Below are 115,343 nucleotides of genomic sequence, written 5' to 3' on the forward strand. Positions count from 1 at the left end.
ATAGTGCGCGCGCGCTTCCTGTTTATCTGCGCTGATGTCATGCCGCCAGGAGACGAATTGCCAGGGCCGCCCCTCGTCATCCAGAAAGGGGGCGATGGTGGTTTCCAGCCAATACAGGCCGCCCTGTTTGTCGCGGTTGCAAATCTGGCCATGCCAGATGCGGCCCTGATTCAGGCTGTGCCATAAATCCTGGAAAAAGGCGTTGTCATGTTCGCCGGATTTCAGCATGCGATGGTTTTGCCCCAGCAGCTCATGCCGCGCATAACCGCTGACGCGGCAAAAGCGGTCATTGATCCAGGTGATGCGGCCCATCGGATCGGTGATCGAAATCGGCGTATGCTGGTTCAAGGCTTCGTGTTCGCGTTCGCGCTCGGCGCGCAGACGCCCCAATTGGCGCTGGATTTCATGCAGGCGGCGTTGTGTGCGCGCCCGCGCAATCACAATTTGCGCCAGCATGCCCCACTCGGCGTCATGTTCCGGCAGGTGCAAGCATTCCTGCTGCACGCCGCTGGTGCGCGCGCCCAGCAACAGCACGCCCAGGCCGGGATCCAGATCGGACAGCAGGGCGGCTTGCGCAGCTTGCGAGGCCGGCAACAAGGCCAGATCGACTTTTTGCTGTTCCAGCAATTGCATGGCGTGATTCAAATCCTGCGCCACCATGCAGGGCATATCCTGCCCCTGCAAAGCCAGCTGGCAAGCCTGTTGCAATTGCGGGTCATCAAATAAGAGCATGATGTGCGGCAAACCGTCCGCCCCTTCCAGGCACAGTCTGGCGACGGTGGCCAGCAAGGTAGCGCTTTGCAAGGGGCGCGCCAGCAAATGACTGGCGCCGGCGCGGTACATGGCCAGCCGGGTCTGCACTTCGCCGCGCGCGGTCACCATCAAAATTTGCAAGGAGGGCGGGGCCTGCTCGCGCGCCCGGCGCAGCCAGGACAGGGCGGCGGCTTCCAATTCAGCCTGCACCAGATCAATCAGCAGCAAGGCCGGCCAATTCAGCTTGCAGGCTTGCCACAGGCTGTCAGCGTCATGGAAAACCTCAGCGCGGTAATGCGCATCAATCAGGGTTTGGCGCAAATTGCGCATGTGTTCGGGAATATCTCCCCAGATATAGATCAGGGCCTGCTCCGCCCCGCTGGCCGTGGGCGGTTCGCTTTCGTGCGCGCCGGTGATCGATTGCAACCAGGCTTCCGCCACCTGCACCAGGGCGTCGGCGGCGTCGATGATGCGCTGCAATTCGCCAGGTTTAGGCTGTTGCATGCGCCCCAGCAGGCGCGCCAGATTAACTTCCAGCGGTTGCGCCACTTCGGCCAGCAAGTCGATGCCAAAGCTGCGCGCGGAGGAAGACAGGCTGTGCACCAGACGGTGCAGGAAATCGACGCGGCGCGGATTCCAGGTTTCCACTTCGAGCGCATGCATTTGATGCACGATTTCATCAATGCGGCGCGGCAGCTGCGCGGCAAAAGTCTGGCGCAGATGCGGATCGGGAAATGGAATGGATGCTGCCGTTGTCATGCGTGTCTTTCCAAAACGCTCGGGTCAACAGTGCAAGAAGGGAGGCTTGCGCGAAAGCAATCAAATGGATTTTAACCGCCTTGTGGCAAGCCTGGATAATTTTGCATACAAATTTCACAGCCTGATACAACAAGCTGCGGTATGGCGTCATGCAGGCGCATCAAGCGCCTTGTGGCATACGCGCCAGGGCGACATAGTTTTCCAGCGCCACCGCTTCCGGGCGCAAGCCCGGATCAATTCCAGCCTCGCGCAATTGCTGTTCACTGAACATGCCCGCCAGGCAGTTGCGGATCACTTTGCGGCGCTGCGAAAACGCCTGCGTCACCACCGCTTCCAGGCGCGCGCCGTCGCAGGCCAAAGGCTGCGCCAGCGGAATCATGCGCACAATCGCCGAATCAACTTGCGGCGCCGGATCAAACGCCTGCGGCGGCACTACAAACAGCATATCCATTGCATAGCGCCATTGCAACATCACCGACAAGCGGCCATAGGCTTTGCTGCCGGGTTCGGCCACCATGCGCTCGACCACTTCTTTTTGCAACATGAAATGCTGATCCGCCACCTGCGGCGCATATTGCGCCAGATGAAACAGCAAGGGGGTGGAAATATTGTAGGGCAGATTACCGACCACGCGCAGTTTGCGCCCTTCCTGCAACAAACTGGAAAAATCAAATTGCAGCGCATCGCCGGCGTGAATGCTGAGTTGCTCCGGCTTGAATTGCTTTTGCAGACGCGCCACCAGATCGCGGTCCAGCTCCACCACATGCAGATGCGCCAGATCTTGCAGCAACAATTTGGTAAGCGCCGCCAGGCCAGGCCCGATTTCCACCATCAAATCATCACGTTGCGGCGCAATGCCGCGCACAATGTCGTACAAAACCTGCTGGTCGGTCAGGAAATTCTGGCCGAAACGTTTTTTGGCGATATGTTTCATCGGGGGTGGCGGGAGTGGAATGGATCAGGGCGCAACTATAGCATTTTCAGGCTTGCGCCGTGATAAAAATTGCAATTTGGAAACATTTCTGCTGGCTGCATTCAGTCTTTCAAGGCGCGCAACACATCCAAAATCTGCTGCCCGTAACTCTCCAGCTTGCGTTGACCAACGCCGGAGATATGGCCAAGCTCTTCCAGACTGGCCGGCTGCGCCTTGGCGATTTCGCGCAAGGTGGCGTCCACAAAAATCACATACGCCGGCACATTGTGTTCGCGCGCGGTTTCCACGCGCCACCAGCGCAGTTTTTCAAATATCGCCTGTTCGCCGGAAGACAGATCGGTTTCGACAAAGGGTTTGTTCTGGCGCTGGCTGCCGCGTTTGGCGGCTTTTTGATAGCGCCGCAAATCTATTTTGCGCTCGCCCATCAAGGCCGGACGCGCCGCTTCGGTTAATTTCAAGGCGTTATACGCTTCATGATCTACCGTCAGCAAACCGAGCGCGATGCTTTGCCGCACAATCGAGCGCCATTCGTCTTCACTGTGTTCGCGCCCGCAGCCAAAGGTTTTCAGTTGATCGTGCTGCCACTGCAATACTTTTTCGCTGGAGATGCCGCGCAACACTTCGATAATATGTCCAGTACCAAAGCGCTGGCCGCAACGGTACACCGCTGACAACAGTTTTTGCACCTGCACAGTGGCGTCAAATAATTGCGGCGGCAATAAACAGGTGTCGCAATTGCCGCAAGGCTGACTGGGCTGGCCGAAATATTCCAGCAAACGCATGCGGCGACAGTTGGCGGTTTCGCATAAGCCCAACATGGCGTCGAGTTTCATGCGCAAGACGCGCTTGAAATTTTCATCCGCTTCGGATTCTTCAATCATGCGCCGCTGCAGCACCACGTCTTGCAAGCCATATGCCATCCAGGCGTGCGCCGGCATGCCATCGCGCCCGGCGCGCCCGGTTTCCTGGTAATACCCTTCAATGTTTTTCGGCAAATCCAGATGCGCGACAAAGCGCACATCGGGTTTATCAATCCCCATGCCAAAGGCAATCGTGGCGGTCATCACCAGGCCGTCTTCACGCAAAAAACGGGCCTGGTGCGCCGCTCTTTGCGCATGCGGCATGCCAGCGTGATAGGGCAAGGCGGCAATGCCGTGCTGCTTTAAAAATTCGGCGGTTTCTTCGACTTTTTTGCGCGATAAGCAATACACAATCCCGGCTTCGCCGCTGTGCTCGCTTTGGATGAAGTCGAGCAATTGTTTTTTGCCATTGTCCTTTTCCACGATCTGATAGCGGATATTCGGACGGTCAAAGCTGGAGACAAATTGGCGCGCTTCCTGCAGCTGCAGGCGCAGCGCGATTTCGGCGCGGGTCTGGGCGTCAGCGGTGGCGGTCAGGGCGATCCGTGGCACTTGCGGAAAGCGCTCGTGCAAGACGGAGAGCTGGATATATTCCGGGCGGAAATCATGTCCCCATTGTGAAACGCAATGCGCTTCATCAATCGCAAACAGGGCGATGCGGGTGCTTTCCAGCAATTCCAGGCAGCGCGGCGTCATCAAGCGTTCCGGCGCCACATACAGCAAATCGAGCTGACCGCGCCGCACTTTGCCGACCACATCGCGCGTCTGTTCCATGGTTTGGGTGGAATTTAAAAACGCCGCGCGCACCCCGAGTTCGGCCAGCGCATCGACCTGATCTTGCATCAGGGCGATCAACGGCGACACCACCACCCCCACGCCCTGGCGCAAAATAGCGGGGATCTGATAACACAGCGATTTGCCGCCGCCGGTCGGCATCAAGACCAGGGCGTCGCCGCCGGCGGCGACTTGCTGCACAATCTCGGCCTGTTCGCCCCGGAAGGCGGGATAACCAAATACGGTGTTGAGCACATGCAAAGCTTGCGCGCGCAAATCGCCCGGCGGCAGTGCGCGCACCGGCGGCGGTGCGGCGGCTGGCGCGTCGCCTGGAATATCATCCCACCACGAGGGCGGCGCATCTTGCATGAAATCGTCCATCAATCAACCCACTTGACCAGGCCGCTGTAATGGGTGGCCAGCACTACCAGACCGAAGGCGATGCGATACCAGGCGAAGGGCTTGAAATCATGCGTGCTGATATAGCGCAACAACCAGCGCACACACAGGAAGGCGGAAGCAAAGGCCGCCAGCGAACCCACGCCGAACATGGGCAAATCGGCGACGGACAGCAAGGCGCGCTCTTTATACAGGGAATACAGGGTGGCGCCGACCAGGGTCGGCATCGCCAGGAAGAAAGAAAATTCGGTGGCGGCTTTGCGCGACAAACCGAGGAACATGCCGCCGATGATGGTGGCGCCGGAACGGCTGGTGCCGGGAATCAGGGCCAGACACTGCATCAAGCCGACTTTCAAGGCGTCCAGCAAGCTCATTTGATCCACTTCCTGAATACGCGGCGCATGTTCAGCCTGTTTTTGCCGCGCTTCGGCCCAGAAAATGATAAAACCGCCGATGATGAAAGCCAGCGCCACCGGCACCGGCTGGAACAGATGGGCTTTGATCAGCTTGCCAAACAGCAAACCCAACACTACCGCAGGACTGAAGGCGACCAGGATATTGATGGCGAATTGACGCTCACGCGGAACCGAAAACACGCCGGCGATCAGTTTGCCAATGCGGGCGCGGTATTCCCAGAACACCGCCAGCATAGCCCCGGCCTGGATCACAATTTCAAATACTTTCGCTTTTTCACTGGTGAAATTGAGCAGACTGCCGGCCAGAATCAAATGCCCGGTGGAGGAAATCGGTAAAAACTCGGTAAAACCTTCCACCAAACCCATGATGAAGGCGATCAGCAAAATATCCATGAACAGTGCGGGGAAACGGGAAAAGCCGCTATTTTACCGCCTGCAGCGGGGATCAGGCGGGAAAATGCGCGGCAACTGATTCTGGCGAAGCGCTGGCAAAAAGCACCGCCGGTTTTACCGCCTGCAGCGCTTCATTCTGTTTGTGCCGGGCTTGTCGAAACACACAGTTTTTTGCCGTTCGTGCTGAGCTTGTCGAAGCACATTGTTTTTTGCCGTTCGTGCTGAGCTTGTCGAAGCACATTGTTTTTTGCCGTTCGTGCTGCGCTTGTCAAAGCACATAGCGCGCCAGTGTCTTACTTGGCCGCCACGGTCACCACCAGCGCATCATTGCGCACCGCCACTTTGGCCAGCGCATAGTCGCGCCCCAGCACGCGCATTTGATCCGGCTGCAGGGTATACAGCGGAATATCCTGTAAAAAACGATCAAGCAAGAGGCTGCCGATCTGGTTCAGCTGGCGCTTGTACACCGGGTCGGCGCCATCGACGGAAAAGTCATCAATCCGCGCATCGTGCAAGAACAGCGCATTTTTCTGACCATCCACTTTCAAAGCGCCCGAGAGTTTGAGCATGCCGCGCCAGGTTTTGCTGGTAAAAGGCGGCATCAAGACTAATTCAAAACGCGCATTCACCCGCCCATCAGCGCCGGATAAACCCAGCTGCGGCCCCTGCAGGCGGATATCAAACATATCCAGCACGCGATTGGTGATCGGAAAACGTTTGTCCACGTTTTCCTGCAATTTGGTAAGCGGAATCACCACATCATGCGAGCCGCCCGGCAGCATGGCGCAGGAGGTGAGCGCGAAGAACAGGCAAAGCGCGGCGCAGGCGCGCACAAAGGCGTGACGTAGCAACATGGCTGACTCCAAAATTCAGATTTCAATCAACATTGTAGCTGGCGCACCGGCATTTCTGCGCGAAAGCAGGCGGGGATTTTGTCTGCAGTTTGGCGGATTGGCGACGCCCTCAGCGCTTTACAAAAAACCGGGTGTACAGCTCAATCACGCGCAACACATCCGCGCGCGACAGATCCAAATGCGTCACCATCCTTGTCAGCGGCGCGATGCTGATGAGCACGCCCTGCTCGCGCAGATAGGCGCCCAGCTCGGCGCAGTATTTTTGCGGCACGCGGCAATACACAATATTGGTTTGCGGCATATCCACTTGCAGTTCTTCAATTTGCGCCAAGCCTTGCGCCAGCAGCTGCGCATTCTCATGATCTTCGGCCAATCGGGCCACATTGTGCTGTAGGGCATACAGGCCGCCGGCGGCCATCATGCCGGCCTGACGCATGCCGCCGCCCAGCATTTTGCGCCAGCGTTTGGCGCGCTCAATAAAGTCCGTCCCGCCCAGCAAGAGCGAGCCGATCGGCGCGCCCAAGCCTTTGGACAGGCATAGCGACACGCTGTCAAAGCCTTGCGTCAGCACGCGCGGCGCCACTTCGAGTTTTACGGCGGCGTTGCAAATGCGCGCGCCGTCCAGATGGGTGGCGAGTTTTTTATGCTGCGCCAGTTTCAAGGCGGCCGCCACATAGGCCGGCGGCAACACGCGCCCGCCGATGGTGTTTTCCAGCGCCAGCAGACGGCTGCGGGCGAAATGAAAATCCGGCGGTTTGATGGCGGCTTCGATATCGCCCAGGGCGATGCTGCCATCCGCTTGATTCGGCAAGGGTTGCGGTTGAATGCTGCCCAACACCGCAGCGCCGCCGCCCTCGTAGCGATAGGTGTGGGCTTCCTGGCCGACGATGTATTCATCGCCGCGCTCGCAGTGGGTGAGCAAGGCGATTAAATTGGTTTGCGTGCCGGATGGGGCGAACAAGGCGGCGGCAAAGCCGAACATTTCCGCCGCATATTCCTGCAAGCGCTGCACGCCCGGATCATCGCCCCAGACATCATCGCCAACTTCGGCGGCGGCAATCACGGCCCGCATCGCAGGGCTGGGACGGGTCACGGTATCGCTGCGCAAATCAATCATGCTGCTCTCCTGGTGCGTTAGGACGCATTGCTCAGACAAAAAAGCGGGTTTCCAGCTCCTGCAAACCCAGTTGATCCAGAATTTCCGTCAAGCGCTTGCGGGCGCGTCCGCGCGCCGCGCCGGCGTTGCGGCTGGCGATGATCAGTTCGTTTTTCATCGAATGTTCCCAGCCGACCAGCTCGGTCACATTGACTTGATAGCCATGCGCTTCCAATTGCAGACAGCGTAAAACATTGGTGACCTGGCTGCCAAACTCGCGCGTGTGCAACGGATGGCGCCAGAGTTCAGACAAGGCTCCGCGCGCTAAGGCTTGCGCTTTGTTTTTGCGCAAGACTTGCGCCACTTCGGCCTGGCAGCAGGGCGCCAGCACGATGTGGGAGGCTTGCTTTTCGAGGGCAAAGCGGATCGCGTCATCTGTTGCGGTATTGCAGGCGTGCAGCGCAGTCACCACGTCGATTTGCGGCGGCAGGCTGTGCTCGGCAATCGAATCCGCCACCGACATGGAAAGAAATTGCATGCCGTCAAAGCCGAAACGTTGCGCCAATTCCTGTGATTTTTGCACCAGCTCGCTGCGCGTCTCGATTCCGAAAATATTGCCGGGGACATGTTGCCGGCCAGCGGCGTCTTTGAAAAACAGATCGTACAGAATAAAGCCGAGATATGACTTGCCGGCGCCGTGATCGACCAGCTGCACTTGCTGTCTTTGCGTGAGCACCTGTTGTAACAGCGGCTCAATGAATTGATACAGGTGATAGACCTGCTTGAGTTTGCGCCGGCTGTCCTGATTCAATTTGCCATCGCGCGTCAGGATGTGCAATTCTTTGAGCAGTTCGACCGATTGACCGGGACGGATCTCATGCTTTTCTGCGGCGGCGGGAGCTTGCTTGGCGGCCATCAGCGTGCTTCGTCTATCCAGGCCATTTGAATCGCTTCCAGGATTTTCTCGCCGGAGCGCTGCGGATCATCGCTGAATTCCTCCAACTCGCAGACCCAGGCGTGCAAATCGGTGAAGCGCACTTGCAAGGGATTGATAGCGGGGAATTTGTCGTACAGCGCTTCAGCAATGCGCTGGGTGTCAGTCCATTTCATGCGTCCGCTCCTTCAATGGTTTTCGCGCGCGTGGTTGATAGTATAACGCGGGATTTCCACTACCAGATCACTCTCGCGCAGCACGACTTGGCAGGACAGGCGCGAATCCGCTTCCAGGCCCCAGGCTTTGTCGAGCATGTCTTCTTCCGCTTCGCTCGGCTGCTCCAGGCTGGCGGCGCCTTCGCGAATGATGACGTGACAGGTGGTGCAAGCGCAGGAGCGTTCGCAGGCGTGTTCGATTTCAATCTCGTTATCGAGCATGATTTCGCATAAAGAGCTGCCGGCTGGCGCTTCCAGCACTGCGCCTTCGGGACAGAGTTGGGCATGCGGCAATATGACGATTTGGGGCATGGTGGTTCCTGTGCTTCAGATTTGTTCCAGGCTGCGGCCAGTCAGGGCGCGGCGCACGCTGCGGTCCATGCGGCGCGCCGCCAGTTCTTCGGTGGCTTCCGCCAGTTTTTTGATATCGGCCTTGATTTGCAAGTGATCCTGTCCCTGCATGCTGCTTTGCAGCGTGCTGCGGCAAGCCTCAATGCTGGCGCGCTCAGATGCGCTTAACAAATCGCCGTCTTCCGCCATCGCCGAGTCGCAGGCCGCCAGGATGCGTTCGGCTTCCACCTGCTCTTCACGCAGGGCGCGCGCTTGCATATCGCTGGCGGCGGATTGATATGAATCTTGCAGCATGCGCGTGATGTCGCCATCGTTTAAGCCATACGCCGGCTTGACTTCGATTTCGGCATGCACGCCGGAACGCATTTCGCGTGCGCTGACCGACAGCAAGCCATCGGCGTCAACCTGGTAGGTGATGCGGATGCGCGCGGCGCCGGCGGCCATCGGCGGAATGCCGCGCAGCTCAAAACGCGCCAGTGAGCGGCAGTCCGCCACCAATTCACGTTCGCCTTGCAAGACATGCACCGCGAGCGCGGTTTGGCCATCTTTGAAGGTGGTGAATTCCTGCGCGCGTGCGCATGGAATGGTGGAATTGCGCGGAATGATTTTTTCCACCAGCCCGCCCATGGTTTCCACGCCCAGCGAGAGCGGAATCACGTCCAGCAGCAGCCATTCATCGCCGGCGGCGGTATTGCCGGCCAGCAGATTGGCTTGAATCGCAGCGCCCAGCGCGACGACTTGATCCGGGTCGATGTCGGACAGCGGCGGACGGCCAAAAAATTCCGCCACCGCGTGACGCACATGCGGCATGCGGGTGGCGCCGCCAACCAGCACCACGCCCTGCACTTCCGCTGCAGCCAGACGCGCGTCGCGCAATGATTTTTTGACCGCTTGCATGGTCTTATTCACCAGATGCTTGGTGATCTCGGCAAATTGGCTGGCGCTGATGTGCAGATCGACTTCCTCGCCAGATTCGAGTTTGGCTTGGATCTGAACTTGATCTGCGCTGCTGAGCATTTCCTTGACCTGGCGCGCCTTCATCATCAGGCTGCGGGTATCGCGGTCGGACAGCGGGGCCAGTCTGGCTTGCTCAATAATCCAGCAAAACAGACGGTGGTCGAAGTCGTCGCCGCCCAGAGCGGAATCGCCGCCGGTGGCCAGCACTTCAAACACGCCACGGGAGAGGCGCAAAATCGAGATATCAAATGTGCCGCCGCCCAGATCGTACACCGCGAAAACGCCTTCCGCGCCTTGATCCAGCCCATACGCCAGGGCGGCTGCAGTGGGTTCGGCCAGCAGGCGCAATACATTTAAACCGGCCAGTTGCGCCGCATCCTTGGTGGCCTGGCGTTGCGCATCGTCAAAATAGGCCGGCACGGTGATCACCGCGCCCACCAGTTCGCCGCCCAGCGCATCTTCGGCGCGCTGACGCAGCGTGGCTAAAATCTGCGCAGAGGTTTCCACCGGACTTTTCACGCCGGCCACGGTTTTCAGCTGCACCATGCCGGGCGCATCGATGAAATCGTATGGCAGATTTTCGGCGTAAGCGATGTCGTGCAAACCGCGCCCCATGAAGCGCTTGACAGAAATAATGGTGTTTTTCGGATCTTGCGCTTGCATCGCCTGCGCGCTGTAGCCGATATTGGCGTGGCCGTTTTTCAGGTAGCGCACTACGGACGGCAGCAAGGCGCGGCCCTCTTCATCGAGCAGGACTTGCGCTGCGCCGCTCTTGACAGAGGCGACCAGGGAATTGGTGGTGCCCAGATCAATGCCAACCGCCAGCCGGTGCTGGTGCGGCGCTGTGGACATGCCGGGTTCAGATATTTGCAAAAGTGCCATCGCTAATATGCGCTCAAGGCGCAGCTTCAGAGGTAGAGCAGGTCGTAAGCGGTTTCGAGTTCCGCCGCGAATTTGTCGATGAACATCAGGCGGCGCAAGGCGGCCGCCGCCTGCGCATAGTCTTGCGCTTGCAAGGCGTCTTTCACCTGTCCCATTTGTCGGGTGTGCGCTTGCCGCAATTCGTCTTGCAAAACGTCCAGCGCGGCTTCATCTTGCGCGCGGCGGGCGTCTTCCAGCGCTTCGCGCCATTCCATTTGTTGCATCAAAAACGCCGGCGGCATGGCGGTGTTGGATTCCGCCTCCAGCGCAACGCCATTCAGCTCACACAGATAGGCGGCGCGCCGGGCCGGGTCTTTCAACACTTGATACGCCTCGTTCGCATGGGTGGCCCATTGCAGCGCGAGGCGCTGTTCGCGTTCGCTGGCGGCAGCGAAGCGGTCGGGATGCACCCGCGCCTGCACTTCGCGCCACGCCTCATCCAGCGCGGCGCGCTCAATCTCAAAACCCGGCGGCAACTGGAACAACTCGAAATAATTTTGCTTCATGTTCAGATGCGGAAGCTTTCGCCACAGCCGCATTCATCCTTGACGTTGGGATTGTTGAACTTGAAACCTTCATTCAAGCCTTCACGCGCAAAATCGAGTTCGGTGCCGTCGATATACGGCAGGCTTTTCGGATCAACGAAAAGTTTGATGCCGCGCGACTCGAAAATGCAGTCGTCGTCCTGCGCCTCGTCCACATATTCGAGTTTGTAGGCCAGGCCGGAGCAGCCGGTGGTGCGCACGCCGAAACGCAAGCCCAATCCTTTGCCGCGCCGCGCCATATAGCGCGCAATATGCGCCGCCGCCTTTTCTGTCAGTGTGATCGCCATCGCGCGCTCCTTATTGATCGTGGCGCGCTTTGTAGTCTTGCACTGCGGCTTTGATTGCGTCTTCGGCCAGAATCGAGCAGTGAATCTTGACCGGCGGCAGCGCCAGTTCTTCCGCGATCTGGGTGTTTTTGATCGACAGCGCCTGATCCAGGGTTTTGCCTTTGACCCACTCTGTCACCAGTGAGGAGGATGCGATGGCCGAACCGCAGCCATAGGTTTTGAATTTCGCATCTTCAATCACGCCATCCGCGCCGACTTTGATTTGCAATTTCATCACGTCGCCGCAGGCCGGCGCGCCCACCATGCCGGTGCCTACGCTGTCGTCGTTTTTGTCAAAACTGCCGACATTGCGCGGGTTTTCGTAGTGGTCCATCACTTTGTCTGAATATGCCATCTGAGTACTCCTTGCCTGAGGCTATCTAAATACTGTTTGCGCTTCAGTGCGCAGCCCATTGGATGGATTCCAGATCCACCCCGTCTTTGTACATCTCCCACAGCGGGGACAGTTCGCGCAATTTGCCGACTTTGGTTTTGAGCAGATTGATGGCGAAGTCGATTTCCTGTTCCGTGGTGAAGCGGCCAATCGTGAAGCGGATCGAGCTGTGCGCCAATTCGTCGCTGCGGCCCAGCGCGCGCAACACATACGAAGGCTCCAGGCTGGCCGAGGTGCAGGCCGAGCCGGAGGACACCGCCAGATCTTTAACCGCCATGATCAGCGATTCGCCTTCGACGTAGTTGAAGCTGATGTTCAAGTTGTGCGGCACACGCTGTTCCATGTCGCCGTTCACATACACTTCTTCGATTTCCTGCAGGCCGCGCGCGAGCCGGTCGCGCAGGGCGCGGATGCGTTCGAGTTCGCTGTCCATTTCTTCGCGCGCGATGCGGAAAGCTTCGCCCATGCCGGCAATCTGGTGCACCGGCAGCGTGCCGGAGCGCATGCCGCGCTCATGGCCGCCACCATGCATTTGCGCTTCCAGACGCACGCGCGGTTTGCGCCGCACATACAATGCGCCGATGCCTTTCGGGCCATAGGTTTTGTGTGCGGTGAAGGTCATCAGATCAACCGGCAAAGTGGCCAGATCAATCTTGACCTTGCCGGTGGCTTGCGCGGCGTCACAATGGAAAATAATGTTTTTGCTGCGGCACAGCGCGCCGATTTCAGCGATGGGCTGGATCACGCCGATTTCATTATTGACCAGCATCACGGAGACCAGGATGGTGTCCGGGCGCAGAGCGGCTTGCAGTTGCTCCAGCGTGATCAGGCCATTCGCCTGCGGTTGCAAATAGGTGGCGTCAAATCCCTGGCGCTCCAGTTCACGCACCGTGTCGAGCACGGATTTATGCTCAGTTTGCAGGGTGATAATGTGTTTGCCACGGGTTTTATAGAAGTGCGCAGCGCCTTTTAAGGCCAGGTTATTGCTTTCGGTGGCGCCGGAAGTCCAGACCACTTCACGCGCATCGCAATTCACCAGCGCGGCAACCTGTTCGCGTGCGGTTTCAACCGCTTTTTCCGCCTCCCAGCCATACATATGGCTGCGCGAAGCCGGATTGCCGAATTGCTCGCGCAGGAAGGGAATCATGACATCAGCTACGCGCGGATCGACCGGCGTGGTGGCCGAGTAATCCATATACACCGGGAAATGCGGCGCATGAAAAGTATCCATCAGCGCGGCCTGTTTTTCGATCGGGGCGTTCATGCACTCATACTCCATGGAGATTATTGATTGGTTACGGGTGGTTCAGGAATGTTCGCCGGCGGCCAGCGGCAACGCGCCGGCGGCAGGCGCAGCGCTGCGGTGCAATTGCACCACGTTCGCCTGGGCTTGCTTTTGCAGTTGCTGATCCACCAATTCCTGCAAACTGACGGAATCCAGGAAATCGACCATTTTCGCGTTCAAAGTAGTCCACAGATCATGCGTCATGCAGCGCGCACCACCTTCATGGGTGGCGCTGTGGCAGTTTTCCTTGCCGCCGCATTGGGTGGCGTCGATCGGTTCATCGACAGCAATAATGATGTCGGCCACCGAGACTTTTTCTGCGCGCCGCGCCAGGGAATATCCACCGCCGGGGCCGCGCACCGATTCGACAATCTGATGCCGGCGCAATTTACCGAATAACTGTTCCAGATAAGACAGGGAAATTTCCTGCCTTTGTGAAATTGCAGCCAATGTCACAGGCCCCTTGCCTTCATGCAAAGCAAGGTCAATCATTGCTGTGACGGCGAAACGGCCTTTGGTGGTTAAACGCATGACTACCTCTGATTGTCCTGAATCCGCATGAAAAATGGGGCATAAACCCCATTTCCTGAATAATTTAGTCAAGTATAGCGGAAATTCAGGTCTTTGTCAGAGGCGCCTGATTGCCTGTGGGCAAGCCAAGCAGATTGAAGGGGGCAAACAGCTGCTGCATATCCCGGTTTTGGATGAAACTGAGGTTGTACGGGTGCTCCGCCTGTCGCTGGGGAAAGGCTTGCACTTGCGGCAGTGCTTGCAGACGGGCGGCGATTTTACCCCACAGAATCAGACAGGGCAGCGCCTGCCCGCGCTGCGCGCAGGCGGCATGCAGGTCTTGCAGCAATTGCAGGAAAAACACTTGCCAGGGACGCGCCTCCAGCGCCGGCGCCACCTCTTCGCGAAATACCAGGCTGGCGTTGAGTAATAAAAAGCCGCAGGCATGCATGCGCTCCTGGAATGCGGCCAGGGTTTGGGTCATGCCCGAACCCGGAGCGCAGGCGCGCGCAGAAATCGCCGCCATGTTGTGAGGGTTGAGCTGATCAGCTTGCAGCGCGCCGCCGGCGACGAGCAGCATTTTCATTAAATTCCGCAATGAAGTGGCGCGATTCACCGCTTTCGACAAACCGCCGCCCTGCTGCCACAAACTGCCCACGGCGCCATCCATAAAACAATATCCGGTGGCGCTGGCGGCGCGCGGGTACGGCCCCTCGCCCACCAGAATCCAGCGCACGTTTTCAAGCGGCTGGGTAAATGCGGCAAACAGCCGGTCTTGTGTCGGTAAAAACGCGCTGCTTAACAGTTGCGGGAGATAGTCAGGAAAAGCAGTATCCAGCGCGTGCAAGGCATGGCGCAATATGTCATGCCAGCTGGGGTCAGCCAAAGCGAGGGCGCGCTCAATTTCCGGGGCAAAATTCTTTGTCATCTTAACAAGTTGTGTCTAAACATGTGATTTTATCAGGCTGCATCCAGCCCGCCATACCTGTGCTATGCGCGCAAGTCCCCGCACTTATAGTAACATCGCTCAGATGCGGTAAATGTCTGCACACAGGCATTGAGCAAATCTGTTTGCTGCTTGTCATCCTGCGAGGTCATCATGAGCGTCGATAGTGAAAGCATTGCCGAAAACGCCCCATCAGGCGCAACGGAGTCAAGCCAACTCGCTGCCGCAGAGGGTGGCGCAGCGCTCAAACGCCGCATTCTGGTGGTGGAAGACGATGAGGAAATTCAAGCCGCCTTGCGCACTGTGCTGGAACATGGCGGCTTTGAGGTGTTGCAGGCGACCAGCGGCGAAGAAGGCTTGCGCCGCGCGGTGGTGGATGTGCCGGACCTGGCCATGCTCGACATCGGCCTGCAAGGCATGAGCGGCTTGGAGTTGGCGCAACAATTGCAGCATGAATCCACCGTGCCATTTATGTTTCTCACCCGCCACACGGATATTGAAATCGTGCGTCAGGCCACGCGTTACGGCGCAGTCGGCTATTTGATCAAGCCGGTTGACCCTTTGCAAATCGTGCCCTCCGTGGAAGCGGCGCTGGCGCGTGCAGAAGAAATTCTGGCTTTGAAACGCAAAGGCGAGCATCTCAGCACCGCGCTTGAAAATGGCCGCCGCACCAGTATGGCAGTCGGCGTGCTGATGGCGAAGCATCAGGTTGATCACCCGCAGGCTTTTGAGGTGTTGCGCGAGTATGCGCGCAGCAACCGCCGCAAAATCATTGATGTGGCCAATGATTTGCTGGAAGCGGAGAAACTGATCAACAGCTTTATCCCCTTGTTTGCCGCACGCAAGAAAACATATAAATAACTGGCGCAAACGATGTCCAAGCGCAGCCCTTGCGCTTGGCGCATAATCTCCTAAAATAAGTCTGCCGGCCATACTTGCCGGCTTTATCTCGCGCCCGGTAAGCTGTGCGCGCTGATAGTGGCCCCGATCCGCCACACCATTTTTACGGCCATGACTCCGCCGTTCTTCCTGTTCATGCGCATAGCGCCTTGAATTTGACGGGATATTCCCCTTCAACGAAGATTTGGTGGAGTACGAGATGAAATCCTGTTTTTCCTTACGCCTGCCGCTGCGCGGCAAAACTGTTTGCAGCAATGACCAAAGCTGGATACAACAGACCGATTCGGCTCCGCAAGATATCGTGATCAAAGGTTTCCGGGACTTACGCCATTTTCTGGCCTGGTTTCAAATCGATATGCAATCTCCGATGATTTTCCCGGCTAACCAGGGGCGCACGATCAAACAGCATGGCGACTGCATCACCATCTGCGGCTTCCATGATCTGGATGAATTCTTGTGCTGGGTCTCAAAAGGCGCTTACCACCCTGTTGGCCACATGAAAAATAACGCCCCATGCGCCACAAGCACACAAACCGCGCCCTTGCCTTGAGCGCAATACGCCAGGGGCGCCGCCATGCCTGCGTCCCTGCGCTTCTTTTACAACACCGGCGTGCGCAAAACGCTTGCAGCATTTCTGACATGCTATTCTGAATCCATGCAATCTTATCCAGGCCGGCCACAAACTTTGCCGGCTACAACCATGTCTGCGGATTGATATGACCAAAAAAATCGCCGACCTGCTCGATGAAATCGGGTTGTTCCAAGAATTCAGCTACGCTGAATTGGAGGTGCTTGCAAGGTATTTGAAGCTGGAAGAGATAATTGCCGGAGAAATGGTTTTTTCCGAGGGGGAAAGAGGCAATTACATGTTCATTTTGCTATCCGGCAAAGTAGCGATTTTCAAAGGCGGCATGCGTCATCAACACCTGTTGGCGACGGAGGGGCGTGGCCGCATCATTGGCGAAATGTCGCTGCTTGATCAAGAGGCGCGCTCAGCCAGCTGTGTCGCCGAACAGAATAGTGAAATTCTGACCTTCACACATCAAAGCCTGAAACGCATGGCGGTAGAGCATCCCGCAGTCGCCTTTCACTTCATGCTGTTTTTGGCCAGACTGTTGTCACGCCGTTTGCGCCGCACCTCTGGCATGGTGGCCGAGTATATGAGTGAACTGGAAGAGTTGTATCAACGCGCCGAACCAGGTCAAGAGGAAAGCAGCGAAGAATAAAACCCGGAATTCACTTGCTTCAGCACATATTCATGCCGTGCAGAAACAAAATAAAGCTCATTCAACATACTGCGCCAGGACATGCAGCAAATATGCAAAAAACAAGGCATTTTTTATGCGCATGTCATGCAATCGACATCAAACGCTGCTAAGATGAATTCATCTGCAATACACGCAACCGATATGCGTGATTGCAGAAAGGTGCGTCCAGGGATTCCTGCACGCACCGTTTTGTTTTTTGCAGACGCACATTATTTGCGCATCCCCGTCCGCCTTACAGCTGCCCGGGCTGACGCGGCGGATCGGGTGGCGCAATAATCCCGCTTTCACTTGTCGGCGGCATTTTGGGCAGATCTTTGCCCCCGCTGTCTTTAGGCGGAACACCGCTTGCGCCATCACCGCTTTTCGGCGGCAATGGATTCTGGTTCACCCCAAAACGCCAGCGCTGATATGAATCAGCCGCATCAAAACCCACCCAGATCGCCTCAAAATTTCCAATTTTGATCGGGCGCCCCTCCGCCAGACTGTAAACCGCCAAAATCCCATGGCCGCCTTCCGGCTCCACAATTCCCCATTCGTCTTTCCCGCTCAATGGATCGTTATACACGCGTCGCAGATGGCGCACGGTATGTGGAAAACGCGGATCTTTCAACAGCTCTTTGAAACTGGGCGGATAGCGTTTTTGCCCGGCAGGGGTGGCGTTTGAATAGCTCTGCAGCGCCGCGCGATACTCTTTGCCGATTTGCAACAACTCTTCCTCCGCCATTCTGCGCTGCAACATCGCGCCGGCTTGCACCGTGGCGCTGATCACAAGGGCCATCAGGGCCAGCGTAATCAGCAAGCCGATATAGGTAAAACCGGCTTGCCCGCCCGCTGTCGCAGGATTGGCGCCGCCACACTTGGCGGCAGATTTGTGGAGTAAGGTCTGCATGATTTCTGCGCTTTGTCATCCGGATTGTCATCTGCATTATGCAGGAAGGATAGCATTATTCACAAATCAAATAACGAATATCATAACAATAAATTTGACGAATATTTTGCAATGCATCAAAATGCTTCCTGTCTCCTCTATTCTCCTCCAAGAAATAGACTTCAGCCCGCACTGTGATACAGCGCGGGCTTTTTTTTACCGGCCTCACCTGTCGGTGGAATTTTTTCCTGCCGGCGTCGCGCAGCAGGCGCAGGATTGCTATCATACGTTCCCTCGCAACATTCCGATATGCCTCAAGAAATGACCAGCACGCCCCCCAGCGCTTTGCAGCGCGCCTTGGCCGACATCGACAAACAAACGCCGATGATGCAGCAGTACCTTAAGCTCAAAAATGACAATATCGATACTTTGCTGTTTTATCGGATGGGGGATTTTTATGAAGTCTTTTTTGAAGACGCAGAAAAGGCTTCGCGCCTGCTCGGCATCACGCTGACCCAACGCGGGCAATCCAATGGCGAACCGATACGCATGGCCGGCATTCCCTTCCACTCGCTGGAAGGATATCTGGCGAAATTGGTCAAATTCGGTGAATCTGCCGCGATTTGCGAGCAAATCGGTGATCCCGCCACCAGCAAAGGCCCGGTTGAACGCAAAGTGGTGCGCATTATCACCCCCGGCACGTTGACTGATACAGATTTATTACCAGAAAAATCTGAACGCCCGCTGGTGGCTCTGTATCTCGATCAGCAGCGTAAGCAGCAGATTGCCGGCTTGGCCTGGCTGGCGATGTCGAGCGGGATTCTGCGGGTCACCGAGTTTCCGATTGATGCGCGCCAGCCATTGGCACGCATCAGCCAGGAGCTGGAGCGCATCAGCCCTGCTGAGTTATTACTGGGCGACAATCAAGACGAGAGTTTATTCACCCTGGCGCCGGAAAAAACCAAGCGCACGCCGAGTTGGCATTTTTCGCAAGAGCACGGGCAGCAGCTTTTGTGCGAGCAGCTGGGCGTACAATCGCTGGCGGCTTTTGGCGCGGAAGAATTGGGGCCAGCGCTGGGCGCTGCAGGCGCTCTGCTGCGTTACGCGAATGCCACGCAAAGCCACAGCCTGCAACATCTGAAAACGCTCAAGGTCGAGCATGAGGACGAATTTATCGGGCTGGATGCGGCGACCCGGCGCAATCTGGAACTGACCGAAACCTTACGCGGACAAGAATCGCCCACTCTGTTTTCCTTGCTGGATCATTGCCGCACGGCGATGGGTTCGCGCATGCTGCGCCATTGGTTGCACCATCCCAGCCGCGACCAAGCTGTGCCGCGCGCGCGCCATGCGGCCATTGAAGCCTTGCTGGAAGCCCGGTCGATCACTGAGATCAATCAATTTCTGCGTGAAATGCCGGATATTGAACGTATTTCCAGCAGGGTCGCATTACTGAGCGCAAAACCGCGTGATTTGTCCGCTTTGCGCGATGGTCTGGCGCAACTGCCGCAATTACAGGCAAGTCTTGCGCAGTATTTCGGTTTTCATGACACCACCGGCAACCCGGCGGATTTATTAGCTCATATCCACGCCGAATTGACGCCGCCGCAAGACTGCATCGCCCTGCTGCAGAGTGCGATCATGAGCGAACCGGCTACGATGGTGCGTGACGGCGGCGTGATTGCCCGTGGCTACGATGCCGAATTGGATGAGTTGCGCGCCCTGTCGGAAAATGCCGGACAGTTTTTGATTGACTTGGAAACGCGGGAACGCGAACGCACCGGGATTGGCAATCTGCGTGTTGAATACAATAAAGTGCATGGCTTTTACATTGAAGTCACCAATGGTCAGGCAGATAAAGTGCCGGAAGACTATCGCCGCCGCCAAACCTTGAAAAATGCCGAGCGCTACATCACGCCGGAATTAAAGGCGTTTGAAGATAAAGCGCTGTCTGCGCAAGATCGCGCATTGGCGCGTGAAAAAATGTTGTATGAACAGATTTTGAATCTGCTGGCGCCGTGGATTCTGCCCTTACAACATATTGCTCAGGCCCTGGCCACGCTGGACACTTTATGCGCTTTGGCGGGTCATGCAGAACTGAATCAATGGACTGCGCCAGTCTTGCAAACCACGCCAATGCTGCATATCGAACAAGGGCGCCATCCTGTGGTGGAAAAGCAGATTGAGCGCTTCATTGCGAATGACTGCAAACTCAGCGCCGAACGCAAAATGCTCTTGATCACCGGCCCGAATATGGGTGGTAAATCGACCTTTATGCGCCAGGTTGCCTTAATTACACTGCTGGCCTACGTCGGCAGCTACGTGCCGGCAAGCAAGGCCGTGCTGGGGCCGATTGATCGTATTTTCACCCGGATAGGCGCAGCGGATGACTTGGCCGGCGGGCGCTCAACATTTATGGTGGAAATGACAGAATCCGCCGCAATTTTGCATGCTGCCAGCGCGCACTCTCTGGTTTTAATGGATGAAGTCGGGCGCGGCACCTCCACTTTTGATGGATTAGCGCTGGCATGGGCTATCGCCAAACATTTGATAGACAGCTCGAAAAGCTTCACTTTATTCGCCACACATTATTTTGAGTTGACGCAATTGCCCGACGCCCACCCCAGCGCCAGCAATGTGCATTTGAGCGCATTGGAGCACAAAGACAGTATTGTTTTTCTGCACACGGTGATGCAAGGCCCAGCGTCACAAAGTTATGGTTTGCAAGTCGCCCAGTTGGCCGGCGTGCCGCCAAGTGTGATTCGCGCCGCCCGCAAGCATTTGGCCTATCTGGAATCGCATGCACTGCAAAATACGCCACAATTGGATTTATTTGCCGCGCCGAGCAGCCAGCAGCATGATGCGGATGAAGCTTTGCACCAGGAAATTGATCATTTAAAAGAAGCCTTGCGCGAAGCATCTGAATGGCGCACGCGCTTGGCCAGCCTGGATCCGGATGGACTATCCGCGCGCGATGCCTTACAACTCCTGTATCAATTACGCGATCAGGCCAAGTCGTGAAACTTTTCAAGGCAACCCTGTGGTTTTTTACGTTTTGCGGCAGCATTCAGACGCATGCCGCAAGTGCGCCTTTTCAGATCGGCTTTCTGCCCTACCCTGCCTTCGGCGCAGAGAGAAAAGCGGCAAGTGTGGAAAATGAGTGGCGCGAGCTATTACAAAAACCTCGCAAGAATATGCCTGGTATGCTGGTTTTGAATGGCATCAAAAGCAATTCTGAAACTTGCAGCGATGAGCTGTTCCAGCAGCGTAAAAGCATCATTGAAAATGCCCGCTTACCTGTCGTGCTCAGTCTTGCTGCGCAAGATTGGAGTGAGTGTTTGCGCCAAGATGGGAGCAATCAGGGAGTTGAGCGTCTGAATTTATTACGGAATATGTTTTTCGCACAAGAGTTGCTGCTTGGTGCGACAGCTGCCAATAAATTGGAATGGAGCCGCCAGGCATTCAACCCCCGCTACCGCGATTACGTCGAACATCAACGCTGGGAAAAGGGCAATATTCTGTTTGCCACCTTGAATTTGCCAGCGAACAACAATCGCTATCGTCTTGAAGCTGGCCGTAACAGTGAATATGAAGACAGGATGGTAGCCAATCGGGATTGGCTGCAAAAATTATTTGCCCAAGCCAAGGCCAAAAAACGTCAAGCCGTGGTGTTAATTGCAGATGGAAATCTGATGGGCAATGCCTATCTGAAGTCAGGCAAACCGCGCCCGGCAGTCACAGCAACAGGTAAAGACGGGTTTGCAGAACTGCAAAGCAAGCTGTTGAAGCTGGCCGAAAGCTACCCCGGGCGGGTGTTAGTGGTGTCGCATAGTGAAACGGGGAAAATTAAGGCCACCCTGCAATGGCGTGGCCGTATTGGCATCCTCAGTATTCCACAACAAAGCAAGCCGCAAATTTATGTGATGCAAATCAATCCGCAGCAAGCCAATCCATTCGCGGTAAATTGATTTTGCCTCATGCGTTCATTCAAAACTCTCAACATAGCGTTTGAAATTATTCAAAATCGCCTGCCAACCACCCTGCTGCTGCTCAAGTGAGAATGTGTCTTCAGGATCAAATGCGACCTTAACAAGAACGCCATCATCCGTTTGATGAAACTCAACGCTGGCAGTTCTTTCGCCAAAGCGATATTCCAGCAATTGTTGTGGAATTATATTGGTGTAAACACCCGCAAAATCGAAACCTACGCTGCCATCCTTGGCTTCCATCCTCGACGAGAATTCGCCGCCAACAACCAGATTCACATGTGCCCGCGTCGTATGCCAATCATCTGATGCGGCATTCCATTGCACAATGTCATGCGGTGTCGTATAAGCTTGCCAGACTTGATCAAGCGGAGCGCCAATCTTCGACTCGACGATAATTCTCATGCGATTACTCCAATCCAGTGTTATGAGGAGATTCGATACCTTTCGCTGCAAAGCCATATTATGCCAGCGCAAAGCAAAACGCCCCGACTTCATCAGAAATCGGGGCGTTCGCAGAATAAAAGCCTGACGATAACCTACTTTCACACTGGTTTCAGCACTATCATCGGCGCAAAATCGTTTCACGGTCCTGTTCGGGATGGGAAGGGGTGGTACCGACTTGCTATGGTCATCAGGCATGACTTGTCGTGTTTGCCGCTTTCGCAGCAAACGCAATCTGGGAGAAGTTTTTCAACAATGCTTTATTTATACAATTTGAATATTGGATTCAATCTTGAATTCGGGTTGTGTTGCGTTGTCTTGTTTCACACACTGACTTTAGCTGTGTCAGCCAAAGTTATAGGGACAAGCCTTACGGGCAATTAGTATTGGTTAGCTTAACGCATTACTGCGCTTCCACACCCAACCTATCAACGTCCTGGTCTCGAACGACCCTTTAAGGAGCTCAAGGCTCCGGGAAATCTCATCTTGAGGCGAGTTTCCCGCTTAGATGCTTTCAGCGGTTATCTCTTCCGAATTTAGCTACCCGGCAATGCCACTGGCGTGACAACCGGTACACCAGAGATTCGTCCACTCCGGTCCTCTCGTACTAGGAGCAGGTCCTCTCAAATTTCCAACGCCCACGGCAGATAGGGACCAAACTGTCTCACGACGTTTTAAACCCAGCTCACGTACCACTTTAAATGGCGAACAGCCATACCCTTGGGACCGGCTACAGCCCCAGGATGTGATGAGCCGACATCGAGGTGCCAAACTCCCCCGTCGATATGAACTCTTGGGAGGAATCAGCCTGTTATCCCCAGAGTACCTTTTATCCGTTGAGCGATGGCCCTTCCATACAGAACCACCGGATCACTATGACCTACTTTCGTACCTGCTCGACTTGTGGGTCTCGCAGTTAAGCACGCTTTTGCCATTGCACTATTAGCACGATTTCCGACCGTACCTAGCGTACCTTCGTACTCCTCCGTTACCGTTTAGGAGGAGACCGCCCCAGTCAAACTGCCTACCATGCACTGTCCCCGACCCGGATTACGGGCCAAGGTTAGAACCTCAAACGAACCAGGGTGGTATTTCAAGGACGGCTCCACGTGTACTAGCGTCCACGCTTCAAAGCCTCCCACCTATCCTACACAGATTGGTTCAAAGTCCAATGCAAAGCTACAGTAAAGGTTCATGGGGTCTTTCCGTCTAGCCGCGGGTAGATTGCATCATCACAAACATTTCAACTTCGCTGAGTCTCGGGAGGAGACAGTGTGGCCATCGTTACGCCATTCGTGCAGGTCGGAACTTACCCGACAAGGAATTTCGCTACCTTAGGACCGTTATAGTTACGGCCGCCGTTTACTGGGACTTCAATCAAGAGCTTGCACCCCATCATTTAATCTTCCAGCACCGGGCAGGCGTCACACCCTATACGTCCACTTTCGTGTTTGCAGAGTGCTGTGTTTTTATTAAACAGTCGCAGCCACCAGTTTATTGCAACCCTTTCGTCCTTCTGGCGCTGGCCAGTCAAACTACTTGGGCGTACCTTATCCCGAAGTTACGGTACCAATTTGCCGAGTTCCTTCTCCCGAGTTCTCTCAAGCGCCTTAGAATACTCATCTCGTCCACCTGTGTCGGTTTGCGGTACGGTCTCGTATGACTGAAGCTTAGAGGCTTTTCTTGGAACCACTTCCGATTGCTTCGCGAATAAATTCGCTCGTCCCATGCCCTTGAATTACGCTGCCGGATTTGCCTGACAGCCTTCTTTGACACAGGAACCGGGACTTCCAACACCCGGACAACCTTCCGCGATCCGTCCCCCCATCGCATCATACGACGGTGCAGGAATATTAACCTGCTTCCCATCAGCTACGCATCTCTGCCTCGCCTTAGGGGCCGACTCACCCTGCCCCGATGAACGTTGGACAGGAAACCTTGGACTTACGGCGAGCGGGCTTTTCACCCGCTTTATCGCTACTCATGTCAGCATTCGCACTTCTGATACCTCCAGCAGCCTTTACAAGCCACCTTCGCAGGCTTACAGAACGCTCTCCTACCATGCATATTGCTATGCATCCGCAGCTTCGGTATATTGCTTAGCCCCGTTACATCTTCCGCGCAGGACGACTCGATCAGTGAGCTATTACGCTTTCTTTAAATGGTGGCTGCTTCTAAGCCAACATCCTGACTGTTTTAGCCTTCCCACTTCGTTTTCCACTTAGCAATATTTGGGGACCTTAGCTGGCGGTCTGGGTTGTTTCCCTCTTGACACCGGACGTTAGCACCCGATGTCTGTCTCCCGAGGACGCACTCTGCGGTATTCGGAGTTTGCAATGGTTTGGTAAGTCGCGATGACCCCCTAGCCATAACAGTGCTCTACCCCCGCAGGTGTAATCTCGAGGCACTACCTAAATAGTTTTCGGAGAGAACCAGCTATTTCCAGATTTGTTTAGCCTTTCACCCCTATCCACAGCTCATCCCCTAGTTTTTCAACACTAGTGGGTTCGGTCCTCCAGTGCGTGTTACCGCACCTTCAACCTGGCCATGGATAGATCATCTGGTTTCGGGTCTACACCCAGCGACTGTCGCCCTATTCGGACTCGATTTCTCTTCGGCTCCCCTATCTGGTTAACCTTGCCACTGAATGTAAGTCGCTGACCCATTATACAAAAGGTACGCAGTCACCCTTGCGGGCTCCTACTGTTTGTATGCACACGGTTTCAGGATCTATTTCACTCCCCTCCCGGGGTTCTTTTCGCCTTTCCCTCACGGTACTGGTTCACTATCGGTCGATTACGAGTATTTAGCCTTGGAGGATGGTCCCCCCATCTTCAGACAGGATTTCACGTGTCCCGCCCTACTTATCGCAAGCTTAGTACCATGCATCGTATTTCGCGTACGGGGCTATCACCCGCTATGGCTGCACTTTCCAGAGCATTCCACTATACGTTGCATTATCACTTGCAGGCTCTTCCCATTTCGCTCGCCACTACTTTGGGAATCTCGGTTGATTTCTTTTCCTGCAGCTACTTAGATGTTTCAGTTCGCCGCGTTCGCTTCATATGCCTATGTATTCAGCATAAGATGACCTATAAGGCCGGGTTTCCCCATTCGGAAATCTGCGGATCAATGTGTGTTTGCTCACTCCCCGCAGCTTATCGCAAGCTACTACGTCCTTCATCGCCTGTAATCGCCAAGGCATCCACCATGTGCACTTAGTCACTTGTCCCTATAACTTTGGCCCCTTGAGTAGTAAAGGGAGCAAAGCCGGACAGTGTGTTTTTCGTTCGGACATCTTTTGATGTCGAAACGTTTAGACAACTACAATCACAACCCTTCAAACATATTCGACTTGCGTCGCATATGCTTGCATTGTTGTTTTACTTCTTCCAGATTGTTAAAGATCGAAACAGCTTTCGGTCGCTAAAAGACCTTGTATGGATTCAATTTGTGAACGCATACAAGGTATTTCAGCAGGTTATGGTGGAGGCTAACGGGATCGAACCGATGACCCCCTGCTTGCAAAGCAGGTGCTCTCCCAGCTGAGCTAAGCCCCCATGTCGGTGTGGCTTGTCGCTTTCTGATTGGTGGGTCTGGTAGGGCTCGAACCTACGACCCCCGCGTTATCAACACGGTGCTCTAACCAGCTGAGCTACAGACCCATCTGATTTGACAGTTTTCACTGTCGCCTCTTTTAAAACCGATGACTGCTCTTTTTTCAACAGTCGATAAGTGTGAGCATTTGATGCATGCTGACTCTAGAAAGGAGGTGATCCAGCCGCACCTTCCGATACGGCTACCTTGTTACGACTTCACCCCAGTCACGAATCCTACCGTGGTAAGCGCCCTCCTTGCGGTTAAGCTACCTACTTCTGGTAAAACCCGCTCCCATGGTGTGACGGGCGGTGTGTACAAGACCCGGGAACGTATTCACCGCGACATGCTGATCCGCGATTACTAGCGATTCCAACTTCATGGAGTCGAGTTGCAGACTCCAATCCGGACTACGATACACTTTCTGGGATTAGCTCCCCCTCGCGGGTTGGCGGCCCTCTGTATGTACCATTGTATGACGTGTGAAGCCCTACCCATAAGGGCCATGAGGACTTGACGTCATCCCCACCTTCCTCCGGTTTGTCACCGGCAGTCTCATTAGAGTGCCCTTTCGTAGCAACTAATGACAAGGGTTGCGCTCGTTGCGGGACTTAACCCAACATCTCACGACACGAGCTGACGACAGCCATGCAGCACCTGTGTTCCAGTTCTCTTTCGAGCACTCCCCGATCTCTCAGGGATTCTGAACATGTCAAGGGTAGGTAAGGTTTTTCGCGTTGCATCGAATTAATCCACATCATCCACCGCTTGTGCGGGTCCCCGTCAATTCCTTTGAGTTTTAATCTTGCGACCGTACTCCCCAGGCGGTCTACTTCACGCGTTAGCTGCGTTACCAAGTCAATTAAGACCCGACAACTAGTAGACATCGTTTAGGGCGTGGACTACCAGGGTATCTAATCCTGTTTGCTCCCCACGCTTTCGTGCATGAGCGTCAGTCTTAGCCCAGGGGGCTGCCTTCGCCATCGGTATTCCTCCACATCTCTACGCATTTCACTGCTACACGTGGAATTCTACCCCCCTCTGCCAGACTCCAGCTATGCAGTCTCCAACGCCATTCCCAGGTTGAGCCCGGGGATTTCACGTCAGACTTACATAACCGCCTGCGCACGCTTTACGCCCAGTAATTCCGATTAACGCTTGCACCCTACGTATTACCGCGGCTGCTGGCACGTAGTTAGCCGGTGCTTATTCTGCAGGTACCGTCATCAGCGCTGGATATTAGCCAGCGCCTTTTCTTTCCTGCCAAAAGTGCTTTACAACCCGAGGGCCTTCTTCACACACGCGGCATTGCTGGATCAGGGTTTCCCCCATTGTCCAAAATTCCCCACTGCTGCCTCCCGTAGGAGTCTGGGCCGTGTCTCAGTCCCAGTGTGGCTGGTCGTCCTCTCAGACCAGCTACTGATCGTCGCCTTGGTGAGCTTTTACCTCACCAACTAGCTAATCAGATATCGGCCGCTCCACGAGCATGAGGCCTTGCGGTCCCCCACTTTCATCCGTAGATCGTATGCGGTATTAGCGTAACTTTCGCTACGTTATCCCCCACTCAAGGGTACGTTCCGATATTTTACTCACCCGTTCGCCACTCGCCGCCAGGATTGCTCCCGCGCTGCCGTTCGACTTGCATGTGTAAGGCATGCCGCCAGCGTTCAATCTGAGCCAGGATCAAACTCTTCAGTTCAATCTCTGTTTTGGCATTGCTGCCAGGTCGAATCTTTCGATTCTGGTCGCTCACTCAATTACTGACAGGTCACTCTTGCGAGTGTCCTTTGTATTTTTGTGAGCATTTGATAATTTGAGTATCGCTTTTTGCAAAGCGCGCATTTACCAAACGCCCACACTTATCGACTGTTTTATTTTTAAAGAGCTTCTGCCGCACTTTCGTGCTTGCCGCAAATCGTTTTGTTTGTCAGCAGCAGAGAAACGAGATTATGAAGTAATTTCATTTACCCGTCAAGTTTTTCTTCAGAACACGAATTTCGCTTTGTTTGCTTTCACGTCTTTGACGCTTCATGCACTGAAGAAAAAAGCGCCGGCGTCAGCCGGCGCTTTTCTCAGGATAAAAGCCTGACGATAACCTACTTTCACACTGGTTTCAGCACTATCATCGGCGCAAAATCGTTTCACGGTCCTGTTCGGGATGGGAAGGGGTGGTACCGACTTGCTATGGTCATCAGGCATGACTTGTCGTGTTTGCCGCTTTCGCAGCAAACGCAATCTGGGAGAAGTTTTTCAACAATGCTTTATTTATACAATTTGAATACTGGATTCAATCTTGAATTCGGGTTGTGTTGCGTTGTCTTGTTTCACACACTGACTTTAGCTGTGTCAGCCAAAGTTATAGGGACAAGCCTTACGGGCAATTAGTATTGGTTAGCTTAACGCATTACTGCGCTTCCACACCCAACCTATCAACGTCCTGGTCTCGAACGACCCTTTAAGGAGCTCAAGGCTCCGGGAAATCTCATCTTGAGGCGAGTTTCCCGCTTAGATGCTTTCAGCGGTTATCTCTTCCGAATTTAGCTACCCGGCAATGCCACTGGCGTGACAACCGGTACACCAGAGATTCGTCCACTCCGGTCCTCTCGTACTAGGAGCAGGTCCTCTCAAATTTCCAACGCCCACGGCAGATAGGGACCAAACTGTCTCACGACGTTTTAAACCCAGCTCACGTACCACTTTAAATGGCGAACAGCCATACCCTTGGGACCGGCTACAGCCCCAGGATGTGATGAGCCGACATCGAGGTGCCAAACTCCCCCGTCGATATGAACTCTTGGGAGGAATCAGCCTGTTATCCCCAGAGTACCTTTTATCCGTTGAGCGATGGCCCTTCCATACAGAACCACCGGATCACTATGACCTACTTTCGTACCTGCTCGACTTGTGGGTCTCGCAGTTAAGCACGCTTTTGCCATTGCACTATTAGCACGATTTCCGACCGTACCTAGCGTACCTTCGTACTCCTCCGTTACCGTTTAGGAGGAGACCGCCCCAGTCAAACTGCCTACCATGCACTGTCCCCGACCCGGATTACGGGCCAAGGTTAGAACCTCAAACGAACCAGGGTGGTATTTCAAGGACGGCTCCACGTGTACTAGCGTCCACGCTTCAAAGCCTCCCACCTATCCTACACAGATTGGTTCAAAGTCCAATGCAAAGCTACAGTAAAGGTTCATGGGGTCTTTCCGTCTAGCCGCGGGTAGATTGCATCATCACAAACATTTCAACTTCGCTGAGTCTCGGGAGGAGACAGTGTGGCCATCGTTACGCCATTCGTGCAGGTCGGAACTTACCCGACAAGGAATTTCGCTACCTTAGGACCGTTATAGTTACGGCCGCCGTTTACTGGGACTTCAATCAAGAGCTTGCACCCCATCATTTAATCTTCCAGCACCGGGCAGGCGTCACACCCTATACGTCCACTTTCGTGTTTGCAGAGTGCTGTGTTTTTATTAAACAGTCGCAGCCACCAGTTTATTGCAACCCTTTCGTCCTTCTGGCGCTGGCCAGTCAAACTACTTGGGCGTACCTTATCCCGAAGTTACGGTACCAATTTGCCGAGTTCCTTCTCCCGAGTTCTCTCAAGCGCCTTAGAATACTCATCTCGTCCACCTGTGTCGGTTTGCGGTACGGTCTCGTATGACTGAAGCTTAGAGGCTTTTCTTGGAACCACTTCCGATTGCTTCGCGAATAAATTCGCTCGTCCCATGCCCTTGAATTACGCTGCCGGATTTGCCTGACAGCCTTCTTTGACACAGGAACCGGGACTTCCAACACCCGGACAACCTTCCGCGATCCGTCCCCCCATCGCATCATACGACGGTGCAGGAATATTAACCTGCTTCCCATCAGCTACGCATCTCTGCCTCGCCTTAGGGGCCGACTCACCCTGCCCCGATGAACGTTGGACAGGAAACCTTGGACTTACGGCGAGCGGGCTTTTCACCCGCTTTATCGCTACTCATGTCAGCATTCGCACTTCTGATACCTCCAGCAGCCTTTACAAGCCACCTTCGCAGGCTTACAGAACGCTCTCCTACCATGCATATTGCTATGCATCCGCAGCTTCGGTATATTGCTTAGCCCCGTTACATCTTCCGCGCAGGACGACTCGATCAGTGAGCTATTACGCTTTCTTTAAATGGTGGCTGCTTCTAAGCCAACATCCTGACTGTTTTAGCCTTCCCACTTCGTTTTCCACTTAGCAATATTTGGGGACCTTAGCTGGCGGTCTGGGTTGTTTCCCTCTTGACACCGGACGTTAGCACCCGATGTCTGTCTCCCGAGGACGCACTCTGCGGTATTCGGAGTTTGCAATGGTTTGGTAAGTCGCGATGACCCCCTAGCCATAACAGTGCTCTACCCCCGCAGGTGTAATCTCGAGGCACTACCTAAATAGTTTTCGGAGAGAACCAGCTATTTCCAGATTTGTTTAGCCTTTCACCCCTATCCACAGCTCATCCCCTAGTTTTTCAACACTAGTGGGTTCGGTCCTCCAGTGCGTGTTACCGCACCTTCAACCTGGCCATGGATAGATCATCTGGTTTCGGGTCTACACCCAGCGACTGTCGCCCTATTCGGACTCGATTTCTCTTCGGCTCCCCTATCTGGTTAACCTTGCCACTGAATGTAAGTCGCTGACCCATTATACAAAAGGTACGCAGTCACCCTTGCGGGCTCCTACTGTTTGTATGCACACGGTTTCAGGATCTATTTCACTCCCCTCCCGGGGTTCTTTTCGCCTTTCCCTCACGGTACTGGTTCACTATCGGTCGATTACGAGTATTTAGCCTTGGAGGATGGTCCCCCCATCTTCAGACAGGATTTCACGTGTCCCGCCCTACTTATCGCAAGCTTAGTACCATGCATCGTATTTCGCGTACGGGGCTATCACCCGCTATGGCTGCACTTTCCAGAGCATTCCACTATACGTTGCATTATCACTTGCAGGCTCTTCCCATTTCGCTCGCCACTACTTTGGGAATCTCGGTTGATTTCTTTTCCTGCAGCTACTTAGATGTTTCAGTTCGCCGCGTTCGCTTCATATGCCTATGTATTCAGCATAAGATGACCTATAAGGCCGGGTTTCCCCATTCGGAAATCTGCGGATCAATGTGTGTTTGCTCACTCCCCGCAGCTTATCGCAAGCTACTACGTCCTTCATCGCCTGTAATCGCCAAGGCATCCACCATGTGCACTTAGTCACTTGTCCCTATAACTTTGGCCCCTTGAGTAGTAAAGGGAGCAAAGCCGGACAGTGTGTTTTTCGTTCGGACATCTTTTGATGTCGAAACGTTTAGACAACTACAATCACAACCCTTCAAACATATTCGACTTGCGTCGCATATGCTTGCATTGTTGTTTTACTTCTTCCAGATTGTTAAAGATCGAAACAGCTTTCGGTCGCTAAAAGACCTTGTATGGATTCAATTTGTGAACGCATACAAGGTATTTCAGCAGGTTATGGTGGAGGCTAACGGGATCGAACCGATGACCCCCTGCTTGCAAAGCAGGTGCTCTCCCAGCTGAGCTAAGCCCCCATGTCGGTGTGGCTTGTCGCTTTCTGATTGGTGGGTCTGGTAGGGCTCGAACCTACGACCCCCGCGTTATCAACACGGTGCTCTAACCAGCTGAGCTACAGACCCATCTGATTTGACAGTTTTCACTGTCGCCTCTTTTAAAACCGATGACTGCTCTTTTTTCAACAGTCGATAAGTGTGAGCATTTGATGCATGCTGACTCTAGAAAGGAGGTGATCCAGCCGCACCTTCCGATACGGCTACCTTGTTACGACTTCACCCCAGTCACGAATCCTACCGTGGTAAGCGCCCTCCTTGCGGTTAAGCTACCTACTTCTGGTAAAACCCGCTCCCATGGTGTGACGGGCGGTGTGTACAAGACCCGGGAACGTATTCACCGCGACATGCTGATCCGCGATTACTAGCGATTCCAACTTCATGGAGTCGAGTTGCAGACTCCAATCCGGACTACGATACACTTTCTGGGATTAGCTCCCCCTCGCGGGTTGGCGGCCCTCTGTATGTACCATTGTATGACGTGTGAAGCCCTACCCATAAGGGCCATGAGGACTTGACGTCATCCCCACCTTCCTCCGGTTTGTCACCGGCAGTCTCATTAGAGTGCCCTTTCGTAGCAACTAATGACAAGGGTTGCGCTCGTTGCGGGACTTAACCCAACATCTCACGACACGAGCTGACGACAGCCATGCAGCACCTGTGTTCCAGTTCTCTTTCGAGCACTCCCCGATCTCTCAGGGATTCTGAACATGTCAAGGGTAGGTAAGGTTTTTCGCGTTGCATCGAATTAATCCACATCATCCACCGCTTGTGCGGGTCCCCGTCAATTCCTTTGAGTTTTAATCTTGCGACCGTACTCCCCAGGCGGTCTACTTCACGCGTTAGCTGCGTTACCAAGTCAATTAAGACCCGACAACTAGTAGACATCGTTTAGGGCGTGGACTACCAGGGTATCTAATCCTGTTTGCTCCCCACGCTTTCGTGCATGAGCGTCAGTCTTAGCCCAGGGGGCTGCCTTCGCCATCGGTATTCCTCCACATCTCTACGCATTTCACTGCTACACGTGGAATTCTACCCCCCTCTGCCAGACTCCAGCTATGCAGTCTCCAACGCCATTCCCAGGTTGAGCCCGGGGATTTCACGTCAGACTTACATAACCGCCTGCGCACGCTTTACGCCCAGTAATTCCGATTAACGCTTGCACCCTACGTATTACCGCGGCTGCTGGCACGTAGTTAGCCGGTGCTTATTCTGCAGGTACCGTCATCAGCGCTGGATATTAGCCAGCGCCTTTTCTTTCCTGCCAAAAGTGCTTTACAACCCGAGGGCCTTCTTCACACACGCGGCATTGCTGGATCAGGGTTTCCCCCATTGTCCAAAATTCCCCACTGCTGCCTCCCGTAGGAGTCTGGGCCGTGTCTCAGTCCCAGTGTGGCTGGTCGTCCTCTCAGACCAGCTACTGATCGTCGCCTTGGTGAGCTTTTACCTCACCAACTAGCTAATCAGATATCGGCCGCTCCACGAGCATGAGGCCTTGCGGTCCCCCACTTTCATCCGTAGATCGTATGCGGTATTAGCGTAACTTTCGCTACGTTATCCCCCACTCAAGGGTACGTTCCGATATTTTACTCACCCGTTCGCCACTCGCCGCCAGGATTGCTCCCGCGCTGCCGTTCGACTTGCATGTGTAAGGCATGCCGCCAGCGTTCAATCTGAGCCAGGATCAAACTCTTCAGTTCAATCTCTGTTTTGGCATTACTGCCAGGTCGAATCTTTCGATTCTGGTCGCTCACTCAATTACTGACAGGTCACTCTTGCGAGTTTCCTTTGTATTTTTGTGAGCATTTGATAATTTGAGTATCGCTTTTTGCAAAGCGCGCATTTACCAAACGCCCACACTTATCGACTGTTTTATTTTTAAAGAGCTTCTGCCGCACTTTCGCGCTTGCCGCAAATCGTTTTGTTTGTCAGCAGCAGAGAAACGAGATTATGAAGCAATTATTTATTGTCGTCAAGCACATTCGCGAATTTCGTATTTCACTCTGCGCTGCTTCTACGACATGGCTTCAAGATACTTCACTATCCGCCTGCGCCACTTTCATGTCATCTTGCTGTCATGTACGCGGCGAAGGCAGAACTATATCAAATTCCTTTGAAGTTTGGCAAGCGTTTTTCTACGAATGCTTGCATTCCTTCTTTTTGGTCTTCTGTGGCGAACACGCTATGGAACATGCGACGCTCAAACAACACACCTTCCTGCAGGGAGGACTCCCAGGAGCGGTTGATGCTTTCTTTGATCATTGCTGTCACCGGCGCAGACATGGATGCGATCGTGGTCGCGGCTTCCAGTGTCTCCTCCATCAGTTTTTCCAGTGGAACCACGCGCGACACCAGGCCGGCGCGTTCTGCTTCCTGGGCATCCATATTGCGTGCAGTCAAGCACAGATCCATTGCCTTGGATTTGGAGATTGCGCGCGGCAGACGCTGTGTGCCGCCGGCACCCGGCATGATGCCAAGCTTGATTTCCGGCTGACCGAATTTGGCGTTATCCGCTGCAATGATGAAATCGCACATCATCGCCAGTTCGCAACCGCCGCCCAGGGCATAGCCGGCCACAGCCGCAATCACCGGCTTACGCACCTTGGTGATAGTTTCCCAGTTGCGGGTGATGAAATTGCCTTTGAATGCATCCATATAGCTGAATTTGGCCATCGCGGTGATGTCTGCGCCAGCGGCAAAGGCTTTTTCGCTGCCGGTAATGACAATACAGCCGATGTCCGCATCAGCATCCCATGCCAACAGCGCAGCGCCCAATTCATCCATTAATTGGTCATTCAGCGCATTCAAAGCCTTGGGGCGGTTGAGGCGGATCAGCCCGACTTTGCCATGGGTTTCCAGCAGGATATTTTGATAGTCCATATGCGTCTCTCCAGGATGGGCTTGCGGCCCGGGTTGTTCAAACTGGCCAGATTGTAGCGGTTTGCACTTGCCGCCGTAAAATTTCTGCGGAACTTTTCCAACAGCGATTAATCCATCATGCTTACCTTTTCTGATGGGGCCTGACCTTCTTTTCATTTATTCATCACTATTGGCAGAAGCAATTTGCTGACAGCCCGGCGCTGCGTCAACCCGGCTTTCTGCGCTACTGGGCAGCGTTGAGCATCAGCTCGTTTGGCGAACAAATCAGCATCCTGGCGTTACCCCTGTGCGCTGCGCTGATGCTCAAAGCCAGCCCGAGTCAAATGGGCATGCTGGTGGCGCTGGAAATGCTGCCATTTGTTCTGCTCTCCCTGCCTGCAGGCGTCTGGCTGGATCGCCATATCAAAAAACCCACCTTGATTTTCTTTGAAATCAGTAATGGTCTCGCTCTGGCCAGCATTCCCCTGGCCTGGAGTTGCGGCTGGTTGAGTATGCCCTGGCTCTACGTGGCCGCCTTTGTCGTCGGTTGTGGCAACGTGGTGGGCGGCAGCTGTGTGCAGATTTTATCGATGCAAATCGTTGGCCGCGAGCATTTAATCGATGCGCAGTCCAAGTTCGCCCTCACTGATTCCCTCGCCCGCTTACTCGGCCCCGGCTTGGCCGGCTTGCTGGTGCATGCGCTGAATCCGCCGCTGGCGCTGCTGTTCAATGGCTGCGCTTTTTTATGCACCGTCAAGTTATTCCACAGCATCCGCATCAAAGAAGAAATCCAGCCGCCAAATGGCCAATCGGTATGGAATGACATACTCGAAGGTTTGCGCTTTGTCTGGCGCCACCCAACGCTGCGCGCCCTGGCGTGGACCACGGCGGGCTGGCAGATTCTGTTCAATGGCTTTGTCGCGTTGCAGGTGTTGTACGCCACACGCGAATTCAACATGAGCGCCGGCACATTGGGTCTGGTGCAAATGGCCGGCGGCTTGGGCGTGCTGCTCAGTTCCACCGCAGTCAAACCGCTGGTAGCGCGCTTTGGCAGCGGGAATGTGATTTTGTGCGGCATGAGCGGCACTGTATTCTGCTGGTTGCTGTTGGCGCTGTTGCCGGTTCAGCTGTTCGGGTCAAACCTGCTGAGCTTGGGCGCATATGGTTTGGTGTTTTTCCTGTTTGACTGCACCGTGATGCTGTATTTCATGCCCTATCTGGCGCTGCGGGTGCGCGTCACGCCGGATGCCTACCTGGGGCGGGTGGTGTCCACCATGCGATTCCTGACTGTGGCCGGGGTGCCGCTGGGCGCCTGGTGCGCCGGCAAATTGGGGGAATGGCTGGGCTTGCGGGAAGCATTGGGCTGCGTCGCCGCCGGTGGCCTGATCCTGGCCCTGCTGGCCTGGCTGATCACACCATTACGCGGCTGTCGTGATTAAACGGAGCGCCCTTGCACGGGCGCTCCTGCAATTGCTTTATTTCTCCAAATCCGCCTGATGGAAGAAATGGTTCGCGTCAGGCGACACAATCAAGCCTTTGACTTCTTTACGCACGGGCGTCAGCAGCAAGGCATGCGCCATCACAATCCATGGCGCCTCTTCACGCACAATTTCCTGCGCCTGCTCATACAACTTGCTGCGATCGGCCTGCTTGAGCGTGCTGCGCGCTTTCTGATACACGCTATCGAAAGCGGCATGACACCAGCGCGCCACATTACCGCCGCCTTTCACCGCGTCGCAGCTCAGATTCGGCCCCAGAAATTCATCCGGATCGGCATTGGCGCTCCAACCCAGCATCACGACCTGATGTTCGCCATGTTTGCTGCGTTTTAAATACTCACCCCACTCATAGGTCAGCAGATTGACTTTGACGCCGACCTTGGCCCAATCCGCCTGCAGCAATTCCGCCATCCGCTTGCCATCCGGGTTGTAGGGGCGCGATACCGGCAAATACCACAGATCAAAGCTCAAGCCGTTCGGATAGCCTGCTTTTTCCAGCAGCGCCTTGGCGCGCGCCGGATCGTAGTTGTAGTCTGGCAAGGCGTCATGGTGCGACCAGAGCGAAGGCGGCAAGGGATTCTTGCCGGCGCGCGCCGAGCCTTGATAAATATTGCGCAAGATTGCCGCTTTATCGGTGGCCAGGTTCAAAGCCTGCCGCACCAGCTTGTTATCGAGCGGCTTTTTATTCACATTGAATGCGATATAGCCGACATTCAGCGCCTCCTGGCTTAGCAGGCGCAAGGCGGGATCCGCCTTGATCGCGGCCAGATCTGCCGGCTTGGGGTAAGCCATCACATGGCATTCGCCGGCCTTGAGTTTGGCGTAGCGCACCGATGCATCCGGGGTGATTGCAAACAACAGGTTGTCAATCTTGGGCCGCCCGGCCCAGTATTGTTCAAACGCTTTATAACGGATGGTCGCATCTTTTTGATAAGACACGAATTGAAACGGGCCATTTCCTATCGGCTCAAAATCAATCACTTCCGGAGTTCCCGCCGCTTTCATTTTCTCCGCATATTCAAGCGAATGAATTGAAGTGAAACTCATCGCGAAATTAATCAAAAAAGGCGCATCGGTGCGTTTGAGTTTAAAACGCACGGTGTAATCATCCACCTTTTCAACTTTATCAATAATCTTATCCAGCTCTTTATCGTAGTAATACGCAAAATTTCTGCCTGGAATAGTTTTATGAAATGGATGATTTGGATCGCCCATACGGCGGAAAGTGAAAACCACATCATCAGCATTAAAATCGCGGCTGGGTTTAAAACGCGCATTACTGTGGAATTTTACGCCGCGCCGCAAGCTGAAGGTATATTGCAAACCATCGGCAGAAATATCCCATTTCTCCGCCAGCGACGGCACAAGCCTGGTTCCACCCGGTTCTTTGCTCAAGAGGCGGTCGAAAATCTGGATCGCGGTGGCGTCAAACGTGGTGCCGGAATTGCTCAGTTGCGGATTGAAGGTATCCGGACTGCCTTCAGAACAATACACCAGAGTTTTTGCGGCATGTGCGCTTGGCGCAATCAGACAAGCCGCAAGCAGCAGGCAGCGTGCTGTTTTCATCGGTTTCTTCCTCGTATCAGCGCTTGTGGGCGCAGTTGAAAAAAAGCCCGCCGGGCAAATGCTGAGGCGGGCTTGCTGCGGGATGGGCGCTTATGCGTCCACCAATTCCTGTAAGGGGGCGAAAATCACATCCAGATCATCATCCGACACCACCATATTATGCGCTTCGCCTTCGTCCATCATGGCCCCGGCCAACTCTGATTTACGTTGCTGCAAAGCCTGGATTTTTTCTTCCAGCGTTCCCTTGGCGATCAGTTTGTAGACAAACACCGGCTTGTCCTGGCCAATACGCCAGGCGCGGTCAGTCGCCTGATTTTCCGCCGCCGGATTCCACCACGGATCGTAATGAATCACAGTATCGGCGGCGGTCAGATTCAAGCCCACGCCGCCGGCTTTTAAGCTGATCAGGAAAATCGGCACAGAGCCATTCTGGAAGGCGGCAACCTGGGCGCCGCGATCCTTGGTGTCGCCGGTCAGCAAGGCGTAATCAATGGCGCGCGCCTGCAATTCGTTCTGAATCAATTGCAACATGCTGGTGAATTGCGAGAACACCAGAATCTTGCGGCCTTCTTCCAGCAACTCCTCAATCATTTCCATCAGCTCAACCAGCTTGGCTGACACCATCGGCCCGCGCGACACCGCTTGCACCAGGCGCGGATCACAGCACACCTGGCGCAGCTTGAGCAGCGCTTCCAAAATCACGATCTGGCTGCGCGCCATACCCTTCTTGGAAATTTCATCGCGCACCTTCTTATCCATCGCCAAGCGCACGGTTTCATACAAATCGCGCTGGCCGCCGGTCAACTCGACCGTGCGCACCATCTCCGTCTTGGGCGGCAATTCCTTCGCCACTTTATCTTTAGTGCGACGCAACATGAATGGCCGGATACGGCGTGACAACACCGTGCGCCGCACCTCATCGCCGCCTTTTTCAATCGGATTGCGGAATTCAGTGTTGAAATTCTTTTCATTCCCCAAAAAGCCGGGCAGGAGGAAATTGAATTGCGACCATAACTCGCCCAGATGATTTTCCAGCGGCGTGCCGGTCAGACACAGGCGATGGCGCGCATTGATGACGCTGGCGGTCTGGGCTGCCTTGGAACGGGTGTTTTTGATGTAATGCGATTCATCCAGAATCATCAAATGGAACTCATGCTGGCGCAATTTTTCTTCATCGCGCGGCAACAGCGCGTAAGTGGTCAAGACCAGATCATATTTGCTGATTTGATCAAACCGCTCCGTACGCGCCGCACCTTGCAGCAGCAGGACTTTCAGACTTGGCGCAAAACGGCGCGCCTCGGCCTGCCAGTTATCCATCAAACTGGTCGGCGCCACCACAAGTGCAGGCGCAGTCAGGCGACCGGCATCTTTTTCCAACAGAATATGGGTTAAGGTCTGAATTGTTTTCCCCAAGCCCATATCGTCAGCCAGAATTCCGCCCAAACCGGCTTCACGCATGAATTGCATCCACGCCACGCCATCGAGCTGGTAATCGCGCAAGGTGGCGCGCAACCCCGGCGGCGGCGCAACTTTTTGCATGCCGCCGAATTCCCCCAGGCGCTGACCCAACTCACGCAACATATCGCCGCCCACCCAGCGCATTTGCAAGGCTTTTTCCAATTCGGCCAAACGCGCCGCATCCAGCTTCGGCAAGCGGATCGTGGAGCCGACTTTCTCATTGAAATACAGCTCGCCGAGAATCTGTAAAATCGGCTTGATGCGCCCCCATGGCAAACCGACCCGCACATTATTGGACAGCAGGGCCAGCAATTGGTCGTCATCGTCATGGCTGGCGATGGTTTTCGGATTGAAATCGTGCGGTGCGCTGCGGATCATTTGCACCAGAATCGGCAACAGCGGAATACGTTTTTGATTCACCACAATGCCCAGTTCCAAATCGAACCAGGCGTTTTCGGTTCTGGCCTGCTGATTATCGACATCCGCATACCAGTCTTCGATTTCCACCACGTCATAGCGGTAATTCGCGGTTTTTTCGACCCGCCAGCCAGCCTCTTCCAAGACATGCAAACCGCCTTTCGCGAAGCGCAGCCAATCAGCCTGCCCCTTCATTTGCATCACGCCGACCATTTTCGCCAGCGGCGAAGCGCCATCCTTGGGCGTCGTGAAGCCCAGCGAAGTCAATAAACCATATGCTGCGGATTCGGCCTGCAAATCACGCTGAATCACTTCCATGGTGTCGCCGCGCTGGCGCACCACTTGCTGACTGGGATCGAGAGAAACCGATTCACCGTCATAATCAAACGCAATCAAACCAAAGTCATACCAGCGGGTGTAACGCATATTGCCCTGATCTTCCACCTCTTGCGACATACTGCCCAGCAGCAGCAAAGGTTGGAATTTGATGTCGTCACGGATTTTTTGCTGCACCTGCTCCGGCATCGGCACCAGATTCTGCAAACCCGACGCCAGCAAACGCTGCGATAAGCGGCCACGGTCGCGCAAAGCCAGCAGCGGCGCCTGCGCCACCAGGGCTTGCAATTCGTGATTCGGGATTTTCAGATGGCCTTGCTGCAACAGCAATTCGCCGGCGGAGAGATTATCGATAAACCAGGGCGGATCAGTCGGCAGAATATGATCCAGCGGGTGCGCGCCGCTTTTCGGATTGGCCGGATCCACTGCCTGCCACACCAGGCGCGTGCCTTTTTCCTCGTCATGCCAGGCCAGGTGCGCCTCCCTCTGTTGCGCATATTTCACCGGATAGACCCGGCCACTGCTCATATCCGCCCAGGAATTGGCCCACAACAATTTTTGCTGCTCCAGCAACAGGCGCAACAGATAAGCGCCGATTTTGCCGCGCGGCTCGGTCGCCATCCCGCTTTGCGAATCCAGACCGGAACGCATCGCAATAAAATAACGCACCAGATCCGCATCGCCCGGCGTCATAAATGGCGGCGGACTGGAGAGCAAAGAAAACAATTCACTGATCGCGCTGGCGCTGATCACATCGCCGCTGGGACGCACGCGCGCCTTGCACAAAGCCAGCGCCACATGCTTGCCGCCAGCCGCAGGCGCCATCACAAACAACAAACTGTGCGCGGTTTGCGCCGGGTCCAGCGCCAGCGGCGGCTTGGGGCGCGCCGCGACTTCCAGCTTTTGCAACCAGGTCACCAGAGCATTCGGCAGGCCGGATTGGGCCAGACCGCCGGCTTTTTCCTGCTGCAAGAGATATTCCAGCAAAGCCGCCACCACATGCTGGCAAGAACGGCCAGCTGAGCAATTACACTCGCCTTTGAATTTCACACCGCCATGGCGATCCGCGCTGATGCTGATTTTTTGCTCATAGCTGCGGCTGGCGCTGCCGGCAACCACGCCCAGCAGATAGCCTTTTTCCAGGCTGACCTTGCGCACCGCCTCTTTCTGCACCAGGGCAGCCCCCTTGCCATAGGTATTGTCATCAAAATTGGCAAGCACATCATCAAGCGTAAAATACATAATTACTCTATCTTTTCCACTATCGGGCAAACCGAAGCCGGCAGCGCCTGTATGTGCTGCGCGCGCCGCTGTAAGTCACATTTTGTCCGGTTTTATTATCATTACGCTTATTTAGCGCAGTAAATAAAATACATCGCATGTGAATTTATTTACATTCAAAGTGTATTAAATTGCAGCCGCGATGGACGTATGCCATCCTGGCGGCAGTAATAGAATTTCCATATACTGCCAGCCGGTTAATCCGCATTGTTTCACTGTGGCGCACAGCATCATAATTTCAAGCTCGGCGCGCTATCCGCGCAGCAAACAGCAAAGCGCCGGAAATTCTGTTGCGGATGGCAAAAAACAGCGCACTCCAGGCGAAACAATCCGGCATTATAATTCAGATTCCCGTCACAGGGGCGCGGCATGTCCGTGGCGTTGCGCAACCTGCCTGCGGCACAGCGCATGCCGCCAAATCTTCCTGCATGCATACGCAAATGCGCACACAGCGGATTTTTCAGCGCGCCCTGCGTATGATTTCACCCCTTATCTTCTTGTCTGTTTTCACTCGCAAACGTCATGTTACCTTCAATCGAAATCCGCCTGGCCAATGAACTGCAAGCCAGCACGACCCAAGTCAATGCCGCCATCGCCCTGTTAAAAGAAGGCGCCACCGTGCCCTTCATCGCGCGCTACCGTAAAGAAGCCACCGGCGGCCTGGACGATGCCCAATTGCGCTTGTTAGAAGAGCGTCTGCGCTACCTCACCGAGCTGGAAGAGCGCCGCAGCAGCATCATTGCTGCGATTGAAGAGCAAAACAAGATGACGCCCGAATTGCTGCAAGCGCTGCAAAGCGCGGAAGACAAGACCCGCCTGGAAGACTTATACCTGCCCTACAAACAAAAGCGCCGCACCAAGGCGCAAATCGCCCTGCATGCGGGCCTTGGCGCACTGGCCGATCTGCTCTTGGCCAACCCCGACAAAAACCCCGAAAGCGAAGCCGCCGCCTTCCTGCGCGAACCGTTCTCGGACGCTGATGGCGACAACCCCGGCGTGGCCGATGTCAAAGCCGCACTGGATGGCGCGCGACAAATTCTGATGGAGCGCTTTGCGGAAGACGCCGAATTGCTGCAAGACCTGCGCGCCTATCTGCAAGAACATGCGGTGCTGGAATCGAAAGTGGTGGAAGGCAAGCAAGACGCCGGCGAGAAATTCGCCGACTATTTCGATTATTGCGAAGAATGGCGCAAAATCCCCTCGCACCGCGCACTCGCCCTGCTGCGTGGCCGGCGCGAAGAAATGCTCAGCCTCACCCTGCGCTTAGACAGCGAAGAAGAAAAACCGAAATGGGATGCGCCCTGGAATCCCTGCGAAGCCCGCATCGCGCGCCGCTTCGCCATCCACAATCAGGGCCGCCCCGCAGACAAATGGCTGTCCGACACGGTGCGCTGGACTTGGCGCGTGAAATGTTTCATGCACCTGGAAACCGAATTGATGGGATCTTTACGCGAAAGCGCAGAGCAGGAAGCGATTGCCGTATTTGCGCGCAATTTGAAAGATTTATTACTGGCCGCGCCAGCCGGCCCGCGCGCCACCATTGGCCTCGATCCGGGCTTGCGCACCGGGGTCAAGCTGGCGGTGGTGGACGCCACCGGCAAAGTGGTCGATACCGGCGTGATTTATCCGCATGCGCCGAAAAATGACTGGGATGGCGCCATCGCCACCCTGGCGCGCCTGTGCGCCAAACATCAAGTGGCCCTGGTTTCGATCGGCAACGGCACCGCCTCACGCGAAACCGACCGCCTGGCGCAAGACCTGATCAAACGCCACCCGGAACTCAAACTGACCAAGATCGTCGTCTCCGAAGCCGGCGCCTCGGTGTATTCCGCGTCTGAATTCGCCTCGCGCGAACTGCCGGAACTCGATGTTTCGCTGCGCGGCGCAGTCTCGATTGCGCGCCGCCTGCAAGACCCGCTGGCGGAATTGGTGAAAATCGACCCGAAATCGATTGGCGTGGGCCAATATCAGCACGATGTCAATCAAAGCTGGCTGGCGCGCTCACTCGATGCGGTGGTGGAAGACTGCGTGAATGCGGTCGGGGTGGATGTGAACACCGCCTCCGTGCCGCTGCTGGCGCGCGTATCCGGCCTGAGCAACAGCGTAGCGCAAGCCATCGTCAACTACCGCGATCAGAACGGCGCATTCTCAAATCGCGCCAGCCTGCGCAATGTGCCGCGCCTGGGCGAAAAAACCTTTGAACAATCCGCCGGCTTTTTGCGCATCATGCAAGGCGAAAACCCGCTTGACGCCTCCGCCGTGCACCCGGAATCCTACCCGCTGGTGGAAAAAATCATGGCCGATATTCAAAGCAAAGGCCGCCAGATCGACCTCAAGGGCATCATCGGCGACAGCAAACTGTTGCGCAGCCTGCAGCCGGCGCGCTATGCCGACGAGCGCTTCGGCCTGCCCACCGTGTCCGACATTTTGCAGGAATTGGAAAAACCGGGACGTGACCCGCGCCCGGAATTCACCACCGCCACCTTTAAAGAAGGGGTGGAAGAAATCAGCGACTTGCGCCCGGACATGATTCTGGAAGGGGTGGTGACGAATGTGGCGGCGTTTGGCGCCTTTGTTGACATCGGCGTGCATCAGGATGGCCTGGTGCACATTTCCGCGCTGTCGCACCAATTTGTCAAAGATCCGCACAGCGTGGTCAAGGCAGGTCAAGTGGTTCGTGTTAAAGTACTTGAAGTCGATGCCAAACGCAAGCGCATTGCCCTGACCATGCGCTTGACCGACACTGCCCCCGCCCCCGGCAGCAAACCCGAGCAGCGCGCCGACCGCAATGATGGCAAACGCCTTGCGCAATATCAGCAAGGCCAGCAACGCCAACAACCTGCGGCAAACAACGCGATGGCTGCCGCCTTTGCCAAGCTGCGCGGCAAGTGAGCATGTGAAAGTCTGTGCGCGGCGTCTGCAGGCGCGCCGCGCCGTTTGATCTCTCATGTCACCCGGAGGACGTAATATGGACTTTCCACTACAAGGCGTTGACCTCTGCCTGCGCCCCTGGCAAAGCAGCGACGCGATTGCATTTCAGGAAGCAACGCTGGAATCAGTCAGTACTGTAGGACGTTGGATGAATTGGTGCCATGCCGGCTACAGCCTGGCGGATGCAGAAAGCTGGATCATGCAATGCCAGGCCAATCTGGAAGCCGGAATCTCGTATGAATTGGGGATTTTCTCCGCCGACGGGGCGATTTTGTATGGCGGCATCGGCATCAACGACATCCGCCGGCTGCACATGGTGGCCAATGTCGGCTATTGGGTGCGGGAAAACCGCCAGCAACACGGCATCGCACTGGACGCCTTGCGCCTGACGCTTGCTTTCGGCCTGCAGGAATTGCACATGCAAAGGCTGGAAATTGTCGCCGCCGAAAGCAATCAGCCCAGCCGCACAGTAGCGGAAAAGGCCGGCGCCGTTTTTGAAGGCCTGCAACGCAAGCGGCTCTTGATTCATGGCGTGGCGCACACCGCCGCCATGTATTCCGTGGTGGCGGAAGACTGATCAACCTGGATTCCCCAGTTAAGCGCTTTTGGGCTTCGATAAGCAAATGCTTTATTAAAATTATCGGCAGACAACACCGTCACTGGTTTGGCGCGAGCGCTACAACCGCGATTACTTGTTTACCGGCCTGCTGGCGTCACGGTGAAGCAGCGCTCCGCCACTCCTCCTGGCAGAATGCAGTCTGCGCCGTCGCCGCGCCCAGCCAGGAAACCGGCAAACTGCGTACTCGCATCTGCCCAACTGAGGAATCTAGGTTGGGCACGCTCAGCCGGCTTGGCGCGATTGCAGTAGAATGCCATCATTCTTCAACGCAGGAGTTCCCCATGTCTGATGTGCAAAACTGGATCAAAGAAACCGTAACCGGCAACCCGGTGGTGCTGTTTATGAAAGGCACCCCGACCTTTCCGCAATGCGGCTTTTCGGCGCGCGCCGTCAAGCTGCTGCAAGTGTCCGGCGCTGAAAACATTGTCACCGTCAATGTGCTGGATGACCCGGCAGTGCGCCAAGGCATCAAAGACTATTCCAACTGGCCCACCATTCCGCAACTGTATATCGGCGGCGAATTCATCGGCGGCTCCGACATCATGGGCGAAATGTATGAAAACGGCGAGCTGCAAGCCGCCATCGCCAAGCTGGGTAAATAAGGCGAGATGACGGCGCGCCGTTTGATCGTCGCCATCACCGGCGCCACCGGCGCGGTGTACGGCGTGCGCGCCCTGCAATTGCTGCGCGAACAGCAGGTGCAAACTCATTTGTTGCTGTCCGACGCCGCCCTGCTCACCTTGCAGCAGGAATTGCAACTCAAACGGCGCGAAGTCGAAAAACTGGCCGATGTCTGCCACGCTGTGCGCGACGTCGGCGCCTGCATCGCCAGCGGCTCGTATTTATCAGATGGCATGTTGATTGCGCCCTGCTCCATGCGCAGCCTGGCGGCCATCGCACACGGCCTGTCCGACAATCTGATCACCCGCGCCGCCGATGTCTGCCTGAAAGAGCGCCGCCGCCTGGTCTTGATGGTGCGCGAAACCCCCTTCAATCTGGCGCATTTGCGCAATATGACGGCGGTGACGGAAATGGGCGGCGTGATATTCCCGCCGCTGCCGGCGTTTTATCAACATCCGCAATCGCTGGAAGAAATGGTCGATCACAGCTTGCTGCGCGTGCTCGACTTATTTGGTCTGCCGATGCAAAACGCGCCGCGCTGGGCTGGCTTGAAAGCCAGCCTGAACAGCAGCGACGCCAGCGCCTGAACTCAATCCAGCATTTTCAGCAAACCGCGCAAAGCATGCGCCACGGTTTGCTCCCGCACCGCATGACGGTCGCCGCCAAACACCAGACGCTCACTCACCGCCACATCGCCATGCACCCAGGCAAAGCAAACCGTGCCGACCGGCTTGCCCGGCACCGCACCGGTGGGGCCGGCAATCCCGGTGGTGGAAAGCGCGATATGCGCATTGCTGTTGGCCAAGGCGCCGCGCGCCATCGACAACGCCACCTCTTCGCTGACCGAGCCGAATTGGGCGATTTGCGCCGGCGACACATCCAGCATCTCAGTCTTGGAAGCAATCGAATACGTTACAAAACCGCAGTCAAACCAGGAACTGGAGCCGGCGATTTCAGTAATCGCTTGCGACACCCAGCCGCCGGTGCAAGATTCAGCGGTCGCCAGCAGCAAGCCTTTTTGCTGCAATTTCTGGCCGACTTGCGCCGCCAGTTCCCCAATATCAGTACTCACGTTCGTCCCCTTGTTTGCTGGTTTGGCGACAGCAGACTGTTCTCAGCCTGCCATGATTCTGAATGTATCATTTTTTTGCGGAATTACCATTGCCGCCAAATGGAAAACAACAGCAGGGTAAAGAAAGCCGCCAGAATGTCATCAAACATCACCCCGAAACCGCCTTTGAAACGCTGTTCAAACTGGCGGATCGGCGGCGGCTTGCTCATATCAAACACGCGGAACCAAAACACCGCCCAGAATTGCAGCTGCCACGGGGCCGGGTGCAGCATGGCCAACACCAGCCAGATCGCAACGATTTCATCCCACACCATGGCGCCATGATCAGCTACGCCCAAATCCCGCCCGGTGCGCTCACAAGCCCAGATGCCGATTAAAAAAGCGGCCAAACAAACGATGAGCCAATTCAAGGGCGTGAAAAACGCCGGCCAGCGCTGGGTGAACATGGCGAACGTCAGCCAGCCGAACAAAGTGCCCACCGTGCCCGGCATGATGGGCGATAAACCGCTGCCAAAACCGAGCGCCAATAAATGACTCAAGCGGCTGTACATAAACAGCGCGCCGGGTTGCACGCGTCCAGCTTCTACCTGATGCAAATGCGTTTTCATGAAGTGCGGAAATGGTCAAAAGAATTCAGCTGTAACGATAATGGCAGGCCTTGCGGGTCCAGCACTTGCAAACCGCGCCCCGGCACAATCTCACCGATGCAGTGCAGCGCCAGATCCAGCTCGCGCCCGATCTGGCGCACCCTGGCCTGCTGTGCAGGCGGCGCACAAAAGCATAATTCATAATCATCGCCGCCGCTCAGCATATATTCCAGGCGGCGCGCAGCGTCACAAGACGCCAGGGCCGGGCCAGCCGGCAACGCCTCAGCATGCAGCTGCGCCGCCACCCCGGAAGCCTGCAGAATATGCCCCAAATCGCCCGCCAAGCCATCAGAAATATCCAGCGCAGCGCTCGCCACGCCGCGCAAAGCCTGTCCCAATGCCAGACGCGGCGCCGGCAGATGCAAGCGCGCACAAGCCGCCTCACGCCAAGCCGGATCAGCATCCGGCAGCGCCTCGCCCGACAACCAGGCCAAGCCCAACCGCGCCTCGCCCAAGCTGCCGGAAACCCAGACTTGATCGCCGGCTTTAGCCCCATCGCGCCGCAAAGCCGCCTGTGGCGGCAAGCTGCCAAACACCGTAATGCAGATATTCAGCGGGCCGCGCGTGGTGTCGCCGCCAATCAAAGCGCAATCAGCTTCCCGCGCCAGACGCAACAGCCCGGCGGAAAAAGCGGCCAGCCAAGCCTCATCCGCCGCCGGTAAAGCCAGCGCCAGGGTAAAGCCGAGCGGGCGCGCGCCCATCGCCGCCAGATCCGACAAATTCACCGCCAGCGCCTTGTGTCCCAGCATGAAAGGATCAGCGCCGGCAAAGAAGTGCCGGTCTTCCACCAGCATATCGCTGGAAATCGCCAACACCTCGCCCGGCGGCAGACGCAACAGGGCGCAATCATCGCCCGGCCCCAATAGCGTGTGCGCGCCCGGATGGGCGCGCGCAGGCTGCGCGAAATAGCGCGCGATCAAATCAAATTCCGACATCGGGGCCAGCGCCTTTATGCTTGAAACGCCTGACCGATTTCCGCCACCAGGCGATTGCGCAAAGCCGGCTCTTGCGGGCCGACGCCAATCCCGCGCACCACCCCGGCGGCATCCACAAAACGCGCCACTTGCCGCCCTTCCAGCCCGGCGTCATGCCACTCGCCAGGCGTACCGGCAGGGGCCGGGGCCAGCGCCAGGGGATAACTGGGCGTTTTCACGATCACCGGCATGTTTTTATGCTCAATCGCCGTCAATTCACCGCACAAAGACTTGGCGATAGCGCGCGCCGCCGCCATGATCGGCGCCACATATGGCAGCACTTGCGAAGTCTCGCCGATCTGATATTCAGCACAGTCGCCCAGCGCAAACACATCTGCATCCGAGGTGCGGCCATAGGCATCGACACAAATCCCGCGCCCGCAACGCAGACCGGCGGCTTGCGCCAGTGCGATTTGCGGGCGCAAGCCGACTGCCGACAAGAGCAGATCCGCAGACAAACTCTGGCCATCGGCTAAGCGCAAGAGATAGCCCTCGCCCTGCTTTTCCACACTCTGCGCCGCACCCTGGTAAAACTGCACGCCACGCCCCTCCAGCGCGCTGCGCAAACCCTGCGACAAACCGGGCGAAGCGAGCAAAGCCATGGGGCGCGGATTCAAATCCACCAGGCTGACTTGATGCCCGGCCCCGCTCATATCGTCGGCAAATTCACAGCCGATCAGACCAGCTCCCAAAATCGCCACTTTTTGCCCGGCGCGCGCATCCAAACGGGCGCGGAAAGCGGCGTAATCGCGGATATCATTCACCGACATCACATCCGCCGCAGCATCGCCCTGCAAAGGAATGCGGATAGGCTGGGCGCCAAGCGCCAGCACCAGTTTGCTGTAAGTGAAATTGCCGCGATTGGTCTGGATTTGATGGGCGGCGCAGTCAATTGCCGCAATCTGCGTATGCGCCAACACCTCAGCCTGAGTCTGGGCGGCGATCTGCTCTTTTTGCTGTGTCACCAATTGCGCAGCGGTTTTATTCTGCGCCAGCGCATTCGACAGCATGGGCTTGGAATAAAACACGCCATCATCGGCGCACACCACTAAGAGCGGGCTGTCTTTATCCAATTTGCGCCATTCGCGCGCCACCGTCCAGGCCGCCATACCGGCGCCGGCGATGATGATGGGAGGAGTGCTCATGCTTCACCTGAAAAAGAAAAGGCAAGCCGCGCACGGCTTGCCGGGAGAGTGAAAAATCAGATTTCCACCATTTCAAAATCGCTCTTGGACACGCCGCAATCCGGGCAAGTCCAGGAATCCGGCACATCGGCCCATTTGGTGCCGGCAGGAATGCCCTCATCCGGCAAACCCAACGCTTCGTCATAGATAAAGGCGCAAATCACACATTGATATTTTTTCATGGTATTTCTCACTTGGCTGAAGATGAATTCTGGCTGGGCCGGGCGGCTTGCGCGCCGGCAAGGTGGCGCTTCCTGCGGCTTTTGATTGCCGGGCAGAAAAGCCGCCATTGTATCCCAGCCGCTTAACTTTGGCTGATTTCAGGCTGCCTTGCTTTGCAGGGTATCCAGCACACTTTGGTAGTGCGCGGCATGACGCTGCTCAACCCGGGTCAAGGCTGCGAAACGCTTGGCGGCGGTTTGCAAAGTCTTTTGGAAACGTTCCGCATGCTCGCGCGATTCGGCGATTTGCTCATCGTATTCGGCCACGGCGGCGGCATTGCCTTCCTGCTCGGCTAAGTGGCGGAACTTGGGATACATCTCGGTGTATTCATGCGTTTCGCCGGCAATCGCCAATTCCAGCGCGCGCTGCGGCGTCATTTGGCTCTTGGGGAACAGCAGATCGAGGTGGCCGAAAGCATGCATCACTTCCTGGTCAGCGGTTTCTTCAAACACCCGCGCCACCTCCTCCGCCCCGGCTTCGCGCGCCAGCTTGGCGAAGTAGCGGTATTTGATATGCGCCATCGACTCGCCGGCAAAAGCGGCTTCCAGATTGCTGATGGTCACAGAGGCTTGGGTGGTTTGCGTATCTTGGCTCATGGCTTTCTCCTTGGCTGGGTTGTTTGATTGATTGCGTCAATCACTATGGAGAGAATCATAGCCAGAATGCGAAAATAAATAAAATTGATTGATTAAAACAAATCAATAGCCTACACCTACCATTATCACGCACCCGCCCTGCCCCGAAGCCTGCCAACAGCGCGCAACTCACTCCCCCTGCCAGAATAAGGGCGGGTAGAAGCGCTCCGGCACAGGCGTGAACTGCATGCCACGCCGCCAGGCGAGCCGGCAAATCGCCGTCCCTAAAACATCGAAACAATCCCGGCCTGCACCACCATAGCCCCATAAGGCATCGTCTTTGCGGGAGCGTTGCCGACGCGCAAAAGCATCAGCGCGGCTCTGCAACTGTTGAGAAAACAGCGCGCCATCTCCCGCCACCAATGCAGCAAGCAGATGTTCATAGCCAAATGCAAATTCTGTCTTTTTGAATTGAAGCCGCTTCGTCTCATACCCAGACAAGCAAGCCTTGCTGTATTGCCCGCAGGCGCAGTAATACAACTGCCACACCAGGAATGGCAATTGGCAATCCTGGTCAGTCGCTTGAAACAATTCAGTGTGCATGCAAGCGGCGTAATCCGCCGTCAGCCGTTCAAACTGCCCAGCCAGAATAAAGCACAGCAAGCGCTCCAGCTCGCCGCTCATAGTGAGCAATTGACCATTCCATGGCGCCTGTGTGGACACGCCTTGCTGCAACAAGTTTGCAATTTCACTGAACGAAGGCGCAGACAACAAGGCAGGATAGGCAAAGTGATGTTCAGCGGCATGCGGATCGCCATCTGTCACCGCACTGATTTGGCCCAACCGCAAACTGCACTTAGCCACACTGTTAAGCGTAAAAAGCCCGGTCGCCAGCGCCCCTTTGCCGATTAAAATCTCGCGCGTTTCCGGCCAACTGTTCACATCATTCTGCCGCCATTCCAGATCCCGCTTCACCCTTGCCTGGCGGAAGGTTGCCAATTGCCCATCGTCTTCTGAATTATCTGATCGCATATGCACGGGCGCTAACGCCTTCCATTATGAAAAGCAAAGCGTAACACTGCTACTGTTTTGGCGGCAACATTCCAACATCGTGCGCCAGGGTGGGCATGTTCACCGCTGCGCTGATACGCATAATGCGCAGCTTCCCCGCTACTACTGGCGATGTTACTATATACTCATTCTCGCTCTCAAAATGTTAAGGCGCACATCCAACCTGCGCGACAGTAGCACCGTACGATAAAGGAATAATAGTGACTGTATTGCTTAACTTAATTGAACGGCTGATGTCAGCCCACCCCTACATCACTTGGATATTATTGCTGTTCCTATTCCTCTTCTGCGCCTTTTTCCTTGTGCCAGGCATTCTCCACTATCTCCGCCTGTGCAAAATTATTAAGAATATCAGCGCCATCAATGAAGAACCACCAAATTTAAAAGCATTCTCGTCTTTATTTAATACTGATCCATCGTTGCTTCATCTATGGTCGGAATACAAAGAATCTTTACACCTGCAATATAAAGATGAGAACGGCATGAGTAAAGTGGCGCAAGTACGCGCCACCTTGCCTGCAGAAATGTTTTTCAATAAACAATACGTGGTGGACAGCCGGCTGCACACAGAGTTTTTTAAGCATCTGCCCGGTCTCTTTACCGGCATTGGCATTATTGGCACTTTTGGGGGCTTAATCCAAGGCCTGGCTGCATTTAAAGTCAGTGAAAATGCCGCTACTGTACGCGAAAGTTTGGAAACATTGATGAAATCAGTCGGTGAAGCCTTTGTGGTTTCTGCCATGGCCATCTTCCTGGCAATGTTGGCGACTGTTCTCGAGAAATGGCTGCTGGCAGCACTGTACAAAAAAACAGAGGAAATTGCGCACGCCATCGACAAATGTTTTGAAAGCGGCGTTGGCGAAGAATATTTATCGCAATTAGTCAAATCCTCTGCGGAATCAGCAACGCAAGCCAAGATCTTGAAAGATGCTCTGGTAAAAGATTTGCGCGATCTGTTGACTGAAGTAACGCAAGCACAAATTGCGGCGCACAAAGAACAACAGTCGAGTGTGATTGACAGCATTTTACGCTCGTCACACGAACAACTGGCGGCAGCCCGGCAAAATAATCAAGCGCTGGGCGAGTCCATTGCAAACAGCATTCAAAACAGCCTGAAGGAACCACTGGAAGCCATTGCCAACACCGTCAAAATCGCCAGTGGCGATCACAGCGCAAATACCAGCCGCATGCTACAAGATGTAATGGCCAGTTTCAGCCAACGCTTACAAGATTTATTTGGCGGCCAAATCGCAGGCTTGAGCGAACTGAATCAGCAAACTGCCAGGAGCGTGCAAGATGCGGTCAGCACTTTACAAACGCTGGTGGCGAAAATCGAAGAAACGACTCTGCGCTCTGGTGATGCGATGGCGCAACGCATGGCAGAAGCATTGGAAAACATGGAAGCACGACAAGCTGCCATGCAAACGCAGTCAGCCGCATTTATTGATCAAATCCGGCAATTGGTGGCGCAGTCACAGTCCAAGACCCAAGAAAAATTACAAGACACACTGACGACTATCGGCGCACAGATGGGCGATATGCTGCAAGCGCTCAACACCAAGCAAGAGCAAGCTTTTGCCCATAACGAAGCGCGCGAAAAGGTCTTAAATGCGCGCAGCGACATTGCTGTCAGCAAGATCAGCGAATCTGTCACTGAGGTTGTCAACAAAATCGGCGCCGCTTCTGAATTAATGGCCAAGAGCGTGGGCAGCTTAAGTCAAGCAAGCACCAGCTCAATCGACAAAATGCAAACCAGCGCTGAAGTGCTGAACAATGCCGCGCGCAATTTCGCCCATGCTGGCGATCGGGTTTCCGGCGTCATGAACCAAAGCGTAACGGTGGCAGATAAGCTGAGCGAAGCAGCTGGCGGCTTGAGCGTTGGCGCCACAAGCATACAAGATGTGCTGAAAGATTACCGCCAGCAACGTGAAATGATGCTGGAATTGATGCAGCAACTGCGCGCCACGGTGGAAGGCGCACGCAAAGAAGCTGCGCTGACAGACGATGTACTCAGGCGCATAGAAACGTCGGCGGCACGCTTGGCCGATGCACAAATGCAGGCGGATGAATATCTTGATGGGGTCAGCAATGTGCTGGCGGAATCACACGAGGCATTCGCCACCGAAGTCAGGCGCACATTGGACAAGGCGAACAGCGAATTTCACAACAAGCTGACAAGCGCAGTCGGTATGCTTTCGTCTTCGGTCAGCGAGCTGGAAACAGTGTTGTCCACCATGAGTCCGAACCCGGTGCAACGGAGCCGCACATGATAGGCGCCAAAATCATTTTCAAACGCGGCGCACAAGATGAGGCGGAAAAACCATTTTGGATTTCATTTGCCGACTTGATGACAGCCTTGATGGTCTTGTTTCTGGTCGTGATGGGCGTCGCGCTTCTTGCCGTGACAAAACATGTGAGTGAACGCGAAAAGAAAGAGCAACAGCATCGGCGCGATATCGAATTGATTTTGAATCGCTTTGAACAGGCGACACAAGGCCACCCTGGCGTCAAGCTGGATCGTGCGCGCAGCGTGATCGACTTTGGCGATCGCGCCCGTTTTGCACTTGGCAAATACAATCTCACGCCAGAGCAGGAAGCCGTATTGCGCAAATTTGTACCTGAAATCCTGCAATTAGCCAACGATGATCTCGGCAAGCGCGTGCTCAAACGGATTGTGGTTGAAGGCTACACCGACAAAACCGGCTCCTATCTGAGCAATTTGCATCTGAGCCTGCAACGCAGCCAGCGCGTGCTGTGCACGATGTTCGCCGATCGTGGCGAGCACTTGCTGAACGAATCGCAAAAGGAAGATGTGCGCAGCCTGTTTTTAGTCGGGGGCTATTCTTTCAACGCGGCAAAAGAAACCGACGAGCAAAGCCGGCGGGTGGAAATGCGGATTGAATTTTTAGGTCTGGCGGAGCAGCGCCCGCCAGCTCCTGCGCAAGCAGGCAATTTTGGCGTTTGTGCACTGCAATGAAGCCGCTTGCACGTCTGGCCAACCTGCTGCGCCCGCCCGCGCAACAAGAGAAATGGCAGCTTCCCCCTTGCCGCGCCATGGATCAGCTTTTGCAGGAGATGGAAAACCGCCTGCGCAACAGGGTAATCAAACCACCCGGCGCAGATATGCGGCTGGATGCTGTGCGCCGTTTTTGGGAAAGCGCGGAAGTGAAGTCTTTCCGCGATGCTTATCTCTTATCATGGAGCCTGGAGCAAAGACCATGGCCAAACAGCGCCTGTATCATGGAAGATCGCAGCCGCTTGCAAGGCTTGCTGGATGGCGTTGATCAGTGGCGCGCCGAGCCTCGGCAATACCGGCGCTGCTATCTGGGCTTAAGCAAAGGCTATTTCACCTACGATGGCCCAAGCCAGGCGGCTGATTCGGCCGCACTGCGCAACTGGCGCCTCTTGCGCGACTATTTGCAGCGGAATAATCCCAGGATTCAGTGCGCAACACACAATCCCGCATGGGTTGAATACGCACAACAGCATCGCCATGTATTCAGCGACACGCCATGTGCGCCCTACGTGGAAACGCTGCTGCGCGGCGACACCAGCATCATCGAAGCGCTCTGCCAACAATTGCACATCAATCAAGCCTCATGGTTTTTGCGTGAATTGGTATTAGCGCAAGTAGAAGGCGCGACCCGCTTAAGCAATGCGCAATTCCTGCCATTGCTGCCCCGTTTGCTCGATTTATTACGCAAAAATGAAGTCTTACGCGACCGTGGCATGATCGCGCTTTTAGATCGCTATGCTGAAATTGAACAATCTCCCCTGCACCAGGATTTACGCGACTGTGCAATTGCATGGTGGGGCAATCCCTGGCTGCCATCGAATAAAACACGCTGGGGCGGAGTACAAGCGGCGGCGCGTGAAATGGTGGCGAGTTGGCTAAAGCTTGAATTCATTGAAACATTTTTCACCAAGCTGGCGGAAGATGGATTGAGCGATGCGCGGCGTATGAATTTCTGGAAGCGCTATGTGAATGCCATCGACCATATCGAATTCGCACTCGGTTCAAGCGCGCGCAACGCAAAAGATGCCGATATGGTGCTGCTTCGCAAAAAAATGCATGGCATTGTCGCCCACCTGGATCACTCCACAAACAATGCCTTCATCATGCATATGGGGCGGCTGGTGGCGGTCGAATTCAGCGCCACAGGCAATGCGTTTTACGCCTACGATGCGGGGCGCGAACTTCCCTTCAACACCAAGCAAATCCTGAGCTTGCCTGTGAATGCAGAGAATTCTCTCAAGGACAAAGGAAAATGCATTATCAAAGAAAGTCATACCGATGGCCGTCTGTCCCATGACAAATGGGAAACACGATTTGAAGCCAGGCTGCGTCAAGAGTTTGACCTCACACCAAGCCGCGCCTTATCCACAACCCAGCTAAGCGCAGGCGGCCTGCGCCGACAAGCTGCGCCCCTCTACAGCCGCGCTGCGCTTATCCAGTTTGTCCAACAGCATCACTTAGAAATACGCGATATGACAGCCTCAGGCGGCAATCTTTGGGTGGTGGCTGATGACAGCCAAGCCAGTATTTCTCATGTGCTCAAAAGCTGGGGCTTTCAATATCGTTCCGGCAAAGGCTGGTGGAGACAAGCATGATTCTGAAATTATTCCGTCGCACACCATCCCATACCGCACCACAGTGGCGGCGCAGTTTCTCTCCAGATGGCATCCATATCCATAATGATGCGCCTAATGCCTCAAGTGCAGGCATAGACAGCCCACTGCTGCAAGCTTTTTTGACCCAACTGCTTGATGACGGCTTGGCGCAGGAAAGCGGTGATGGCGTATTTCTGAGTTGGGATCATTTCTATCTTGTGCGCAGCGATGCCGGCTATGCCGCATTTTGCGACCTGCTCGCCTTGCCACCCATCAACCAGGCACGCCCGGAGCTTGGCTGCCAAAACACCTTAAGCGATGCTGATTTTTCGATTACCCTGCAAGCCTGGTTTGCAGCATCCGGGCGACGCCTGGATGCACACTTGCAGGGAGCGCTATTGGATGATGGCGCTCAGCAAAGCTTGCTCAGCCCGGCGCAATGGGTTTTGTGCAAGAGCATTGTGGCATTCGCGCAGCGCCCCGAGAGTGAACGCAATGAGCTGGCGCAACGCTTAGCCTGGGGGAAAATTCGCAAGCTGGCGCAAGCTGCTCACGCCATCCTGGATAATTTTCTGCATAGCACCGTTGTGCTTACTCCAGAGAAATTACAAATCGCTTTGCGCCGCTCCGATGCTGTACAAACTGACCGCGTGATTGAAATCGAGCCGCAGTTTGAGCAGGCCCCGGCTGATTGGTTAGCCGCGTTTGATCGCGCACAACAAGTACCCGATCGCTATGACTTGCCAACGCCAGACGGCATTGTGCAAGTGTTGATTTCGCCCAAACTCAAAACGGTTTTGCAGGAAATTAAACGTCTGCCGGGGCGGCGCGTAGCCGGCAGTCGCGCGCAAGCTTTCATGCTCAATCCCTTCGCCGCTTTAGGTGAAGATGCGCACGATGTGCTGGATGAAAGCCAATTTGAGCAAGCGCGTGAAGCCGCCGGCCTGAACTACGAACGCTTTTGCCCGGTGTATGAACGCGATGCAGCAGGCTTCCCGCACAAACTCGGCCTGTTGATCGAAACCGCAGTCGCCAGCGGCCCTTGCACTTCCACCACCACATGGCTGGATGAGCAGCAGGCGGAAGCGTTTGGCGCCAAATTAAAGCATGCGCTGGAGCGCGGCCATCAATTACTGGCCTGGCAAGGCTATGACTTGATGCTTGATGGCAATGCGCAGCGCTATTGGCAGGAATGGCAAGCGGCGCTGACGCAAAGACAGCAGGGCCAGCCCCTGGTAGCTTATGCGCATGTGCACGATTTGTCCGCTTATTCAAGCCGGGTTGCCGGCATTGGCCACGAAAAAGACTATTACTCACCCTATATCGCCAAGAAAAAAGAGGATGAGGGTTGGTTTCCTGAAAACATCATGCCGATGGTGGTGTTCTCCCCTAAAGAAGGAGAAGAACCAATCGCCGTACCCTGCTCGAAAGAGGCGATTGCGGCGCTCAAGCAGGCTATGCATGCCCAGCCAACTGCTGCGACGCTTGCTGTTTCGTGGCTGCCAAGTCCGCTTCCACTTGCCGAAGCTGAAAGGATTGTGACGACTTTCGAGCGGGTTTTTCAAGATATTGAGCAAGGTCAAGCCTTTGATCCCGAGCCAACGCCCGCCGACAACACCGCCGCCAAGCCACGCAAGCAACTGGTGTTGCGCGCCAATATTCAAAGCTTGGATTATGAGGAAATGCGGCGCGAGGCGCTGCAAGCGTTGCCGCCGCAAGCCAACTTGCCCAAGAGCATACGCCCGGAATATGCCTTGCTGCCGCATCAACAAGCCGGTCTGGCCTGGCTGCAACATTTGTATCGCTTGCAAAACGAATATCAAGTAAGAGGCGCCGTTTTGGCCGACGATATGGGCTTGGGCAAGACCTTTCAACTGCTTGCGCTGATCGCCTGGCTGTTGGAGCAAGAACCAGACCTCGCCCCGATTCTGGTGGTGGCGCCGGTTTCATTATTGGAAAACTGGCGGCAAGAAGCCGACAAATTTTTCATCCCGGGCGCCCTGCCCATCCTGACGGCCTATGGCAAGAATTTAGCGCAATTGCGCGTGCCGCGCGCCCAGATTGATCAGCGCTTGCAATCCGAAGATGGACTCGTAAAATTTCTGCGGCCGGGCTGGATCGGTCAAGCCAAGCTGGTGTTGACAACCTACGAAACCTTGCGCGATCTGGAGTTTTCATTTGCGGCGCAAAAATGGTCTTTGATGGTCTGTGATGAGGCGCAAAAAATTAAAAACCCTGCCGCCATGCAAACCCGCGCCGCGAAAAAGCAAAACGTGGATTTCAAAATTGCCTGCACCGGCACCCCGGTGGAAAACACCCTGGCCGACATCTGGTGCCTGTTTGACTATGTGCAGCCGGGCTTGCTGGGCGCATTGAATGACTTCGGGCAGCGCTATCGCAAGCCGATTGAAGCCAAAACGGAAGAGGAAAAAGCGCGGGTGGAAGAGTTGCGCGCCAAGATTGCACCGCAGATTTTACGCCGCCTCAAAACGGAAGTCGCCACTGATTTGCCGGCCAAAATCATTGTCGAAGATTGCCGCAAGCTTGCATTATCAGAAGCACAACACAATCTATACGTCAAGGCGCTGGACGACTTCAAAAACCGGGATGCGCTGCAAGCAGCCGCGCCGTTTAAAAATCACCTCGGCTTGCTGCAATATCTGCGCGCCCTGTGCACCGACCCGCGCCCCTTTGGTTTAAACGCAGGCAAACCGGCTTCGCTTGCGCAATACCGGCAAGACGCGCCAAAACTTGCATGGCTGTTGCGCCAACTGGCGCAGATCAAAAGACAGGAAGAAAAGGCCTTGGTGTTTTGCGAGTTTCGTGAGATACAGCGCTTGCTGCAACACTATATCGAAGCCGAATTCCAGTTCCGTCCCGACATCATCAATGGCGATAGCAGCGCAGCGGCGACGCACGGCGCCAGCCGTCAGCAACGCATCGACCAGTTTCAAAACAAGCAGGGCTTTCATGTACTCTTGCTGTCGCCGCTGGCGGTAGGCTTTGGTGTGAATATTCAAGCGGCAAACCATGTGATTCACTACACACGCTGCTGGAACCCCGCCAAGGAGGATCAAGCCACCGACCGCGCTTACCGCATCGGGCAAACCCGCCCCGTATATGTGTATTACCCCATCGTGCGCGCCATTGATTTCACAACTTTTGACGCCAAACTCGATCAGTTGTTGGAAACTAAGCGCGAATTGGCGCAAGACATGTTAAACGGCAGCGGCGATCTGCATTTTGATGATTTCATTGAAACCGAAGCTGCCTTGCCCGGCGCAAGCGAGTCGCAGAATGAGGATGATGAACGGATCAGCTTGGATCATGCCTTGCAAATGGACTGGCGCCATCTGGAAGCTCTGGTCTGTGCGCTCTGGAGTCAATTGGGTTATGCATGCTATCTGACGCCTGGAATGGGCGATAACGGAGTGGATGTGGTGGCATTACCAGGTCGCAATGCAAGCGGGCAATTGCTGCAAGTCAAAAGCAGCGCGATCGAAGGCGCGAGACTGGGCTGGGATGCCGTCAAAGAAGTCGTCGCCGGCGCCGCATTTTATCAACGCCGCCATCCTGAGGTGAGTTTCACCAAAGTGTGCCTGACGAATCAGTTCTTCAACTTGCACACAAAAGAAAACGCCGCCTTGAATGGCGTGACTCTACTGGAGCAGGATCAGTTAGCAGCGTTGCTCACCAAATATGTGGTGAGCATGCGTGATGTGCGCCGCCTGCTGCCGCAAAATTGAGGGCAAGATGTCCATTAGAAATTGCCGCATATGCAACTGCCGGCAGAAGGTGGCGGCACGCATCTTGATCGCAATGACCTTGGCGCCTGTTTGCTTATCAATACTGGAAAGCCGGGCGAGCAGTTTTATCGCATCAAGTCGCCACGCTAAGCAAACACATCATCCAAACGTTGCGCATGCAACCCCCTCTGCAACCAAATCTCCAATGGCGCCAGCCCGGGCTGATCTATCGTGGCCAAGATATCTTCGGGAATGGCGCCAAGGCATTGGCGTAAAAGCATGTGCAATACCGCTGCACTTTGTTTTTGCCAGCCTTGCTCTAAGCCTTGTTCAAGCCACTCAGCCCGACCTTCTTCACGCCCCTCGTCAAACGCGGTATCGGTGACGTTTTTCAAATCGCGGTAATACTTGAGGCTGGCTTGATACGCGGCGCGATCCTGGGGCGCAAACGCGTTCAGTTCGGCGATTTGAAACAGCTTGGTGAAGATGGCTTCTTTCAGCACATCTGGCATGCTGTCCAATTCGTCCAGATGGCGGAACACGAACAGCCATTTGTCTTGCAAGGTCTGCAGTTCTTCCAGGGTTTTGCTGAAATTGGGCAAGGTCAGGTAAATGAAGGTCAGCTTGTCGTAAAACACTTGATTGTGCTGATTTTTCAACTGCACAGTGTGGATCACGTCGCGCTTGTCGGCTTCATCAAAAATAAAGTCGAGAATGCCGATGGTATACACCGCCTGCAGTCGGTAATCCCAATCGCCTTTTTGCCCCTGCTCTTGAATCGGAAAGCTGGCATAGTAAAGGCTGCGGTCTTTGAAGAAGTTTTGCTTGGCTTTTTGCAATTCCACCAAAAAGTATGCGCCATCCGGGGTTTTGCAATGCAAGTCGAAAATGGCTTTGCGGTCCAGCATGGACACACCTTGCCACTCGTTGCGACTGAATTCAAGGCTGGCGATTTGGTGCTTGGCGGGCAGCAGGGTGTTCAGGAAACTGATGAGCAGGTCTTTATTTGACTCTTCACCGAAGACTTTTTGAAAACCAAAGTCAGTCCACAAATGGAGGTACTTGCCCATGATGCGCCTGCCTGCAAAAAAGGGGATTTTAGCATGGAGCTGGTGGAGCACTTCGGACTGCTTGTGTGGCGATGCATGAAGCTTGTGACGCTTTTGTTGGCTTACGCCAATGCTTGCCTGCTGCATGTGGCGCGTCAGGTTAGCGGCGTTTGCGTTCTGCGGATCGGGCTTGACGGAAAGGGCGGTATCAGATATTGTGCGCCATATACCCCCAAGCGTTTCGGCGCATGGGCGCGGAAGTCGAAAGATTTCCTGCATACCAACCTCCTCAAGCACTTTGGTGTTTGAGCGCGAAGCCCCCGCAAGGGGGCTTCTGCATTTTTACGGACTACACCATGAGTAACGTCATGCAATGCAGAACCAGTGTGTATATTGACGCCTTTAATCTTTACTTCGGCGCACTCAAGGATACGCCATATCGCTGGCTCAATCTGCGCGCAATGTGCCAAGCTTATTTGCCGCATAACGAAATCACCACCATCAAGTATTTCACCGCGAAAATCAGCGCCCGCCCTCATGATCCGCAACAACCTGTGCGCCAGCAAACGTATTTGCGGGCGCTGGCAACGCTGCCGGAGTTGGAGATTGTATACGGCCACTACCTGTCCCACACGGTGCGCGCCCGGCTGGCGCAACCACCTTCACATGGCCCTGCCACTGTGGAAATTATCAAGACAGAAGAAAAAGGTTCGGATGTGAATCTGGCGAGCCACTTGCTGCATGATGCCCATCTGAATCAATTTGATGTTGCCGTGGTGGTTTCCAATGACTCTGATTTGCTACTGCCGATCCGCTTAGTGCGCACGGAATTGGGTAAAAAAGTGGGGATACTCAACCCTCAAAAACACCCGAGCCGTGCGTTGCTGCCGCATATTGACTTTATCAAACAAATCCGCACTGGGGTACTGGCGGCATCTCAATTTCCACAACAGGTACAAACAGCTCAGGGGCAGATTATTCATAAACCTGCGGGATGGTGAGCTTTTTGGGCAGTTTGGCGCTATTGGAGGGAGTAAAGAGGTAAAGAAGCAAGAGCTAAGCCGCTAACGCGGCGTCCGGGCCACACGCAAGCCGAGATTGAAGTAGCGGTAGTCTGGCGTGCTGGGGCCGCGATTGGCTGCGCGGGAGAAGATGTCTGCACCGCTCAAAGAACCACCACGCAGCACGCGCGTTCCTTCAAAGCAACTTTGCAACCATGCACTGCCATCCGCCGGCGCCCCCTGGTAGTTGGCATGCCAGCAATCCTCCACCCACTCCCCCACATTGCCGTGCATGTCGTGCAGCCCCCATGGGTTAGCCTGCTTGCCACCCACGGCATGGGTTTTGCCGCCAGCATTGTCGCTATACCAGGCATAGCGCCCAAGCTGCGCCTCATCATCACCAAAATGCCATGTTGTGCGGCTGCCCGCCCTCGCTACATATTCCCATTCCGCTTCGCTCGGCAAGCGATAGTCGCCGCGTGTTTTGGCGTTCAACCAAGCCACATATTTTTTGGCATCTTGCCAACTGATGCCGACGATGGGGTGCTGTTCATCCGTCAGGGCCGCACCCAAAATCCGATAGTGTCCATCTGATCCATGCTGGTAGTGGTATTTGCTGCCCTTTTCGCGCCATTCCAGTTCGGGGCAAGCACGAGCGGCCACACAAGCCAGATATTGCGCCACCGTGACTTCATATTTGCCCAGCATAAACGCCTTTACCTCCACTGCATGCGCTGGCTTTTCACTATCCCAACCACTTTTATCATCCCCCATCACAAAGCGCCCCGCCGGGATGGCCACCATTTCAGGGCAAACATCGCATTCTTTCCAAGCCTCGCCCGTCTTCAATTCAACAACTGGCTGCGACGCCGGGGTCAGGCTGGGGACTGGCGCTATGTTTGCTGCACTTACTGCTGCCTGCCTGGCTTTGGCTACTGCTTGCAAATTGCGCGCCTGCTCCAACCATTTTCCATTCGCATACCCTTGCACATACGCTTGGCAAGCATCAACCGACACGGCGGTGGCGCACCGTTTAAATGCTGCATCATCAATATCGGGATCAATGCTTGGCGCATATTCAGACAGCAAAAATCTTTTCCCATCCAGATCACCTTCCTTCATTGGTCGCTGCTTTCCATCTGTTTGCTTGCGCACAGTTTCAGCTACAAAATCCAATTGGGTCGTCAGCGGTTTTTTCTCGCGCAATGCAGCGGCCAGCGCATCGGCATAGGTGCTGCTATCTTTCGCTGTTTTGCCATACGCCGTTGCATACGCAATCAACAAACCTTCGCCGCCGCCGGTTGATACGATGCCTTTCGTGCCGCTCTTGCCTTCGCCGGGGCCGTCGCGGCAGGCGTCTAAAATCAACAAGGTGATGCGGCGCCCTTTGTCATTGAGTTTGTTGCGCACTTCATGTGTCTGCAAACCTTGCGTTTCCCAAGCCCAGGGGTCGCTGTCTCCGGTGTGGGCATCGGTGCCGAGCAAAAAGCTTTTGCCATCGGCATTGATGCCATGCCCGGAAAAATAAAACACCACCGTATCCGCCGCTTGCGCCTTGTGGGCAAATTCCCACACCAGGTTTTTCATTTGCAGATACGTCAAATCGGTTTTCGCAACCACTTCATCAAAGCGCAAATCGTCTTTAAACACTTTCGCCAACTTGGCCACATCGCGGCGCGGGGTATTCAGGGTGCGTTCGCTGGTGTATTTTTCATTGCCTATCAACAAAGCCATGCGCTTGGCCACCCGCACTTCCTGCGCCAAAGCAAGGCCGGGCAGCAGCGCTGCCGCCAAAGCGGCAAAAACCAGCAAGGCGCGCGTGAACAAGGTCAAGGTACGGTAATCAGGCATGGCGACATGTTTGAAAGAGTGATCAGGCCATTCACAGTCAACGCTTATTTGTACCATATGTGGCCACACGGCAACAAGCGATTGCCTATCTCTCCTCTACAATTGTTGCACCACAATCTCCGCGAGCTTTGTATGCGCTTATTCACTCACAGTTTTGGAAAAGCCTTGCGCCGCTGCCTGCTGTGCGCCGCCCTCGCCTGCCTCCCGCTCAGCGCTCAGGCGGCGCCGCTGGCAAACGCTCATGCGCTGGTGATCACCAACGACTACGCGGGCAGCCCGTTCCCTTTAGATGGCATCAATTTTGACCGGGCGCAGGCGATAGACATGGCGCGCTTGCTGGGGGTGACCCCGGAGCGGCTGCAGACCGCCTCCAACGCCAGTCTGCCCAGGATGCGGGAGGAATTAAACGGCATGCTGGCGCGGGTGCGCACTGGCGATAGCGTCTTCATTTACTATTCCGGCCACGGCAGCCAATACGCCAAGCCGCGCCCGGCCAAGGGTGAAAACAAATGCAGCGAAGCGCTGGTGGCGAATGACGCGAAAAGTTTTTACCTGGATGCAGAGCTGGAAACGCTGCTGAAAACTTTAAGCCGCCGCGCTGCGCAAGTGGTGGTGATGAATGACTCCTGTTTTTCCGGCGGCGCCGCCACCAAACCGCTGGGCGCACAATCCAGCTCCCAGGCCAAAACCCTGCCACGGCCAAGCAGCAACGCGAACGACGCCAGCTACACTTGCGGCGAGGCGATCAACAAGGGTTGGCGAGCGATTTTCTTGAACCTGCAAGAAACACTGGCCAAACACAGCCCCCTGCCCGCCCCCGCCCGCGCACAGGCGCGGCAACAGGAATTCCGTCCGCGCCTGATTTATCTGGCCGCCGCATCGGATAATGAAGTGGCGTATGCCACGCCCCAGGGCAGCCGCGCCACGCGGGCCTGGGCGCATTGCCTCAAACAAAATCCGGCGCAAAACGGCAAGCAATTACTGCGCTGCGCGCAAGCGCGCTTGAATGGCGATGGCGCAGACGCCAGCCCGGCGGGTGAGCAGCAAACCCTGAATCTGGTTGGTGACGGCGACATACCCTTGCGCCTGAACGCAGCGTACCCGGATTAATGCCATGCTTGCGCCCTCACCATTTTCCAAGGAGCACTCTCAAATGCGCCGCATTCCCCAACCGCTTGCGCACTGGCTTTGTTTCTGCGCACTTTGCTTCAGCGCACTTTGCTTACCCTGGCCCGCCGCGGCAGAAACTGCCGCAAAACCGCTGCGTGGCCAATGGGCATTATTAATCGGCATCAACGAATATCAGGATAAAAACATCCGCCCCCTGCATGGCCCCGTCAACGATGTGGCGGCGATGCAGGAAGTGCTGATTAAGCGCTGGGGCTTTCCTGCGGCGCAGGTGAAGACCCTGGTGAATGCGCAAGCTACGCGCGCGGCGATTTTGCAGGGTTTGCAGGATTTGCAAAAGCACAGCGCGCCGGGCGACGATCTCTTGATTTATTTTTCCGGGCACGGCAGCAGTGCGCACGATCTTGAGAATCGCATTCCGGTTCCACTTGATACCGGGCTGCTGGCGCCATGGGATTACCCGCTGGCCTCGCGCGACGTCGGCAAGATCATCGTCGGGCGCAGCGATTTGCGCCCGCTGCTATTGCAAATGGAAGCGCGCGGCCACAAAGTGTGGGTGATTACCGATGCCTGCAATACCGGCGAAGTGGTGCGCGCGCCTGGAGACGCGCAAAATCTCCTGATCGAACGCTATCTGAGCATCAATCACGATTTGCGCCCGCGCAGGCTGGGCGAACTCCAAGGCCAGGCAGCCAAGAAGCGCCAGACAGAAGCCAACAGCGCTGGACAAGCCAGTATTTCCCCCTGGCCGTATCGCCAATTAACCTTGCTGGCCGCTTCCAGCGCGGGACAGGCGGCGGTGGATATTCCGCAAGGCGTGCTGCCCACCATCGACGGCAAAGCGCATGGCGCGCTGACGGATGCGCTGCTGCGGATTTTGCATGGCCAGGTGGCGGCGGATTTTAATGGCGACGGCATCTTGAGCCTGGAAGAAGCGCAGCGCGCCGCAGTCGAATTCATGTCCCTCCGCCCTTATGACCATGTGGCGCAGCGCTTGCCAAACAGCGCCGAAGATTCGTTTGCGGTGGGCCATGCGCCGCTGTTGCGCGCGCGGGGTGTGGCGGGCAAACCGGCCAAGGTTGACCCGGCCCCGCTTAGCCTGGCGCTGGAGCGCAAATTAGCCAAACTGCCCGCCCTGCAGCGCGCCTTGCAAGGTATTGCGCATTTGCAACTGCGCCATGGCGACGATAAAAGCGCCGATTTGCGCCTGATCGAAAACGGCGCCGATTGGGTGCTGGAGAGCGGCTTGCGCCAACGTCTGGTCACGTTCGACAGCGAACAAGCGGCCACGCCCGAGCGCATACGCACGGTGTTGCGGCAACATGCGTTTATCCACCACCTGAGCGCCGTGGCGCGGCGCTACCGGCGCGAATCCTTGCCGGTGGAACTGCAGCCTGTCGGCAACAGCGGCGTGCTGCGCATAGGGCAGCAGATTTGGTACACGATGCGGCCGCGCAGCAAGGCCGTGATTGTGTTGTTGGATGTGGATGCGGATGGCAAGTTGACGGTGGGGTACCCGGACTACTGTCCGCCGACCGGCGTGGGGGAGAACGGCAGTTTGATACGCATTCCGTTTAGTGCGGGCATTCATTTTAAAGTCAGCCCGCCGACGGGCTTAAATTCGCAATTTCATTTTGCTTTTGACGATGCCCCGCCAGCATTGTCAAAACTCTGTGGTTTGGGAAATACGACATTAGGGCTGGACGACGAACGCATCACGCTTTTTGTGCAGAGCTTGCAAAAGCAGGAAGGGAAGTTTGCCTTTGCGCAAACCTGGATGCGGGTTGAGGAAGGCAAGTGAGGATGTTGGCCTTGCTCCAGAATAAGCAAACTGGCAGGCTCCAGGCTTAAATCCCAGATGTGATGAAATCGACTGCGGCCAACAGCACATCCCGATACGCAGACACGTCCTGCACCTCTTCCCCCAACTGTTTGCGCTCGATCCCGGCCAGTTGCGGCGTCATCACCAGCCAGCTTTGGGACTTAATTTCCAGCAGGGGACATAGTCTGGCAATCGCTTTTCCCGCAACACTGGCCGGGTCGCATAGAGGAATAAGCACCGTTGTCGGCAAGTCGCGCAACAAATTGGATTGGATATCCACAAAGTAAGGAAATTGTCTGCACGATGCGGGATGCCGATTGGCGTACACCATAAATTGCGCCATTAAAAGCCCCGCAATCCGTCACTGAACACGCCATTTTCCTCAACAAAACCGGCATAGGCCGCAATCGCTTCCCGATTCTCCGCCAGCCACAATTCGCGTTTCCGCTGGCGCACCAAGTCGGCCAAGGCCTGCTCCAATGTGGCCGACAAATTAATATTCAGTTCCCGCGCCTGGGCCAGCAAACTGCTGTTGATACTCAGATTGGCAGATTTTTTGGGTGCGTTAATGTCATAGCTCAGATCCATATTTCCTCCACTGGTCATGCGCATATGGTATGCGCATGACCAGTGGAAAACAAGGCAAAACAAAAAGAGTAATGCACCAAAAAGCGCCATGCTACCGTTCACTGGCTTTCGCCAGCGCTTGCCGGGCGCTATGGGGTAAAGATGTAAAAAACAAGGGGTAAGCCGCTAACGCGGCGTCCGGGCAACGCGAAAACCGAGATTAATGAGGCGTTTGCTTGGAGTATAGTGATCACGCTTGGCAGCGCGGGAGTAGATGGCTGAGAGATCCCAGGAACCACCTCGCAACACGCGTGTTTCTCCCAGGCAGTTTCGCAACCAAGCCTCACCATCAGCTGGCGCGCCCCAATAATTAGCATGCCAGCAATCTTCCACCCATTCCCACACATTGCCGTGCATGTCATGCAAACCCCATTCGTTTGCCTGCTTCCCCCCCACAACATGGGTTTTGACGCCAGCATTGTCGCCATACCATGCATAGCGCTCAAGCTGACTTGAAGAATAGCCAAAATGCCATGCTGTACTGCTGCCCGCCCGCGCCGCATATTCCCATTCCGCTTCACTCGGCAAGCGATAAGCCTGCCCCGTTTTTTCTTTTAATTTTTTCAAATACGCTTGCGTATCGTTCCAACTGACGTTTTCCACAGGGCAATCATCGCCACAGTTGTTAAAGCCGCTCGGGTTATTGCCCATCAGCGCCCGCCACTGCCCTTGCGTCACTTCAAAGCGGCCCAATAAAAAACTGCCAAGCTTGACACTGTGCGACGGTTCTTCGCTTTTTTCGCCACTCTTAGTATATTCCCCCATTATAAATTCCCCACCCTGGATTACCACCAGTTCCGGGCATATATCGCAATCCTTGATCACCTGCCCGGCTTGCAGGGGTTTAGGGGCTGGCATCGGCGTCATAGCGGGCAGGGCTTTTACCCCGTTATCCACCACCCGTGTCTGTGCTGCCCTTTGAAAATCCGCAATCCGCACCTTAACCTGCTTAATCCTCGGCCCTTTCGGAAAATCCTGCTCATACTCCACACACGGTTGTTCTGTCTTGCCGTTTATGCACACCTGCCATGCCGCCTCTTCCTGATCCGGCGTTTTGGGCGGCGCCGGTTTTTCCTCTGGACGCAGAAATTCATCAATCGGCAAATTACCGTCACGGGTAGGATGTTGTTTGTGCTTTAATAGCGCCATTTCCGCCTTCACTTCACGCGCCACTTGATCCAGTTGCGCCAGCAGCGACAAATCATTACGCCGCAGCGCCTTCGCCAGCGCAGCAGCATATGGACTGTTTGCGCCGATGCCATCTTGCGCAAGCTGCCCATCACTGGCGGCATATGCAATCAGCAAACTTTGGCCCCCCCCTGTGGTTAATAAACCCTTGTAGGCGCTTTTACCTTGTCCCGGCCCCTCGCGGCAAGCATCCAACACCAGCAAGGTGATTCTGGCCCCGGCATCCTTAAGCTTGTCGCTGATTTCATCGGCAGGCATGCCGTGCAATTCCCATTCTTCCAACGGGGCATTGCCGGTATTGGCTTTAGTGGAGAGCAAAATATTACGCCGTGCTGCGCGGATACCATGCCCAGAAAAATAAAACAGCACAACATCAGCCCCCTTGGCTTGATTCGCAAAACGCACCACGGCGGCGCGCATTTCGCTCGCATCCAGATCGTGTTTCACTTCTACCGTATCAAATGCCAGTTCACGCTTGAGCACATTGGCCAACAAGTTGGCGTCATTGCGCGGATTTTTCAATTTTGACTCGTACTTGTAGTCAGCATTACCAATCAACAAAGCGACGCGCTTGGCGACTCTTGGCTTGGCTTCCTGCGCCCATGCCGGCAGAGATGCAAGTGCGGTCAAGCAGAGCAATATCAAGGCACGAACAAGGTGCATAACAAAGTCCTGAACATGTGATGGAAATGAGCGGCATAGCGGAATGCAGCCGGTAAGCGCAAACATTTATACCATAAATAACCCGCCTGAAAAATCAGTCATCAAACATCTGTTGAAGGATGGCAAGGCGTCGCAAAACATTAGCTGTGCTCCAACAGGCGGGACATCAGCTCCTTTCGCTAACCCCGCCCCCCTGTGGATATCACGGGTATCCGCCTAACGCAGCGCCCTGCTCTGTTAGAATGCCTTTTTTTGCAATGACGCTGGAATGAGGAGGACGCAGGCATGGATGCAGCGCAAGATCAACGCGAAGAGGTCAAACAAAAATTGCGCCAGGCTGCGCTCGAATACCACGAGCTGCCGCATCCGGGCAAAATCCGCGTCACCCCCACCAAACAACTCACCAATCAACGCGACTTGTCCCTGGCCTACTCGCCCGGGGTGGCGGCGCCGTGTGAGGAAATTGTGGCCGATCCGGCCAATTCCTATAAATACACCGCGCGCGGCAATCTGGTGGCGGTGATTTCCAACGGTACAGCGGTGCTGGGCCTGGGCAATATCGGCGCGCTGGCCTCCAAGCCGGTGATGGAAGGCAAGGGCGTGCTGTTCAAGAAATTCGCCGGGATTGATGTGTTTGACATCGAGATCAACGAGCAAGACCCGGACAAGCTGTGCGATATCATCGCCGCGCTCGAACCCACTTTCGGCGGCATCAATCTGGAAGATATTAAAGCGCCGGAATGCTTTTACATCGAGCGCAAATTGCGCGGCAAGATGAAGATTCCGGTGTTCCATGACGATCAGCATGGCACCGCGATCATTGTCGGCGCGGCGATTTTGAATGGCGTGAAAGTGGTCGGCAAAGACATCAAGCAATGCAAGCTGGTGGTGTCCGGCGCCGGCGCTGCGGCACTGGCCTGCCTGGATTTGCTGGTCGATCTCGGCTTCCCGCAGGAAAACATTTGGGTGACGGACTTGGCCGGCGTGGTGTATCGGGGCCGCGCTGAATTGATGGACCCGGACAAGGAACGCTTTGCGCAAGATACGCCTTTGCGCACACTGGCCGAAGTGATTCCGGATGCGGATATCTTCCTCGGCCTGTCGGCCGGCGGCGTGCTCAAGCAGGATATGGTGCGCACCATGGCGGCCAAACCGCTGGTGCTGGCGCTGGCCAATCCGACTCCGGAAATTTTGCCGGAAGAAGTGATGGCGGTGCGCGCCGATGCGGTGGTGGCGACTGGCCGTTCTGACTATCCGAATCAGGTCAACAATGTTTTGTGCTTTCCCTATATTTTCCGGGGTGCGCTGGATTGCGGCGCGACCACCATCACGCGCGAAATGGAAATCGCGGTGGTGCATGCGATTGCCGACCTGGCGCAAGCCGAGCAATCGGATGTGGTGGCCACTACTTATGGCCGGCATAATATGCAGTTCGGCCCGGAATATCTGATTCCGATGCCCTTCGATCCGCGCCTCTTGATCAAGATCGCGCCGGCAGTGGCCAAGGCGGCGCAGGATTCCGGGGTGGCGACGCGTCCCATCACCGATCTCGACGCTTACCGCGCCAGTCTGCAGCAGTTTGTGTATCACAGCGGCACCTTCATGAAACCGCTGTTTGAAATCGCGAAAAAAGCGCCGCCCGAACTCAAGCGCATTGTGTATGCCGAGGGTGAAGATGAGCGTGTCTTGCGCGCGGTGCAGGTGGTGGTGGATGAACAATTGGCGCGCCCGATTGTGATTGGCCGCCCGGCGGTGCTGCAGCAACGCATCGAGCGCTTTGGCTTGCGTATCCGTCCCGGTGTGGATGTCGAAGTGATCAATCCGGAAAACGATGAGCGCTTCCGCGATTATTGGCAAACCTATCACCAGATGACGGAGCGGCGCGGCATTACCCAGCAATACGCGAAGATTGAAACGCGCCGCCGCCATACCTTAATCGGCGCCATGGCCATTCACAAGGGACATGCTGATGGCATGATCTGCGGCACTTTCGGCACTACCCAGTTGCATTTGCATTACATCAATCAAATTCTGGGCAAGCGCGAAGGCTGCAAGGTGTATGCGGCGATGAATGTGCTGCTCTTGCCGGAACGCCAGATTGTGCTGGTGGATACGCATGTGAATGAAAATCCGACAGCGGAAGAAATGGCGGCGATCACCATCATGGCGGCGGAAGAAATGATGCGCTTTGGTCTGCACCCGCGCGCGGCCTTGCTGTCGCATTCCAATTTCGGCTCGTTTGACAGCGCGTCGGCGCAGAAAATGCGCGCCGCTTTAGCCATCGTGCAGCAGGAAGCGCCCTGGCTGGAGATTGATGGTGAAATGCATGCCGATTGCGCGCTGGACAGCAATATGCGCAAAGCGATTATGCCGAATTCGACCTTGACCCAGGATGCGAATCTGCTGGTGCTGCCGAATATTGACGCGGCGAATATCGCCTACAATCTGGTGAAAATCACGTCCGGCAACGGGATTGCGATTGGCCCGATTCTGCTCGGCTGCGCCGCTCCGGTGCACATCCTCACGCCCTCGGCCACAGTGCGCCGGATTGTGAATATGACCGCGCTGTGCGTGGTGGATGCGCTGGCGGAATAAGCGCGTTTGCAGCGGCGCCGTGCCCACAGCGCCGCTGAATTCATGCTGTTTTCTTTTGCGCCAATTGCTGGCGCACCACGTTTAAAGCGTCCTGCGCATCAGCGCCGGCCAGGTGGGTAATCGCCTGGCGCACATCAGCCGGCAACACATGGCGCGCATCATTGCTCAAATCCAAGAGACGCTGATCAAAATGCAGCTTGCCGTCCTCCTGGTTGACGCTGGCGATGCCTTGCGCGCCCAGGGTCGCGATCAGGCTGCGGAAAATCACCTTATCGAAAAATTCCGGCGCATTGAATTCGCGCACCATCGATAAGCGCTGCGCCTGCAAGTGGCATAAGCCTTCCAGTTCCGCCGGCGTGATGCAGGCGCTGCCGTTATTGCGCAGCAGCGCCAGGGTGATGAAGTAACGCAGCAGGCTGGGACGCACCGCTTGCGCCAGCAAACCCAGCTGGGCGTAAGCATCGGTATGCGGATCGGGCGCGTAATACACACCTTCGGCCTCTTGCAACCAGGCTTGTTGCAACAATACGGATAAATATTGTTGCAAGGCCGCTTCCACTTCTTCCGGGGCCCAGCGCAAAAATAATTCAGCGCGCAAAAAGGGATACAGCGCTTGCACCAGGCGCAGTAAATGGGCGTAGGTCAAGCTGGAGTTGAGCATGAACAGACAGGCCAGCAAAGCCGGCAGCGCGAACAGGTGCAAAACATTGTTGCGCGCATAACTGGCCAACACCGCCTCTTCCGGCATGAAATACAGAATATCGCCCAGCGGGTGCGGTGCGCGCGCCAGCAATTTCAATTCTTCGCAGTAGGCAATCATGGCCTGGCCATCCAGCTCTGTCACCATGGTGCGCTCAGAATACGGCAGAGCCTGGAGTAAGCTGCGCAAGGCATTCAAGAGATTGGCTAAGCGTTTTTCATCCATCGCTTGCTTGGGCGTGGTCAACAGCGCCAGACTGAGCAGATTCACCGCCGTCGCCACCGCCGCACTGTTGATGCCGTCGGCGATTGCGCGCGACAGTTTATCCACGCTTTGCAGCACCCAGGGGGCGCGCTTATCCAGCACTTTGGCGTCTTCGCGCCAGGCCGGATGGGCCTGATCAAGCACGCTTTCGAGCGCCATCGGGGCGCCGAAATTGACGTGCACCTTACCGAAATTTTTTTTCAGTTCACGCAGGGTCAGCAATAAATCCAACAAATTTTCTTTTTGCTTGGGCTTGCCCATCAACTCGCCGACATAGGTGCGCCCCTCGAACAGTTTTTCATAGCCGATATACACCGGAATGAACAACAGGGGACGCTCGCTGTCGCGTAAATAACTGTGCAGCGTCATCGACAACATGCCGGCCATCGGCGCCAGCAGGCGGCCACTGCGGCTGCGCCCGCCTTCGACAAAATATTCAATCGAATAACCGCGCGCAATCATCATGTGCAGATATTCATTGAACACTGCGCTGTACACTTTATTGCCTTTGAAGCTGCGGCGCAGGAAAAAGGCGCCGCATTTGCGCAAAATCGGCCCCACCAGCGGCAAATTCAGATTTGCGCCGGCGGCGATATGCGGCGGCATCATGCCATTGCGGTACAGGATGTAGGACATCAAGAGATAATCGATGTGACTGCGGTGACAGGGCACATACACAATCCCGGCCCCGGGCGCGGCGGCGGTGACGCTGTCCATATGATGAATTTCAATGCCGTTGTAGATGCGGTTCCACAACCAGCTCATTAAACGCTCCATGATCAAGACCACTGGATAGGAGTAGTCTGAAGCGATTTCCCAGGCGTATTTGCGGGCATTGTCGCGCGCACGCGCAAAGGCGGCGGCGTTATTGCCGTTTTCCTGAGCGTCGGCGGAAATCGCCGCCACCACCGCCGGCGCATCCAGCAAGGCGTCGATCTGCGTGCGCCGGTGCGATAAGTCCGGCCCGATAGCCGCTTCGCGCTGGCGGCGGAAGTGCACCCGCAAGACGCGCGTGAGTTTGCGCAAGGCCAAGACCGGCGTCGCGCCGCGCTCCCGTTCCGCTTGCAAAAAAGTTTGCAGCGACAGCGGCGCGCCAAAGCGCAACAAGGTGTGCTTGCCGTGTAAGAGGATGGTGAAAAACTGGCGCAAACCGCCGCGCGGCGACCAGCCATCGGCAAACAGGAGTTTTAAAATCGAGTTTTGGCTGTCCGGCGCACGTCCCCAGAAAATCGTCAGCGGCACAATTTGCACTTCGCTGTCAGGCTGCTGCAGGGCATGCGTCACCAGGCTGGCGAGCAAGGGCGGGTAGTAATTATCGCGCTGGTTGCGCGTATTGCGATTGGCGGCTAAAAAACAAAATGCGCGCGGCCAGCTCCAGCCGCCTGCGTGCAGGCTTTGCCAGGCCGGCGGCAAACCGGCTTGCGCCACTTCGTGTGACAACACCAGCGCATTCGAGAGAAAGCGCCATTGCAAGACATACAAGACCGGTTTGGCGGGGTCCAAGCCAAGGTTGGTCAAATCTTCGGGCAGGATGCGGGTTTTCACCCAAAAATACAGCAGGCGACGCAGAATGCGTTGCACAGCGCCGGAAAGTCCAAGAGCTTTCAGCATGGCAGGCAAAGTTGGTGAATGATGCGCCGCATTCTAGAATTTTTTTCGCCACATCCTGCGGCAAAGCACATGCTGTTACAAGAGGATGGCTTCGGTTTTGCGCGCCGCTTGGTTTGCGGCGCGCTGCGCCGGCGGCTTACACCTGTTCCAGATCGGTGTGCCCCACCCCTTTTTCATAATTCAAGATCGAGATCACGCCCGGTGTGATGCGGATGAACACCACGCTGTGACGCGCATCGGAATGCGCCCATTCGCCGATTTCAGGATATTTTTTATCCAGCGCGGCCTCCACTCTGGCCGCTTCCGCCGCATCTTCCACAATGGTGGCGCGCGCCCCCATCGACAGACCATGCACATGCTGCCAATCGGTGTATTTGCCGTTTGCCGTCAGCGAGACCTTGTCGCAGTGACGCACATTGCTGACCTTCTGGCTGTTTTTATCGACGCCGACATAAATCGTCAGGTCTTCATGTACAAAATTGACTGTTGTCGCTTGTGGATAGCCATCCGGGCGGATGGTGGCCAGAGTCAAATCCCGGGCCTGATCCAATACTTCGAGTGCAAACGCCTTAGCTGCTTGATCCATGATCTTTTCCTTGCTTGAAAATACCCACAGACACAATGTCCGGCCTGCCGGACCACCAAAAAACCTGAGCACCTGCTGACTGCCGCAGTATGCTGAACCATTCTCATTTACAAGCTGTTTCAGTTTTCCTGCCGTGACTGAAGTTGTACTCCCAAGGCGGGTACACGTCAAACGATATTTATCCATCATTTTCCGTCACCCGGGAAGCTGCGCACGTTGTGTAATTGACGCAAGGCGTCAACATATTATGCGCAGAGCGCCCGCTGCGCGCTTTTTTCAGCTACTGTCATGCCTGTTCAGCATACAGGCCGCCCCGGACAGGATACGGCCCGCCCGACAAATACTGGCGCCGCCATGGCAGCCAGGTCAGAGGAACCACACCGCCAGCCAGGTTCCCAGCCGATTCCAGCAGCACGATCAACCTTTGATTGACTCTTTTTCTGACAGGAGGAAGCAGGCATGGACACATCTTCAACCGCAACACGACGTCGCTTTTTACAAACCGGGGCTGTGCTTGGCGCAGCAGGCGCCGCCGGGGCCATCGGGGTCTTGCCCGAGGCGCAAGCCAAGACGCCGGCCAAAGCGCCGGCTTTTCATCGTGGTTTGGGCAATCTGGACGCGTTGCGCAAAACGCTGCATGGCCGTTTGATTTTGCCGGGCGAAATGGGCTATATGATGGCGGCCTATCCGAATAATGCGCGCTGGGCCGATGTGCTGCCGTTTGCGATTGTGATGTGCGCTGACGCTCACGATGTGCAATTTGCGATCCGCTGGGCGCGTGATTTGCAATTGCCGTTTGCGATCCGTTCGGGCGGCCATAACTACGCCGGTTTTTCCACCACGCGCGGCTTGTTGATTGATGTCAAAGCCATGAATGGCATCCGGCTCGATCCGAAAAACGGTACGGTGACAATTGCCGCCGGGGTGAATAATCAAAACATGGCCGACGCCATGAGCGGCACTGATTTTGCCGTGCCTTCGGGGCGCTGTCCGACGGTCGGCGCTGCCGGCCTGGTGTTGGGCGGCGGCTGGGGGTTTGCCGCCACGCACGCCGGCTTGACCTGTGACAGTCTGGTGGCGAGCGAAATTGTGTTGGCCAGCGGCAAGCTGGTCACGGCCACTCCGGAAAATGAATATAAGGATTTATTCTGGGGCTTGTGCGGCGGCGGCGGCGGCAATTTCGGCGTGAATACCTCCTTCACCTTCCAATTGCACGATGTGCGCGATGATGTGACCATTTTCAATCTGCTGTGGCCGGGTGAAAAACAGGTCGAGATGCTGCTCTTGCTGCAAAAAATCCAGCTCGACAACGCCACCACCATTTCCACCCGCACCAAGGCTTACCCGGAGCGCGCCGGCGCGCATCCGAAAATGGGTGAGTTGCAAGTGGCCACGCTGGGCCAATTCTTCGGCCCCAAAGAAAAATTGATGGAGATCCTGCGCCCGGCGCTGGAACTGGTCAAGCCGATCAAAATGGATATCCGCCAGATGCGCTACTGGCAGGCGCGCGATTATCTGATCACCGATGATCCGACCGGCATGTATGACATCCGTTCGTCTTATGTCGAAAGCAGTCTGGGCGGCGAAGCGCTGGAAAATATGCTGAAGTGGATGACGAAATGGCCGGGCGGCTCGCTGCTGCCGGAAAATATGGGGATTTTATTCGCCATCGGCGGCAAGGTGAAAGCGCGCGCGCCGGACGCCACCGCCTATGTGCACCGCAATGCGAACTTTATTTTTGAAATGGAATGCGCCTGGGCCCCGATTGATAAGGGCGATGTGGTGCGGCGCCAGCAAGCCTGGTTGAGCGATTACTACAACGATATGCAGCGCTTTGTGCTCAAGCAGTCGTATGTGAATTTCCCCTGCCGCGATATTCCACATGCGATTGAAAAGTATTACGCCGGCAATTTAAAGCGCTTAAAAGAAATCAAGCGCAAGTATGACCCGCTCAACACTTTCCGCTTTGAGCAAAGCATTCCATTATGAAAAATCCGGGAGCCATGATGAAACAGCAATCCACCTTATTGGCGCTGCTGATGAGCGCCATATGCTGTCCCTCGGCGCAAGCGCTGACGGCTGAAGCCAGAGATGTCGATAATCCACCGGTCTTGCAAACCCTGCGCGACTATGCCGCCGGCTTGAGCAAAAGCATGCCTGCGCCGCACGAGGCAAAACTGGATTTACACGTCAAAATGACGCCCGGCCATATCTGGAATCCCAGCACCGCCAGCTATGACAAAGTGGAGTTGCGCAGCTATCGCGGGCCGGAAAGTTCGCACACCACGCCATTTGTGGCGCCGCTGATCCGCATTTTTCCCGGCGAAACTGTGCGCATCAATTTGCACAATCAGTTGCCGGAAGATGAGAGCTGCAAAAATTACAGCGGCAGCATCAATCAGCCGCATTGCTTCAACGGCACCAATTTGCACAGCCATGGTTTGTGGATCAGTCCCTCGGGCAATAGCGACAATGTGCTGATTTCGATCAATCCGGGGGTGAAATTCCAGTATGAATACAATGTGCCGCCGGACCATCCGGCTGGCACCTTCTGGTACCACCCGCACCGCCATGGTTCGACCGCTTTGCAAGTCGCCAGCGGCATGGCCGGCGCCTTGATTATTCAAGGGACACGCCCGCCGCAGCCCGGCAAGAATGGCGATATCGACACCCTGCTCAAAGCCACCCCCAAACAAAGCTTCAAAGAGCGCGTGCTGGTGTTCCAGCAAGTGCAATACGCGTGCTATCAAGATGGCAAAATCAAAACCAATCCTGACGGAACCTATTTGTGCGAAGCGGGCGATGTCGGGCGGGTGGTGGATTATGCGAATATGGGGCCAAATGATTGGAGCCAGTCAGGCCGCTACACCAGCATTAACGGGCGCGTGCTGCCGAATTTCCGGGGCGCCAAAGCGGGACAGATTGAGCGCTGGCGCGTGGTGCATGCCGGGATCCGGAATTCGATCAACTTGCAATTCCGCAAAATGCGCGACGGCGTGGATGTGCCCAAACGTTTGAGCGCGCGCGAGCATGCCGCTTTTGTCGCCGCCAATTGCAGCCCGGAAACCGTGCCGCAATTCGCCATCGCGGCTGATGGCCTGACTATGGCCAGGGTGCAAGATCTGAAAAACGATATCGCCACCTTTCAACCCGGCTACCGCTGGGATTTGTTGATGGCTTTTCCCAGCGCAGGCCGCTATTGCGTGATCAACACCAATGTGCCCGCCGCCGGGAATGTGGCGCCGATTGACTCGCCGGTGCAATTGCTGGGCCTGGTGCATGTAGCAAAGGGACAGGATGTCAAAGGCAAGGCGGCTGATTACCTGAAAAAAGAATTGATCGCCGCCGCGCAAGTGAATATGCCCTTGAATGTGCGCGCCAAAGTCAGCGCAGAACTGGCCAATAAGATGTCACTGGCCAGCTTTGTGCCGCACGCCAGCATCAGCCCCGCTGAAACCGCAGGCCAAAAAGCGGAAGAAGTGGTGTTCAATATCAGCAACAGCGCGGTGCAGCCGACTGATAAAGATTGCGAGAACACCGCCTCCAAATTCCTGGTGAACGGCAAGCCATACTGCGCCAAGCGGGTCGATCATGCGGTGGTGCTGGGTACGGCGCAAGACTGGAATTTGCGCTCGGACTTTGTCAGCCATCCCTTCCATATTCATGTCAATCCATTCCAGGTGGTGGAAGTATTGAATCCCGCCGGGCTGGATGTGAGCGGCGATGTGGACGATCCCTTAAGCCCGGGCGACCAGCAATACCGCAATATGAAAGGCGTGTGGAAAGATACGCTGTGGGTGAAAAACCTGAAAACTGACCCCAGTGGCGCATACAAGATCAAAGTGCGCACCCGCTACCAGCGCTATATCGGTGAATTTGTGTTGCATTGCCATATCCTGGACCATGAAGATCAGGGCATGATGCAAAACGTCAGCATCGGCGTACCGGATGGCAAGGGCGGCGTGGCGCACGGGCATCATTGAGTCATCTTGCCGGCGTCGGCACTTGTTGTGGCAATTCCCCCCTGGAGGTGTATGCCGACGGCGGGGGCGCTGGCAATACGCTGCTGTCATGTTGGCTGCGCCGGGCGTGGCAGGCCGGCGGCAATCCCCCCCCCGTCAGGCTGCGCCTCACTCCGGGGGAGGGGTATGTTTGGCGCAGGCGGCTGATGTGCTTGCGCTTTACAGCAATATTTTGCGGCGCCGTTTAAAAGCGGAAGTCCAGTCAGTGCGCGATGTTCATATGGAGCAATTTGTACAGCGCTGGATTCCCCGCTGAAACATGCGTGAATGACGGTGGATGTTGAGCGGCGGAATCAATATGATTGCGCCTTGCTCATCTTTTTGTGCAGATGCAATGTGGTGTTGGCGGCTGGCTCAGTTTTTTGCAATTCCACCGATTTCGGACGCCTGGTTATCGCTACACTCAACCCAGCCTGCCGATGGCTTGAATTCGCTTGAATATTCACCCCGGCATTTTAGTTTGCATTAATTTACTGCACTGCAAAGAAAAATGGCGGTCTGCCGACCGCCATTTTTTGCCTTCGCGAATACTGATTCACGCCATAATATCGCTTTCAGCCCCGGCATTTCTGTTCAGCTCATGAAAGAGAACATAAAAGAAATGACCATTGTCAAAATAAAAAAGAATACCGGGTCGCGCTACCATCACAATTCAATAAATACCCGCGAAGACTGCACGGAAGCTTTGTCCATACTCTATGCCCGCGTCACGCGGGACAATTTGTGTACTGCACTGAATTTGCTTCAAAAGAGACCGGGATTGATTATTTTCGAATTCTTCCTCCTTTTTCTGCAAGGCCATGCACTAAATATAGTCCAAAACCCGGATTACGCAAGGAAAACAGGAGATAAAATTATCAAACAACAAAATTTCCAGAAGGAAACAATGGTTTTTCTTATGCTGATGCCGGTTTTATTTATATTTTTGCGGGACAGTTTCCGGGTTTTACGCAAAATATTTCCGCCATTCGCATAGCGGGACAGAATCGGGCTGATTTGCGGGACTGGTTTGTCCAGTCCCGCATGGCAAGCCGGGCAGGGATGCGGGGACGTGTTTCAATAATATAAAACCGCTATCCCCGCTTCTGCGCAGCGCCGGCTCCTGCGTTTGTGGTCTGAATACGGCGGCATAAGCGGCGCCGCTGAATATCAGGGTTGCAAACGCTGACGCCGCCAGCCGCCATTGCCGTCCAATTCATATTCGACGCGATCATGGAAGCGGGAGGCCCGTCCCTGCCAAAATTCGATGCGGCGCGGGCGCAATAAATAGCCGCCCCAATGGGCTGGCCGTGGCGGCTCCTGTTCCATGTATTGCGCGCTGATTTCCTGCATGCGCGCTTCCATCTGTCCACGATCTGTCACCGGTTCGCTTTGATTGGAAGCCAGCGCGCTCAGGCGGCTGGCCAGCGGGCGGCTGTTGAAATATTGATCGCTTAATTCGGGACTGACTTTTTCGATTGTGCCTTCAATCCGCACCTGACGTTCCAGCTCATGCCAGAAAAACGATAATGCGGCATGCGGATTGTGTTCCCATTCCCGCCCCTTGCGGCTGTGGTAATTGGTGAAGAAGGTGAAGCCCTGATGATCAAAGCCTTTTAACAGCAAAATCCGGCTGCTCGGACGGCCTTGCGCATCAACGCTGCAGACCGTCATCGCGTTCACTTCTGCCACCCGGGCGGCGCGCGCCTGTTCAAACCAGACGCTGAATTGACGGATCGGATCGGCGTCGAGTTCGCTCTCGTCCATGCTCTGGCGCGTGTAATCGGTGCGGATCGCCGCCAATTGCAGGCGCGCCTGCGTCTCTTCGATATCCTGGCGGCTGGGCGGCAATTCAATCGCCTCATCCTGGCTGACCTGATGCAGGCCGCGCCGCATGCGCATGGCCGCCCCCAGAGCCGCCATCTGTTCGGCTGAAAACAGGCGCATCGCCATCGGCGCCAGCCAGGTTTCCTCTTTCACCATGTGCTCGGCATACAATTCACCAAAGGCTTGCACATCATTGGCGGACAGTTGCGCGCTTTCACCGCTGGCGATGTCTTCCAATTGCAAAGCCAAGACGCTCCAGGCGGCTTCCATTTTCTTGTGTTCGCGCAAAATTTTAGGCAGCAGCTGGCTTAACATCGCCGCATCCTCGCCTTGCGCAACTTGCCGCAAGAGCGGCATCAAATCCTCTTCTTCATCCGCATGGTGCATGCCGGCGCTCTTATTGAAGTACGCCAGCACCGCCTTGGCTGCTTGCTGCGCTTCCAGATTGGCGCCGTGGCGCGGCAAATGTTCCAGCAGGCGTTGCATGGTCTTGATCTGCTTTTTGATTTTTTCGTGGCAGTGCTTCAATACTGCAAGCGGCTGGTCGAAATCCGGCGCGGTTTCAAACAATGCATCAGTCATGATCTTCTCTCATCTAAAAAGCTCAGGTCGGGACAAGGCCCGCTCCTCTACCGCCATCCGGGTGCGGCGCCATGCTAATGGCAATCCGCTGGCCAGACCGGCGCCCATCACTAAAAACAGCGGCGCACCGCCAATGCTGGCGGATAAAGCGCCAAACATCACAGGAAACATGGCCTGGCTGGCGTTGCCGATTGAAACCCGGATGCCAATCACTTCAGCCACCCGCCCAGGCGGGGCCGCCTGATGCAAGAGGCTTAACATATTCGGTTGCCCGGCGCCTAAAGCCAGTCCCAGCACAAAACCCTGCGCCATAAACGCCAGTTTATGCTCAAGCCATGGCAAGAGCATGAAACTGAGGGTGATGATGCATAATGCGCCAAGCAGGATTTGCCATTCGCGCCAGCGGCGCGTCAGCACCGGCATGACCAGACGGATAGTGAATGTGCCGGCGGCGAACACGCCAAGAATAAAGCCGATGGTGGAAGCGGAAAAGTGCAAGGCGTGGCCGATCACAGGCAGCATGAAAACATAGATGTCCCATGCCGAAGCCAGCAAGATGACGATGAAAAACAATTCGCGCAGGCGCAGATTGCGCCAGCCCAGATCCAACACCGAATCGCCGCCGCGTTGATGGCTGGCGTGTAGCGGGATGCGCGCTTGCGGCAGCGCGCTCAGGAGGCAGATCAAGGCCGCCAGCGTCATCCACAGTAAATAGGCGGCGCTGTGGCCGGCATGATCAATCAATACGCCGGCCAGCACCGGCCCGCCAAAGCTGGAGCTGGAAAAACCCATCGACAACCAGGCAAAACGGTTGGCGCGTTGCGACTCAGACGATAACAAACCGACCAGATTTTGCGAGGCAATATGCATGATCATGAAGCCGCCGCCGACACATAGCGCGGCGCAGTAGAGCAGCACGCCGCCATTGGCGCGCCAGGCCAGCGCACTGCCGCATAACATCGCCGCAGCGGCCAGGCGCAGAGGGGTTTGCACCCCGACCCGGTCAAGCCAGCGCCCGGCTGACATGGCAAGCAAGGTCGGCGCCAGCGCAAACACCGACAACAGCACGCCGACGCCAAAGCCGCTCACCTGCTGTGAGAGTAAATTCAGGGTGGAGGTAACGCGAATGCCAGCCAGAACCAAGTGGCCGAGCACGCCGATAATACAAATTTGCAAGAGCGCAAAGCGCGGCGAGGCGGGAGGATTGGCGGGTGCGGGTTCTGGCATGTGTTGAGCTGAGTGCAGCGGCGCTTACCGGCCGCATGGCTTCATTGTACTCCATGGCGGCCGCAATCCTGCGCCGGGATGCGCAAGGACTGGCGGCAACCCGCCGGCCTCATGCCGCCAGCGCCTGGCGTTGCGGGTGCAAGACGGAAGCCCCGGCCATCGCTTGCACGCAATAACGCGCGCCATGGTTTTGTGCTTCGATCACGATCAGTCTTTGCGCCGGCAGCGCGCAGACTTCGCCTTCATGTAAAAAATAATCATCCAATTCTCCTTCCACGGTGAGCCAGATATCGCCTTGCAATACCTGCAACATGCCGCCAGCCGGCAAGGCCCCGGAAAACACTTCGCCGGCCTTTTGCAAATTCCATCCTTTTGTGAAATCGGTTCGCATTTGATTCTCCCTTGCCTGATTCATCCAGCGCATTTGCGCCTCTATTCCGCCGCCCTGCGCTCTGCTGCTTTATGAGTGTGGCGACTTGCTTGATGTGTATTGTAGGGATTGCATACGCAAATACAAAACGAGTAATATTCTCAAGTCTTGCTAATTTTTCTCACATAAAATGCACCCTTTGCGACGTCTTCCCAATCTCGCCGCCCTGCGCGCCTTTGAAGCGGCTGCGCGGCATGGCAATTTTTCCCGCGCAGCGGAGGAAATCCATTTGACACATGGCGCGATCAGTCATCAGGTGCGCCAGCTGGAGGCGGAATTGGGCGTGGCCTTGTTTGTGCGGCATGGCAAGCGCTTGAGTGTGACGCCGCAGGGCGAGGAATTTGCCGCCGTGATCCGGCATTCGCTAAGCGATATCGCGCAGGCGGCGCAAAGACTGCAGCGCAGTCAGGATCACCGCCGTCTGGCGGTCACCGCCCTGCCCTCCTTCGCCTCGCGCTGGCTGACGCCGCGCCTGGGGCGTTTTATTGAATTACATCCAGATCTGGAGTTAAGTCTGCAAGCCACGAATCATTTGAGCGACTATGTGCGGGACGGGATTGATATCGGCATCCGCTTTGGCTTTGGCAATTACCCCGGTTTGCAATCTGAGCATTTGATGGATGACTATTATTATCCAGTGGTCAGCCCGCACTATAACGGCGGGCGTCTGCCGCGCACCCTGGAGGATTTGCAGCACGCGACCTTATTGCGCTGCGATGGCGAGCCATGGCTGCCCTGGTTCCGTCTGGCCGGCCTTGAGCGCGCAGAGCCGGAAACCGGCTTGCTGTTTCAGGATTCATCCATGCTGACCCGCGCTGCGATTGACGCCCAGGGGGTGGCGCTGGGACGGCACAGCATTGTGCAGTCTGATATTGAACATGGCTTGCTGTGCAAACTGTCCGATGTTCATCTGCCCAGCGCATCCAGCTACTATCTGGCGTATCTGCCGCAAGCGCTGCAAAAGCCGCAAGTGGCGGCGTTTCGCAGCTGGTTGCTGGAAGAAATTCAGTCCGTCAAGCGTTGATTCAACCGTCGGCGTTGATGCGCGCAATCAATTCCTGCAAGACCTGATCGGCGCGCGCATTTTCCACCTGGCAGGTGCCGGCGTTTTCATGCCCGCCGCCGCCATATTCCAGCATCAAGGCGCCGATATTGGTGAAAGAACTGCGGTTGATAATCGATTTGCCGGTGGCGAACACGGTGTTTTGATTTTTCAGGCCCCACAGCACATGGATGGAAATATTCGCTTCCGGGAACAGGGCGTAAATCACAAAGCGGTTGCCGGCGTAAATGATGTCTTCATTGCGCAAATCCAGCACCACCAGATTTTTATGCACTTTGGCGCAACGCAAAATCTGCTCGCGGCTTTTTTCCTGATGCTCAAAATACAGCTCGCGTCTTTCTTTGACATCCGGCAAATCCATGATCTGCTCGATATTGTGATCGCGGCAGTAATCAATCAAATCCATCATCAGGTTGTAATTGGAAATGCGGAAATCGCGAAAGCGCCCCAGGCCGGTGCGCGCATCCATGAGGAAATTGAGCAAATCCCATTTTTCGGGTTGCAAGATGTCGTCGCGGGAAAATTGCGCGGCGTCGCCTTTATCGACTGCCGCCATCATGTCATCCCAGGCGGCAGGGAAGGAATTGGCTCCGCCGTAATAGTCGTACACCACGCGCGCCGCTGACGGCGCTTCCGGGTGGATCACATGATTTTTGCGCTCGCCGCCCAGGCGGATGGTTTCAGACAAATGATGATCAAACGCCAGGTGCACCCCTGGCACATAGGGCAGATTGGTGGTGATGTCGTTGTCCGTGATGTCAATCTTGCCATCTTGCATGTCTTTTGGATGCACGAAGATAATTTCATTGATCAGACCAAGGTGTTTAAGCAGCACGGCGCAAACCAGCCCATCAAAATCGCTGCGCGTAACCAGACGATATTTTTTTGCTTCTGCAGACATGACGCCACCTTTCATCATCGTTGAACAAGGCAACCGCATGCCGTGGAGGGCGATTGCCGCAAGACTGCCGGGGAAAGCTGCAAACTGTGAAAAAATTGTACTCCACAAGCCAGGAAGCGGGAAGGCATGGCGCGCAATCCATGCCGGCTTTGTGCATGCAGACCGCCATTTCATGCAATCTGTCGCAATTCTCTGGAGCCGGATCGCGATTTTCCTTACAGTGACGTCATCCGGACACTCCGTCACACAGGCAAGATTATGAAACCAGAAAATAAACAAAAAATGCAAGAGCTATTCCATGAATTGCTGCAATGGCTCACGCTCACCGGGCAAAAAATTGCGGATTGGGCCACCAGCAAAAGCTGGAAATGGCTGATCGTTTTTTCCATCATCTGCTTAATCATTGGCGGCATCTTGCAAGAGGCTTTATTTTCCGAAAGCGAAGTGGTGATCGCCAACAGCCGGCATACCGGACGCGGGGCGGATATCCAAATTGATCAGAACGGCGTACACATCAGCCCGCGCAAAAAAACACCCAAAAAAGAAGAGCCGCCCAAGGAAGAGGAAAGCAGCGAAGAAGAAGATCTGGAGGAAGAGCCGGAAACCGTGGCCACGCTGCCCAGCGCGATTCCGGCGGTGCCGCCCCTGCCCCCCTTGCCGCCAGCCAATACTGTGACTGCGAGCGGTGCGCCAGGCGCCGCCAGCATGGCCGCCTCTAATACGGCAAGCGCCAGCGCCAGCGTGATGCCGACCTCCACTCCGGGCACTGTGAATGCGCGGGAAGCGGAACTCAAAGCGGCCCAGGAACAAGCTTTGCGCAGCCGCCAGGAATTTGAAAACGCACTCAAAGAAGTGCGTCAGATCAAGCGCGAAATCAAAAAATCCGCCGAAAAAGCCGCCCAGGCCGCCACGGAAGCCGAAGATGCCGCCGAACTGGCGCGCACCGCCAACAGTGAAAAAGTGGTGCGCTTGCAAAGACAGAATTCACGCTGGTTCATGAATTTTGTGGTGTTGGCGATTATCGGCATCCTGGTCAGCAAAGCCTTGATGGGCAGCAAGAAAAAAGCGGAAGAAGAAACCGAACAGGCGCGCGCAAAAGCGGAACGCGAAGCGCTGCAACGACAAGTTTCAGAAGCCAAAATGCAAATGATGCAAGCCCAGGTCGAGCCGCATTTCCTGTTCAACACTTTAGCCTCGGTTGAATTCCTGATCGAAACCGATCCGCCGCGCGCCGCCGCCATGCAGCGCAGTCTGATCAAATATTTACGCGCCGTGTTGCCGCAAATGCGTGAGAATGCGCTGCAAATCAATCTGGGCCGTGAAATTGACTTGGTGCGCGCGTATCTGGACTTGCTCAAAATGCGTATGGAAGAGCGGCTGAATGTGGAATTCACCTTTGATGAAAGCTTGCGCAACGCGGAATTCCCGCCGATGATGCTGCAAATGCTGGTGGAAAATGCGATCAAACACGGTTTGGAAGTCAAACCGGAAGGCGGCACGCTGAAAATCGCATGCAGTTTGGAAAACCAGCAATTGCAAGTGCGGGTAATCGACGATGGCGTGGGTTTTGGCGCAGTCAAGAGCGACAGCACCGGACTGGGGTTGAACAGCATCCGGGAACGGCTCAAACTCTTGCATGGCAATCAGGCGCGCTTGCTGATTGAACCAAATTCCCCCAGCGGTGTCTGCGCCACCATCGAGTTGCCTTATAAACTTGCGCAAAACCCGGCGCAAGCCTGAAAACCCGGGCCGGCTTGACAACCGGTCTTGTAAGCGGAAAATGGCGCACACCTTCGGCTGCGCCTTTTTCCTTTTTTGATTTTTGATGCGAGTCTGTCCATGCCTACTGCAATCATCGCTGATGATGAACGAATGATGCGCGATCAACTGCGCCTGCGTCTGTCCCAGGTCTGGCCTGAACTGGAAATTATCGGCGAAGCCAAAAACGGGGAGGAGGCCGTCGCGCTGACGCAAAGCCTGCGCCCTGATTTCACCTTTCTCGATATCCGCATGCCGGGCAAGACCGGACTGGAAGCTGCCGCCGAAATCGGCAATCTCAGCCACACCGTCTTTATCACCGCCTACAATCAGTATGCGGTGGAAGCATTTGAACGGGGCGCAATTGACTATATTTTGAAGCCGGCGGAAGTCGAGCGTTTGAAAACCACTTGCGAACGCCTCAAAGCGCGCCTGAACAATCCCGCCGCCGACCACGCCGGCCCCGCCTCGCCTGCCGCAACTGCAGCGCAAGCCAATCCCGATTTGAGCGCAGTGGTGGCCGAGCTGGCCAAGCAAATGGGCATGATGGCGCCGAAGAAACAGCATTTGCAATGGATTCAAGCCAGCATCGGCCAGGATTTGCGCATGATTCCGGTGGAAGAGATTTTGTATTTCCGCTCAGATGAAAAATACACTTGCGTGCGCACCAAGGGCTATGAAGCGCTGATCCGCAAGCCGGTGCGCGATCTGGCCGAGGAACTCGACCCTGATCTGTTCTGGCAAATCCACCGCTCCACCCTGGTGAATGTGAATGCGATTGAAGGCGTGACACGCGATTTACGCGGCCGCCATCTGGTGATGGTTAAACACACTGGCGACAAGCTGGAAGTCAGCCGCAGTTATTTGCATTTGTTTAAGCAGATGTAAGCAAGGTTTGGCTTGGCGCAAGATGGCGCGGGCTGTCCTGCGCCGGCGCCTAAGATGTGGCGGCAGAATCCGCTCTTGCCATCAATTCACATCATTGCCGGACGAGCACGGCGAACGCGCCGCAGGGCGCACGGTAAGCCGGCATCACTTTTTTTTGCGCAGGCCCCTGAGATGCGCAAAAAACATCAGCAGCGCCACAAACCAGACCGAGAAATAAAAACCACCCCCTTCCGCACTGCCTTTGAAATGAAACAGGAAGGGCAAGAATTCCGGCGCATGCAATCCAATATTCCACCCCGGCTCAGCCTTGGCCGCGCTGCCAAGCAAGATGACGCCTTGGTGCAAACCCCAGCTTGCATAGCTTTCTGTCAGCCCCTTTTCTGCGAGCAAAGGCGAATGCCATTTATATTCAAAATCAATGCAGCTGGCGATCAAGGCTAGTGCACAGTAAAACACAAAACGCGAAATAATCGCTTTTTTCACATCAAAAAAATGCATTTTATTTATCTTTAAGCAAAAATTGATTACTGATCGCTTTAAAACTGATAGTGGGGAATTTTCCGCACGCTGGCTGATTTTCTCATCAAGCTTATTTCCTCTGGATGTGCTGAACAGAGCGCATGCTTAGCCTGCGCTGAATAACCATGCGCAAATACTAACATGACGAAAGGAAATCGCTTAATTCACACACATCCAGGCCGGCATATCCTGCATATCCGCATGCAACAAGCCATAGCCGCCCAAGGCCAGCAAGGCCAGCGTTAACAGCCAGCGTGCGGCGGGATGGCGCAAGGCCATCAAACCCGGCAGGACTAAAAGATGCGGCAGGCTGCACAGGCCAAACACCAGCAGCAACACGGCGCCGGCCAGGGGCGAGGCGGACAGCAAGGCCAGCGGCAGCACCAAATACAACAGGCCGCAAGGCAGACAGCCCCAGGCCAGCCCCAATAAAAATGGATGGCGCCGGCCCTGGCTGAAGAGTTGACTGGCGCGCGCCGGCACAGCGGCAAGGCGCGCGCCGCTGACAAGGCGCTGCAGCAGCGCCGCGCCGGCTTGCAAAGGCAATTCCAGCAAGGCCGCCAGACGCGGCGTATGCGGCTGCAGCAAGCCGGGCAACAGACGCCAGGCGAACAGCAAGAGCCACAGATTGGACAGTAAAAACCAAAAGCGGGCAAAAGCATGGTCGGGCTGCAAAATCAAACTGCCGGCGCCAAGCAAACCGGCGACTCCGCCCGCCGCCATATACAGACTCAAACGCCCGGCGTGCAACTTGATTTGCCAAAGCAGGCCGGCAGCGGGCGCTGCCGCCGACTGCAGCCACAACACGCGCGCCTGTGCGCCGCCGCCCGGGATGTCAGCCGGCGCCTGTTTTTGCAATAAACGCAGCACCGGGCTGCACATGCCGGCGCAGTGCAGCCCGCCGGCCAGGCCGGCAGCGGCAGCCGCCAACAGCAAAGACAGATTCAACATGCGCGCCTCAAATCAGGCGGGAATAAGTAGCCTGGGTGGCCTGGTGTAAAAAGGCGTCGAATTCCATCGCCACAGCACGCACGAACATGCGTCCGCGCGCAGTGATGCGCAAACCCTGCGCATCGAGCTGGATCAAGTCCATATCCTGATAGCTTTGCAAGCGCGCCAACTCGGGCGCGAAGTAAGCGCTGAAATCAATTTGCCAGGCTTGGCCGAAGGCGGCGAAATCGAGCGGCCGCGCGCACATGATGTGCTGAATCACCGTGCGCCGCAGTTTTTCATCGCGACTGAAGTGAAAGCCCTTCTCCACCGGCAGCACGCCGGCGTCGAGCATGGCGTAATACTGCGGCAATTCGCGTTGCGCCTGCACATAGGCGTCGCCGATCAAACCGATGCTGGATGCGCCCAGGGCCAGCAAATCGCATTCGGCGGAGGTGGTGTAGCCCTGGAAATTACGGTGCAGGCGATGGTCGCGCAGGGCCTGACTCAGGCTGTCATCAGGCCGCGCAAAATGATCCAGGCCGATATACACATAGCCGGCTTCGGTCAAGCGGCGTAAGGATAATAAAAAGATTTGCAAACGCTCTTCCGCCGACGGCAGATCCGCTTCCAGAATGCGGCGTTGCGGCTTGAAGCGTTGCGGCAGGTGCGCGTAGTTGTAGAGCGCGATGCGGTCTGGCATCAATTCCAGCACCTGCGAAATGGTGGCGTCAAAACTGCCCAGGTTTTGCTTGGGCAAGCCGTAAATCAAATCGACATTGATCGAGGAAAAACCATTTTCGCGCGCCGCCTGCATGGCTTCCTGCACCATCGCATACGGTTGAATCCGGTGCACCGCCTGTTGTACGGCGGCATCAAAATCCTGCACCCCAAAACTGGTGCGGTTAAAACCCAAGGCGGCCAGCTGGGCCATGCTGTTGTGGCTGACGGTGCGCGGGTCGATTTCAATGCCCAGTTCTGCGCCATCCTCAAAAACAAAGCCGGCGCGCAGGATGTCCATCAACTGCGTCAATTCAGCATTGTTGAGGAAGGTTGGCGTGCCGCCGCCAAAATGCAATTGGCGCAAGCTTTGGCCAGCCGGCATATGCTGGCTGGCCAATTGCAATTCACGTTGCAGATAGCGGATATATTCCCCGCCCTGCCCCTTGTTTTTGGTGATGACTTTGTTGCAGGCGCAGTAATAGCACAGCGAGGCGCAGAACGGGATGTGCACGTAGAGTGAAAGCGGAGCCGCCTGCCCGGCTTCGAGCAATGCCGCGCGGCGTTTCAACGCCTGATGGTAGTCAAGTGCGCCAAAACTGGCCTGGAAACGATCTGCGCTGGGATAGGAGGTATAACGCGGGCCGGACTTGTTGAAGCGTCGGATCAGTTCTTCATCAATAATCAATTGCGCAGCATCCTCTGCCGCAAGCCTTGCATTCATACCTTCTCCGCCGCTCAAGCCGGGCGGGTGCGCCCGGTCAACATCAGTAATACCGTAATGCTGCTGGCTACTGTTCCCAAAAACCAGAACACCAGGAAGCCCAGCGTATAAAAGCCGAGACTGCTCAGATGAATGTGATGGTCCATCAAGATCAGCTCTTCCGGATCGACCATGCTGAATATCACGCCGGACGATACGCAAGCCATCAAGAACGCTGGCCACAACACCACCATCAAAACCCGGGCAAAGGGTACGCTCGGTTCCGCCACTTCCAATCTGTTCATGCTCGCCTCCTTGTTCACGCTGGCCGGGGTGGCTGGCGTGGTTATCCCTGTTTATTTCAGGGTTATTGTCAAGAGCGAATTTGTATCTTATTTTTACCGGTTTGCCAAGCCGTTTTATTTCGCAGCTTGCAATTTCACCTCCGGATCGCGGCTTGGCTGCCACTGTCCGGTGAGACGCCAGTCGTCATGTTGCAATTTGACGCGCCAGACGTGTTTGCTCTGCCACAGTTGCAAAGGAAGCGCGGCGCGGTACACGCCGATTTCCGCTTGCCGCAGCGGCAGTTTGAATTGCTGCTCAATCTGATGGCCTTCCAGCCCCACAGACAGCAGTAATTCCATTTTAGGCGGCGCCTTGACGCCGCCTTCCAATTTCAGCAGGACATCTTTATCGCTCATTGTCAGCAGCGCCCGCATATTGTACAAAGCGGCTTTTTCATCGCGTTTGAGGTCTTCATCCACGCGCAAACCCCGTTTGTAATAATCGCTTGCGATCAGCTTATCGTCGCTTTGATACGCCAGCACAGCGGTGTAAATCGAGGCGCACACCACCAAAAGCGGCCCGCCCAGCACCAGCGCCATCCAGGGTTCGCGGTACCAGCGCTGGCGCGCTGGCGGCGCCGCCAGCGCCGGATCGAGTTGATTGCTTTGTTGCATGCTGTGCTCCTTTAATTGCGCGGCGCCAGGAACACGGCCTTTTCGCGCACTTCCACACTCGCCGTCTCACGGTCGCGCACGATGAAGGTAATCCGGTTCGAGCCTTTTTGCGCCTGATCCGCCGGCACGCGCACGCGCACCGGAATGGATTGGGTGGTGGCCGGGCCTAATTCAAAAGTTGGATCGGAAACAATCGCGATCCCGCTCAAGCCTTCCACTGCGATTTCATAGCGGTGCGGCTTTTCTTCGGTGTTCATGATCTGCAAGCGGTACACATTGTCCACTGCGCCGGTGTCTGTCACGCGCGGCAGACCACGGTCGCGCAGCACGTCCACTTTCAAGGGCTGACGCACGGTCAGGCTGAACGCGGTCAAGAGGCAGATCAAGAGCAATGCGCCGGTATAGATCAGGGTGCGCGGACGCAGCAGATGGCGCCACATTTCGCCCCGCTCCTGCGCCGCCGGCATATTCTGATCCAGCGCGCGTTGCGTGGTGTAACGGATCAAGCCAGGTTCATACCCCATTTTATCCATCACCTGATCACAGGCGTCGATACAGGCGGCGCAACCGATGCATTCGTATTGCAAACCTTTGCGGATATCAATCCCGGTAGGACAGACCTGTACACAGATGCCGCAATCGACGCAAGAGCCCAGGCCGAGCTTGGCCGGATCATCTTTTTTATTGCGCGAACCACGCGGTTCGCCGCGTCTTTCGTCATATGTGATGGTGAGCGTGTCTTTGTCGAACATAGCGCTCTGAAACCGGGCGTAGGGACACATATACTTACACACCTGTTCACGCATCCAGCCGGCATTGCCGTAGGTGGCGAAGGCATAGAAGAAGACCCAGAACATTTCCCACGGCCCGAGTGAGAAAGTGGCGAATTCATGCGCCAGATGTTTGATCGGCGTGAAATACCCGACAAAGGTGAAGCCGGTCCACAAGGCCAGCGCAATCCACAGAAAATGCTTGGTGAATTTGCGGCTGAATTTTTGCAGCGACATGCCGGCCTGATCGAGTTTGATGCGGGCGCCACGATCGCCTTCAACCTTGCGCTCAATCCACATGAAAATTTCGGTGTACACGGTTTGCGGGCAGGCATAGCCGCAAAACAGGCGTCCGGCAATCGCGGTGAACAAGAATAGTGAGAGCGCGGAAACAACCAGCAAAATCGCCAGATAAATAAAATCCTGCGGCCAGAACACGATGCCGAAGATATAAAACTTACGCGACGCCAGATCAAACAGCACGGCTTGCCGCCCATTCCACTCCAGCCAGGCAGCGCCGTAAAACAGGGTTTGCGTAAAAATGATTAAAGCGATGCGCCAGCTGGCGAACCAGCCGTGCACCGCGCGCGGATAAATCTTTTTGCGGACTTCGTATAGAGCCTGTTCGACTTCACGCACCTCGCCAGGCGCAAGCTCCCCGGCCTGCGCCTGTGGCGCTTCGGTCGGGGCCGGAACCGGCTTGATGGGTATGACTTTCATGTGCGCTTTCCTGTCCGCAAGTGGGCCGGCGGCGGAGGCCGCCGGCTGTGGTTTATTTGCCGCCTGTCTTTGCATCCTTCAGATCCTGTGCAATCTTGCCGGCTTGCTCGGCGTCAATCGTGTTGGACAAGCCCCAGACATAGGCGGTCAGCAGATGAATCTTGGCTGGCGACAGGATTTCTTTGTGCGCCGGCATTTGATTGTCACGCCCTTTGGTGATGCTTTCCATGACGTTTTGCAAGCCGCCGCCGTGCAGCCAGACCTTATCGGTCAGATTCGGCGCGCCCATGGCCTGATTACCCTTGCCATCCGCGCCATGGCAGGCGGCGCAGGCGGCGAACTTGGGTTTGCCCAGCACCGCCTTGATCGGATCATGCGCCGCACCCGACAGCGAAAGCACATAATTGGCCACGTTTTGCACGTCAGCATCGCCGCCCAAGGCTGCCGCCATCGCCGGCATTTGACCATGCCGGCCTGCTGTGATGGTCTGCTTGATGGTTTCCGGCTTGCCGCCATACAACCAATCGGTATCCGCCAGATTCGGGAAACCCTTGCTGCCTTGCGCGTCAGAGCCGTGGCACTGGGCGCAGGAATTCAAGAACATCCGCTCGCCAATCGCACGCGCTTGCGGGTCTTTGGCTACGCTTGGCACATCCATCGCCATGTATTTATTGAAAATCGGCCCGAATTCTTTTTCCGCCGCCGCCATTTCAGCTTCGTACTGCGCCTTTGAAGACCAGTTGTAATAGCCGGCATAGCTGCCCAGGGCCGGATACAGAAAGAGATAGGCTGCGCCGAAAATCAAGGTCAGGTAGAACATGATGCTCCACCAGCGCGGCAAGGGGTTATTGCTCTCTTCCAGATCTTCGTCCCATACGTGACCGGTGGTGCCAGCCGGGAGCGGTTTGCCGTCCGGCCCCAGCTTGACCTTGACTGTCGATTGCGAACGCAGCAGCAATCCGCAACCGATAACGCCGGCGATCGAAATCACCGTGATCCACAGGCTCCAGCCTTGATTGAAAAAGTCAGCCATGATTATTTTCCATTTCCTTATTGCTCTTAGCCACGTCGCCGGCTTCAGTGCTGCCTTCATCCAGAGGCAAGCTGCCTAATTGCTCAAAGCGCGTACTGTTTTCCCGGCTGTACGCCCAGTACACGATGCCGCAAAAGACCAGCATGCTCAGTCCGGTAAAGAAAGCGCTCAACAGATTGAAGTCCATTGCATCCTCCGGGGATCAGTATTTGTTGCGAATCGCCGTGCCGAGCACTTGCAGATAAGCGATCAGGGCATCCTGTTCCGTCTTGCCGCGCAATTCATCCGGGCCTTTGGCGATTTGCTCATCGGTGTAAGGCACGCCCAGGGTCTTCATGGCGCGCAGCTTGACCGTCACATCTTCCGGATTGAGCTTGGTTTTCGCCAGCCAGGGATAGGACGGCATATTCGATTCCGGCACCACATCGCGCGGATTGTTCAAGTGAATCCGGTGCCATTCATCGCTGTAACGGCCCCCCACGCGCGCCAGATCCGGGCCGGTGCGCTTGCTGCCCCATTGGAAGGGATGGTCATACACCGATTCGCCCGGCACGGAATAGTGGCCATAGCGCTCAGTTTCCGCACGCAGCGGGCGCACCATCTGCGAATGGCAGCCGAAGCAGCCTTCACGCAGATAAATATCGCGCCCGGTGAGTTGCAAGGCGGTATAGGGCTTCACACCCGCCACCGGCTGAGTGGTGGATTTTTGGAAAAACAGGGGCACGATTTCCACCAGGCCGCCAAAGCTGATTGTCACCAGCGTCAGCACCAGCAGCAGGCCAATGTTTTTTTCCATCAATTCATGAGTGAACTTGCTCATTTCAGTTTTCTCCTCGCAATCAAGCGTGTGCGTGATGTTGTTGCGGCACCGGCGGAATCTTTGCATCCGCCGCAGTGGCGCCGGCCACGGTCTTGATCACGTTGTATGCCATTACCAATACCCCGCCCAGGAACAGCGCGCCGCCCATGGTGCGAATCACGTAATACGGGAAGGTCGCCTTCACCCCTTCGACGAAGGAATAAGTCAGGGCGCCGTCGGCATTGAATGCGCGCCACATCAAACCCTGCATCACGCCGGCGATCCACATCGCGGCGATATACAGCACGATGCCGATGGTCGCAGCCCAGAAATGGACTTCAATCAATTTCTTGCTGTACATCTCGGTCTTGCCGAACATGCGCGGAATCAGGTGATACAGGCAGCCGAAGGAAATCAAGGCCACCCAGCCCAGTGCGCCGGAGTGCACATGGCCAACCGTCCAATCGGTGTAGTGCGAGAGCGCATTCACCGTCTTGATCGACATCATCGGGCCTTCAAACGTGGCCATACCGTAGAACGACAGGGAGACAATCAGGAAACGCAAAATCGGATCGGTGCGCAGTTTGTGCCACACGCCGGAGAGCGTCATGATGCCGTTGATCATGCCGCCCCAGGACGGCGCCAGCAGAATCAGCGAGAACACCATGCCGATCGACTGCGCCCAATCCGGCAGCGCGGTGTAATGCAGATGGTGCGGGCCTGCCCACATATAGGTGAACACCAAAGCCCAGAAGTGCACGATGGACAAACGATAGGAATAAATCGGCTTGCCGACTTGCTTCGGCACAAAGTAATACATCATGCCCAGAAAGCCTGCAGTCAGGAAGAAGCCCACTGCATTATGGCCATACCACCATTGGATCATGGCGTCTTGCACGCCGGCATACATGGAATAGGATTTGAACAGGCCAACCGGAATCGCCATGCTGTTGACAATGTGCAGCACCGCCACGGTGGCGATAAAGCCGCCAAAGAACCAGTTGGCGACGTAGATGTGTTCGATTTTGCGCTTGGCCACAGTGCCGAAGAACAGCACAGCGTAAGCCACCCAGACCAGGGCGATCAGAATATCGATCGGCCATTCGAGTTCGGCATACTCTTTGCCGGAGGTGTAACCCAGCGGCAGGGTAATGGCGGCGGACACGATCACCAGTTGCCAGCCCCAGAACACAAAGGCGGCCAGGCCATCGGAAATCAGGCGCACATTACAGGTGCGTTGCACCACATACAGACTGGTGGCCATCAGCGAACAACCGCCGAAGGCGAAAATCACCGCATTGGTGTGCAAAGGCCGCAGGCGGCCATAGGTCAACCAGGGAATGTCGAAGTTCAAGGCCGGCCAAGCCAGTTGTGCCGCAATCAGGACACCGACCGCCATCCCGACCACGCCCCAGACTACCGCCATGATGGCGAACTGCCGCACCACCCGGTAGTTGTAAAAGTTTTCGCTGTTGGCTTCACTCATCGCTGTGCTCGATTATCAGTTTGGAATTCCATCGGCCCTTGCCATCTGTTGCGCAGATTTTGGAGGGGTTGAATTACCTCCAAGCAAGGGGACGCTACAGGCTACATTGTCGGCAAACAACAACAAAATTCCTATCGGCAAGACAGGTTGTCTAGAGCAAAACCTCGATAGTCCGAAAGAACTAGTACAACCCCGCCTTTTAAGCGATTGCGCCAAACCCGTTGTCAACTAGGGACGGGTGAATGATTGTTTCTTTTGAGCAACGCTTTCAGCCACCATCGATCTTGTCGCGCTTTTTGATGCATGCGCCACTTTTACCCGCCGGCATCAGAAAGTTGATGGTGCATTTTTATTATCAGTGCCGCGCTTTATTTTGCCGCATCTTGCGCCGCAGACCGGCCTGTTCCGGCGGGAGAAGTCTGGGGAATGTGTGGTTCCGGCAACAATGCGCGTAAAGCGTCCAGTCCTGCGTTGCAAGCTTGCAAAAAACGCAAGGCGGGCGCCGGCTTTTCCGTGTTTGCCCGCCGTGCTTGCGGTATGCTTGGCTGTCCCGATTCGCCACAACGCCAGCCCCGATCCATGCAGGTCTTGCCAGAGGAGTGAACGCATGCGCAGTGCCGCTCAACCAGCCCCCGCCCCCGCCCCGGCTGCGCCGCTGACAGTGCCGCGCAGCGGCAACCATGAAGCGGATGCTGATCACATGGCCAGCCTGGCGCTGCGCCAGCGCTCATCGGCGCCGCCATCCGCGCCCGGCGGCTCAGGCGGCGCGCATGCCATGGAATCAGGCGCGCGCGCTGCGATGGAGATGCGTTTTGGCCACAGCTTTGCCGATATCCGCATTCACACCGGCCCGTCAGCGCATGAGGCCGCTGTGGCGCAAGGCGCGCTGGCGTATGCGCATGGCAATGCGATCATCTTCGCCAATGGCAGTTATGCGCCCGGCACAGACCGTGGCCGCACATTGCTGGCGCATGAGCTGGCGCACACCTTGCAACAGCGCGGCCAAGCCCCCTGCGTGCAGCGCCAGCAAGCGCAGAACTCACAAGTGGTGGATGCCGCCTATCTGCTGTATCTCAATCCGCACGGCAACAATTTTCAGCGCAGCAGCGGGCGCTACGAACTGTCCAACCATGACATGCCGCACTTGCGGCGCGAACATGGCTTTTACTTTTTGATCGATGGCGCTGAAATCCGCTTGATCACCCCGCCGGAAGTACGGCGCGCTGCCCCGCGCGGCGCGCCCGGCGGCGGCGTGCTGTTGCCACTCACTCAGGCCGACTATGCCGCGCTGGCCAGCGCGCCTGACGCCACGGTTGCACGCATCATTCAAAGTCAGCTGGGTTTGCATTTTGCCCGGCTGACACACGCCAGCGGAGGCCGCCATGATTTTGCCCATCCGGCGCTGCCAGCCCCGATTACGCGCGCCTTGCAAAGCGGCGGCCATGCCGATGGGGCCGCCGCGCGCCGCCAGGCCGCCGCCGCCGTGCAGGAAGCGACGCTGTCGCAAAGCGGCGCCAATGCGGATTTGCCGATCCAGGAAATCGGCTGGTCAGACCGCATGTCGCAGCAGCAGATTTTGCAAAACACCTCCGCCGGCGCGCGCGCGGAATGGTATGTCAGCAAACTGGGACGCTATCAAGCGCAAATGTACGAAAGCGCACAGCGTCACCATATTCCGCTGCAATTACTGGCGGTGGTGATTCTGAATGAATTGGGCGATATCAATATCTTGGATGTGGCGCAATCCGGAGAGGAAGCACAATCGGGTTCGCTGGGCATCGCACAAATCCAGGTTGCCACTGCCGATGCGGAAAATCTGGTCGATGTCAGCACTGAACAGGCCGCCGCCGCTTACCGCGAACTGCGCGTGCGTCATCACCACAATCAGCTTTACCTCACACAGGAAGCCCGGCAACGCGCAATTCAGGCGGAATATGCGCGCAACTTGACGCCATACGAACTTGGCATAGGCCGGCGGCGCCGCATTGGCCGGCAATTGCAGGCGCCGCAAGTTGCGATAGAAGCGGCGGCGCGCGAAATCGCCTATCTTCTGGGGCGCATGGTGAATAATCAACATTCACCATGGCAGCGCCAATTCAATTTCCGCGCCGGCAGCATATCCGGCGAAGCGATTTACAACCACATCGGCGCACCGCGCAGCTCGCAGGAAGAGCGCGAAGGCATGCTGGCCATGCTGACCTCGGGCGCTTACAACTCGCCGCATGTGATCGACTCGCCGGCGCAGCAGGGTTTCCGCAATGCCCGCATACACGGCGGCAATGCGCGCCTGCATGCGATTCAGCTGTATCGCCTGGGACTGTTTCATACGCGTGGCGCGGCGGCGCAAGTCAATCGGCAGGCCAACCGCGCAACAAGGTCCAACCGCGCCGCGCAGGCGGCCAATGCGCCGGCGGCGCCGATCAGCGGCATGTATTTTGATGGCGCCCGTCTGACCCTGTTTGGCGGCGCGGGGCCGGCGTCGTTTGCCGCCGTTTCCGGCGTGCGGGCGCATAATCCGCATAACCGCGACCACCGCAATCACACCGGCCCCGACTCGCAAAACCTGCCCGATATCGGCCCGCTTCCGGAGGGCGAATACTATATCAACCCGCCGGAGGTCGAGAACAGCGGCTTTAACAGCACGGTATGGGGCCCTCTGCGCACCCGCATCCACGAATCGATTTCGACCGGCCTGACGCGCCGCTTCTACAGCCAGCGCAGCGGCGGTTTTTTCCTGCATGAAGATGTGCGGCAAGACGGCACCGCCGGCTGCATCGGTTTGCAACGGCGCGCCGACACACTGCAGGTGTTTGCCCGCTTGGCCGCCAGTCCGCTGCAAATCCCGCTGGAGGTCAGATATCCCCGCATCCACAGTCCGCAACACATTCGATAACCATGGCGCTATGAAGAAAAGACAAACTCTGCACATGCTGGCTTGCCTGCTGCTGGCCGGCAGCCATCCCGCTGCGGCCAAGCCCGCCCCGCGCAAAAAACGCATTCTGGTGCTCGGCGCCGGCCTGGCCGGGCTGGCCGCCGCACGCACATTACAGGCGCAGGGGCACGAGGTGCTGGTATTGGAGGCGCGCCAAAGAATCGGCGGGCGCATCTGGACCAGCAATAAATGGCCCGATTTGCCGCTGGATCTGGGCGCCAGCTGGATTCATGGCGTACAAGGCAATCCTTTAAGTGCGCTGGCCGATCAAATCCAGGCCAAACGGCTCGCCACCAGCTATCAGCGGGCCATCACTTACAACAGCGATGGCCGCGAATTAAACGAAAAAGATCAAGCGCTGCTGGAAGCATTGCGAGATCAGGTGTTTGCCTTGCTGGAGCAGGCGCAAGACCGGGACAACGATGTTTCCCTGCGGCGCGCGCTGGCGTCTTTGCAAAAAAAGTTCGCCCCGGATGCACTGGAAAACCGCTTCATCAATTTCATTCTCAACAGTGAAATCGAACAGGAATATGGCGGCAGCGCTGAGCAGCTGTCCACCGCCTGGTATGACAGCGCGCAGGAATTCGGCGGCGGCGATGTGCTGTTCGCACAGGGTTTTCAGCTGATTACGCAAATGCTGGCGCAAAATTTGCGGATTGAATTGGAACAGCAGGTGGAAGAAATCGCCTGGCGGCAAACGCCTATGCGCGTACGCACACAGCGCGGCGAATTTCACGCGGACCAAGTGCTGCTCACCTTCCCGCTCGGCGTGTTGCAGGCGCAGCCGCAACTGTTTTCCCCCGCCCTGCCGGAACCAAAACGCAAGGCGATCCAGCAACTTGGCATGGGCGTTCTCAACAAATGTTATCTGCGCTTTGCCGAGGCGTTCTGGCCGGACGATGTCGATTGGCTGGAATACATTCCCGCCGCCCATGGCGAATGGGTGGAATGGGTCAGCTTTTTGCGCGCCGCCAAACAGCCGGTTTTGCTGGGTTTCAACGCAGCCGCGCGCGGACGTGAAATCGAACAATGGACGGATCAGGCGATTGTGAATAGCGCGATGCAAAGCCTGCGCACGATTTTCGGCCCGCACATCCCGCAGCCGCTGGACTGGCAAATCACCCGCTGGGCCGCCGATCCATATGCGCGCGGCGCGTATTCTTACAATGCCCTGGGCAGCACGCCCGGCATGCGCAAAACACTGGCGGCGCCGCTTGAAAAACGTCTGTTTTTCGCCGGCGAAGCGAGCGAGCAGCAATACTTCGGCACCGCGCATGGCGCTTATTTATCCGGCTTGCGCGCAGCGCGCGAAATGCTTGGGCATGAAGGGTGAAGGTGTCATGGCAGGCATGCTGGAAGCGCATGCGTTTTGTGATTTGCCAGTTGCGACACTGGTATTTTACGAGGTCGAACGGGCAGCCCGTATGAGCGGCGCCTCTTATCGTTTATTACTGGCATTTCGCAAATGGGCGGAGAGTCGTCAAGCTGTGGAGTTGAATGTTGGCATTAGCAGCGGCTTGGCGTTGAGAAGAATGGATCGTTTTTTGAAGCGCCTATGGTTTAAAATTACCGGTGGAAACTACAGTTTGATGTTGAACGGAGGTGTGTGATGAAAGGGATATTGTTAATAACAGTATTTTTATGCTCATTCCAGGCTCAGGCGGCATCCTGGTTTGAGGAAATATTTGGAGAAAAAAAATTCTCTCAAAACACACTGCCGGTGATAGACATCCCTGGCGAGCAAGGACCTGTTACGGATAATTTCTTCGGGGCTTGGTTAGATAAAGATACATTAATCCTGAACAATATTGTTCCATCTGAAGGGGAAAAGCGGAAATGGAAGAAAAAAATTGTTATTTGGAATCAAAGTAAAAAAGAGATTCATACCTTAATGGATGATGCATATTTACATTGCGTCAATCAACTGACTGGACATGTAAAAATACAGTCCGGTTCGAGTATAAAACTGTATGAGATCAGTATTCCTGGCTTGGAGTTGAAAGAAGTTCCACAACCAGCTTGGGAAAAGAACCAGTGCATGGATTATTTTTTTGTTCCAAAGGATAAACGTGGTTATAGACTTGGCTATCATCGGGCTTACATAGAATATGGCGTTTTGGACGAATCTGGCACGCATCACGGAAATGCTTTTTGGGTGCATGAGAAATTTGGCAGGAATGAGATTGGCATGCCTGCCAAATATGTTCAACTTCCTATTTATGATAGATATGCGAATAAATATTGGTTGAATAGAACATCCCTTAGTATGTCTTCCGCAATCATTGAAAAATCAACGTATTATTTAATAGATGAAAATGGAGTGTTGGAGAAAATTAAACTGCCTGATTTCTATATGAACCATATTGGCGTGGTCTATGGGGCGGCTTTCACGCGCAAGGGGATTCTTCTTAATAGCGCAGGTGGCCGTGTAAACAGCAGCCATTTCAGCGGACTTTTCTTGCTAAATGGAGATCAATTAGTGCGTATATATGGAAAAGATGAAAATGTGGATGCGCTTACGGTCTCACCTGATGGTTGTGCTGCTGCATTTGTTGAATCAAATAGTTACTTGTTGGCCTCAAGGAAGGCAGTAAAGATTATTAATTTCTGTGAAAAGGATGCAAAATGATTACCAATGCAAGTTTTCTCCCCCTCAAAGATCTTGAGACAGTTATGATTGCAATGGATCAGATATATACTGATGTGAGGATTAGTTGTATTTTCCAGGAAATTTGAAATATTTAATGTGTTTTGAAACAGCCATGGGATACGCCACCTGATTTTTTGTTGAAAGAGTAATCAATCATCCAGGCATGGGTGGTAAATCATTCCATTACACACATCTCCACAGCGCTCCCTGAACGCGGCCAGAAATCCTTTACATTCAATGAGTTGCACGCCCGCATGTAAACTTGCCGGATTTCGCGTTTGCTCTCATCTTTTGCGTGGCGCACGTGAGCAGAAAGCCAGCAGCAAAGAGGTGGACCGACGATGAGTTTGCCGGACTCGATCTTGGCAATGCCCGTCTTAACAGTGTGTTGATAAATGAAGGTGCTCAGAATTTTGAGCACTGTATCCAGCGGAAAATTCAAAAAACCAACTAGATATAGAACTAAAAATTATCAAGTGTTAGTTTTTTTTAACGCCCTGCTACAGGATGTTCAAGTTTCGGCTCAGACAATCAGGACTCTACGCGAGATGGGCGCATTGCAAGACTGAGTTGTGTGTAATGGAATGGCTAAAACCCTATCAAGTCCAAGCCAAGCACCCGGATGAATTCATCATGGAATTGCTGGATCTGGATGTCGCCCGCGTCTTGCAGGCCGCCGCCCGGCAAAGGCGCAATTTGAAAAACCCGCCGCTGACGTGTGAAGCTTATCTGGATTGCCTGCTGCGTCAGGGCTTGCCGCAACGTTGCGCAATTGCGCCGCTTCAGCACGGCGATATAAATCATTCCTGGCGCCCGTTTTTTGACGCGTCTTGCTCTTCTTCCTGCAAAATCGATGTGCCCTGCTGTTCCAGGTCATCAAACTGGCGGTTATTCAAGGCCCACCAAAACACGCCGCCAATCAAAAACACCAGCGCCACGCTCAGCGGCACCAAGACATACAAGCTTTCCATATCCACTCCCTGCGCCGCAACACGCAGCGCGTGGGCCGGATTATAGGGCATGCGCGCTCAATGCTGCGGCATGGCGCGCCGGCTGCGCTGTTTGTGTTCACGCGCAGCCATAAAAAAACGCCCTGCACGGCAGTCCGTGCAGGGCGTTTCCAATACCGCAGCGCGCTTATTTTGCAGAAGCGGCAGGCGCAGAAGCAGCCTCTTTCGCCGATGCAGCAGGTTTGGCGGCTTTCGCAGCTTTGTGATGCTTGGCGTTATGCGGATGATCGCGGTTGCTATCGACATGGTTGTGATCTTTGTCATGGCCATGTGATCCGGCTTTGTGTTCCGGGTGATGTTTTTTGTGATCGTGTTTTTTGTGATGCGCAGGATCATGATCATGATCCGCCGCTGCGCCTTCCACATGGTGGTGTTCTTTGTCATGCTTGTGGGCCGATGCGGAAGCGGAAGCTTTGGCCGATGCATCTTGCGCCAGGGCCGGGCTGACAGCGAACGCCAGCGCGGCGGCAATGAGAATGTGTTTCATAGCAAATTCCTCAAAACGGTTAAAAACAAAGACCTGAAAAGCGGTGGATGCTGTGTGAGGCGCAAATATGGTACATCTTTGCGCAATGCTTTTTTGTTTGGGCGCAGCGCGCGCCGAAAAAAAAGCTGCCACACGCAACAATGGCTGGCGGCATATGGCGCCAATCGCAAGCCCGGATTTCGAATTTTTGCAAAAAAAACCAGCGCCAAACCAAATGATGAGATTGGCTTATCAAACGCCTACTGCGCCACTTCCTTGCCAGTGGCCATGGCGAAGCGCTTGTAGTTGCCACTCACCAATTCAATCTGCAACAAATCCGCCGGCGTCACATTAATTGTGTTGACCCAGGCATAGTGGGAAACAGTGCGCATCATATCTGCCCGCCGCCGATACAAATCCGCCAGCCGCACGGTGCGCAGCAGCTTGCCATCGCGGTAAAAACGCAGCACTTCCATGTGCATGCGGCTGTCAGTGGGAACCAGATTCATGCCCTGGTAAGCCGTCACCACGGTTCTGCCATCATGCGAAAGATAGAGCCAGGGACTCCAAACCGGAACCGACCACAATTGTTTGCCGTCCTTTTTGCTGTACAGCGTTGTGCTATTCGTAGCAGGTTCAGACACTGCACAGATGGCAGCGGAAGCCGTGCAGACTGTGACGCGCTCTGGCGGCGACGGCGGAGTGTCGGCGCAAGCCAGACTGGCCGTGCTGCAAAGGATAGTAGTAACGATACGCATAGGTTCGTATAAGCGCTTGGGGTCAGAGGTGGCAAGTAAGCAGCGCAGCAGCCGCGCCGCGCGGGAGGCCATAAGCCCCCCTTATTTCAACAAGCCGGTGGCCCGTCCCACCTGCTCAATCACTTCAAAATCCTTCACATCCGCCTTCACAAATTTCTGCGCGCCCTGCAATTCCAGCACCGCCTTATCCTGGGCGCGGCTGGCGTCCAGACTTAAAAACGCCTGGGCGAATTTTTGCACCATGTCCGCCGGCATGCCTTTGCGCGCCGCCCAGACGTAATCGACATATTCCGGCGAAGTCCAAATCACTTTCAACTTGGCTTTGTCATATTGATTCGCCTTGCTCATGCGGTTCCAGACTTCGATATTCAAAGCGCCGACCTGCACCTTGCCGGATTCCACCATTTTCACCGTGGCGTCATGCGCGCCGCTGTATAAAGGCGGGCCGGCGAAGTCTTTTTCCGGGTCCAGCCGCCACACGGTTTGCAGGAAGTGACGCGGGAATAAATGGCCGGAAGTTGAGCTTTTCGCGCCGAAGGCAAAGGTTTTGCCCTTCATTTCCTCCGGCTTATTCACCCCGCCCTGCACATTGGCGATGAAGACGCTTTTAAATTGGCGGTCGATGTCGCGCATCACCACCGGACTGGCCCCGGCCAGCGCCTTGGCTTGCACAAAGGTAAAGCCGCCCAGCCAGGCGAAATCGACCTTGCCGGCGGACAGCGCCGCCACTGCCGCGCCATAATCCACCACCGGCACATATTCCACTTTTTTGCCCAGATGCTTTTGCAAATGATCGGTCAGGATCTGATATTTGCGCGCCAGCTCGGTCGGGTTTTCGTCCGGGATGCCGGACAGGCGGATTACCTCTTCTGCCTGCGCCGGCAAACTCAGTGCGCAGGCGGCCATGATTGCCGCCAGGGCGGTTTTCCAAATGCGTTTCATATTCCATCCTCCATGTGAAAAAATCAGGTTTGCGCTTGCAGCCGGGTCGCCACTTGCGCCGCATCCGGCGTTTGCGCCGTGCTTAACTGGTCGGTGCGCAACAAAGCGCTGCGCACACGGTCGCCCAGCGCATCCACCAACGCCACTAACAGCGCCATGGTAAGCAGCAAGGCGCTTAAATCCTGCATATGAAACAGACTGATCGCGGTATGCAGAGCATCGCCGATGCCGCCGGCGCCGACAAAGCCCATCATCGCGGTGACGCGCACATTCACTTCAAAACGGTACAGGGTGAACGCCGCCAGGCGCGCGCGCACCTGCGGCCAGACGCCGAACATAAAACACCCCAAGCGGCCCAAGCCCATGCTTTGCAGCGCGGCCACCGGGGCCGGCGCGGCTTCTTCCAGCACGTCCGCATACAAGCGCCCCAACACGCCCAGATTATGCAGGGCAATCGCCAAAATTCCGGCCAATGGCCCGGCCCCGACCCACACCACAAACACCAGGGCCAGACAGAGTTCGGGCAAGGCGCGCACCACTTGGGTCAGGCTGCGGCAGATAATTTGCCCAGTCTGATCCAGCCAGCTGCGCCAACCGGGCGGGCGCACCGCATCCGGCAAATAGCCGGCGGGACGCAGCTGGCGCGCCGCCAGCGGGGCCAGCAACAAAGCGCCGCCCGCCGCCAGCCAGGTGGCGCACCAGGCCATCACCAGGGTGTCCAGCACCAGGCGGGTGGCGTGGCGCAGGGTGTCCAATTGCAAGGGCGCGTCAAAGCTGAGCAGACTCATGCCGGCAGGCTGCAGCAAGTCGCGCCAGGGCGCATCCAGGAAATACAAGGCCGTCAGCGCACTCGCCGTCAGCGCCATCAGCACCGTGCGCGGGGACAGACGACGCAAACGCGCACTGCAAAATTCCAGCATCAAAGTCAGACACAAGACCGCGAGCAGTGCGGTGGCCAGTTTGTCATATTGAAAATAGCGCAAGGCCAGCACGATTTCACTGCCCAGGCCGCCGGCCCCGACCACGCCTAAAATCGCGCCGCTGCGGATATTGCATTCAAGGCGGAACAAGGCATACGCCAGCCACTGACGCGCCACTTGCGGCAAAACGCCAAACAACAGCAGCGCGCTGCGGCCAGCGCCGGCGGCGCGCATCGTCTGCAGCGGACGCGCATCCACCGCCTCGGCTAATTCGGCGAACAATTTGGCAATCGAGGCGCCGACGGTTAAGCCGATCGCCAGCACCGCCGGCAGCACGCCCAAGCCAAACAGGCGCACAAACACATAGGCCCAAACGATTTCCGGCACGGCGCGCAAACCCGCCAGCAAGATGCGCAACACTTGGCGCAGCATGGCGAAACCGAGCCGCCGCCAGAGCGGCGCAAATTGCGGCGGTTCGACCAGATCCGGAACCCGGATAATGCACAGCGCCATGCCCGCGCCCAGCAGCAAGGCAAGCGCGCCGCCGACCAGGCCGATGCACAGACTTTCCAGCGTCAGGCTGAAGATGCGGCGCAGGAAATCGGGTGAAAAATCCGGTTTCAGCAAGCCCGATAAAATCCCCAGCGCACTGTCCCATCCGGCGCGCGTCAAGATCGGGGACAGATTTAAATTCAGAAATTGCGCGGCCCCATACAGCGAGACGAACAGCAGCAGCAAACCGGCCCAGCGCCAGCGCGCCTGGCGGCGCAGCGCAGCGTAATCAAGCTCGCGCATGGCCGGCATACAATTGCTGCAACATCAGCGGGCTGACATCCTGCGGCGCGCAATCGAATTGCAGGCGGCCATCACGCAAGCCCAGCACGCGGGTGCAATCGGCTTGCACCAGTTCAAAATGGTGGGTGCAAAACAGCAGACTGACCTGGCGCTGACGCGCCTGCTGCAACAGCAGTTGCGTCACGCCTTGCGCAGTATGCGGGTCAAGCGAGGCGGTCGGCTCATCCGCCAGCAAAATCTGCGGCTGCGAAATCAGGGCGCGCGCAATCGCCACTCGCTGCATTTGGCCGCCGCTCAAATCACCGGCGCGCGCCCATTGGAATTCGGCAATCCCGAGTTGCGCCAATAAATCGGCGACCCGCTGTTTTTCCAGCGGGAACATGGCGGCGCACAGAATTTTGCCCCAGCTCCAGCCCGGCAACAGTCCGGCGATCACGTTTTGATGCACGCTGGCCTGCAAAGCCAGTGAGGCTTGCTGTTCGATCATGCGGCATTGCCGGCGATACGCTTGCAGCGCCGGCCAGGACATGCGCTGCACATCACAACCCTGCACTTCCAGCACGCCCGCGCTTGCGCGCAAAGCCGCCGCCAAAATCTTGATCAGGGTCGATTTGCCGCTGCCGCTGGGGCCGATCAGCGCCACTCTTTCCTGCGCCCGCAATTGCAGATCGAGGCCATGCAATACCTGGCGCGCGCCCCATTGGCGCGAGACTTGGCGCGCATGCAGCAAGGGTGCGCTGCTCATGCCGCCTCCTGGCGCAACATGCGCAGCGAATTGAGCACCACAATAATCGAACTCAGCGACATGCCCAGCGCGGCATGCCAGGGCGTCAGCAAACCGGACAAGGCAGCCGGAACCGCCAGCAGGTTATACAGCAAGGCCCAAGCCAGGTTTTGCTTGATCAGGGACAGAGCGCGGCGGCAAGCGCGCCAGGCGCGGCGCAAGTCTTGCAAATCGGAAGAGAGCAACAGAATATCGCTGCGCGCCTGCGCCAGCGGCGCGCCCTCGCCTATCGCCAGCGCGACATCGGCGGCGGATAACACCGGGCCGTCGTTCATGCCGTCGCCGCTCATGGCCAGCCGCTTACCGCCGGCTTGCAAGCGGCGCACCTGCTCATATTTTTGCTGCGGGCTTAAATCGCCCAGCGCTTGCGCCGGCGGCACGCCCAGCGCCTGCGCGCAGGCTTGCACCGCCGCCGTGCGGTCGCCCGATAAAATCCAGACTGCACGCCCATCGTCTTGCAATGCTTGCAGCAATTCGCGCGCGCCGCTGCGCATGGCGTCGGCAAAAGCGAACCAGGCTTGCGGATGATATGTCCCGTCTGCGGTTTGAATTGCGAACAGGGCGTGCGAATCGGCGGCGTATGCCGGCGCCAGCGGCGGCAAGCTGCAGCCGGGGGCGGCGAAATCGGCGCGCCCCAGGCGCCAGCAGCCGCCATCCGCCAGCTGCGCTTGCAAACCGCGTCCGGCGACTTCTTGCAGCACCGCCTGCGGCGGCAATTCCGGCGCGGCTTGCTGCATGCCGGCCAGCGCAGCTTGCGCCGCCGGCGGCGGCGCGTCGGCGCGCTCTTCGGCCTGGCTTAGCTGGCGCGCTTGCTGCGCGGCGCACAGGGCGCGCGCCAGCGGGTGCAGGGAATGCGCCGCCAGCGCGGCCGCCTGATCCCAGATCTGCGCCTCGTCTGCTGCGCTCAAGGCGGCAAAATGGCGCAATTGCAGGCGGCCACTGCTCAAAGTGCCGGTTTTATCAAACACAAACACATCGGCGCGCGCCAGACTTTCCACGGCGCGCCCGCGCGCTAACAGCACGCCGCGCTTGGCCAGTTGTCCGGTCAGGGCCGCCATCACCGCCGGCGTCGCCAGCGACAAGGCGCAGGGACAGGTGATGACCAGCACCATGAGGCCGATTTCAAGCGCGCGCGCAGGGTCGATCTTGAGCCAGGCCAGGCCGCCGGCGATGGCGATGAGAATAATCGCGGCCAGAAAACGGCTGGCGTGGCGGTCGGCCAGTTGCACCAGCGGCGGCTTGTCGGCGGCGGCGCGCTCCATCAAAGACAGTAATTGCGAAAAACGGGTGGCGTCGCCGCTGGCGCTGCTTTGCACATACAGCACGCCGCTCAAATTGATGGCGCCGGCCAGCACCTGGGCGCCGGGCTGTTTCAAAACCGGGCGCGCTTCGCCGCTCATCAAGGCTTCATCGCATTCGCTCTCACCCTGCAAAACCAGGCCATCCACCGGAATCTGCGCGCCGGGGCCAATCCGCACCACCGCCCCCGGCGGCAAATCAGCGGCGGCCACGCTGCGCAGCGTCAGTTGCGGCCAGTCCGGGCAGTATTCGGCTTGCGGCTGCTGCAAGCTGGTCAGTTCGCGCAGCGCTGCGCTGCTTTTATTTTGCACGCGCTGTTCGATGATGCGCGCGGCTAACAGCAGGGTGACAAACATCACCAGGGAATCGTAATACACCGCGCCGCCGGCGAAAGTGGCCCAAACGCTGGCGACAAAGGTGGCCCAGATGCCGATTGTCACCGGGACATCCATGCCCAGATGGCGGTTTTTCAAATCACGCCAGGCGTTTTGGTAAAACGGCATGGCGGAAAACAGCAGCACCGGCAGCGAAAGCGCAAGACAGGCCAGTTTCAGCATGAAGTCGATGTCCGGCGTCAGGTCAGAATCCGGCCCCGGATGCGGCTCCAGCCAGGCCGGAAAAGCGTACATCATGATTTGCATCATGGCGAAGCCGGCGATGAATAAGCGCCACCAGGAACGTTTTTGCCGCAGTTTTTCGGCGGCGTCATCCACGCCTTGCGGCAAAGCGCCATAGCCGAGCGCGAAAATCGCTTCGCTGATCTGTTTGAGCTGGATCAGCGCCGGGTCGAATTGGATTTCCAACAGCGCGCCGGATAAGAGTTTGGCTTGCGTCACGCCAGCAAGCTGGCGCACGCGGTAATCAATGATTTGCGCACAGGCGGCGCAGCGCAAGCCGGATAGTTGCAGGCGTTCGCTGCGCAGGCGCGGCGCTTGATTGCTGGCTTGCGTCATCATGAGTCAACTGGAGGACTGGCGTTTTTGTGCGCCAGATAAGCTTGTTCCTGACCGGCGGCTTGCACCGCCGTCAGGACTGCGGCGCAGCCGTGGCAGCACAGCAGGCGGTTGGCGCCGGCGAAGTGCAATTGCACGGCTTGCCGCACCGGGTCGCCGCAGTGAAAACAGGGCGGCGGCGGGCGCAACAGGCCGCGCCACCATGCCTGCAGCCCGGCCAAGGCCATTTCAACGCCAAATTGTGTTGCGCTGCACGCCGATGGCCTTCACCGCGCCATCGCCAAAGGCGGCGCCAAAGCGCTTCATCAAGCGATCCGACCATTCTTCGCGCATGGTGTAATCGAGCAATTCCTGTTCTTTGAGCACATCGCGCGCCACGCTGTCCACCGTGCCCAGGGAGTCGGCCAGGCCGAGTTCAATCGCTTTCGCGCCGCTCCAGTATTGGCCGGAGAACATTTCCGGGGTTTCTTTCAGACGCTTGCCGCGCCCGGTGCGCACCACGGTAATGAATTGCTGATGAATTTCATCCAGCATGGCTTGCGCATGGGCGCGGTCTTTTGCATTCATCGGGCTGAAAGGATCGAGCGAGCCTTTGTTTTCGCCGGCGGTCATCAAGCGCCGCTCCACGCCCAGCTTTTCCATCAAGCCGGTGAAGCCGAAGCCGTCCATCAAAACGCCAATCGAGCCGACAATGCTGGCTTTATCGACAAAAATCTTGTCCGCGCCGGAAGCGATGTAATACGCCGCCGAAGCGCACATTTCATCCACCACCACATACACCGGCTTTTTCGGATGTTTCTTTTTCAGGCGGCGCAATTCATCATTGATCATGCCGGCCTGCACCGGGCTGCCGCCCGGGCTGTTGATGCGGATCAAAATGCCGACCGCATTATCGTCCTCAAACGCGCGGCCCAAGGCCGGAATCACCGCCGCCGCCGAACCCGGCGCTTCCGGTTCGATCACCCCCTCAATATTGATCAAGGCGGTATGGCTGGAGCTGCCATTGTCCACGCCGGCATTGGTATCGCGCGAGACATGCACAAAAAAGCTGATCAGCAAGGTGATAAACACCAGGCGGAAGAAAATATTCCAACGGCGCCGCGCGCGCTGTTCCTTCAAGGTCTCAAACAGCAGTTTTTCCATGGTTTCGCGTTCCCAGCCGGCTTTGCCGCCAGCCGGCGCTGGCGCTGGGGCCGCAGGAAACACCGAACTTGAATGTTGATTGATTTCGTCACTCATATTTCTTCCAAAACATCAAACGCCGCCCGCTGCTGGCGCAGGGCGGCAATAATCATCAGGCAGCCAATAGACAGCGCCATCCTGTTCCTGTATTTGCAGCTGGCGCAAACGCCCGCCCCGGCATGGGCCGCCGGCGCACTGCCCGCTTTCCGGCTGGTAAATCGCGCCATGCGTGGAGCACATGATAAAACGCTTGCCGGATTCAAAAAACTGCCCGGCTTCCCAGTCCAGCTCAATCGGCACATGCTGGCAGCGGTTTAAATAGGCATACAGCTTGCCATGATAGCGCACCACGAAGCCGCTTGCTTTATCGCCGCCGGCCATCAGATCAAAGCGCAGGCCGGGGCCGCATTCAGTAATGCTGTCAGCCTGGCCCAAATACACTGCTTGCGTCATATTCACCCCGGAATTTGTTTAATGGCCGTGTTGCTTGAGCCAAAGATGCAAATCGCCTGCGCTGGCGGCTTTATATAAATAGCGGCAAGTGTCGAGCAAATGATCCGGGTGCGCGCCATAGCTGACCGCGACGCCGTGCGCGCCGGCGTTTTGCGCCATCTGCAAGTCATGCGTGGTGTCGCCGATCATCACGCAACGCTCAGGCGCATGGCCTAATTGCTCACATAATTCGAGCAGCATGGCCGGGTGCGGCTTGGAAAACGTCTCATCCGCACAGCGCGTGGCGTCGAAACGGTGTTGCAAACCGCTATCGTGCATGGCGCGCTCCAGACCGGCGCGGCTTTTGCCGGTCGCCACCGCCAATTGATAGCCCATTTGCGCCAATTCATCCAACATATGCGGCACGCCGTCGAACAAAACCGTTTCATCTTTGCGCAAAACATAGTGGTAATGGTAGCGCTCCATCATCTGCTGGTATTGCGATGGCGCCAGATCCGGCGCAATGCGCTGCATGGCCTCGGCCAAGCCCATGCCGATCACCCACGAGGCATCAGCCTGCGAGGGCGTGGGCAATTGCAAATCGCGCGCCGCCGCCTGAATCGCCGCCACAATCGTGGCGGTGCTGTCCATCAGGGTGCCATCCCAATCAAAGACGATTAAATCAAATTGTCTGTTGTGCATGATTCTCACTCCGCTGAGGCGCCCGCCGGCTTGGCCTCCAGGCTGCGCAAAAATTGTTCGCACTCCGCCGCCAGCGGGGCTTGCAACTGCATGCGCTGGCCGCTCTCGGGGTGGGTGAATTGCAGGCGGAAAGCGTGCAGAAACATCCGCTTCAAGGCGCCGCGACCGGGCGCGGCTTTATGCAGATTTTTATTCAAGGCGAAATCGCCGTATTTTTCATCGCCGGCAATCGGGAAACCGCTGGCGGCCAGATGCACCCGGATTTGATGGGTGCGCCCGGTTTTCAATTCCGCTTCCAGCAAGGCAAAGCCGGCGAATTTGCGCAGCAGATGAAACACCGTGTGCGACGGCATGCCATCGTTTTGCACGCGCACGCGGCGCTCGCCTTCCGGGGTGGTGTATTTGTGCAGCGCCAGGCGCACATGCTGATGCGCATTTTTCCAATCGCCCACCGCCAGCGCCAGATAGCGCTTGTCAAAACCGCCATCCCGCATCTGCGCATGCAAATTGGTCAGGGCTGAGCGCTTTTTGGCCAACAGCAGCAAGCCCGAGGTTTCACGATCCAGGCGGTGCACCAATTCCAGAAAATGGGCTTCCGGGCGCGCCGCGCGCAACTGCTCAATCACGCCAAAAGAGACGCCCGAACCGCCATGCACCGCCACGCCAGCCGGCTTATTGATCACCAGAATGTGTTTATCTTCAAAAATAACGTCGAATTCCGCCGCCGGAACCACGCTTTCATCCGCCGCCGCCACGCGCAAGGGCGGCACGCGCACCACATCGCCGATTTGCAGACGGTAGGTTTGGTCGATGCGGCCTTTGTTGACGCGCACTTCGCCGGAGCGCAGAACGCGGTAAATGTGACTTTTGGGAACTCCCTTGCAGATACGCAATAAGAAGTTATCGATGCGTTGACCAGCGTCATCCTCACCAATTGTTAGCAGCCTGACTTGCACTGTCTGGCTGTCTGGCGCGTCATTTACAGACTGTTGCCGTAAATTTTGCTGCCGTTTCTTGAGATTACGCTCTAAGTCCTTCATTTGATTATATAATTGTTTCGCGCAGGTTACATTTGTCGCCTTGCGCTGTGTGGAAATGCCGGGCCGATCGCACCGCCGGAAGCTGTTGCGCCAGAGTTTGGCGCCGCCCCGGGTTATGCAGGCCAAACCGGCATTCTACACAGCGGCGCTGCTGCTGGACGCCGAATTTGTAAAAATCCAGTGGAAAAATGTGTATGCCCCTGCCTGCGGCGAAGCGCTGCGCGCAGGGCAAGAGTGAGGACTTCGCCGCGCCCTGCCGGTTTTATTGCCGGATGCGCTGGCCGCCCTTAGAGCAAGAAACAATAACCAGATTGATACGGTCAGCCTGAAGGAAAACGCCGGAACGCTTGTTGTACGAGCAGATCCGCCACCCGCCCCCTCATGGCCACCGCTGGATCAGGCCAACCGACAGCACGGTTGCCGCCCGGCCCAGGCTTCACCCGCCCGCGACTTGCGCGGCAGGCATGCAGATGTTTTCTGCCGCCGCCAGCAGCAAGGCACGCCGCCCGTGACGCCGCGCCCGGCCCCTAGCCTGATCCGAGGCAAATCTGCGCCCTGCGGCGAATTGGCGCGGGAGACGCAGCCCAAGGGCTGCGCCCCGCTCCGGCTGCAAAGCGCGACGGTTTGCCGGCGGTGTGCTGCGGCCCGTGGCCCTGCATCGCTGTTTTGCATCTGCGAGCGCTGCGCGCCGGATGCAGTGCGGCAAGCTTTTTTTGACGTTGCCCGGGTGCGCCGGCATCAGCAACTTTGCGCCGCCAGTGTTTGGCGGCCGACGCCGCATTTGCGCCACGGCCAGTCTGCCGTTGCGCCGCAGCGTGCGCAGCCACAGGCTGCTGCGCTGCATTGCGCTTTTTGCGTCTGTTGCCTGCCGTCCGCCTGCCGGTTGCGCCGCCGCCAGTACAAGCTTGGCGGATTGACATGCGCGCAAGTCAGCGCATGCCGGTTGATTGTTTCCCGCCCCGGGCCCGCCCCCACTCTTTCGCATGCATCCAGGCAATCTTGCCAAACAGGCACATGGCCACAAGCCAAGGAGAGCATATGAAAAGAATGTTGTTTAACGCGACGCAGCAAGAAGAATTGCGCGTCGCCATCGTCGATGGTCAACGCTTGATCGACATCGACATCGAAAGCGCCGGGCGCGAACAGCGCAAGTCGAATATCTACAAAGGCGTCATCACCCGCATTGAACCCTCCCTCGAAGCCTGCTTCGTCGCTTATGGCGAAGAACGGCACGGCTTCCTCCCCTTCAAAGAAGTCGCCCGCTCTTATTTCCGTGAAGGCGTTGACGTGCGCAACGCCAACATCAAAGACGCCCTGCGCGAAGGCCAGGAAATCATGGTGCAGGTGGAAAAAGAGGAGCGCGGCAACAAGGGCGCGGCGCTGACTTCCTTTATTTCGCTGGCAGGCCGCTATCTGGTCTTGATGCCGAACAACCCGCGCGGCGGCGGCGTATCGCGCCGGGTCGAAGGCGAAGAACGCCAGGAACTGCGCGAAACCATGGACAAACTCGACCTGCCTTCCGGCATGTCGGTGATTGCACGCACTGCCGGCATTGGCCGCAGCGTGGAAGAATTGCAATGGGACTTAAACTATCTGATGCAGCTGTGGCGCGCGATTGAAAGCGCCGGCAAATCAGAAGCCGGCCCCTTCCTGATTTACCAGGAAAGCTCGCTGGTGATCCGCGCCATCCGCGATTACTACCAGCCGGATATCGGTGAAATCCTGATCGACACCGATGAAATCTACGAACAGGCGCGCCAGTTCATGTCGCATGTGATGCCGGACATGTTGCACCGGGTCAAGCGCTACAGCGACGATGTGCCGCTGTTCTCCCGTTTCCAGATCGAACACCAGATTGAAACCGCCTATGCGCGCACCGTGCCGCTGCCCTCCGGCGGCGCGATTGTGATCGACCACACCGAAGCGCTGGTCTCGGTGGACGTCAACTCGGCGCGCGCGACACGCGGCAGCGATATCGAAACCACCGCCTTGAACACCAATCTGGAAGCGGCCGATGAAGTGGCGCGCCAATTGCGCCTGCGCGACTTGGGCGGCCTGATCGTGATCGACTTCATTGATATGGAAGTGGCGAAAAACCAGCGTGAAGTCGAAGCGCGCTTGAAAGACGCCCTGCATTACGACCGCGCGCGGGTGCAGATGGGCAAGATTTCACGCTTTGGCCTGATGGAATTATCGCGCCAGCGCCTGCGCCCCTCGCTGTCTGAAGGCAGCCATGTGACCTGCCCGCGCTGCAGCGGCACCGGACATATCCGCGACACCGAATCCTCGGCCCTGCAAGTGCTGCGCATTATCCAGGAAGAGGCGATGAAGGAAAACTCCGCCGCCATCCACGTCCAGGCCCCGGTCGATGTGGCCGCCTTCCTGCTGAATGAAAAACGCGGCGAAGTCTTGAAGATCGAATCGCGCCACCGCATCACCGTGGTGCTGATCCCGAACAAACATCTGGAAACCCCGCACTACCGCTTAGAGCGCATCAAGCATGACGATCCGCGCCTGGAAGACGGCCAGGCCAGCTATGCGATGGCGGAAGAAGCCGAGACCGACATCAGCTACAGCAAGCGCAAGAAAGAAGACAGCAAACCGCGCCAGGAAGCGGTGGTGAAAACCATCACGCCGGAACAACCGGCCCCGGTGGTGGAACGCAAAGTGGTGGAAATCGCCGCGCCGGCGCCGACCGTGCCGCCGCCGGTGCTGACCACCGCCCGCCCCAGCTTCTTCGCCCGCATCGCCGGCTGGTTCCAGCGCAAAGACAATCCGCTGCCGACCCCGGCCCCCAGCCCGACGCCGGCCTTGGAGAGCGCCGCCACAGCAGGCGCTGCGCCCTCGCTTGAAAAAGGCGAACGCGGCGAGCGTGGCGAACGCGGCGGCCGCAACCGCAACCGCAGCCGCAACCGGCGTGAGCGCGAAGAAGGCGAAGTGCGCGCAGAAAACCGCAGCGACAAGGGCGAGAAAAACGAAGCGCGTCAGGCCGTGCGTGAAAATGGCCAGGTGGCGCGCATCGTCGCCGCCGACGAGAAGCCGGAAGAAGTGCGCAAAGAAGGCCGCGAAGAGCGCCGCAACCGCAATGAACGTCAGCGCGAAGCAC

Annotated in this window: 94 protein-coding genes, 4 tRNA genes and 6 rRNA genes (2 of these 104 running past the window's edge); 31 read left to right on the forward strand and 73 right to left on the reverse strand. The window is 56.3% G+C overall.

The window, feature by feature from the left end:
• The 16 genes from V8J88_RS16115 to V8J88_RS16190 all read right to left on the reverse strand — a co-directional run.
• Nucleotides 1-1,512, reverse strand: the 5' portion of a protein-coding gene (locus tag V8J88_RS16115) for a response regulator (protein WP_338845227.1). The gene continues 1,572 nt to the left of window position 1, outside the view; the window shows 1,512 of its 3,084 coding nt (coding positions 1-1,512); the start codon lies at nucleotides 1,510-1,512; its stop codon lies beyond the left edge, outside the window.
• A gap of 160 nt (nucleotides 1,513-1,672) precedes the next feature.
• Nucleotides 1,673-2,446, reverse strand: a complete 774-nt coding sequence (gene rsmA, locus V8J88_RS16120; protein WP_338845229.1) for a 16S rRNA (adenine(1518)-N(6)/adenine(1519)-N(6))-dimethyltransferase RsmA — start codon at nucleotides 2,444-2,446, stop codon at nucleotides 1,673-1,675.
• Nucleotides 2,447-2,547: 101 nt separating this feature from the next.
• Nucleotides 2,548-4,461, reverse strand: a complete 1,914-nt coding sequence (gene recQ / locus V8J88_RS16125) for a DNA helicase RecQ (protein ID WP_338845230.1) — start codon at nucleotides 4,459-4,461, stop codon at nucleotides 2,548-2,550.
• Nucleotides 4,461-5,288: an undecaprenyl-diphosphate phosphatase gene (locus V8J88_RS16130; RefSeq protein ID WP_338845231.1), complete on the reverse strand. Its 828-nt coding sequence runs from the start codon at nucleotides 5,286-5,288 to the stop codon at nucleotides 4,461-4,463. Before V8J88_RS16130 ends, recQ begins: the two co-directional genes overlap by 1 nt.
• 293 nt (nucleotides 5,289-5,581) lie before the next feature.
• A complete protein-coding gene (locus V8J88_RS16135) occupies nucleotides 5,582-6,142 on the reverse strand; it encodes a DUF1439 domain-containing protein (protein ID WP_338845232.1) in 561 nt (186 codons plus the stop codon).
• A 109-nt stretch (nucleotides 6,143-6,251) separates the two neighbouring features.
• Nucleotides 6,252-7,259, reverse strand: a complete 1,008-nt coding sequence (gene ltaE, locus V8J88_RS16140; RefSeq protein ID WP_338845233.1) for a low-specificity L-threonine aldolase — start codon at nucleotides 7,257-7,259, stop codon at nucleotides 6,252-6,254.
• A 31-nt stretch (nucleotides 7,260-7,290) separates the two neighbouring features.
• Entirely contained in the window at nucleotides 7,291-8,154 is an 864-nt protein-coding gene (locus V8J88_RS16145) for an SAM-dependent methyltransferase (protein ID WP_338845234.1), read from the reverse strand.
• The gene (iscX, locus tag V8J88_RS16150) at nucleotides 8,154-8,348 is read right to left on the reverse strand and encodes a Fe-S cluster assembly protein IscX (protein WP_338845235.1); all 195 of its coding nucleotides are present in this window, start codon (nucleotides 8,346-8,348) and stop codon (nucleotides 8,154-8,156) included. The genes V8J88_RS16145 and iscX overlap by 1 nt, the downstream gene beginning before the upstream one ends.
• Nucleotides 8,349-8,360: 12 nt before the next feature.
• Complete coding sequence (fdx, locus tag V8J88_RS16155; protein ID WP_338845236.1) at nucleotides 8,361-8,699, reverse strand: ISC system 2Fe-2S type ferredoxin; 339 nt, start codon at nucleotides 8,697-8,699, stop codon at nucleotides 8,361-8,363.
• 15 nt (nucleotides 8,700-8,714) lie between these two features.
• On the reverse strand, nucleotides 8,715-10,577 hold the full coding sequence (gene hscA / locus V8J88_RS16160) for a Fe-S protein assembly chaperone HscA (RefSeq protein ID WP_338845237.1): 1,863 nt from the start codon (nucleotides 10,575-10,577) through the stop codon (nucleotides 8,715-8,717).
• Nucleotides 10,578-10,603: 26 nt separating this feature from the next.
• The gene (gene hscB / locus V8J88_RS16165; RefSeq protein ID WP_338845238.1) at nucleotides 10,604-11,122 is read right to left on the reverse strand and encodes a Fe-S protein assembly co-chaperone HscB; all 519 of its coding nucleotides are present in this window, start codon (nucleotides 11,120-11,122) and stop codon (nucleotides 10,604-10,606) included.
• 2 nt (nucleotides 11,123-11,124) lie between these two features.
• Nucleotides 11,125-11,448, reverse strand: a complete 324-nt coding sequence (gene iscA / locus V8J88_RS16170; protein WP_338845239.1) for an iron-sulfur cluster assembly protein IscA — start codon at nucleotides 11,446-11,448, stop codon at nucleotides 11,125-11,127.
• 10 nt (nucleotides 11,449-11,458) lie between these two features.
• Nucleotides 11,459-11,842, reverse strand: coding sequence for a Fe-S cluster assembly scaffold IscU (iscU, locus tag V8J88_RS16175; RefSeq protein ID WP_338845240.1), 384 nt, complete (start codon nucleotides 11,840-11,842; stop codon nucleotides 11,459-11,461).
• Between the two features lie 43 nt (nucleotides 11,843-11,885).
• Nucleotides 11,886-13,145 (reverse strand): IscS subfamily cysteine desulfurase, encoded by a 1,260-nt coding sequence (locus V8J88_RS16180; protein WP_338845241.1) that lies wholly within the window; start codon nucleotides 13,143-13,145, stop codon nucleotides 11,886-11,888.
• Nucleotides 13,146-13,187: 42 nt separating this feature from the next.
• The gene (iscR, locus tag V8J88_RS16185; protein ID WP_338845243.1) at nucleotides 13,188-13,697 is read right to left on the reverse strand and encodes a Fe-S cluster assembly transcriptional regulator IscR; all 510 of its coding nucleotides are present in this window, start codon (nucleotides 13,695-13,697) and stop codon (nucleotides 13,188-13,190) included.
• A gap of 85 nt (nucleotides 13,698-13,782) precedes the next feature.
• Nucleotides 13,783-14,604: a uracil-DNA glycosylase gene (locus V8J88_RS16190; protein WP_338845245.1), complete on the reverse strand. Its 822-nt coding sequence runs from the start codon at nucleotides 14,602-14,604 to the stop codon at nucleotides 13,783-13,785.
• Nucleotides 14,605-14,775: 171 nt separating this feature from the next.
• On the opposite strand from V8J88_RS16190, the gene V8J88_RS16195 reads away from it, so the two are divergent.
• The 3 genes from V8J88_RS16195 (at nucleotide 14,776) to V8J88_RS16205 (ending at nucleotide 16,748) form a co-directional block, all read left to right on the forward strand.
• The gene (locus tag V8J88_RS16195) at nucleotides 14,776-15,483 is read left to right on the forward strand and encodes a response regulator (protein ID WP_338845246.1); all 708 of its coding nucleotides are present in this window, start codon (nucleotides 14,776-14,778) and stop codon (nucleotides 15,481-15,483) included.
• 238 nt (nucleotides 15,484-15,721) lie between these two features.
• Entirely contained in the window at nucleotides 15,722-16,072 is a 351-nt protein-coding gene (locus tag V8J88_RS16200; protein WP_338845248.1) for a hypothetical protein, read from the forward strand.
• A 166-nt stretch (nucleotides 16,073-16,238) separates the two neighbouring features.
• Nucleotides 16,239-16,748, forward strand: coding sequence for a cyclic nucleotide-binding domain-containing protein (locus V8J88_RS16205; protein ID WP_338845250.1), 510 nt, complete (start codon nucleotides 16,239-16,241; stop codon nucleotides 16,746-16,748).
• A 274-nt stretch (nucleotides 16,749-17,022) separates the two neighbouring features.
• Here V8J88_RS16205 and V8J88_RS16210 read toward each other — a convergent pair whose 3' ends face one another.
• Both V8J88_RS16210 and V8J88_RS16215 read right to left on the reverse strand, forming a co-directional pair.
• Nucleotides 17,023-17,679 carry a type II secretion system protein gene (locus V8J88_RS16210; RefSeq protein ID WP_338845251.1) on the reverse strand — a complete coding sequence of 219 codons (657 nt, stop codon included), beginning with the start codon at nucleotides 17,677-17,679 and terminating at the stop codon, nucleotides 17,023-17,025.
• Between the two features lie 55 nt (nucleotides 17,680-17,734).
• On the reverse strand, nucleotides 17,735-17,944 hold the full coding sequence (locus V8J88_RS16215) for a hypothetical protein (RefSeq protein ID WP_338845252.1): 210 nt from the start codon (nucleotides 17,942-17,944) through the stop codon (nucleotides 17,735-17,737).
• A gap of 35 nt (nucleotides 17,945-17,979) precedes the next feature.
• Here V8J88_RS16215 and mutS point away from each other — a divergent pair, with 35 nt between their 5' ends.
• Nucleotides 17,980-20,679, forward strand: coding sequence for a DNA mismatch repair protein MutS (gene mutS, locus V8J88_RS16220; protein ID WP_338849906.1), 2,700 nt, complete (start codon nucleotides 17,980-17,982; stop codon nucleotides 20,677-20,679).
• A complete protein-coding gene (locus V8J88_RS16225; RefSeq protein WP_338845253.1) occupies nucleotides 20,676-21,626 on the forward strand; it encodes a hypothetical protein in 951 nt (316 codons plus the stop codon). The genes mutS and V8J88_RS16225 overlap by 4 nt, the downstream gene beginning before the upstream one ends.
• A 15-nt stretch (nucleotides 21,627-21,641) precedes the next feature.
• Here the strand turns inward: V8J88_RS16225 and V8J88_RS16230 are convergent, their stop codons facing one another.
• The 6 genes from V8J88_RS16230 to V8J88_RS16255 form a co-directional block, all read right to left on the reverse strand.
• Complete coding sequence (locus V8J88_RS16230; RefSeq protein ID WP_338845254.1) at nucleotides 21,642-22,049, reverse strand: SRPBCC family protein; 408 nt, start codon at nucleotides 22,047-22,049, stop codon at nucleotides 21,642-21,644.
• Nucleotides 22,050-22,170: 121 nt separating this feature from the next.
• A 5S ribosomal RNA gene (gene rrf, locus V8J88_RS16235) occupies nucleotides 22,171-22,283 on the reverse strand.
• A gap of 164 nt (nucleotides 22,284-22,447) precedes the next feature.
• Nucleotides 22,448-25,320, reverse strand: a 23S ribosomal RNA gene (locus tag V8J88_RS16240).
• A gap of 252 nt (nucleotides 25,321-25,572) precedes the next feature.
• Nucleotides 25,573-25,648, reverse strand: a tRNA-Ala gene (locus tag V8J88_RS16245).
• Between the two features lie 28 nt (nucleotides 25,649-25,676).
• A tRNA-Ile gene (locus tag V8J88_RS16250) sits at nucleotides 25,677-25,753 on the reverse strand.
• A gap of 100 nt (nucleotides 25,754-25,853) precedes the next feature.
• Nucleotides 25,854-27,384 (reverse strand): 16S ribosomal RNA (locus V8J88_RS16255).
• A gap of 114 nt (nucleotides 27,385-27,498) precedes the next feature.
• Between V8J88_RS16255 and V8J88_RS16260 the strand changes: the two genes are divergently transcribed.
• Nucleotides 27,499-27,774 carry a hypothetical protein gene (locus V8J88_RS16260; RefSeq protein WP_338845255.1) on the forward strand — a complete coding sequence of 92 codons (276 nt, stop codon included), beginning with the start codon at nucleotides 27,499-27,501 and terminating at the stop codon, nucleotides 27,772-27,774.
• On the opposite strand, the gene rrf (V8J88_RS16265) is transcribed toward V8J88_RS16260, so the two are convergent.
• The 6 genes from rrf (V8J88_RS16265) to V8J88_RS16290 form a co-directional block, all read right to left on the reverse strand.
• Nucleotides 27,769-27,881: ribosomal RNA gene (rrf, locus tag V8J88_RS16265) — 5S ribosomal RNA — on the reverse strand. The two genes, V8J88_RS16260 and rrf (V8J88_RS16265), sit on opposite strands and share 6 nt — an antisense overlap.
• A gap of 164 nt (nucleotides 27,882-28,045) precedes the next feature.
• Nucleotides 28,046-30,918, reverse strand: a 23S ribosomal RNA gene (locus V8J88_RS16270).
• A 252-nt stretch (nucleotides 30,919-31,170) separates the two neighbouring features.
• Nucleotides 31,171-31,246 (reverse strand) — tRNA-Ala (locus tag V8J88_RS16275).
• 28 nt (nucleotides 31,247-31,274) lie between these two features.
• Nucleotides 31,275-31,351, reverse strand: a tRNA-Ile gene (locus V8J88_RS16280).
• Between the two features lie 100 nt (nucleotides 31,352-31,451).
• Nucleotides 31,452-32,982, reverse strand: a 16S ribosomal RNA gene (locus V8J88_RS16285).
• The 16S, 23S and 5S rRNA genes sit together here with 4 tRNA genes alongside, the layout of an rRNA operon.
• 403 nt (nucleotides 32,983-33,385) lie before the next feature.
• On the reverse strand, nucleotides 33,386-34,162 hold the full coding sequence (locus V8J88_RS16290) for an enoyl-CoA hydratase (RefSeq protein ID WP_338845256.1): 777 nt from the start codon (nucleotides 34,160-34,162) through the stop codon (nucleotides 33,386-33,388).
• A gap of 200 nt (nucleotides 34,163-34,362) precedes the next feature.
• Here V8J88_RS16290 and V8J88_RS16295 point away from each other — a divergent pair, with 200 nt between their 5' ends.
• Nucleotides 34,363-35,580, forward strand: coding sequence for an MFS transporter (locus tag V8J88_RS16295; protein WP_338849907.1), 1,218 nt, complete (start codon nucleotides 34,363-34,365; stop codon nucleotides 35,578-35,580).
• A 36-nt stretch (nucleotides 35,581-35,616) separates the two neighbouring features.
• Here the strand turns inward: V8J88_RS16295 and V8J88_RS16300 are convergent, their stop codons facing one another.
• The gene (locus V8J88_RS16300; protein WP_338845257.1) at nucleotides 35,617-37,206 is read right to left on the reverse strand and encodes an ABC transporter substrate-binding protein; all 1,590 of its coding nucleotides are present in this window, start codon (nucleotides 37,204-37,206) and stop codon (nucleotides 35,617-35,619) included.
• Between the two features lie 90 nt (nucleotides 37,207-37,296).
• Nucleotides 37,297-40,659: a DEAD/DEAH box helicase gene (locus V8J88_RS16305; RefSeq protein WP_338845258.1), complete on the reverse strand. Its 3,363-nt coding sequence runs from the start codon at nucleotides 40,657-40,659 to the stop codon at nucleotides 37,297-37,299.
• A gap of 561 nt (nucleotides 40,660-41,220) precedes the next feature.
• Between V8J88_RS16305 and V8J88_RS16310 the strand changes: the two genes are divergently transcribed.
• The 4 genes from V8J88_RS16310 to V8J88_RS16325 all read left to right on the forward strand — a co-directional run bounded on the left by V8J88_RS16310 (nucleotide 41,221) and on the right by V8J88_RS16325 (nucleotide 45,456).
• A complete protein-coding gene (locus V8J88_RS16310; protein WP_338845259.1) occupies nucleotides 41,221-43,590 on the forward strand; it encodes a Tex family protein in 2,370 nt (789 codons plus the stop codon).
• A gap of 76 nt (nucleotides 43,591-43,666) precedes the next feature.
• Nucleotides 43,667-44,206 carry a GNAT family N-acetyltransferase gene (locus tag V8J88_RS16315; RefSeq protein WP_338845260.1) on the forward strand — a complete coding sequence of 180 codons (540 nt, stop codon included), beginning with the start codon at nucleotides 43,667-43,669 and terminating at the stop codon, nucleotides 44,204-44,206.
• 323 nt (nucleotides 44,207-44,529) lie between these two features.
• A complete protein-coding gene (gene grxD / locus V8J88_RS16320; protein ID WP_338845261.1) occupies nucleotides 44,530-44,850 on the forward strand; it encodes a Grx4 family monothiol glutaredoxin in 321 nt (106 codons plus the stop codon).
• Nucleotides 44,851-44,856: 6 nt separating this feature from the next.
• A complete protein-coding gene (locus V8J88_RS16325; RefSeq protein WP_338845262.1) occupies nucleotides 44,857-45,456 on the forward strand; it encodes a UbiX family flavin prenyltransferase in 600 nt (199 codons plus the stop codon).
• 2 nt (nucleotides 45,457-45,458) lie between these two features.
• Here V8J88_RS16325 and V8J88_RS16330 read toward each other — a convergent pair whose 3' ends face one another.
• From V8J88_RS16330 to V8J88_RS16360, 7 genes are all read right to left on the reverse strand, one after another.
• Nucleotides 45,459-45,941 carry a CinA family protein gene (locus V8J88_RS16330; protein ID WP_338845263.1) on the reverse strand — a complete coding sequence of 161 codons (483 nt, stop codon included), beginning with the start codon at nucleotides 45,939-45,941 and terminating at the stop codon, nucleotides 45,459-45,461.
• An 83-nt stretch (nucleotides 45,942-46,024) separates the two neighbouring features.
• A complete protein-coding gene (locus V8J88_RS16335; RefSeq protein WP_338845264.1) occupies nucleotides 46,025-46,549 on the reverse strand; it encodes a phosphatidylglycerophosphatase A in 525 nt (174 codons plus the stop codon).
• Nucleotides 46,546-47,523, reverse strand: coding sequence for a thiamine-phosphate kinase (thiL, locus tag V8J88_RS16340; RefSeq protein WP_338845266.1), 978 nt, complete (start codon nucleotides 47,521-47,523; stop codon nucleotides 46,546-46,548). Before thiL ends, V8J88_RS16335 begins: the two co-directional genes overlap by 4 nt.
• Nucleotides 47,524-47,537: 14 nt before the next feature.
• The gene (locus tag V8J88_RS16345) at nucleotides 47,538-48,707 is read right to left on the reverse strand and encodes an FAD-dependent oxidoreductase (protein WP_338845269.1); all 1,170 of its coding nucleotides are present in this window, start codon (nucleotides 48,705-48,707) and stop codon (nucleotides 47,538-47,540) included.
• Between the two features lie 56 nt (nucleotides 48,708-48,763).
• A complete protein-coding gene (locus V8J88_RS16350; protein WP_338845270.1) occupies nucleotides 48,764-48,928 on the reverse strand; it encodes a rubredoxin in 165 nt (54 codons plus the stop codon).
• A gap of 138 nt (nucleotides 48,929-49,066) precedes the next feature.
• Nucleotides 49,067-49,564, reverse strand: a complete 498-nt coding sequence (locus V8J88_RS16355; RefSeq protein ID WP_338845271.1) for a rubrerythrin family protein — start codon at nucleotides 49,562-49,564, stop codon at nucleotides 49,067-49,069.
• A 168-nt stretch (nucleotides 49,565-49,732) separates the two neighbouring features.
• Nucleotides 49,733-50,206, reverse strand: a complete 474-nt coding sequence (locus V8J88_RS16360; protein ID WP_338845272.1) for a hypothetical protein — start codon at nucleotides 50,204-50,206, stop codon at nucleotides 49,733-49,735.
• A 608-nt stretch (nucleotides 50,207-50,814) separates the two neighbouring features.
• Between V8J88_RS16360 and zorA the strand changes: the two genes are divergently transcribed.
• The 4 genes from zorA to V8J88_RS16380 are packed head-to-tail and all read left to right on the forward strand — an operon-like array spanning nucleotide 50,815 to nucleotide 58,971.
• Nucleotides 50,815-52,884, forward strand: coding sequence for an anti-phage ZorAB system protein ZorA (gene zorA / locus V8J88_RS16365; RefSeq protein WP_338845273.1), 2,070 nt, complete (start codon nucleotides 50,815-50,817; stop codon nucleotides 52,882-52,884).
• The gene (locus V8J88_RS16370) at nucleotides 52,881-53,591 is read left to right on the forward strand and encodes an OmpA family protein (protein ID WP_338845274.1); all 711 of its coding nucleotides are present in this window, start codon (nucleotides 52,881-52,883) and stop codon (nucleotides 53,589-53,591) included. The genes zorA and V8J88_RS16370 overlap by 4 nt, the downstream gene beginning before the upstream one ends.
• The gene (locus V8J88_RS16375; protein WP_338845275.1) at nucleotides 53,588-55,225 is read left to right on the forward strand and encodes an EH signature domain-containing protein; all 1,638 of its coding nucleotides are present in this window, start codon (nucleotides 53,588-53,590) and stop codon (nucleotides 55,223-55,225) included. Before V8J88_RS16370 ends, V8J88_RS16375 begins: the two co-directional genes overlap by 4 nt.
• Entirely contained in the window at nucleotides 55,222-58,971 is a 3,750-nt protein-coding gene (locus V8J88_RS16380; RefSeq protein ID WP_338845276.1) for an SNF2-related protein, read from the forward strand. Before V8J88_RS16375 ends, V8J88_RS16380 begins: the two co-directional genes overlap by 4 nt.
• Nucleotides 58,972-59,117: 146 nt before the next feature.
• Here V8J88_RS16380 and V8J88_RS16385 read toward each other — a convergent pair whose 3' ends face one another.
• Entirely contained in the window at nucleotides 59,118-60,299 is a 1,182-nt protein-coding gene (locus tag V8J88_RS16385; RefSeq protein WP_338845277.1) for an Rpn family recombination-promoting nuclease/putative transposase, read from the reverse strand.
• 77 nt (nucleotides 60,300-60,376) lie between these two features.
• On the opposite strand from V8J88_RS16385, the gene V8J88_RS16390 reads away from it, so the two are divergent.
• A complete protein-coding gene (locus V8J88_RS16390; RefSeq protein WP_338845278.1) occupies nucleotides 60,377-61,021 on the forward strand; it encodes an NYN domain-containing protein in 645 nt (214 codons plus the stop codon).
• 63 nt (nucleotides 61,022-61,084) lie between these two features.
• Here V8J88_RS16390 and V8J88_RS16395 read toward each other — a convergent pair whose 3' ends face one another.
• Nucleotides 61,085-62,872, reverse strand: coding sequence for an SUMF1/EgtB/PvdO family nonheme iron enzyme (locus tag V8J88_RS16395; RefSeq protein ID WP_338845279.1), 1,788 nt, complete (start codon nucleotides 62,870-62,872; stop codon nucleotides 61,085-61,087).
• A 132-nt stretch (nucleotides 62,873-63,004) separates the two neighbouring features.
• Between V8J88_RS16395 and V8J88_RS16400 the strand changes: the two genes are divergently transcribed.
• On the forward strand, nucleotides 63,005-63,982 hold the full coding sequence (locus tag V8J88_RS16400) for a caspase family protein (RefSeq protein ID WP_338845280.1): 978 nt from the start codon (nucleotides 63,005-63,007) through the stop codon (nucleotides 63,980-63,982).
• A 43-nt stretch (nucleotides 63,983-64,025) separates the two neighbouring features.
• A complete protein-coding gene (locus V8J88_RS16405; RefSeq protein WP_338845281.1) occupies nucleotides 64,026-65,801 on the forward strand; it encodes a caspase family protein in 1,776 nt (591 codons plus the stop codon).
• A 46-nt stretch (nucleotides 65,802-65,847) separates the two neighbouring features.
• On the opposite strand, the gene V8J88_RS16410 is transcribed toward V8J88_RS16405, so the two are convergent.
• From V8J88_RS16410 to V8J88_RS16420, 3 genes are all read right to left on the reverse strand, one after another.
• Nucleotides 65,848-66,165 carry a CcdB family protein gene (locus V8J88_RS16410; RefSeq protein WP_338845282.1) on the reverse strand — a complete coding sequence of 106 codons (318 nt, stop codon included), beginning with the start codon at nucleotides 66,163-66,165 and terminating at the stop codon, nucleotides 65,848-65,850.
• Nucleotides 66,165-66,500 (reverse strand): type II toxin-antitoxin system CcdA family antitoxin, encoded by a 336-nt coding sequence (locus tag V8J88_RS16415; RefSeq protein ID WP_338845283.1) that lies wholly within the window; start codon nucleotides 66,498-66,500, stop codon nucleotides 66,165-66,167. Before V8J88_RS16415 ends, V8J88_RS16410 begins: the two co-directional genes overlap by 1 nt.
• A gap of 75 nt (nucleotides 66,501-66,575) precedes the next feature.
• Entirely contained in the window at nucleotides 66,576-68,366 is a 1,791-nt protein-coding gene (locus V8J88_RS16420; RefSeq protein ID WP_338845284.1) for an SUMF1/EgtB/PvdO family nonheme iron enzyme, read from the reverse strand.
• Between the two features lie 219 nt (nucleotides 68,367-68,585).
• Here V8J88_RS16420 and V8J88_RS16425 point away from each other — a divergent pair, with 219 nt between their 5' ends.
• Complete coding sequence (locus tag V8J88_RS16425; protein WP_338845285.1) at nucleotides 68,586-70,895, forward strand: NADP-dependent malic enzyme; 2,310 nt, start codon at nucleotides 68,586-68,588, stop codon at nucleotides 70,893-70,895.
• Nucleotides 70,896-70,935: 40 nt separating this feature from the next.
• Here V8J88_RS16425 and plsB read toward each other — a convergent pair whose 3' ends face one another.
• Both plsB and V8J88_RS16435 read right to left on the reverse strand, forming a co-directional pair.
• Nucleotides 70,936-73,470: a glycerol-3-phosphate 1-O-acyltransferase PlsB gene (gene plsB / locus V8J88_RS16430; protein ID WP_338845286.1), complete on the reverse strand. Its 2,535-nt coding sequence runs from the start codon at nucleotides 73,468-73,470 to the stop codon at nucleotides 70,936-70,938.
• A 136-nt stretch (nucleotides 73,471-73,606) separates the two neighbouring features.
• A complete protein-coding gene (locus V8J88_RS16435; protein ID WP_338845288.1) occupies nucleotides 73,607-74,056 on the reverse strand; it encodes a pyridoxamine 5'-phosphate oxidase family protein in 450 nt (149 codons plus the stop codon).
• Nucleotides 74,057-74,515: 459 nt separating this feature from the next.
• Here V8J88_RS16435 and V8J88_RS16440 point away from each other — a divergent pair, with 459 nt between their 5' ends.
• The 3 genes from V8J88_RS16440 to V8J88_RS16450 all read left to right on the forward strand — a co-directional run bounded on the left by V8J88_RS16440 (nucleotide 74,516) and on the right by V8J88_RS16450 (nucleotide 79,054).
• Nucleotides 74,516-76,045 carry an FAD-dependent oxidoreductase gene (locus V8J88_RS16440; protein WP_338845290.1) on the forward strand — a complete coding sequence of 510 codons (1,530 nt, stop codon included), beginning with the start codon at nucleotides 74,516-74,518 and terminating at the stop codon, nucleotides 76,043-76,045.
• On the forward strand, nucleotides 76,042-78,039 hold the full coding sequence (locus V8J88_RS16445) for a multicopper oxidase domain-containing protein (RefSeq protein ID WP_338845291.1): 1,998 nt from the start codon (nucleotides 76,042-76,044) through the stop codon (nucleotides 78,037-78,039). The genes V8J88_RS16440 and V8J88_RS16445 overlap by 4 nt, the downstream gene beginning before the upstream one ends.
• A gap of 529 nt (nucleotides 78,040-78,568) precedes the next feature.
• Nucleotides 78,569-79,054 carry a hypothetical protein gene (locus V8J88_RS16450; protein ID WP_338845292.1) on the forward strand — a complete coding sequence of 162 codons (486 nt, stop codon included), beginning with the start codon at nucleotides 78,569-78,571 and terminating at the stop codon, nucleotides 79,052-79,054.
• A gap of 173 nt (nucleotides 79,055-79,227) precedes the next feature.
• Here V8J88_RS16450 and pdxH read toward each other — a convergent pair whose 3' ends face one another.
• From pdxH to V8J88_RS16465, 3 genes are all read right to left on the reverse strand, one after another.
• A complete protein-coding gene (gene pdxH, locus V8J88_RS16455) occupies nucleotides 79,228-80,466 on the reverse strand; it encodes a pyridoxamine 5'-phosphate oxidase (RefSeq protein ID WP_338845293.1) in 1,239 nt (412 codons plus the stop codon).
• Between the two features lie 9 nt (nucleotides 80,467-80,475).
• A complete protein-coding gene (locus V8J88_RS16460) occupies nucleotides 80,476-81,693 on the reverse strand; it encodes an MFS transporter (protein ID WP_338845295.1) in 1,218 nt (405 codons plus the stop codon).
• A gap of 109 nt (nucleotides 81,694-81,802) precedes the next feature.
• Entirely contained in the window at nucleotides 81,803-82,084 is a 282-nt protein-coding gene (locus V8J88_RS16465) for a DUF2917 domain-containing protein (protein WP_338845296.1), read from the reverse strand.
• Between the two features lie 169 nt (nucleotides 82,085-82,253).
• Between V8J88_RS16465 and gcvA the strand changes: the two genes are divergently transcribed.
• Complete coding sequence (gcvA, locus tag V8J88_RS16470; protein WP_338845297.1) at nucleotides 82,254-83,147, forward strand: transcriptional regulator GcvA; 894 nt, start codon at nucleotides 82,254-82,256, stop codon at nucleotides 83,145-83,147.
• Nucleotide 83,148: 1 nt separating this feature from the next.
• Here gcvA and V8J88_RS16475 read toward each other — a convergent pair whose 3' ends face one another.
• Entirely contained in the window at nucleotides 83,149-84,087 is a 939-nt protein-coding gene (locus V8J88_RS16475) for an exopolyphosphatase (RefSeq protein ID WP_338845298.1), read from the reverse strand.
• Between the two features lie 258 nt (nucleotides 84,088-84,345).
• Between V8J88_RS16475 and V8J88_RS16480 the strand changes: the two genes are divergently transcribed.
• Nucleotides 84,346-85,827: a histidine kinase gene (locus V8J88_RS16480; RefSeq protein ID WP_338845299.1), complete on the forward strand. Its 1,482-nt coding sequence runs from the start codon at nucleotides 84,346-84,348 to the stop codon at nucleotides 85,825-85,827.
• Nucleotides 85,828-85,926: 99 nt separating this feature from the next.
• On the forward strand, nucleotides 85,927-86,733 hold the full coding sequence (locus V8J88_RS16485) for a LytTR family DNA-binding domain-containing protein (RefSeq protein ID WP_338845300.1): 807 nt from the start codon (nucleotides 85,927-85,929) through the stop codon (nucleotides 86,731-86,733).
• A 144-nt stretch (nucleotides 86,734-86,877) separates the two neighbouring features.
• Here V8J88_RS16485 and V8J88_RS16490 read toward each other — a convergent pair whose 3' ends face one another.
• The 10 genes from V8J88_RS16490 to ccoN all read right to left on the reverse strand — a co-directional run bounded on the left by V8J88_RS16490 (nucleotide 86,878) and on the right by ccoN (nucleotide 95,372).
• Nucleotides 86,878-87,231 carry a hypothetical protein gene (locus V8J88_RS16490; protein ID WP_338845301.1) on the reverse strand — a complete coding sequence of 118 codons (354 nt, stop codon included), beginning with the start codon at nucleotides 87,229-87,231 and terminating at the stop codon, nucleotides 86,878-86,880.
• Between the two features lie 180 nt (nucleotides 87,232-87,411).
• On the reverse strand, nucleotides 87,412-88,203 hold the full coding sequence (locus V8J88_RS16495; RefSeq protein ID WP_338845303.1) for a sulfite exporter TauE/SafE family protein: 792 nt from the start codon (nucleotides 88,201-88,203) through the stop codon (nucleotides 87,412-87,414).
• Nucleotides 88,204-88,210: 7 nt separating this feature from the next.
• Nucleotides 88,211-89,626 carry an oxygen-independent coproporphyrinogen III oxidase gene (hemN, locus tag V8J88_RS16500; RefSeq protein WP_338845305.1) on the reverse strand — a complete coding sequence of 472 codons (1,416 nt, stop codon included), beginning with the start codon at nucleotides 89,624-89,626 and terminating at the stop codon, nucleotides 88,211-88,213.
• 14 nt (nucleotides 89,627-89,640) lie between these two features.
• Entirely contained in the window at nucleotides 89,641-89,910 is a 270-nt protein-coding gene (locus V8J88_RS16505; protein WP_338845306.1) for a hypothetical protein, read from the reverse strand.
• 114 nt (nucleotides 89,911-90,024) lie between these two features.
• Nucleotides 90,025-90,564, reverse strand: coding sequence for a FixH family protein (locus tag V8J88_RS16510; protein ID WP_338845308.1), 540 nt, complete (start codon nucleotides 90,562-90,564; stop codon nucleotides 90,025-90,027).
• An 11-nt stretch (nucleotides 90,565-90,575) separates the two neighbouring features.
• On the reverse strand, nucleotides 90,576-92,054 hold the full coding sequence (gene ccoG / locus V8J88_RS16515; protein ID WP_338845309.1) for a cytochrome c oxidase accessory protein CcoG: 1,479 nt from the start codon (nucleotides 92,052-92,054) through the stop codon (nucleotides 90,576-90,578).
• A gap of 52 nt (nucleotides 92,055-92,106) precedes the next feature.
• On the reverse strand, nucleotides 92,107-93,087 hold the full coding sequence (ccoP, locus tag V8J88_RS16520; RefSeq protein ID WP_338845310.1) for a cytochrome-c oxidase, cbb3-type subunit III: 981 nt from the start codon (nucleotides 93,085-93,087) through the stop codon (nucleotides 92,107-92,109).
• Nucleotides 93,080-93,274, reverse strand: coding sequence for a cbb3-type cytochrome c oxidase subunit 3 (locus tag V8J88_RS16525; RefSeq protein ID WP_338845311.1), 195 nt, complete (start codon nucleotides 93,272-93,274; stop codon nucleotides 93,080-93,082). The genes ccoP and V8J88_RS16525 overlap by 8 nt, the downstream gene beginning before the upstream one ends.
• Nucleotides 93,275-93,289: 15 nt before the next feature.
• Nucleotides 93,290-93,907, reverse strand: a complete 618-nt coding sequence (gene ccoO, locus V8J88_RS16530; protein ID WP_338845313.1) for a cytochrome-c oxidase, cbb3-type subunit II — start codon at nucleotides 93,905-93,907, stop codon at nucleotides 93,290-93,292.
• Nucleotides 93,908-93,926: 19 nt separating this feature from the next.
• Complete coding sequence (ccoN, locus tag V8J88_RS16535; protein ID WP_338845314.1) at nucleotides 93,927-95,372, reverse strand: cytochrome-c oxidase, cbb3-type subunit I; 1,446 nt, start codon at nucleotides 95,370-95,372, stop codon at nucleotides 93,927-93,929.
• Nucleotides 95,373-95,979: 607 nt separating this feature from the next.
• Between ccoN and V8J88_RS16540 the strand changes: the two genes are divergently transcribed.
• From V8J88_RS16540 to V8J88_RS16555, 4 genes are read left to right on the forward strand one after another with little or no spacing between them, the layout of a single operon-like run.
• Nucleotides 95,980-98,265, forward strand: a complete 2,286-nt coding sequence (locus tag V8J88_RS16540; RefSeq protein WP_338845315.1) for a DUF4157 domain-containing protein — start codon at nucleotides 95,980-95,982, stop codon at nucleotides 98,263-98,265.
• A 10-nt stretch (nucleotides 98,266-98,275) separates the two neighbouring features.
• Nucleotides 98,276-99,637, forward strand: a complete 1,362-nt coding sequence (locus V8J88_RS16545; protein ID WP_338845317.1) for an FAD-dependent oxidoreductase — start codon at nucleotides 98,276-98,278, stop codon at nucleotides 99,635-99,637.
• Nucleotides 99,638-99,644: 7 nt separating this feature from the next.
• Nucleotides 99,645-99,914: a hypothetical protein gene (locus tag V8J88_RS16550; protein WP_338845318.1), complete on the forward strand. Its 270-nt coding sequence runs from the start codon at nucleotides 99,645-99,647 to the stop codon at nucleotides 99,912-99,914.
• Entirely contained in the window at nucleotides 99,914-100,933 is a 1,020-nt protein-coding gene (locus tag V8J88_RS16555) for a hypothetical protein (RefSeq protein WP_338845319.1), read from the forward strand. The genes V8J88_RS16550 and V8J88_RS16555 overlap by 1 nt, the downstream gene beginning before the upstream one ends.
• A gap of 609 nt (nucleotides 100,934-101,542) precedes the next feature.
• Here V8J88_RS16555 and V8J88_RS16560 read toward each other — a convergent pair.
• The 3 genes from V8J88_RS16560 to V8J88_RS16570 are packed head-to-tail and all read right to left on the reverse strand — an operon-like array spanning nucleotide 101,543 to nucleotide 102,306.
• Complete coding sequence (locus V8J88_RS16560) at nucleotides 101,543-101,758, reverse strand: hypothetical protein (protein ID WP_338845320.1); 216 nt, start codon at nucleotides 101,756-101,758, stop codon at nucleotides 101,543-101,545.
• Nucleotides 101,755-101,976 (reverse strand): cbb3-type cytochrome oxidase assembly protein CcoS, encoded by a 222-nt coding sequence (gene ccoS / locus V8J88_RS16565; RefSeq protein WP_338845321.1) that lies wholly within the window; start codon nucleotides 101,974-101,976, stop codon nucleotides 101,755-101,757. Before ccoS ends, V8J88_RS16560 begins: the two co-directional genes overlap by 4 nt.
• A gap of 6 nt (nucleotides 101,977-101,982) precedes the next feature.
• Nucleotides 101,983-102,306 carry a hypothetical protein gene (locus tag V8J88_RS16570; protein WP_338845322.1) on the reverse strand — a complete coding sequence of 108 codons (324 nt, stop codon included), beginning with the start codon at nucleotides 102,304-102,306 and terminating at the stop codon, nucleotides 101,983-101,985.
• Between V8J88_RS16570 and V8J88_RS16575 the strand changes: the two genes are divergently transcribed.
• Nucleotides 102,299-102,736 (forward strand): hypothetical protein, encoded by a 438-nt coding sequence (locus tag V8J88_RS16575; RefSeq protein ID WP_338845323.1) that lies wholly within the window; start codon nucleotides 102,299-102,301, stop codon nucleotides 102,734-102,736. The two genes, V8J88_RS16570 and V8J88_RS16575, sit on opposite strands and share 8 nt — an antisense overlap.
• On the opposite strand, the gene V8J88_RS16580 is transcribed toward V8J88_RS16575, so the two are convergent.
• The 10 genes from V8J88_RS16580 to V8J88_RS16625 form a co-directional block, all read right to left on the reverse strand.
• Nucleotides 102,691-103,074, reverse strand: coding sequence for a hypothetical protein (locus V8J88_RS16580; RefSeq protein WP_338845324.1), 384 nt, complete (start codon nucleotides 103,072-103,074; stop codon nucleotides 102,691-102,693). The two genes, V8J88_RS16575 and V8J88_RS16580, sit on opposite strands and share 46 nt — an antisense overlap.
• A 195-nt stretch (nucleotides 103,075-103,269) precedes the next feature.
• Nucleotides 103,270-104,130 (reverse strand): putative selenate ABC transporter substrate-binding protein, encoded by an 861-nt coding sequence (locus tag V8J88_RS16585; protein WP_338845325.1) that lies wholly within the window; start codon nucleotides 104,128-104,130, stop codon nucleotides 103,270-103,272.
• A gap of 23 nt (nucleotides 104,131-104,153) precedes the next feature.
• Nucleotides 104,154-105,854, reverse strand: coding sequence for an ABC transporter permease subunit (locus tag V8J88_RS16590; protein WP_338845326.1), 1,701 nt, complete (start codon nucleotides 105,852-105,854; stop codon nucleotides 104,154-104,156).
• Entirely contained in the window at nucleotides 105,832-106,590 is a 759-nt protein-coding gene (locus V8J88_RS16595; protein WP_338845328.1) for an ATP-binding cassette domain-containing protein, read from the reverse strand. The genes V8J88_RS16590 and V8J88_RS16595 overlap by 23 nt, the downstream gene beginning before the upstream one ends.
• Complete coding sequence (locus V8J88_RS16600; protein WP_338845329.1) at nucleotides 106,587-108,884, reverse strand: cation-translocating P-type ATPase; 2,298 nt, start codon at nucleotides 108,882-108,884, stop codon at nucleotides 106,587-106,589. Before V8J88_RS16600 ends, V8J88_RS16595 begins: the two co-directional genes overlap by 4 nt.
• Nucleotides 108,881-109,108 (reverse strand): heavy metal translocating P-type ATPase metal-binding domain-containing protein, encoded by a 228-nt coding sequence (locus V8J88_RS16605; RefSeq protein WP_338845331.1) that lies wholly within the window; start codon nucleotides 109,106-109,108, stop codon nucleotides 108,881-108,883. The genes V8J88_RS16600 and V8J88_RS16605 overlap by 4 nt, the downstream gene beginning before the upstream one ends.
• Before the next feature lies 1 nt (nucleotide 109,109).
• Entirely contained in the window at nucleotides 109,110-110,120 is a 1,011-nt protein-coding gene (locus V8J88_RS16610) for a S49 family peptidase (protein ID WP_338845332.1), read from the reverse strand.
• A gap of 15 nt (nucleotides 110,121-110,135) precedes the next feature.
• The gene (locus V8J88_RS16615) at nucleotides 110,136-110,516 is read right to left on the reverse strand and encodes a Rieske 2Fe-2S domain-containing protein (protein ID WP_338845333.1); all 381 of its coding nucleotides are present in this window, start codon (nucleotides 110,514-110,516) and stop codon (nucleotides 110,136-110,138) included.
• 18 nt (nucleotides 110,517-110,534) lie between these two features.
• Complete coding sequence (locus tag V8J88_RS16620) at nucleotides 110,535-111,197, reverse strand: HAD-IIIA family hydrolase (protein WP_338845335.1); 663 nt, start codon at nucleotides 111,195-111,197, stop codon at nucleotides 110,535-110,537.
• A gap of 5 nt (nucleotides 111,198-111,202) precedes the next feature.
• Nucleotides 111,203-112,237 (reverse strand): RluA family pseudouridine synthase, encoded by a 1,035-nt coding sequence (locus V8J88_RS16625; RefSeq protein WP_338845337.1) that lies wholly within the window; start codon nucleotides 112,235-112,237, stop codon nucleotides 111,203-111,205.
• A 1,038-nt stretch (nucleotides 112,238-113,275) separates the two neighbouring features.
• Here V8J88_RS16625 and V8J88_RS16630 point away from each other — a divergent pair.
• Nucleotides 113,276-115,343, forward strand: partial view of an Rne/Rng family ribonuclease gene (locus V8J88_RS16630; protein ID WP_338845338.1) — the 5' portion only. It continues 1,208 nt past the right edge of the window; the window shows 2,068 of its 3,276 coding nt (coding positions 1-2,068); the start codon lies at nucleotides 113,276-113,278; its stop codon lies off the right edge, out of view.

It is taken from the genome of Massilia sp. W12, assembly GCF_037300705.1.
In the GTDB taxonomy this organism is placed as follows: domain Bacteria; phylum Pseudomonadota; class Gammaproteobacteria; order Burkholderiales; family Burkholderiaceae_D; genus JACPVY01.

Excerpts from the sequence above, each read along its gene's own strand:
- iscA (WP_338845239.1), bottom strand. The coding sequence starts at position 11,448 with ATGGCGATCACACTGACAGAAAAGGCGGCGGCGCATATTGCGCGCTAT.
- V8J88_RS16200 (WP_338845248.1), top strand. The coding sequence starts at position 15,722 with ATGAAATCCTGTTTTTCCTTACGCCTGCCGCTGCGCGGCAAAACTGTT.
- V8J88_RS16595 (WP_338845328.1), bottom strand. The coding sequence starts at position 106,590 with ATGAGCAGCGCACCCTTGCTGCATGCGCGCCAAGTCTCGCGCCAATGG.
- iscX (WP_338845235.1), bottom strand. The coding sequence starts at position 8,348 with ATGAAATGGACTGACACCCAGCGCATTGCTGAAGCGCTGTACGACAAA.
- thiL (WP_338845266.1), bottom strand. The coding sequence starts at position 47,523 with ATGTCGGAATTTGATTTGATCGCGCGCTATTTCGCGCAGCCTGCGCGC.
- V8J88_RS16135 (WP_338845232.1), bottom strand. The coding sequence starts at position 6,142 with ATGTTGCTACGTCACGCCTTTGTGCGCGCCTGCGCCGCGCTTTGCCTG.
- V8J88_RS16460 (WP_338845295.1), bottom strand. The coding sequence starts at position 81,693 with ATGCCAGAACCCGCACCCGCCAATCCTCCCGCCTCGCCGCGCTTTGCG.
- ccoS (WP_338845321.1), bottom strand. The coding sequence starts at position 101,976 with ATGCCCTATAATCCGGCCCACGCGCTGCGTGTTGCGGCGCAGGGAGTG.
- ccoO (WP_338845313.1), bottom strand. The coding sequence starts at position 93,907 with ATGAGCAAGTTCACTCATGAATTGATGGAAAAAAACATTGGCCTGCTG.
- V8J88_RS16205 (WP_338845250.1), top strand. The coding sequence starts at position 16,239 with ATGACCAAAAAAATCGCCGACCTGCTCGATGAAATCGGGTTGTTCCAA.
- V8J88_RS16555 (WP_338845319.1), top strand. The coding sequence starts at position 99,914 with ATGAAAGGGATATTGTTAATAACAGTATTTTTATGCTCATTCCAGGCT.
- V8J88_RS16305 (WP_338845258.1), bottom strand. The coding sequence starts at position 40,659 with ATGTATTTTACGCTTGATGATGTGCTTGCCAATTTTGATGACAATACC.
- V8J88_RS16130 (WP_338845231.1), bottom strand. The coding sequence starts at position 5,288 with ATGGATATTTTGCTGATCGCCTTCATCATGGGTTTGGTGGAAGGTTTT.
- V8J88_RS16435 (WP_338845288.1), bottom strand. The coding sequence starts at position 74,056 with ATGGATCAAGCAGCTAAGGCGTTTGCACTCGAAGTATTGGATCAGGCC.
- V8J88_RS16355 (WP_338845271.1), bottom strand. The coding sequence starts at position 49,564 with ATGAGCCAAGATACGCAAACCACCCAAGCCTCTGTGACCATCAGCAAT.
- V8J88_RS16425 (WP_338845285.1), top strand. The coding sequence starts at position 68,586 with ATGGATGCAGCGCAAGATCAACGCGAAGAGGTCAAACAAAAATTGCGC.
- V8J88_RS16465 (WP_338845296.1), bottom strand. The coding sequence starts at position 82,084 with ATGCGAACCGATTTCACAAAAGGATGGAATTTGCAAAAGGCCGGCGAA.
- V8J88_RS16210 (WP_338845251.1), bottom strand. The coding sequence starts at position 17,679 with ATGCAGACCTTACTCCACAAATCTGCCGCCAAGTGTGGCGGCGCCAAT.
- V8J88_RS16315 (WP_338845260.1), top strand. The coding sequence starts at position 43,667 with ATGGACTTTCCACTACAAGGCGTTGACCTCTGCCTGCGCCCCTGGCAA.
- V8J88_RS16505 (WP_338845306.1), bottom strand. The coding sequence starts at position 89,910 with ATGAACAGATTGGAAGTGGCGGAACCGAGCGTACCCTTTGCCCGGGTT.
- V8J88_RS16575 (WP_338845323.1), top strand. The coding sequence starts at position 102,299 with ATGATCATGATCCGCCGCTGCGCCTTCCACATGGTGGTGTTCTTTGTC.
- V8J88_RS16415 (WP_338845283.1), bottom strand. The coding sequence starts at position 66,500 with ATGGCGCTTTTTGGTGCATTACTCTTTTTGTTTTGCCTTGTTTTCCAC.
- V8J88_RS16560 (WP_338845320.1), bottom strand. The coding sequence starts at position 101,758 with ATGATTTATATCGCCGTGCTGAAGCGGCGCAATTGCGCAACGTTGCGG.
- ccoG (WP_338845309.1), bottom strand. The coding sequence starts at position 92,054 with ATGAAAGTCATACCCATCAAGCCGGTTCCGGCCCCGACCGAAGCGCCA.
- V8J88_RS16480 (WP_338845299.1), top strand. The coding sequence starts at position 84,346 with ATGAAACCAGAAAATAAACAAAAAATGCAAGAGCTATTCCATGAATTG.
- V8J88_RS16190 (WP_338845245.1), bottom strand. The coding sequence starts at position 14,604 with ATGACAAAGAATTTTGCCCCGGAAATTGAGCGCGCCCTCGCTTTGGCT.
- V8J88_RS16440 (WP_338845290.1), top strand. The coding sequence starts at position 74,516 with ATGGACACATCTTCAACCGCAACACGACGTCGCTTTTTACAAACCGGG.
- V8J88_RS16385 (WP_338845277.1), bottom strand. The coding sequence starts at position 60,299 with ATGCAGGAAATCTTTCGACTTCCGCGCCCATGCGCCGAAACGCTTGGG.
- V8J88_RS16485 (WP_338845300.1), top strand. The coding sequence starts at position 85,927 with ATGCCTACTGCAATCATCGCTGATGATGAACGAATGATGCGCGATCAA.
- V8J88_RS16490 (WP_338845301.1), bottom strand. The coding sequence starts at position 87,231 with ATGCATTTTTTTGATGTGAAAAAAGCGATTATTTCGCGTTTTGTGTTT.
- V8J88_RS16375 (WP_338845275.1), top strand. The coding sequence starts at position 53,588 with ATGAAGCCGCTTGCACGTCTGGCCAACCTGCTGCGCCCGCCCGCGCAA.
- V8J88_RS16380 (WP_338845276.1), top strand. The coding sequence starts at position 55,222 with ATGATTCTGAAATTATTCCGTCGCACACCATCCCATACCGCACCACAG.
- V8J88_RS16600 (WP_338845329.1), bottom strand. The coding sequence starts at position 108,884 with ATGATGACGCAAGCCAGCAATCAAGCGCCGCGCCTGCGCAGCGAACGC.
- iscR (WP_338845243.1), bottom strand. The coding sequence starts at position 13,697 with ATGCGTTTAACCACCAAAGGCCGTTTCGCCGTCACAGCAATGATTGAC.
- hscA (WP_338845237.1), bottom strand. The coding sequence starts at position 10,577 with ATGGCACTTTTGCAAATATCTGAACCCGGCATGTCCACAGCGCCGCAC.
- V8J88_RS16420 (WP_338845284.1), bottom strand. The coding sequence starts at position 68,366 with ATGTTTGCGCTTACCGGCTGCATTCCGCTATGCCGCTCATTTCCATCA.
- V8J88_RS16325 (WP_338845262.1), top strand. The coding sequence starts at position 44,857 with ATGACGGCGCGCCGTTTGATCGTCGCCATCACCGGCGCCACCGGCGCG.
- V8J88_RS16450 (WP_338845292.1), top strand. The coding sequence starts at position 78,569 with ATGGCGGTCTGCCGACCGCCATTTTTTGCCTTCGCGAATACTGATTCA.
- V8J88_RS16510 (WP_338845308.1), bottom strand. The coding sequence starts at position 90,564 with ATGCAACAAAGCAATCAACTCGATCCGGCGCTGGCGGCGCCGCCAGCG.
- mutS (WP_338849906.1), top strand. The coding sequence starts at position 17,980 with ATGACCAGCACGCCCCCCAGCGCTTTGCAGCGCGCCTTGGCCGACATC.
- V8J88_RS16335 (WP_338845264.1), bottom strand. The coding sequence starts at position 46,549 with ATGAAAACGCATTTGCATCAGGTAGAAGCTGGACGCGTGCAACCCGGC.
- ccoP (WP_338845310.1), bottom strand. The coding sequence starts at position 93,087 with ATGGCTGACTTTTTCAATCAAGGCTGGAGCCTGTGGATCACGGTGATT.
- V8J88_RS16585 (WP_338845325.1), bottom strand. The coding sequence starts at position 104,130 with ATGAAACGCATTTGGAAAACCGCCCTGGCGGCAATCATGGCCGCCTGC.
- V8J88_RS16540 (WP_338845315.1), top strand. The coding sequence starts at position 95,980 with ATGCGCAGTGCCGCTCAACCAGCCCCCGCCCCCGCCCCGGCTGCGCCG.
- V8J88_RS16300 (WP_338845257.1), bottom strand. The coding sequence starts at position 37,206 with ATGAAAACAGCACGCTGCCTGCTGCTTGCGGCTTGTCTGATTGCGCCA.
- V8J88_RS16350 (WP_338845270.1), bottom strand. The coding sequence starts at position 48,928 with ATGAAAAAATATCAATGTGTGATTTGCGCCTTTATCTATGACGAAGCG.
- pdxH (WP_338845293.1), bottom strand. The coding sequence starts at position 80,466 with ATGACTGATGCATTGTTTGAAACCGCGCCGGATTTCGACCAGCCGCTT.
- V8J88_RS16290 (WP_338845256.1), bottom strand. The coding sequence starts at position 34,162 with ATGGACTATCAAAATATCCTGCTGGAAACCCATGGCAAAGTCGGGCTG.
- V8J88_RS16400 (WP_338845280.1), top strand. The coding sequence starts at position 63,005 with ATGCGCTTATTCACTCACAGTTTTGGAAAAGCCTTGCGCCGCTGCCTG.
- V8J88_RS16345 (WP_338845269.1), bottom strand. The coding sequence starts at position 48,707 with ATGAGCACTCCTCCCATCATCATCGCCGGCGCCGGTATGGCGGCCTGG.
- grxD (WP_338845261.1), top strand. The coding sequence starts at position 44,530 with ATGTCTGATGTGCAAAACTGGATCAAAGAAACCGTAACCGGCAACCCG.
- V8J88_RS16610 (WP_338845332.1), bottom strand. The coding sequence starts at position 110,120 with ATGAGTGACGAAATCAATCAACATTCAAGTTCGGTGTTTCCTGCGGCC.
- V8J88_RS16620 (WP_338845335.1), bottom strand. The coding sequence starts at position 111,197 with ATGCACAACAGACAATTTGATTTAATCGTCTTTGATTGGGATGGCACC.
- plsB (WP_338845286.1), bottom strand. The coding sequence starts at position 73,470 with ATGCTGAAAGCTCTTGGACTTTCCGGCGCTGTGCAACGCATTCTGCGT.
- V8J88_RS16145 (WP_338845234.1), bottom strand. The coding sequence starts at position 8,154 with ATGGCCGCCAAGCAAGCTCCCGCCGCCGCAGAAAAGCATGAGATCCGT.
- V8J88_RS16550 (WP_338845318.1), top strand. The coding sequence starts at position 99,645 with ATGGCAGGCATGCTGGAAGCGCATGCGTTTTGTGATTTGCCAGTTGCG.
- V8J88_RS16395 (WP_338845279.1), bottom strand. The coding sequence starts at position 62,872 with ATGCCTGATTACCGTACCTTGACCTTGTTCACGCGCGCCTTGCTGGTT.
- V8J88_RS16570 (WP_338845322.1), bottom strand. The coding sequence starts at position 102,306 with ATGATCATGATCCTGCGCATCACAAAAAACACGATCACAAAAAACATC.
- recQ (WP_338845230.1), bottom strand. The coding sequence starts at position 4,461 with ATGGACGATTTCATGCAAGATGCGCCGCCCTCGTGGTGGGATGATATT.
- hemN (WP_338845305.1), bottom strand. The coding sequence starts at position 89,626 with ATGAATGCAAGGCTTGCGGCAGAGGATGCTGCGCAATTGATTATTGAT.
- ccoN (WP_338845314.1), bottom strand. The coding sequence starts at position 95,372 with ATGAGTGAAGCCAACAGCGAAAACTTTTACAACTACCGGGTGGTGCGG.
- V8J88_RS16445 (WP_338845291.1), top strand. The coding sequence starts at position 76,042 with ATGAAAAATCCGGGAGCCATGATGAAACAGCAATCCACCTTATTGGCG.
- V8J88_RS16230 (WP_338845254.1), bottom strand. The coding sequence starts at position 22,049 with ATGAGAATTATCGTCGAGTCGAAGATTGGCGCTCCGCTTGATCAAGTC.
- V8J88_RS16475 (WP_338845298.1), bottom strand. The coding sequence starts at position 84,087 with ATGTCTGCAGAAGCAAAAAAATATCGTCTGGTTACGCGCAGCGATTTT.
- V8J88_RS16370 (WP_338845274.1), top strand. The coding sequence starts at position 52,881 with ATGATAGGCGCCAAAATCATTTTCAAACGCGGCGCACAAGATGAGGCG.
- V8J88_RS16605 (WP_338845331.1), bottom strand. The coding sequence starts at position 109,108 with ATGGCCTTGGCCGGGCTGCAGGCATGGTGGCGCGGCCTGTTGCGCCCG.
- V8J88_RS16615 (WP_338845333.1), bottom strand. The coding sequence starts at position 110,516 with ATGACGCAAGCAGTGTATTTGGGCCAGGCTGACAGCATTACTGAATGC.
- V8J88_RS16405 (WP_338845281.1), top strand. The coding sequence starts at position 64,026 with ATGCGCCGCATTCCCCAACCGCTTGCGCACTGGCTTTGTTTCTGCGCA.
- V8J88_RS16545 (WP_338845317.1), top strand. The coding sequence starts at position 98,276 with ATGAAGAAAAGACAAACTCTGCACATGCTGGCTTGCCTGCTGCTGGCC.
- V8J88_RS16215 (WP_338845252.1), bottom strand. The coding sequence starts at position 17,944 with ATGATAGCAATCCTGCGCCTGCTGCGCGACGCCGGCAGGAAAAAATTC.
- V8J88_RS16590 (WP_338845326.1), bottom strand. The coding sequence starts at position 105,854 with ATGCCGGCCATGCGCGAGCTTGATTACGCTGCGCTGCGCCGCCAGGCG.
- V8J88_RS16625 (WP_338845337.1), bottom strand. The coding sequence starts at position 112,237 with ATGAAGGACTTAGAGCGTAATCTCAAGAAACGGCAGCAAAATTTACGG.
- hscB (WP_338845238.1), bottom strand. The coding sequence starts at position 11,122 with ATGAAGCAAAATTATTTCGAGTTGTTCCAGTTGCCGCCGGGTTTTGAG.
- V8J88_RS16390 (WP_338845278.1), top strand. The coding sequence starts at position 60,377 with ATGAGTAACGTCATGCAATGCAGAACCAGTGTGTATATTGACGCCTTT.
- iscU (WP_338845240.1), bottom strand. The coding sequence starts at position 11,842 with ATGGCATATTCAGACAAAGTGATGGACCACTACGAAAACCCGCGCAAT.
- V8J88_RS16180 (WP_338845241.1), bottom strand. The coding sequence starts at position 13,145 with ATGAACGCCCCGATCGAAAAACAGGCCGCGCTGATGGATACTTTTCAT.
- V8J88_RS16525 (WP_338845311.1), bottom strand. The coding sequence starts at position 93,274 with ATGGACTTCAATCTGTTGAGCGCTTTCTTTACCGGACTGAGCATGCTG.
- V8J88_RS16310 (WP_338845259.1), top strand. The coding sequence starts at position 41,221 with ATGTTACCTTCAATCGAAATCCGCCTGGCCAATGAACTGCAAGCCAGC.
- V8J88_RS16495 (WP_338845303.1), bottom strand. The coding sequence starts at position 88,203 with ATGTTGAATCTGTCTTTGCTGTTGGCGGCTGCCGCTGCCGGCCTGGCC.
- fdx (WP_338845236.1), bottom strand. The coding sequence starts at position 8,699 with ATGCCCCAAATCGTCATATTGCCGCATGCCCAACTCTGTCCCGAAGGC.
- V8J88_RS16410 (WP_338845282.1), bottom strand. The coding sequence starts at position 66,165 with ATGGCGCAATTTATGGTGTACGCCAATCGGCATCCCGCATCGTGCAGA.
- ltaE (WP_338845233.1), bottom strand. The coding sequence starts at position 7,259 with ATGATTGATTTGCGCAGCGATACCGTGACCCGTCCCAGCCCTGCGATG.
- V8J88_RS16195 (WP_338845246.1), top strand. The coding sequence starts at position 14,776 with ATGAGCGTCGATAGTGAAAGCATTGCCGAAAACGCCCCATCAGGCGCA.
- rsmA (WP_338845229.1), bottom strand. The coding sequence starts at position 2,446 with ATGAAACATATCGCCAAAAAACGTTTCGGCCAGAATTTCCTGACCGAC.
- gcvA (WP_338845297.1), top strand. The coding sequence starts at position 82,254 with ATGCACCCTTTGCGACGTCTTCCCAATCTCGCCGCCCTGCGCGCCTTT.